Source organism: Polaromonas sp. P1_F9, assembly GCF_056405615.1.
Genome location: NZ_JBFUBT010000001.1, coordinates 683047 through 794525 on the forward strand (window position 1 = coordinate 683047; position 111479 = coordinate 794525).

The 111479-nt window shown below is 61.2% G+C and carries 112 protein-coding genes, 1 other RNA gene, 1 pseudogene and 2 riboswitches (2 of these 116 only partly in view); of the genes and pseudogenes, 48 read left to right on the top strand and 66 right to left on the bottom strand.

Annotated features, from left to right (window positions below; all coding sequences use genetic code 11):
• Window positions 1–354 carry the 5' portion of an XrtB/PEP-CTERM-associated transcriptional regulator EpsA gene (epsA, locus tag AC1DYR_RS03165; protein WP_477703796.1) on the bottom strand. The gene continues 435 nt to the left of window position 1, outside the view, so the window shows 354 of its 789 coding nt (coding positions 1–354); the start codon lies at window positions 352–354; the stop codon falls past the left edge of the window.
• Window positions 355–744: 390 nt separating this feature from the next.
• On the opposite strand from epsA, the gene AC1DYR_RS03170 reads away from it, so the two are divergent.
• The 10 genes from AC1DYR_RS03170 (at window position 745) to AC1DYR_RS03215 (ending at window position 12229) form a co-directional block, all read left to right on the top strand.
• On the top strand, window positions 745–1743 hold the full coding sequence (locus AC1DYR_RS03170) for an acyltransferase family protein (protein WP_477703797.1): 999 nt from the start codon (window positions 745–747) through the stop codon (window positions 1741–1743).
• Window positions 1744–2045: 302 nt separating this feature from the next.
• A complete protein-coding gene (gene denD, locus AC1DYR_RS03175; RefSeq protein WP_477703798.1) occupies window positions 2046–3071 on the top strand; it encodes a D-erythronate dehydrogenase in 1026 nt (341 codons plus the stop codon).
• 67 nt (window positions 3072–3138) lie between these two features.
• Complete coding sequence (locus tag AC1DYR_RS03180; protein WP_477703799.1) at window positions 3139–4110, top strand: TRAP transporter substrate-binding protein; 972 nt, start codon at window positions 3139–3141, stop codon at window positions 4108–4110.
• 104 nt (window positions 4111–4214) lie between these two features.
• A complete protein-coding gene (locus AC1DYR_RS03185) occupies window positions 4215–4709 on the top strand; it encodes a TRAP transporter small permease (RefSeq protein WP_477703800.1) in 495 nt (164 codons plus the stop codon).
• The gene (locus AC1DYR_RS03190) at window positions 4706–5983 is read left to right on the top strand and encodes a TRAP transporter large permease (protein ID WP_477703801.1); all 1278 of its coding nucleotides are present in this window, start codon (window positions 4706–4708) and stop codon (window positions 5981–5983) included. The genes AC1DYR_RS03185 and AC1DYR_RS03190 overlap by 4 nt, the downstream gene beginning before the upstream one ends.
• 72 nt (window positions 5984–6055) lie before the next feature.
• The gene (locus AC1DYR_RS03195) at window positions 6056–6625 is read left to right on the top strand and encodes a hypothetical protein (RefSeq protein WP_477703802.1); all 570 of its coding nucleotides are present in this window, start codon (window positions 6056–6058) and stop codon (window positions 6623–6625) included.
• A gap of 18 nt (window positions 6626–6643) precedes the next feature.
• Window positions 6644–6760: riboswitch (glycine riboswitch) on the top strand.
• A 19-nt stretch (window positions 6761–6779) separates the two neighbouring features.
• Window positions 6780–6883: riboswitch (glycine riboswitch) on the top strand.
• Between the two features lie 26 nt (window positions 6884–6909).
• Entirely contained in the window at window positions 6910–8100 is a 1191-nt protein-coding gene (gene gcvT / locus AC1DYR_RS03200) for a glycine cleavage system aminomethyltransferase GcvT (protein ID WP_477703803.1), read from the top strand.
• Between the two features lie 56 nt (window positions 8101–8156).
• On the top strand, window positions 8157–8522 hold the full coding sequence (gene gcvH / locus AC1DYR_RS03205; RefSeq protein ID WP_477703804.1) for a glycine cleavage system protein GcvH: 366 nt from the start codon (window positions 8157–8159) through the stop codon (window positions 8520–8522).
• 55 nt (window positions 8523–8577) lie between these two features.
• Window positions 8578–11472: an aminomethyl-transferring glycine dehydrogenase gene (gene gcvP / locus AC1DYR_RS03210; RefSeq protein ID WP_477703805.1), complete on the top strand. Its 2895-nt coding sequence runs from the start codon at window positions 8578–8580 to the stop codon at window positions 11470–11472.
• Between the two features lies 1 nt (window position 11473).
• Window positions 11474–12229, top strand: a complete 756-nt coding sequence (locus AC1DYR_RS03215; protein WP_477703806.1) for a sulfite exporter TauE/SafE family protein — start codon at window positions 11474–11476, stop codon at window positions 12227–12229.
• A gap of 29 nt (window positions 12230–12258) precedes the next feature.
• Here the strand turns inward: AC1DYR_RS03215 and AC1DYR_RS03220 are convergent, their stop codons facing one another.
• From AC1DYR_RS03220 to AC1DYR_RS03265, 10 genes are all read right to left on the bottom strand, one after another.
• Window positions 12259–13029 carry a transglutaminase-like domain-containing protein gene (locus tag AC1DYR_RS03220; protein ID WP_477703807.1) on the bottom strand — a complete coding sequence of 257 codons (771 nt, stop codon included), beginning with the start codon at window positions 13027–13029 and terminating at the stop codon, window positions 12259–12261.
• A 188-nt stretch (window positions 13030–13217) separates the two neighbouring features.
• A complete protein-coding gene (locus AC1DYR_RS03225) occupies window positions 13218–14366 on the bottom strand; it encodes a mannitol dehydrogenase family protein (protein ID WP_477703808.1) in 1149 nt (382 codons plus the stop codon).
• A gap of 13 nt (window positions 14367–14379) precedes the next feature.
• On the bottom strand, window positions 14380–15390 hold the full coding sequence (locus AC1DYR_RS03230; protein WP_477703809.1) for a zinc-binding alcohol dehydrogenase family protein: 1011 nt from the start codon (window positions 15388–15390) through the stop codon (window positions 14380–14382).
• A 21-nt stretch (window positions 15391–15411) separates the two neighbouring features.
• Window positions 15412–15741 (bottom strand): L-rhamnose mutarotase, encoded by a 330-nt coding sequence (locus tag AC1DYR_RS03235; protein ID WP_477703810.1) that lies wholly within the window; start codon window positions 15739–15741, stop codon window positions 15412–15414.
• 1 nt (window position 15742) lies between these two features.
• Window positions 15743–15865 carry a hypothetical protein gene (locus AC1DYR_RS03240; RefSeq protein ID WP_477703811.1) on the bottom strand — a complete coding sequence of 41 codons (123 nt, stop codon included), beginning with the start codon at window positions 15863–15865 and terminating at the stop codon, window positions 15743–15745.
• A gap of 10 nt (window positions 15866–15875) precedes the next feature.
• Complete coding sequence (locus tag AC1DYR_RS03245) at window positions 15876–16883, bottom strand: aldo/keto reductase (RefSeq protein ID WP_477703812.1); 1008 nt, start codon at window positions 16881–16883, stop codon at window positions 15876–15878.
• A 50-nt stretch (window positions 16884–16933) separates the two neighbouring features.
• Window positions 16934–17878 (bottom strand): substrate-binding domain-containing protein, encoded by a 945-nt coding sequence (locus AC1DYR_RS03250; RefSeq protein ID WP_477703813.1) that lies wholly within the window; start codon window positions 17876–17878, stop codon window positions 16934–16936.
• 68 nt (window positions 17879–17946) lie between these two features.
• On the bottom strand, window positions 17947–18930 hold the full coding sequence (locus AC1DYR_RS03255; RefSeq protein WP_477703814.1) for an ABC transporter permease: 984 nt from the start codon (window positions 18928–18930) through the stop codon (window positions 17947–17949).
• 30 nt (window positions 18931–18960) lie between these two features.
• Window positions 18961–20535 carry a sugar ABC transporter ATP-binding protein gene (locus AC1DYR_RS03260; protein WP_477704126.1) on the bottom strand — a complete coding sequence of 525 codons (1575 nt, stop codon included), beginning with the start codon at window positions 20533–20535 and terminating at the stop codon, window positions 18961–18963.
• 222 nt (window positions 20536–20757) lie between these two features.
• A complete protein-coding gene (locus AC1DYR_RS03265) occupies window positions 20758–21465 on the bottom strand; it encodes a FadR/GntR family transcriptional regulator (protein WP_477702192.1) in 708 nt (235 codons plus the stop codon).
• Window positions 21466–21744: 279 nt separating this feature from the next.
• Between AC1DYR_RS03265 and AC1DYR_RS03270 the strand changes: the two genes are divergently transcribed.
• The gene (locus AC1DYR_RS03270; protein ID WP_477703815.1) at window positions 21745–22158 is read left to right on the top strand and encodes an FKBP-type peptidyl-prolyl cis-trans isomerase; all 414 of its coding nucleotides are present in this window, start codon (window positions 21745–21747) and stop codon (window positions 22156–22158) included.
• 3 nt (window positions 22159–22161) lie between these two features.
• On the opposite strand, the gene AC1DYR_RS03275 is transcribed toward AC1DYR_RS03270, so the two are convergent.
• A complete protein-coding gene (locus AC1DYR_RS03275; RefSeq protein WP_477703816.1) occupies window positions 22162–23037 on the bottom strand; it encodes an alpha/beta fold hydrolase in 876 nt (291 codons plus the stop codon).
• A 473-nt stretch (window positions 23038–23510) separates the two neighbouring features.
• Here AC1DYR_RS03275 and AC1DYR_RS03280 point away from each other — a divergent pair, with 473 nt between their 5' ends.
• On the top strand, window positions 23511–24524 hold the full coding sequence (locus AC1DYR_RS03280) for an LLM class flavin-dependent oxidoreductase (RefSeq protein WP_477703817.1): 1014 nt from the start codon (window positions 23511–23513) through the stop codon (window positions 24522–24524).
• 203 nt (window positions 24525–24727) lie between these two features.
• Window positions 24728–25339 carry a DUF6198 family protein gene (locus AC1DYR_RS03285; protein ID WP_477703818.1) on the top strand — a complete coding sequence of 204 codons (612 nt, stop codon included), beginning with the start codon at window positions 24728–24730 and terminating at the stop codon, window positions 25337–25339.
• Window positions 25340–25366: 27 nt separating this feature from the next.
• Here AC1DYR_RS03285 and arfB read toward each other — a convergent pair whose 3' ends face one another.
• The 13 genes from arfB to AC1DYR_RS03350 all read right to left on the bottom strand — a co-directional run bounded on the left by arfB (window position 25367) and on the right by AC1DYR_RS03350 (window position 36671).
• The gene (arfB, locus tag AC1DYR_RS03290) at window positions 25367–25783 is read right to left on the bottom strand and encodes an alternative ribosome rescue aminoacyl-tRNA hydrolase ArfB (RefSeq protein WP_477703819.1); all 417 of its coding nucleotides are present in this window, start codon (window positions 25781–25783) and stop codon (window positions 25367–25369) included.
• A gap of 19 nt (window positions 25784–25802) precedes the next feature.
• On the bottom strand, window positions 25803–26252 hold the full coding sequence (aroQ, locus tag AC1DYR_RS03295) for a type II 3-dehydroquinate dehydratase (RefSeq protein WP_477703820.1): 450 nt from the start codon (window positions 26250–26252) through the stop codon (window positions 25803–25805).
• Between the two features lie 145 nt (window positions 26253–26397).
• The gene (locus tag AC1DYR_RS03300; protein WP_477703821.1) at window positions 26398–27180 is read right to left on the bottom strand and encodes an alpha/beta fold hydrolase; all 783 of its coding nucleotides are present in this window, start codon (window positions 27178–27180) and stop codon (window positions 26398–26400) included.
• Window positions 27181–27228: 48 nt separating this feature from the next.
• On the bottom strand, window positions 27229–27621 hold the full coding sequence (locus AC1DYR_RS03305; protein WP_457280117.1) for a carboxymuconolactone decarboxylase family protein: 393 nt from the start codon (window positions 27619–27621) through the stop codon (window positions 27229–27231).
• 4 nt (window positions 27622–27625) lie between these two features.
• Window positions 27626–28864 (bottom strand): 3-carboxy-cis,cis-muconate cycloisomerase, encoded by a 1239-nt coding sequence (gene pcaB / locus AC1DYR_RS03310; RefSeq protein WP_477703822.1) that lies wholly within the window; start codon window positions 28862–28864, stop codon window positions 27626–27628.
• A 127-nt stretch (window positions 28865–28991) separates the two neighbouring features.
• Window positions 28992–29885, bottom strand: coding sequence for a sugar phosphate isomerase/epimerase family protein (locus AC1DYR_RS03315; protein WP_477704127.1), 894 nt, complete (start codon window positions 29883–29885; stop codon window positions 28992–28994).
• A 16-nt stretch (window positions 29886–29901) separates the two neighbouring features.
• On the bottom strand, window positions 29902–30804 hold the full coding sequence (locus AC1DYR_RS03320) for a VOC family protein (RefSeq protein ID WP_477703823.1): 903 nt from the start codon (window positions 30802–30804) through the stop codon (window positions 29902–29904).
• A 32-nt stretch (window positions 30805–30836) separates the two neighbouring features.
• Window positions 30837–31598 carry an ABC transporter ATP-binding protein gene (locus AC1DYR_RS03325; protein WP_477703824.1) on the bottom strand — a complete coding sequence of 254 codons (762 nt, stop codon included), beginning with the start codon at window positions 31596–31598 and terminating at the stop codon, window positions 30837–30839.
• 123 nt (window positions 31599–31721) lie between these two features.
• Window positions 31722–32480, bottom strand: coding sequence for an ABC transporter ATP-binding protein (locus AC1DYR_RS03330; RefSeq protein ID WP_457280113.1), 759 nt, complete (start codon window positions 32478–32480; stop codon window positions 31722–31724).
• Window positions 32477–33484: a branched-chain amino acid ABC transporter permease gene (locus AC1DYR_RS03335; protein ID WP_477703825.1), complete on the bottom strand. Its 1008-nt coding sequence runs from the start codon at window positions 33482–33484 to the stop codon at window positions 32477–32479. The genes AC1DYR_RS03330 and AC1DYR_RS03335 overlap by 4 nt, the downstream gene beginning before the upstream one ends.
• A complete protein-coding gene (locus tag AC1DYR_RS03340) occupies window positions 33481–34356 on the bottom strand; it encodes a branched-chain amino acid ABC transporter permease (protein ID WP_477703826.1) in 876 nt (291 codons plus the stop codon). The genes AC1DYR_RS03335 and AC1DYR_RS03340 overlap by 4 nt, the downstream gene beginning before the upstream one ends.
• 109 nt (window positions 34357–34465) lie before the next feature.
• Window positions 34466–35677, bottom strand: a complete 1212-nt coding sequence (locus AC1DYR_RS03345) for an ABC transporter substrate-binding protein (RefSeq protein WP_477703827.1) — start codon at window positions 35675–35677, stop codon at window positions 34466–34468.
• Window positions 35678–35702: 25 nt separating this feature from the next.
• Window positions 35703–36671 carry a shikimate dehydrogenase family protein gene (locus AC1DYR_RS03350; protein WP_477703828.1) on the bottom strand — a complete coding sequence of 323 codons (969 nt, stop codon included), beginning with the start codon at window positions 36669–36671 and terminating at the stop codon, window positions 35703–35705.
• Window positions 36672–36864: 193 nt separating this feature from the next.
• Between AC1DYR_RS03350 and AC1DYR_RS03355 the strand changes: the two genes are divergently transcribed.
• Complete coding sequence (locus AC1DYR_RS03355; RefSeq protein ID WP_477703829.1) at window positions 36865–37677, top strand: IclR family transcriptional regulator domain-containing protein; 813 nt, start codon at window positions 36865–36867, stop codon at window positions 37675–37677.
• A 728-nt stretch (window positions 37678–38405) separates the two neighbouring features.
• On the opposite strand, the pseudogene AC1DYR_RS03360 reads toward AC1DYR_RS03355, so the two are convergent.
• Window positions 38406–38564, bottom strand: a pseudogene (locus AC1DYR_RS03360) (short-chain dehydrogenase); the annotation flags it as partial.
• Window positions 38565–38707: 143 nt separating this feature from the next.
• On the opposite strand from AC1DYR_RS03360, the gene AC1DYR_RS03365 reads away from it, so the two are divergent.
• Window positions 38708–39592: a DMT family transporter gene (locus AC1DYR_RS03365; RefSeq protein ID WP_477703830.1), complete on the top strand. Its 885-nt coding sequence runs from the start codon at window positions 38708–38710 to the stop codon at window positions 39590–39592.
• Between the two features lie 142 nt (window positions 39593–39734).
• Here the strand turns inward: AC1DYR_RS03365 and aroC are convergent, their stop codons facing one another.
• From aroC to AC1DYR_RS03380, 3 genes are all read right to left on the bottom strand, one after another.
• On the bottom strand, window positions 39735–40832 hold the full coding sequence (gene aroC / locus AC1DYR_RS03370; RefSeq protein ID WP_477703831.1) for a chorismate synthase: 1098 nt from the start codon (window positions 40830–40832) through the stop codon (window positions 39735–39737).
• A 113-nt stretch (window positions 40833–40945) separates the two neighbouring features.
• Window positions 40946–41548 carry a hypothetical protein gene (locus tag AC1DYR_RS03375; protein WP_477703832.1) on the bottom strand — a complete coding sequence of 201 codons (603 nt, stop codon included), beginning with the start codon at window positions 41546–41548 and terminating at the stop codon, window positions 40946–40948.
• A gap of 34 nt (window positions 41549–41582) precedes the next feature.
• Window positions 41583–42029 (bottom strand): hypothetical protein, encoded by a 447-nt coding sequence (locus AC1DYR_RS03380; RefSeq protein ID WP_477703833.1) that lies wholly within the window; start codon window positions 42027–42029, stop codon window positions 41583–41585.
• A gap of 304 nt (window positions 42030–42333) precedes the next feature.
• Between AC1DYR_RS03380 and AC1DYR_RS03385 the strand changes: the two genes are divergently transcribed.
• Window positions 42334–42756, top strand: a complete 423-nt coding sequence (locus tag AC1DYR_RS03385; protein WP_092130677.1) for a cupin domain-containing protein — start codon at window positions 42334–42336, stop codon at window positions 42754–42756.
• 310 nt (window positions 42757–43066) lie between these two features.
• Here the strand turns inward: AC1DYR_RS03385 and AC1DYR_RS03390 are convergent, their stop codons facing one another.
• Complete coding sequence (locus tag AC1DYR_RS03390) at window positions 43067–43723, bottom strand: glutathione S-transferase (RefSeq protein ID WP_477703834.1); 657 nt, start codon at window positions 43721–43723, stop codon at window positions 43067–43069.
• A 171-nt stretch (window positions 43724–43894) separates the two neighbouring features.
• Here AC1DYR_RS03390 and AC1DYR_RS03395 point away from each other — a divergent pair, with 171 nt between their 5' ends.
• Complete coding sequence (locus AC1DYR_RS03395) at window positions 43895–45115, top strand: polyhydroxyalkanoate depolymerase (RefSeq protein WP_477667907.1); 1221 nt, start codon at window positions 43895–43897, stop codon at window positions 45113–45115.
• A 314-nt stretch (window positions 45116–45429) separates the two neighbouring features.
• Here AC1DYR_RS03395 and AC1DYR_RS03400 read toward each other — a convergent pair whose 3' ends face one another.
• Together AC1DYR_RS03400 and AC1DYR_RS03405 are read right to left on the bottom strand one after the other, a co-directional pair.
• On the bottom strand, window positions 45430–46632 hold the full coding sequence (locus AC1DYR_RS03400; RefSeq protein ID WP_477703835.1) for an MFS transporter: 1203 nt from the start codon (window positions 46630–46632) through the stop codon (window positions 45430–45432).
• Between the two features lie 141 nt (window positions 46633–46773).
• The gene (locus tag AC1DYR_RS03405) at window positions 46774–47229 is read right to left on the bottom strand and encodes a CBS domain-containing protein (RefSeq protein WP_477703836.1); all 456 of its coding nucleotides are present in this window, start codon (window positions 47227–47229) and stop codon (window positions 46774–46776) included.
• A gap of 171 nt (window positions 47230–47400) precedes the next feature.
• On the opposite strand from AC1DYR_RS03405, the gene AC1DYR_RS03410 reads away from it, so the two are divergent.
• From AC1DYR_RS03410 to AC1DYR_RS03420, 3 genes are read left to right on the top strand one after another with little or no spacing between them, the layout of a single operon-like run.
• Entirely contained in the window at window positions 47401–48714 is a 1314-nt protein-coding gene (locus AC1DYR_RS03410) for an O-acetylhomoserine aminocarboxypropyltransferase (protein ID WP_477703837.1), read from the top strand.
• Between the two features lie 3 nt (window positions 48715–48717).
• Entirely contained in the window at window positions 48718–49524 is an 807-nt protein-coding gene (locus tag AC1DYR_RS03415; protein ID WP_477703838.1) for an alpha/beta fold hydrolase, read from the top strand.
• Complete coding sequence (locus tag AC1DYR_RS03420) at window positions 49521–50813, top strand: cytochrome P450 (RefSeq protein WP_477703839.1); 1293 nt, start codon at window positions 49521–49523, stop codon at window positions 50811–50813. The genes AC1DYR_RS03415 and AC1DYR_RS03420 overlap by 4 nt, the downstream gene beginning before the upstream one ends.
• Here AC1DYR_RS03420 and AC1DYR_RS03425 read toward each other — a convergent pair.
• The gene (locus AC1DYR_RS03425) at window positions 50806–51186 is read right to left on the bottom strand and encodes a thioredoxin family protein (protein WP_477703840.1); all 381 of its coding nucleotides are present in this window, start codon (window positions 51184–51186) and stop codon (window positions 50806–50808) included. The genes AC1DYR_RS03420 and AC1DYR_RS03425 overlap by 8 nt on opposite strands.
• 162 nt (window positions 51187–51348) lie before the next feature.
• On the opposite strand from AC1DYR_RS03425, the gene AC1DYR_RS03430 reads away from it, so the two are divergent.
• Window positions 51349–51717, top strand: coding sequence for an Mpo1-like protein (locus AC1DYR_RS03430; RefSeq protein WP_477703841.1), 369 nt, complete (start codon window positions 51349–51351; stop codon window positions 51715–51717).
• A gap of 63 nt (window positions 51718–51780) precedes the next feature.
• On the opposite strand, the gene AC1DYR_RS03435 is transcribed toward AC1DYR_RS03430, so the two are convergent.
• The 4 genes from AC1DYR_RS03435 to AC1DYR_RS03450 all read right to left on the bottom strand — a co-directional run bounded on the left by AC1DYR_RS03435 (window position 51781) and on the right by AC1DYR_RS03450 (window position 54131).
• Complete coding sequence (locus tag AC1DYR_RS03435) at window positions 51781–52011, bottom strand: hypothetical protein (protein ID WP_477646262.1); 231 nt, start codon at window positions 52009–52011, stop codon at window positions 51781–51783.
• The gene (locus AC1DYR_RS03440; RefSeq protein ID WP_477703842.1) at window positions 52008–52196 is read right to left on the bottom strand and encodes a DUF3606 domain-containing protein; all 189 of its coding nucleotides are present in this window, start codon (window positions 52194–52196) and stop codon (window positions 52008–52010) included. The genes AC1DYR_RS03435 and AC1DYR_RS03440 overlap by 4 nt, the downstream gene beginning before the upstream one ends.
• A 338-nt stretch (window positions 52197–52534) precedes the next feature.
• A complete protein-coding gene (locus tag AC1DYR_RS03445; protein ID WP_457280089.1) occupies window positions 52535–52771 on the bottom strand; it encodes a hypothetical protein in 237 nt (78 codons plus the stop codon).
• 145 nt (window positions 52772–52916) lie between these two features.
• A complete protein-coding gene (locus AC1DYR_RS03450; RefSeq protein WP_457280088.1) occupies window positions 52917–54131 on the bottom strand; it encodes a YihY family inner membrane protein in 1215 nt (404 codons plus the stop codon).
• 58 nt (window positions 54132–54189) lie between these two features.
• Between AC1DYR_RS03450 and AC1DYR_RS03455 the strand changes: the two genes are divergently transcribed.
• The 7 genes from AC1DYR_RS03455 (at window position 54190) to xth (ending at window position 60754) form a co-directional block, all read left to right on the top strand.
• On the top strand, window positions 54190–54582 hold the full coding sequence (locus AC1DYR_RS03455; RefSeq protein ID WP_457280087.1) for a DUF2069 domain-containing protein: 393 nt from the start codon (window positions 54190–54192) through the stop codon (window positions 54580–54582).
• Window positions 54583–54598: 16 nt separating this feature from the next.
• Window positions 54599–56020 (top strand): FAD-binding oxidoreductase, encoded by a 1422-nt coding sequence (locus tag AC1DYR_RS03460; RefSeq protein ID WP_477703843.1) that lies wholly within the window; start codon window positions 54599–54601, stop codon window positions 56018–56020.
• Window positions 56021–56092: 72 nt separating this feature from the next.
• A complete protein-coding gene (locus AC1DYR_RS03465) occupies window positions 56093–56923 on the top strand; it encodes a thymidylate synthase (protein ID WP_477703844.1) in 831 nt (276 codons plus the stop codon).
• Entirely contained in the window at window positions 56920–58809 is a 1890-nt protein-coding gene (locus tag AC1DYR_RS03470; RefSeq protein WP_477703845.1) for a M48 family metallopeptidase, read from the top strand. The genes AC1DYR_RS03465 and AC1DYR_RS03470 overlap by 4 nt, the downstream gene beginning before the upstream one ends.
• A gap of 5 nt (window positions 58810–58814) precedes the next feature.
• Entirely contained in the window at window positions 58815–59297 is a 483-nt protein-coding gene (locus AC1DYR_RS03475; RefSeq protein WP_477667922.1) for a dihydrofolate reductase, read from the top strand.
• A 47-nt stretch (window positions 59298–59344) separates the two neighbouring features.
• On the top strand, window positions 59345–59935 hold the full coding sequence (locus AC1DYR_RS03480; protein ID WP_477672819.1) for a DUF4337 domain-containing protein: 591 nt from the start codon (window positions 59345–59347) through the stop codon (window positions 59933–59935).
• Window positions 59936–59977: 42 nt separating this feature from the next.
• Window positions 59978–60754: an exodeoxyribonuclease III gene (gene xth / locus AC1DYR_RS03485; RefSeq protein WP_477667924.1), complete on the top strand. Its 777-nt coding sequence runs from the start codon at window positions 59978–59980 to the stop codon at window positions 60752–60754.
• Between the two features lie 260 nt (window positions 60755–61014).
• Here xth and ntrC read toward each other — a convergent pair whose 3' ends face one another.
• The 9 genes from ntrC to AC1DYR_RS03530 form a co-directional block, all read right to left on the bottom strand.
• Window positions 61015–62535 (bottom strand): nitrogen regulation protein NR(I), encoded by a 1521-nt coding sequence (gene ntrC, locus AC1DYR_RS03490; RefSeq protein WP_477667925.1) that lies wholly within the window; start codon window positions 62533–62535, stop codon window positions 61015–61017.
• Between the two features lie 94 nt (window positions 62536–62629).
• Window positions 62630–63739 (bottom strand): nitrogen regulation protein NR(II), encoded by a 1110-nt coding sequence (gene glnL / locus AC1DYR_RS03495; protein WP_477703846.1) that lies wholly within the window; start codon window positions 63737–63739, stop codon window positions 62630–62632.
• Between the two features lie 41 nt (window positions 63740–63780).
• Entirely contained in the window at window positions 63781–64314 is a 534-nt protein-coding gene (locus tag AC1DYR_RS03500) for a hypothetical protein (RefSeq protein WP_477703847.1), read from the bottom strand.
• A 179-nt stretch (window positions 64315–64493) separates the two neighbouring features.
• Complete coding sequence (gene glnA / locus AC1DYR_RS03505) at window positions 64494–65909, bottom strand: type I glutamate--ammonia ligase (protein ID WP_431097519.1); 1416 nt, start codon at window positions 65907–65909, stop codon at window positions 64494–64496.
• 239 nt (window positions 65910–66148) lie between these two features.
• Complete coding sequence (locus AC1DYR_RS03510) at window positions 66149–66973, bottom strand: competence/damage-inducible protein A (protein WP_477703848.1); 825 nt, start codon at window positions 66971–66973, stop codon at window positions 66149–66151.
• A 24-nt stretch (window positions 66974–66997) separates the two neighbouring features.
• Window positions 66998–67924 (bottom strand): EI24 domain-containing protein, encoded by a 927-nt coding sequence (locus AC1DYR_RS03515; protein WP_477703849.1) that lies wholly within the window; start codon window positions 67922–67924, stop codon window positions 66998–67000.
• A gap of 120 nt (window positions 67925–68044) precedes the next feature.
• Complete coding sequence (locus AC1DYR_RS03520) at window positions 68045–69001, bottom strand: sterol desaturase family protein (protein WP_477703850.1); 957 nt, start codon at window positions 68999–69001, stop codon at window positions 68045–68047.
• Between the two features lie 5 nt (window positions 69002–69006).
• The gene (locus AC1DYR_RS03525; protein ID WP_477703851.1) at window positions 69007–69864 is read right to left on the bottom strand and encodes a polysaccharide deacetylase family protein; all 858 of its coding nucleotides are present in this window, start codon (window positions 69862–69864) and stop codon (window positions 69007–69009) included.
• 142 nt (window positions 69865–70006) lie between these two features.
• Window positions 70007–71023, bottom strand: a complete 1017-nt coding sequence (locus AC1DYR_RS03530) for a YVTN family beta-propeller repeat protein (protein WP_477703852.1) — start codon at window positions 71021–71023, stop codon at window positions 70007–70009.
• Window positions 71024–71164: 141 nt separating this feature from the next.
• On the opposite strand from AC1DYR_RS03530, the gene AC1DYR_RS03535 reads away from it, so the two are divergent.
• Window positions 71165–71971 (top strand): alpha/beta fold hydrolase, encoded by an 807-nt coding sequence (locus tag AC1DYR_RS03535; protein ID WP_477703853.1) that lies wholly within the window; start codon window positions 71165–71167, stop codon window positions 71969–71971.
• 120 nt (window positions 71972–72091) lie between these two features.
• On the opposite strand, the gene AC1DYR_RS03540 is transcribed toward AC1DYR_RS03535, so the two are convergent.
• On the bottom strand, window positions 72092–72685 hold the full coding sequence (locus tag AC1DYR_RS03540; protein ID WP_477703854.1) for a putative pterin-binding protein: 594 nt from the start codon (window positions 72683–72685) through the stop codon (window positions 72092–72094).
• Between the two features lie 78 nt (window positions 72686–72763).
• The gene (locus tag AC1DYR_RS03545; protein WP_477704128.1) at window positions 72764–73510 is read right to left on the bottom strand and encodes a pseudouridine synthase; all 747 of its coding nucleotides are present in this window, start codon (window positions 73508–73510) and stop codon (window positions 72764–72766) included.
• A gap of 163 nt (window positions 73511–73673) precedes the next feature.
• On the opposite strand from AC1DYR_RS03545, the gene AC1DYR_RS03550 reads away from it, so the two are divergent.
• Window positions 73674–74672, top strand: a complete 999-nt coding sequence (locus AC1DYR_RS03550) for an aspartyl/asparaginyl beta-hydroxylase domain-containing protein (RefSeq protein WP_477703855.1) — start codon at window positions 73674–73676, stop codon at window positions 74670–74672.
• Window positions 74673–74832: 160 nt separating this feature from the next.
• Here AC1DYR_RS03550 and ssrA read toward each other — a convergent pair.
• The 4 genes from ssrA to ompA all read right to left on the bottom strand — a co-directional run bounded on the left by ssrA (window position 74833) and on the right by ompA (window position 77334).
• Window positions 74833–75219: a transfer-messenger RNA gene (gene ssrA, locus AC1DYR_RS03555) on the bottom strand.
• 12 nt (window positions 75220–75231) lie between these two features.
• Window positions 75232–75897 (bottom strand): HAD-IA family hydrolase, encoded by a 666-nt coding sequence (locus AC1DYR_RS03560; protein ID WP_477703856.1) that lies wholly within the window; start codon window positions 75895–75897, stop codon window positions 75232–75234.
• Between the two features lie 28 nt (window positions 75898–75925).
• Window positions 75926–76633 (bottom strand): bifunctional 2-polyprenyl-6-hydroxyphenol methylase/3-demethylubiquinol 3-O-methyltransferase UbiG, encoded by a 708-nt coding sequence (gene ubiG, locus AC1DYR_RS03565; RefSeq protein ID WP_477703857.1) that lies wholly within the window; start codon window positions 76631–76633, stop codon window positions 75926–75928.
• A 65-nt stretch (window positions 76634–76698) separates the two neighbouring features.
• Window positions 76699–77334: an outer membrane protein OmpA gene (gene ompA, locus AC1DYR_RS03570; RefSeq protein WP_477703858.1), complete on the bottom strand. Its 636-nt coding sequence runs from the start codon at window positions 77332–77334 to the stop codon at window positions 76699–76701.
• Between the two features lie 251 nt (window positions 77335–77585).
• Here ompA and gyrA point away from each other — a divergent pair, with 251 nt between their 5' ends.
• From gyrA to AC1DYR_RS03635, 13 genes are all read left to right on the top strand, one after another.
• Complete coding sequence (gene gyrA, locus AC1DYR_RS03575) at window positions 77586–80234, top strand: DNA gyrase subunit A (RefSeq protein WP_477703859.1); 2649 nt, start codon at window positions 77586–77588, stop codon at window positions 80232–80234.
• Window positions 80234–80809, top strand: a complete 576-nt coding sequence (locus tag AC1DYR_RS03580; RefSeq protein ID WP_477703860.1) for a DUF2059 domain-containing protein — start codon at window positions 80234–80236, stop codon at window positions 80807–80809. The genes gyrA and AC1DYR_RS03580 overlap by 1 nt, the downstream gene beginning before the upstream one ends.
• Window positions 80806–81912, top strand: a complete 1107-nt coding sequence (gene serC, locus AC1DYR_RS03585) for a 3-phosphoserine/phosphohydroxythreonine transaminase (protein WP_477703861.1) — start codon at window positions 80806–80808, stop codon at window positions 81910–81912. Before AC1DYR_RS03580 ends, serC begins: the two co-directional genes overlap by 4 nt.
• Window positions 81913–81995: 83 nt before the next feature.
• Window positions 81996–83078 carry a prephenate dehydratase gene (gene pheA / locus AC1DYR_RS03590; RefSeq protein WP_477703862.1) on the top strand — a complete coding sequence of 361 codons (1083 nt, stop codon included), beginning with the start codon at window positions 81996–81998 and terminating at the stop codon, window positions 83076–83078.
• A 33-nt stretch (window positions 83079–83111) separates the two neighbouring features.
• Window positions 83112–83990 carry a prephenate dehydrogenase gene (locus AC1DYR_RS03595; RefSeq protein WP_457280056.1) on the top strand — a complete coding sequence of 293 codons (879 nt, stop codon included), beginning with the start codon at window positions 83112–83114 and terminating at the stop codon, window positions 83988–83990.
• Between the two features lie 12 nt (window positions 83991–84002).
• A complete protein-coding gene (locus tag AC1DYR_RS03600; protein WP_477703863.1) occupies window positions 84003–85991 on the top strand; it encodes a bifunctional 3-phosphoshikimate 1-carboxyvinyltransferase/cytidylate kinase in 1989 nt (662 codons plus the stop codon).
• Between the two features lie 150 nt (window positions 85992–86141).
• Window positions 86142–87827, top strand: coding sequence for a 30S ribosomal protein S1 (gene rpsA, locus AC1DYR_RS03605; protein WP_457280054.1), 1686 nt, complete (start codon window positions 86142–86144; stop codon window positions 87825–87827).
• 63 nt (window positions 87828–87890) lie between these two features.
• Window positions 87891–88205 carry an integration host factor subunit beta gene (locus AC1DYR_RS03610; RefSeq protein ID WP_348043247.1) on the top strand — a complete coding sequence of 105 codons (315 nt, stop codon included), beginning with the start codon at window positions 87891–87893 and terminating at the stop codon, window positions 88203–88205.
• 63 nt (window positions 88206–88268) lie between these two features.
• Window positions 88269–88553: a LapA family protein gene (locus AC1DYR_RS03615; RefSeq protein ID WP_457280053.1), complete on the top strand. Its 285-nt coding sequence runs from the start codon at window positions 88269–88271 to the stop codon at window positions 88551–88553.
• Window positions 88543–89688 carry a lipopolysaccharide assembly protein LapB gene (gene lapB, locus AC1DYR_RS03620; protein ID WP_477703864.1) on the top strand — a complete coding sequence of 382 codons (1146 nt, stop codon included), beginning with the start codon at window positions 88543–88545 and terminating at the stop codon, window positions 89686–89688. Before AC1DYR_RS03615 ends, lapB begins: the two co-directional genes overlap by 11 nt.
• A gap of 116 nt (window positions 89689–89804) precedes the next feature.
• On the top strand, window positions 89805–90752 hold the full coding sequence (gene rfaE1 / locus AC1DYR_RS03625) for a D-glycero-beta-D-manno-heptose-7-phosphate kinase (protein WP_477703865.1): 948 nt from the start codon (window positions 89805–89807) through the stop codon (window positions 90750–90752).
• A 27-nt stretch (window positions 90753–90779) separates the two neighbouring features.
• Window positions 90780–91784 (top strand): ADP-glyceromanno-heptose 6-epimerase, encoded by a 1005-nt coding sequence (rfaD, locus tag AC1DYR_RS03630; protein ID WP_477703866.1) that lies wholly within the window; start codon window positions 90780–90782, stop codon window positions 91782–91784.
• 129 nt (window positions 91785–91913) lie between these two features.
• Window positions 91914–92462 carry a ComEA family DNA-binding protein gene (locus tag AC1DYR_RS03635; protein WP_477703867.1) on the top strand — a complete coding sequence of 183 codons (549 nt, stop codon included), beginning with the start codon at window positions 91914–91916 and terminating at the stop codon, window positions 92460–92462.
• Window positions 92463–92578: 116 nt separating this feature from the next.
• On the opposite strand, the gene AC1DYR_RS03640 is transcribed toward AC1DYR_RS03635, so the two are convergent.
• The 9 genes from AC1DYR_RS03640 to AC1DYR_RS03680 all read right to left on the bottom strand — a co-directional run bounded on the left by AC1DYR_RS03640 (window position 92579) and on the right by AC1DYR_RS03680 (window position 103550).
• Window positions 92579–93124 carry a DinB family protein gene (locus AC1DYR_RS03640; RefSeq protein ID WP_477703868.1) on the bottom strand — a complete coding sequence of 182 codons (546 nt, stop codon included), beginning with the start codon at window positions 93122–93124 and terminating at the stop codon, window positions 92579–92581.
• 296 nt (window positions 93125–93420) lie between these two features.
• Complete coding sequence (locus AC1DYR_RS03645) at window positions 93421–97053, bottom strand: hydantoinase B/oxoprolinase family protein (protein ID WP_477703869.1); 3633 nt, start codon at window positions 97051–97053, stop codon at window positions 93421–93423.
• Window positions 97054–97110: 57 nt separating this feature from the next.
• A complete protein-coding gene (locus AC1DYR_RS03650; protein ID WP_477703870.1) occupies window positions 97111–97713 on the bottom strand; it encodes a nuclear transport factor 2 family protein in 603 nt (200 codons plus the stop codon).
• A 28-nt stretch (window positions 97714–97741) separates the two neighbouring features.
• Window positions 97742–98719 carry a TRAP transporter substrate-binding protein gene (locus AC1DYR_RS03655; RefSeq protein WP_477703871.1) on the bottom strand — a complete coding sequence of 326 codons (978 nt, stop codon included), beginning with the start codon at window positions 98717–98719 and terminating at the stop codon, window positions 97742–97744.
• 37 nt (window positions 98720–98756) lie between these two features.
• Window positions 98757–100049: a TRAP transporter large permease gene (locus AC1DYR_RS03660; protein ID WP_477703872.1), complete on the bottom strand. Its 1293-nt coding sequence runs from the start codon at window positions 100047–100049 to the stop codon at window positions 98757–98759.
• 17 nt (window positions 100050–100066) lie between these two features.
• Complete coding sequence (locus AC1DYR_RS03665) at window positions 100067–100576, bottom strand: TRAP transporter small permease (RefSeq protein WP_477703873.1); 510 nt, start codon at window positions 100574–100576, stop codon at window positions 100067–100069.
• A 98-nt stretch (window positions 100577–100674) separates the two neighbouring features.
• A complete protein-coding gene (locus tag AC1DYR_RS03670; RefSeq protein ID WP_477703874.1) occupies window positions 100675–101637 on the bottom strand; it encodes a TRAP transporter substrate-binding protein in 963 nt (320 codons plus the stop codon).
• Window positions 101638–101649: 12 nt separating this feature from the next.
• Window positions 101650–102474: a putative hydro-lyase gene (locus AC1DYR_RS03675; RefSeq protein WP_477703875.1), complete on the bottom strand. Its 825-nt coding sequence runs from the start codon at window positions 102472–102474 to the stop codon at window positions 101650–101652.
• A 122-nt stretch (window positions 102475–102596) separates the two neighbouring features.
• Window positions 102597–103550, bottom strand: a complete 954-nt coding sequence (locus tag AC1DYR_RS03680) for a LysR family transcriptional regulator (protein ID WP_477703876.1) — start codon at window positions 103548–103550, stop codon at window positions 102597–102599.
• A 122-nt stretch (window positions 103551–103672) separates the two neighbouring features.
• On the opposite strand from AC1DYR_RS03680, the gene AC1DYR_RS03685 reads away from it, so the two are divergent.
• From AC1DYR_RS03685 to AC1DYR_RS03695, 3 genes are read left to right on the top strand one after another with little or no spacing between them, the layout of a single operon-like run.
• Window positions 103673–104656 carry a TRAP transporter substrate-binding protein gene (locus AC1DYR_RS03685; RefSeq protein WP_477703877.1) on the top strand — a complete coding sequence of 328 codons (984 nt, stop codon included), beginning with the start codon at window positions 103673–103675 and terminating at the stop codon, window positions 104654–104656.
• A 2-nt stretch (window positions 104657–104658) separates the two neighbouring features.
• Complete coding sequence (locus tag AC1DYR_RS03690; RefSeq protein ID WP_477689258.1) at window positions 104659–105168, top strand: TRAP transporter small permease; 510 nt, start codon at window positions 104659–104661, stop codon at window positions 105166–105168.
• Window positions 105169–105188: 20 nt separating this feature from the next.
• Entirely contained in the window at window positions 105189–106484 is a 1296-nt protein-coding gene (locus AC1DYR_RS03695; protein ID WP_477703878.1) for a TRAP transporter large permease, read from the top strand.
• Between the two features lie 13 nt (window positions 106485–106497).
• Here the strand turns inward: AC1DYR_RS03695 and AC1DYR_RS03700 are convergent, their stop codons facing one another.
• The gene (locus AC1DYR_RS03700) at window positions 106498–107214 is read right to left on the bottom strand and encodes an aspartate/glutamate racemase family protein (RefSeq protein ID WP_477703879.1); all 717 of its coding nucleotides are present in this window, start codon (window positions 107212–107214) and stop codon (window positions 106498–106500) included.
• Between the two features lie 48 nt (window positions 107215–107262).
• On the opposite strand from AC1DYR_RS03700, the gene crcB reads away from it, so the two are divergent.
• Window positions 107263–107649, top strand: a complete 387-nt coding sequence (gene crcB, locus AC1DYR_RS03705; protein ID WP_477703880.1) for a fluoride efflux transporter CrcB — start codon at window positions 107263–107265, stop codon at window positions 107647–107649.
• A 126-nt stretch (window positions 107650–107775) separates the two neighbouring features.
• Window positions 107776–108942, top strand: a complete 1167-nt coding sequence (locus AC1DYR_RS03710) for a helix-turn-helix domain-containing protein (protein WP_477703881.1) — start codon at window positions 107776–107778, stop codon at window positions 108940–108942.
• Window positions 108943–108957: 15 nt separating this feature from the next.
• Here AC1DYR_RS03710 and AC1DYR_RS03715 read toward each other — a convergent pair whose 3' ends face one another.
• From AC1DYR_RS03715 to AC1DYR_RS03730, 4 genes are all read right to left on the bottom strand, one after another.
• The gene (locus tag AC1DYR_RS03715; RefSeq protein ID WP_477703882.1) at window positions 108958–109443 is read right to left on the bottom strand and encodes a copper chaperone PCu(A)C; all 486 of its coding nucleotides are present in this window, start codon (window positions 109441–109443) and stop codon (window positions 108958–108960) included.
• A 57-nt stretch (window positions 109444–109500) separates the two neighbouring features.
• Window positions 109501–110073 carry a YcnI family copper-binding membrane protein gene (locus AC1DYR_RS03720; RefSeq protein WP_477703883.1) on the bottom strand — a complete coding sequence of 191 codons (573 nt, stop codon included), beginning with the start codon at window positions 110071–110073 and terminating at the stop codon, window positions 109501–109503.
• 207 nt (window positions 110074–110280) lie between these two features.
• Entirely contained in the window at window positions 110281–110661 is a 381-nt protein-coding gene (locus AC1DYR_RS03725) for a DUF2946 family protein (RefSeq protein WP_477703884.1), read from the bottom strand.
• Between the two features lie 223 nt (window positions 110662–110884).
• Window positions 110885–111479, bottom strand: partial view of a molybdate ABC transporter substrate-binding protein gene (locus AC1DYR_RS03730; protein WP_477703885.1) — the 3' portion only. The gene runs 179 nt beyond the window's last position; the window shows 595 of its 774 coding nt (coding positions 180–774); the start codon falls outside the window, past its right edge; it ends in the stop codon at window positions 110885–110887.

The window sequence follows — 111479 nt, forward strand, 5'->3', positions numbered from 1 at the left end:
TCCCGGCAAGCTCGCATTGCCCAGCAAATATTCGAACTGGCTGAAACTGAGGAGGCAGGGTTCCCCGCCGGCCGCCACCCAGTGGTCATGAAGCCGGCCAAGCAAAAAGGGCACGCCGTCGGTACCGTCAGCATAGGAACGCACGCCAGGCAGTTCAGAAAGAATGTCGTGCTGGATAACGCCTTCCTGAAAGTCGCCCCAGCCCACCATCAGAATGTCATGTGGAAGGAAATACTGGACGTCACCGCGCAACCATTCGAGCAGGTCGGCGTGCCGGGTGATGGCCGTAGCCTGAGTTATCAGCGCCGCATAGTGCGCAGGATCTTCGCTAAAAAGCGGAGCGTGAGATTTCATGCCTTGATATCACTTCCTGTGTTTTGTTCTGCCCGTTGCTTGCGTGTGCAAGCGCGGCAGAAGGGGCCCACTGAGAATCGTTTAGCTTGGTATAAGTCGCAATACCAAAGACGGCACAGTTGATGTAGGAACAAGACGACTCAGTGTAGGGTGGCAGGCATGCAATTGAGATGTCAGACCCCGCGCGTATTGGTTGCAACTACGTAACAGCTGTGCGCTTGATGGCAGTTGCTTCGCAAAACGATACGGCTTGCAACAGTTTGCTTTCTTTTGGCGCAAGGCCGTTGCCGCTATTGACTACGCTGCGCACATAATTTGTGCACGCAGTTGCGGTGAGCAAGACAGCAAAGAGGCAAGAAGAGGAACGCAAGGCCGATGACCGGTAAAAAAATGAAGCGCAGTATTGAAGTGGATACGGTAAGAGGCATCGCCTGCATCTTGCTGGTTCTGTTTCACGTAGTAGGGGATACGCCCTCAGTGGGCCTGAAGGTTCCGGAGGGGCACTGGCTGCAGATGTTCAATGAAGGGTTGGCCTATATCCGCATGCCGCTCTTCTCTTTCATCTCAGGCTATGTGTATGCATTTCGCCCCTATGAAGGCAATGCTGCTGAGTTCATCAAAGGCAAGGTCCGGCGGCTGCTGCTTCCCCTGATTACGGTGGGAACTATTTTTGCCGTCGTGCAGGCCTTCACGCCAGGCGCCAACTCATCGGTCAGTCAGTGGTGGCTCCTGCACATTGAGCCCGTGGGGCATTTCTGGTTTCTTGAAGCGCTTTTTATTGTCTTCCTGGTCGTCCTGCTGCTGGAACACTTCAACGCACTTTCTACTGCGGCCGGATTTGCGGTGGCCTGGGCACTCAGCGCGGTGCTGTTTGACTACTTCAGCCCACCCAACTATTTCGCCGCCCGCGGCGCCGTTTACCTTCTGCCTTTTTTCCTGGCCGGGCTTGCCTGCAAACGCTTTGACATCGGGACGCCAAAGGCCCGGCTTGTGGCAGCGGCAGTATTTATTTGCGCCGCTACCGGGGCCATGCTTTTTCCGCAATTTTCCGAGCAGGGAAGTTCTGTCGCCGCGCTGGCGCTCGGTGTCTCAAGCGCCTTTCTTCTTTTGCGGAGTGGCTGGAGTTTCGCGCCCCTGGCCTACATTGGGTCCTTCTCATTTGCGATTTACCTGCTGCATGTTTTTTTTACGGCCGCGAGCCGTATCGCCTTCAGGAAACTGGGTATCACGGACACCTATGTCCTGATGACGCTGGGACTCGCCGCCGGGATTGCCGGTCCCGTCGTAGCCGCGCTGCTCATCAGCCGGCATGCAGGCCTGAATCTGTGGCTGCTGGGAACTGTGCCGGGCAAGCCGAAAACCAATCCGAAGCCCGTGGTAGCAACCTGAAGGATCGGGGCTCGGGCCAGCGGCCCGTTTCATTCCGGCGCCAAGCCGCTCACACTGGCGGCGTCTTGCCCAACCAGTCACTCTGCCGCCGCAGCGAATCCTGAACGGCTCGAACACTCGGAGCAGGAGCCGCGCCGCCGGAGTTGCACGATGTCTTTTCTCCGAGCACCTTCCAACCCGGCACCATCTGTCTGCGTGGAACGACTCCTCATTCGAACTAAACTGCCTGACGTACCGCAGGCAACCGGATCGGTGCGGGCATGCAGGCGAGCAAGCAACAAAAAGATGGAGACAACATACCCATGAATATCGTCATCACCGGTGGCGCCGGGTTCCTCGGGGCCAGGCTGGCCCGGCAACTTCTGGACGCGGGGCAATTGACCCTCGCGGGCAGCGCACCGCAAACCATCCGGACAGTGACGCTGGTTGACAGGGTGGCGCCGCCCGTCGCGCTGACTGCGGACAACCGCATTCGTACCGTCACCGGCGATCTGAACCAGCTGCTGGAAGACGGCCGCCAGCAAGCACCCGTGGTGACGGAAAAAGACACGCTGGTATTTCATCTGGCGGCGGCAGTCAGCGGTGAATGCGAAGCGGACTTCGACCTCGGCATGCGCAGCAATGTCGACGCCACGCGCGCGCTGCTGCAGGCATGCCGTGCCCTGAAAACATCGCCCACCGTCGTATTCGCCAGTTCGCTTGCGGTGTTTGGAAATTCACCCGAGCAACCACTCCCGGCTGTCATCGATGACAGAACGCTGCCCACACCGCAGAACAGCTACGGCATCCAGAAATTCATCGGTGAACAACTGGTGGCGGATTACGCGCGCAAGGATTTCATACGCGGCCGCAACGTACGCCTGATGACCGTGAGCGTGCGGCCCGGAAAACCCAACGGTGCGGCATCAAGCTTTCTCAGCGGCATGATCCGGGAACCCCTTGCAGGAACGAGGGCACAGTGCCCTGTCTCTCCCGAAACGGCCGTGGCTCTTGCGTCACCCGGCCGTACGGTTGAGGGGTTGATTCGCGCTGCGCAAGCCAGCGACATCGAATGGGGTGCCCGCACAGCCGTCAATCTGCCGGCCCTCAAGACCACGGTCGGCGAAATGGCGCAAGCCCTGGCACGGGTGGCAGGAAAGGACGTGGCGGATTTGATCGACTGGGTGTACGACCCTGTCATCGCAAGAATCGTGGGCAACTGGCCCGCCGATATCGACGCAGCACGCGCACGGTCGCTAGGCCTGCTGCCTGACAGCGATTTTGAAAGCATTATCGCGGCGTACTTAAGCGAAAACCCGCGCACGGCCGCGGGCACATCGCAGCAATAATGCGTGTGCTTATGGTCGGGAAAGCCTGATGCAGAACCGGCCCAATCACACAACGGAGACAAACAACATGAAGCTTTCAAAACTGATTATCGGCATGACGCTCGCAGCGGGATTCATGGCGTCTGCAAACGCACAGACCACCATGAAAATCAGCATTTCCACCGCCCAGAATTCGCATCAGGGCATTGCCATCGACACCTTTGCCAAAGAAGTCGAGAAACGCACGGCGGGCCGCTACAAAGTCCAGACGTTCTACAACGGAGCCCTGGGCGGCGAACGCGAATCCATCGAGGCCGTGCAGCTGGGCACCCAGGAGCTGGCCTTCTCGTCCACCGGCCCCGTACCCAACTTTGTCCCCGAGACCAAGATCCTCGACGTTCCCTTCCTGTTCCGGGACAAGGCGCATGCACGCGCCGTGCTGGACGGCCCCATCGGCCAGAATCTCCTGACCAAATTCGATGCCAAGGGCTTCAAAGCGCTGGCCTGGGCCGAAAACGGCTTTCGCCACATGACCAACAGCAAGCGGGACGTGAAAGTTCCGGAGGACCTGAAGGGACTGAAGATGCGTACCATGGAAAATCCGGTGCATATCGCCGCCTACAAAGGCCTGGGCATCATCACCACGCCCATGGCCTTTCCCGAAGTGTTCACCGCATTGCAGCAGGGCACGGTCGACGGCCAGGAAAATCCCCTGTCTGTGATCATGTCCGCCAAGTTCGACCAGGTGCAAAAGCACCTTTCACTGACCGGTCACGTTTATTCACCCTGTATTTTTGTCATGAACAAGGCAGCTTTCGACAAGCTCAGCGCCGGCGACAAGACGGCATTCATTGACGCCGCCAAGGAAGCGACCAAGGCGAACCGTGCCCGCGTGGACCAAGACGATGCCAACGGTGTAGCCGAGCTGCGCAGCAAGGGCATGACCGTGATCGAAAACGTCGACAAGGCGAAGTTCGTGGCAACCCTGGCGCCGGTCAATGCCGAATTTGAAAAGCAGTTCGGCAAAGCCAACATCGACGCGATCAGGAGCTACAAGTAAACCGTACCGCAACTATTTCGCTACATTTTTTGTAGCCACCTGCGCCCGCCGCCATTGGTCTGCGGGCGTTTACATTGAAAACCACCTCATGTATCGGTGCATCCGTGAAACAAGTATTTCTTCAACTTGAACGGTGGACCACCGGTTTCTCCATGCTGGTGGCCTGCCTGATGCTGGTCATCGCATCGGGGCTCGGCGTGTTCCAGATCCTGACGCGTTTTGTCTTCGAGCAGCCTGCAGAGTGGAGTGAAATTCTGATCCGCCTCAGCCTGATCTGGATGGTCTTCATGGGAATTCCCATGGCGTTCCGCCAGGGCGCCATGGTCAGCGTGGATGTGCTCTATCGCTGGAGCCCACCCCGCATCCGACGGGTGCTGGACTGGCTGGTCTGCCTCGCCGCCCTGCTCCTCGTCGCGGTCATCGTCTGGTGGGGCTGGGACTATTCCCTGCGCGGGCGTGTGCAGTCCATGGCCGGCCTTGAATCCATTTCCATGTTTTGGGGTTATGTGGCCATGCCGGTCGGCGGCATGTTCTGCGTGATGGGCATCATCGGCAACCTGATCGACCCACAGCGCAACGAACTGGAGACTGCGCAATGACCGCGGTAATGATTTCCACCATGGTGCTGTGCTTTGCACTCACCGTTTCCGTGGCCGTTTCAATCGGCCTGGCGTCCATCTTCGGTATCCATGCGTCCCACGCCAACATGCTGATTTCTGTCAAGGAGATGTTCTCCTCGATCAACAAGTTTCCGCTGGCCGCGATCCCCTTCTTCATCCTGGCCGGCAACCTGATGGAAACCGGCGGCATCTCGCGCCGCCTGGTCGAGTTCGCCAAAAGCATTGTGGGCGGCGTCCAGGGAGGCCTGCCCATGACCTGTGTGCTGACCTGCATGATCTTTGCCGCGGTGTCCGGCTCCTCCGTGGCCACCACCTTCGCGATTGGCGCCATCCTGATTCCGGCGCTCATCAAGCACGGTTACCCCACCGCCTACGCCGCAGCCCTGCAGGCCACAAGCGCCGAGCTGGGTGTGATCATCCCGCCTTCCATTCCCATGATTCTTTACGGCGTAAGCGCCGAAGTTTCGATCGGCGAACTCTTCATTGCCGGCTTCGGCCCGGGGCTGCTGATCGGTGGCGCACTGATGCTGTTCGTCCACTTGTACTGCCGCTGGAAGGGCTGGGGCAAACAGGACGGTGACGGCCGCCTGAGCTTTGGCAAGGCGACCTGGCAGGCAGGCTGGGCGCTGCTGATGCCGGTGATTATTCTCGGCGGGATTTACGGCGGAATTTTCACACCGACCGAAGCCTCTGCCGTGGCGGTGTTTTATGCGCTGGTCGTGGGCATCGTGATCTACCGCGAGATCAAGCTGGCCGACCTGTACGTCATCCTGCGCAAATCGGTGCTCTCCAGTGCCGTGATCATGTTCATCATCGCCAATGCCGGGTTGTTCGCCTTCCTGATCACGCGGGCCGGCGTGCCGGATGCCATAGGCCACTGGCTGGAAGCCGTGCTGCAATCGCCCGCCCTCTTCCTGCTGGGCGTCAACGCGGCGCTGTTCATCATCGGCATGTTCATTGAAACCAGCGCCGCCATCATTGTTCTGGCGCCCATCCTGGCGCCGGTGGCTGTGCATTTCGGCATAGATCCGGTCCACTTCGGGCTGGTGATGGTGGTCAATCTCGCGCTGGGCATGATCACGCCGCCTTTCGGCGTAAACCTGTTTGCAGCCTGCACCGTTGCCAGGATATCGCTGGACCGCATCGTGACGCACCTGATCCCCTTTGTACTGGTCATCCTCGCCTGCCTGATGGTGGTCACTTACGTCCCGCAGCTGTCACTGGCTCTGCGGGATCTCGTCTACGCAAAATAGCTTTTCGGACGGAATTCACGAGGCTGTCATTTTCAGCAGCCATGCTCGGGGTTTCATTTCAGGATGAAATCCATGCAGCTCCATAAAACCGACCGCGCCCGTGCCGAGCTCAAGCCCGGCGTGAGAACGCTAGGCCAGCGCGAGCGCACCCTGCTGCTGATGGCCGACGGCAGCAAGTCTGCCCAGGACTTCCGCCCGCTGTTTGAGGGCGACGGCGAAGCCATTGCCCTGCGCCTTTTGCGCGACGGCTTTCTGGAAGCCCATCCCGGCAAGACGGCCGCGCCGGCAAAAAACCCTGCGCCTGCACCCGCCCAAACACTAACGCCGGCGCAGTTACAGAACTTTCCCAGCCCCGAAACCACCCAGGCCATTCAGGTCTCTGCCGATCAATTTGAAGGCAAGCGCTCGCTTGCCACAACCCGGATGTTCCTGTTCGACATCTGCGAACGCATGTTCGCCCGGCGCAACCCGGAGATGGCCGAGCGCTTTCGCGAAGCGCTGCGCAATGCCAAAGACCGCGAGACCATGCTCAGCGCCTCGCGCGAAATGATCGAGGAAATCGAAAAAATCGCGGGCCACGAGCGCGCCGACTCCATCAGCGAGCGCATCGCCATGCTGCTGCCCCAGGCCGTCGCCGCCTGAAAATCCGCTTCCGTTACACTTGCCGGGTCAGGAGAGAGTTTTCCCCGCGAAAACCGCCGAAGGCGCACGTACACCCTGGGGGCACCCCCTTGGGCCGCACTGAACGCTCAGGCAAAAGGACTGGCAACCGCCCTGCGGCGCACCACGTGGCAAGGCGTTCCCTACTGGAGAGAGGCCGCCTTTCACGGGCAGCCCACCGAAGGAGCAAGCCTGCATCGCCGGGTGAATCTCTCAGGTAAAGTGGACAGCAGGGGCAGCCCATGGATTGAGAACCAGTTCTTGCCATGACCGTGTTTGCCCCCCCGGAGAATGCCTTGTCCGATTCGTCCACCTCTTCCGTCGCCCCCGAAACCCTGCTGAAAACGCCCTTGCATGACCTGCATGTGGAGCTTGGCGCGCGCATGGTGCCTTTTGCGGGCTATTCCATGCCGGTGCAATACCCTGCAGGCCTGATGACGGAACACCACCACACGCGCCAGGCTGCCGGCCTTTTTGACGTGTCCCACATGGGCCAGTTGCGCCTGGTGGGCGCTGATGCGGCAGCCGCGCTTGAGTCGCTGATCCCGGTGGATGTGATCGACCTGCCCGCCGGCAAGCAGCGCTACGGCCTGCTGCTCAACGACGACGGCGGCATCATCGACGACCTGATGTTCTTCAACCGCGACTATGCCAACGGCGGCGACCTCTTTGTCATCGTCAACGGCGCCTGCAAGGTGGGCGATATCGCACACGTCAAAGCCAAAATCGGCTCACGCTGCGAAGTCATTCCCATGCCGGAGATGGCGCTCATGGCGCTGCAGGGCCCGCAGGCCGTCACTGCCTTGCAGCGGCTGGCCCCGGGTGTCGAGAGGCTGGTGTTCATGACCGGCGGACGATTCGACGTGGCCGGCTGCGATTGCTTCATCACCCGCAGCGGCTACACCGGCGAAGACGGCTTTGAAATCTCGGTGCCGGCTTCGCAAGCCGACACACTTGCACGCGCACTGCTCGCGCAGCCCGAGGTCAAGCCCATTGGCCTGGGCGCGCGCAACTCGCTGCGGCTGGAAGCGGGCCTGTGCCTCTACGGCAACGACATCGACATCACCACCACGCCGGTGGAAGCCAACCTCAACTGGGCCATGCAAAAGATTCGCCGGATCGGCGGCGCACGTGCCGGCGGTTTCCCGGGCGCGGACAAAATCCTGGCGCAACTGGCTGACCCCGCCTTGCTAATGAGCAAGCGCGTCGGCCTGGTGGCGCTGGAGCGCGTGCCGGTGCGTGACCATGCCGAGTTGCAAAGCACCGATGGCACAGTCATCGGCGAGGTCACCAGCGGCCTGTTGGGCCCCACGATCAACCAGCCGGTGGCCATGGGCTATGTCAAACCTGAATTCGCTGCGCTGGGCACGCGCGTGAACGCGATGGTGCGCGGCAAGGCCGTACCCATGGAAGTCGCCGCCATGCCTTTTGTTCCCGCCCGCTACTACCGCGGCTAGCCCCTGAAGCTGTCACTCCATTTTTTTCACCCCGCCACTCAACCCAGGAGAACCTCATGACCGTCAAATACACCGAAGACCACGAATGGGTCAAGATCGAAGGCAACGTTGCCACCGTCGGCATCACCGTACACGCACAGGACGCACTGGGCGATGTGGTGTTTGTGGACCTGCCGGCTGTCGGCACCGCCTTCGCCCAGAAAGAAACCGCAGGTGTTGTCGAGTCCGTCAAGGCCGCGGCCGACGTGTACATGCCCCTGAGCGGCGAAGTGACCGAAATCAACGAAGCCCTGAAGAACGACCCATCGCTTGCCAACAGCGACCCGATGGGTGCCGGCTGGTTCTTCAAGGTCAAGTTATCTGACCCTTCACAGCTTGACGCACTGATGGACGAAACCCGTTACACAGCCTTCGCCGCCTGATTTCCTGACCGACTTTTTTTGATTCCTGGCTGCCAAGCCTGACACGGGACCCGACATGTTGATGCAATCCGCCAAGCCCTTGGGCGATCTTGAAAATCCTTCCGAATTCATTGCCCGCCATATCGGCATTGACGACGCCGACGAAGTCCACATGCTCAGCATCGTGGGCTCGGCTTCGCGGCGCGCGCTGGTGGAAGGCATCGTTCCGCGCTCGATTGCACGCAACACCGCCATGGCCATCCCGGCGCCTGTCACGGAGGCGGCCGCACTCAAGCAGCTCAAGGCCATTGCGGCCAAGAACCAGGTGTTCAAGAACTTCATCGGCCAGGGCTACTACGGCACCTACACGCCCGGCGTGATCCTGCGCAACATCCTCGAGAACCCCGCCTGGTACACGGCTTACACGCCGTACCAGGCCGAGATATCGCAGGGCCGCATGGAAGCGCTGATCAACTTCCAGACCATGGTCTGCGACCTGACCGGCATGCCGATCGCCAACGCCTCCATGCTCGACGAAGCCACCGCCGCCGCCGAAGCCATGACCCTGGCCAAGCGCAGCGTGAAAAGCAAGAGCAACGCCTTCATCGTGGCGGGCGACTGCCATCCACAGACCATTGAAGTAATTCAAACCCGCGCCAAACCGCTGGGCATCGAGGTGAAGGTCAGCACGGCCGCCGTCACGGTGCCGCAGTTGATGGCCGAAGGCAATTACTTCGGCGTGCTGGCGCAATATCCCGCCACCACCGGCAGCATCCATGACCTGCGCCCGCTGGCCGGCCAGGCACATGTCGACGGCGCAGCCCTGTGCGTGGCGGCCGACCTGCTGGCGCTCACGCTGCTGACCCCGCCCGGTGAATGGGACGCCGACATTGTGCTGGGCAACACCCAGCGCTTTGGCATGCCCATGGGTAACGGTGGGCCGCACGCGGCTTACCTTGCCTGCCGCGACGAATTCAAGCGCTCGCTGCCCGGCCGCCTCGTCGGTGTCACTGTCGACAGCCACGGCAACCCGACCTACCGCCTCGCGCTGCAAACCCGTGAGCAACACATCCGCCGTGAGAAAGCCACTTCCAACATCTGTACCGCGCAGGTTCTGCCGGCCGTGATTGCCAGCATGTATGCGGTCTACCACGGCCCGCAAGGCTTGAAGCGCATCGCTGAGCGCGTGGCGGCCTACACGGCCATCTTTGTGCGAGGCCTGCAAGCGCTGGGTTACGACATCACCAACACCGGCGCCTTTGATTCCGTCACGGTAAAAACCGGTGATGCTACCAATTTGATAGCTGACCGCGCACGTTCGGCGGGCGCCAACCTGCGATTCCGTTTGAATAATCACCTCGGCGTGTCGCTGGACGAGACCACCAGCCGCAAGGACATCGAACTGCTCTGGTCGTTCTTCGCCAGGCCCGGCCAGACCGTGCCGGTGGTCAGCGCCTTTGAAAAAGGTGTTGAATCCCTGATCCCCGCCGACCTGCGCCGCACCAGCGCCTTCCTGTCGCACCCGGTGTTCAACACCCACCACTCCGAAACCGGCATGCTGCGCTACATCCGCATGCTGAGCGACAAGGATCTCGCACTGGACCGCAGCATGATTCCGCTGGGCAGCTGCACCATGAAGCTCAACGCGACCAGCGAGATGATCCCCATCACCTGGCCAGAGTTCGCCAACATTCACCCCTTCGCCCCCGCAGACCAGCTGCAGGGTTACGCGGAACTCGACAAGCAGCTGCGCGACTGGCTGTGCCAGGCCACGGGCTATGCCGGCATCAGCCTGCAGCCTAACGCCGGCTCGCAAGGTGAATACGCGGGCCTGCTGGTCATCAAGGCCTTCCATGAAGCCAAAGGCCAGGGTCATCGCAACATCTGCCTGATTCCATCGTCGGCCCACGGCACCAACCCGGCCAGCGCCCAGATGGTGGGCATGACCGTCGTCGTCACTGCCTGCGACGCGCAGGGCAATGTCGACATGGCCGACCTCAAGGCCAAGTGCGAGAAGCACAGCGCCAACCTCGCCTGCGTGATGATCACCTACCCCAGCACGCATGGCGTGTTCGAAACCCAGGTAAAAGAGCTCTGCGCCATGGTGCACAGCCACGGCGGACGCGTTTACGTGGACGGCGCCAACATGAACGCCCTGGTGGGCGTGGCCGCGCCGGGCGAGTTCGGCGGCGACGTAAGTCACCTGAATTTGCACAAAACTTTCTGCATTCCGCACGGCGGCGGCGGCCCCGGCGTAGGCCCGGTCTGCGTCGTGGCCGACCTGGTGCCTTACCTCCCCGGCCATGCCACGGCCGGCATTCCCGTCAACGGCGTGGGCGCGGTTTCTGCGGCCCCGCTGGGTAACGCAGCGGTGTTGCCCATCAGCTGGATGTACTGCCGCATGATGGGACCAGAAGGGTTGACGCAGGCGACTGAAGTCGCCATCCTGAGCGCCAACTACATCAGCTCGCGGCTCAAGGACCACTACCCCACGCTGTACGCCAGCGAGAACGGCCATGTCGCGCATGAATGCATTCTCGATCTGCGCCCGCTCAAGGAAACCAGCGGTGTTACCGCCGAAGACGTGGCCAAGCGCCTGATGGACTACGGCTTTCACGCGCCCACATTGAGCTTCCCTGTACCCGGCACCTTGATGGTGGAACCTACCGAAAGTGAAACCCTGGCCGAGCTGGACCGCTTCATCGACGCGATGATCGCCATCCGCGAAGAGATCCGCAAAGTCGAAACTGGCCAATGGCCGCAAGACAACAACCCGCTCAAGCATGCGCCGCACACCGCGGCCAGCCTGATGGGCGCCGACTGGGACCGCCCCTACTCGCGCGAGACCGGCGCCTTCCCACTGGCTTCGCTCAAGCAGGTCAAATACTGGCCGCCCGTGGGCCGCGTCGACAACGTCTACGGCGACCGCAACCTGTTTTGCAGCTGCGTGCCGGTAAGCGACTACGCCTGATTTGGACTCTCACATCCTCCTGATCGTCGCGGGCGCTGCGGCGGCGGGGTTTGTCCAGGGCCTGTCGGGCTTTGGTTTCAGCCTTGTCGCCATGTCGTTCTGGGCCTGGGCTATCGACCCGAAGCTCGCCGCTGTCATGGCGGTGTTCGGTGGGCTGACAGGCCAGGTCATGGCGGCGTTCACTGTCAGCCGTACGACGGACTGGAAACGCCTGCTGCCCTTTCTGGCCGGTGGCCTGCTCGGGCTTCCGCTGGGTCTCTTGTTGTTGCCGCAACTTGACGTCCAGCTGTTCAAGCTGTTTCTCGGCGCACTGCTGGCGCTATGGTGCCCGGCCATGCTTTTTTCGGGCAAGCTCCCGCGCATCCACCATGGGGGCTGCGTCGCCGACGGCACGATTGGCGTTGCCGGTGGTTTCATGGGGGCCTTGGGCGGTTTCAGCGGTGTGATTCCGACACTGTGGTGCACCCTGCGCGGCTACGAAAAGAGTGCCCAGCGCGCCGTCATCCAGAACTTCAACCTGGCCGTGCTGACCGTCACCATGGCCAGCTATATTGCCGCCGGCCTGGTCACGCGCGAGACATTGCCCATGCTGGCCATCGTGGCGCCTGCCGCGCTCATTTGCGCCTGGCTGGGCGGGCGCGTTTATACGGGCATCAGCGACCTTGCCTTTCGCAGGCTGGTGCTGAGCCTGCTGACCTGCTCCGGCCTGGCAATGCTGGTCTCGTCGGTGCCGGAGTTGTTGCGGCGGATGGGCTAGGCCCCAAACCGATTTGCCATTGCCGTATTTCAATAGAAACGGGAGCCAGCACGTAGCTCGCGAATGGCCCGCATCATGGTGGGCGCCAACGCATTCCATTGCAGGGCCCGCAGCGATCGGCGGTAACGCAGCCCGCTGCCCCCCAGGGACGCCGACACCAGTTCCAGCGGATCGCTCACCACGCACAGAAGCCGCGTGAGCATGGGATCCTGGTCGGGAGGCACACCGCCGAGGAAGGCGTCGTTCTTCCCGTCCCACAGAAGCTGGGCATTGATGTGGATACCCCAGCCGCACTCCCACCCGTTCGCTTTCAGGCGTTCGAGCGCAGCAGCCACGTATTCGGCATCGAAGATGTAGGTGTCGGTGCGCACCCAACGGCCCAGCCAGAACTCTGCCAGCGGGCGCGCCGCCGGCGTGGCTCTCGGGATCAGGCCGCGCAGCATCTCGCCGCGCATCTCCATATACCGCAATCGCGCCGGGATGCCGGCAGAGCGCATCAGTGCGATCAGCAAGGTCGCCTTGTCGTCACCGTCGCCCCCGCGCGCCTCGAGTACGTCGCGGGCGGTCGGGTACTGCAGCTTGATCCGCTTGGTATAAGGCAGGCGCTTGACGAAGCGATAAATAGCCAGTGCCTTGTCCCGTTCGGTGCGGCACAGCTGGACAATCGAGCGAGCCTTCAGGCGCAGCTTGGTGTCGTCCAGGTCCAGCAGCGGCGTAGTGCCGAGCCAGTCCTGCGGCCGGTCACTGGCTCTTTGATGCAGCCGGCGGGGCGAATCGAATTGTGCGGCAAGTGCCACCATGGAACCACCGACGGAGTGAATGGTTTACGCATCGTAACTCCGCAGGCGCAATTGCGGCGAATTTCCGTTCCACGCCCGGGCGCTGAGGGACTGGCCCCTTCTTCCTCCGGAGAAGGCAGGCATGAGGGTTCGCTGCGTTGGATGTTGCGCCGCAGCATGTCATCAAACGCCGGTGACCAGCCGGCGGTTCAGGCACCAGTGCCCAGGGTGCTTCCGGTTTCAGCTAACGCATTGCGCAGCTGGGTCTGTGCGATGGGCAGTTGCAGCGCCACGGCGCGCTCTACCACGGGTGCCAGGCGGCGCAGCTTCTTCTGCGGGTGGTCCTTGGCAATGTCGGCCAGACGGTGTTCCAGAAACGGGTTGAGCAGACGGTCGCGCAATTCCACCAGGTAGGCGTGGGCCTCGGGGCCTGTGCCCTCGGCGTCAAATACCGGCAGCACCTCGTCGGCCCACACGGCCTCCAGCGGGGTGCGCAGTGCCGGGGTGTGCATGGCCTGCACCACGGTCATGTCCGCAGCACCGCCCAGCAGCTGCCAGCGTTCGGCCAATATCGTGTGGCCCAGGTTCAGCAGCCAGAGCTTGCGTTGCTCGAATGGGGCCAGTGCATTCGTCACCACCATGGCCGGGTGGCTGCAAGGAAGCACCATGCGCGGCTGGCGTTCGATGGCCCACAGCGCATAGGGCTCGGCCACTGCACCAGCGGGTTCCAGCGGAGACGACACGATGCGGTCCACCAGTGAATTGACCCAGACGCAGTGCTCCCGCACATAGCGAAGGAAGGCGGGCGTAACGCCCCAGCTCTGTGCCAGCGTGGATACCAGGTCGCGCAGTGTGTCACCGTTGCGGCTGACCAGTTCGCAGGGGTACAGCGTCAGGGGAGCCTCCGGCTGCTGCTGCCAGCGGTGGTGCAGAAGCGCCACCAGCTTGGCCGGGTAGCTGCGCGGCGGCGGCGTCGTCGTCGGGCTACGCAGCAGCGCCGCGGTGTCGAAGTCGTCCAGCACATAGCCCATGTCCGCGGTGTTGGAGATGATGACCTGCACGGTGGTGGCCATGGCATCGCGCAACAGTGTCCAGTCGCGGCGAGCATGCCAGACGGCCTGGACTGCGTTCACTTGCACGGTTTCCTCGATACGCCGGCCATGTTGCATGCCGCGCAATTCGACGCGGTAGCCATGTGCCAGTGCTGCGGCGCGCGCGCTGCTCTGCGGGCTGTCTGTGCTCTGCACCACAGTTATGCCGCCCAGCGCCTGGCCCTGGGTCAGGGCCTCGGACACAAACAGGTCCGCATGCGCCTGCAGAAAGCGCCCGGTGCCGAACTGGAGGATGGGCGTGCTCACGTGCAGGCCCCGGTCAGCATTCGATCAGCGCCTTGACCACGCCCTGCGTGGGGTCCAGCAGCGTGGCGAACCGGGCGGGTACCTCGGCCAGGGCCATGCGATGGGTGTTGAGTGCCGCGGTGGGAATCTTGCCGCCCCGCATTGCCTCAAGCACCGTTTCGAAGTCTTCCATGGTGGCATTGCGGCTGCCCAGCAGCGTCGCCTCGCGTTTGTGAAACTCCGGATCGGCGAACGTAATGTTGTCCAGCACTATCGACACCAGCACATACTTGCCGCCATGGGCAATGAACTGGAAGCCGCGCTCCATGGCCCTTGCGTTGCCCGTGGCGTCAAAAACGACATCGTAAAAATCGCCATCGGTCAGTGCGCGCAGCTCGTCCAGGTCCTTGTCACCTATCACAACACCCGCATGCGCCCCCAGGTGTTGTTTGCAGAATTCCACCCGCTCCTTTCGTGTGTCCAGTGCTGTGACCTGACCACCACGCAGACCGGCGAACAGCAGGGCAGCCATGCCGATGGGGCCCGTCCCTACCACCAGTACACGCTGGCCGGGCTGCACGTCGGCGCGACGTACGGCGTGGGCGCCTATGGCCAGAAATTCCAGCATGGCGGCCTGGTCCAGTGAAACACCGTCTGCCCTGCGCACAAACTGCGCGGGTACGTTGAGATACTCGGTGAAGGCGCCGTCGCGGTGCACGCCCAGTACCTGGATGTTGACGCAGCAGTTGGTCTTGCCCTGGCGGCAGGCTACACACCGGCCGCACGACAGGTAAGGCATGACGAAGACGCTGTCGCCGGCCTGAAGGGCGCTGTCCGCCGGAGCTTCCTCTACGGTACCCGCGATCTCGTGACCCATGACGCGTGGATAGGCCAGGAAGGGTTGTTTGCCGGTGAAGATGTGCAGATCGGTGCCGCACACCCCTACGCGACGGATGCGCAGCAGCACATCGCCTTCATTGCGGATGGGCATGGCGCCTTCGACCGTGCGCAGCACGCCGGGAGTTTCGCAAATGACTGTCAGCATAGATATCCTTGGGTGGAGTGGTTAGTCAATATGGAATACGGATTCCATGGCGGCCCAGTACTCGCCTGGGCTGCGGGTTTGAAGGGGGCATTGGCAGGGGCCACACAGGTTCCACCAACGCTGCGTCTCGGCATCAGCGGCGATAGCGGCCATGTCCGCGTCAAAGTCCCGGCCGTGGTATTCCCAGTAGCCGAACAGCAGGTTTTCCGGCTCTCGCAGAAAAATGCTGTAGTTACGCACCTGCGATTGGTGAATGCGCTGCAGCACAGCGGGCCAGACGGCCGCGTGCAGGCGCTTGTATTCGGCGATGTGCCGGGGGTCGATACCAATGACCCATCCCATTCGTTGCATGTCAATTTCCGTCTATATGTTGGCCAAGGTGGTACAGGCGGCGCGCATTGCCGCCAAAGATGGCGGCCAGCGGTCTAGTGCGGTTTGCCAGATTCCGGAAATGCTGGTGCGCGTCGATCAGCATGGGGTTTTCCTCAGGCTGGTACTGGCGCATCGGGATGCAGCAGGCCGCGGCTGCGCAGGGCCTGCCACAGCGTGTCGGGAATGGGCGTCTCCAGCCAGGCGACGTTCTGTTGCAGCTGGGTTGCGGTGCGGGTGCCGGTGACGCAGCTCACCACCGCAGGGTGCCCCAGTGGAAACTGCAGCGCGGCAGCCTGCAGGGGTACGCCGAATTCCTCACAAGCCAGCGCCAGCGCTTGCACGCGTGCCAGTATGGCGGGCGGAGCTTCCGCATAATTGAATTTGGTGTTGCCCGCCAGGACGCCGGAGTTGAACGGCCCGGCCGCCACGATGGCGTTGCCGCGGCGCATGCACTCGTCCAGAAAGGGGGCGAGGCAGTCCTGCTCCAGCAGGGTGTAGCGCCCGGCCAGCATGGTGCAGTCCAGGTCGAACTCCCGCATGCTGTCCATCACCACCTGCCATTCGTTCACGCCCAGGCCCACTGCCCTGATGGCACCGCTTGCGCGCAATTCGTCCAGCGCGCGGAAACCACCCCCCGTGGTCAGTTGTTGCCAATAATGCGCATGCTGTTCGCCGTGGGTGTCGCGGCCGATGTCGTGTACGTACAGGATGTCGATATGGGCCAGGCCCAGCCGTTGCTGGCTGTCCTCGAATGAGCGCATTACGCCGCTGTAGCTGTAGTCATACTGCGGGCGAAACGGGTAGGGGTTGGCCCAACCTCCATCGCCGGGAGCCACGCTGGCATCGGGGCGCAGCAGGCGGCCCACCTTGGTGCTGACGACATACTCATGGCGTGGGCAATCAGCCAGCTGGGCTCCCAGGCGGTGCTCGGAGCGGGTGTAGCCATAGTAAGGCGCAGTGTCGAAATAGCGCACGCCGGCCGCCCAGGCGTTCGCAAAGACCTCCTCCACCTCGCGGGCGCTGGTGGCACGATACAGGCCGCCCATTTGCGAACAGCCCAGGCCCAGGGCTGTCAGCCGCAGGTCCACGCGGGGAAGGCGTTTCAAATCCGTGGTGTGCATATGCCCATCCTCCGGCAGCCGGTGCCGGAGGGTCCTTGGGTTGGATCGGTTTAGTAGAGAACGTTCTTGGCAGCGGGCGTGTCGATGTTTTTCTTGTTGACCATCAATACGCCGGTATCGCGGAAGGCGGGCACTTTCTTGCCTTCCACGATTTCCGCCACAGTCTTTACGCCCAGGTTACCCATCTCGAAGGCGCTTTGCACGGCAATGGCCTCGATGGTGCCGTCCTTCACAAAGCCTTGCAGGTCGGAGTTGCCGTCAAAGCCAATAGCGACCACTTTCCCGGCTTTGCCCGCTTGAACCAGTGCGCGGCCCATGCCGATGGCGGTGGGTTCGTTGGCACCGAAGATGCCCTTGAGATCGGGATTGGCGGCCAGCACGTCGGTGGTCTGGTTCAGTGCGGTACCCATCTGCGAGTTGGAGTAGAAGGGGCCCACGATCTGCAGCTTGGAGTGCTTCTTGATGTAGTCGGTAAAACCTCCCACGCGGCCGATTTCGGAGCCCGAGCCTGCGGTGTAGGACATGATGGCAATCTTGCCGGTGGTACCGACTTTCTCGATCAGCGTCTTGGCGCACATTTCTCCGGCAGTCTTGTTGTCGGTGGCCAGAAAGGACTGGTAGTAAGCCTTGCCGGCATCTGATGCGGCAGAGTCAATCAGCACAACTGGAATCTTGGCTTCCCAGGCCTTTTTGATGGCGGGGATCAGGGCATCCGGATCCGAAGGGGCGAGCACAATGCCGGCAACCTTGCGGTTCACGGCGTTTTCCACCAGGGCTACCTGCCCGGCCAGGTCGGTGTCAGATGCCGCGCCCTGGAAGGTGGCTGTGTAGCCCTTGAGATTTCCCACGGCGGCGTTGGCGCCTTTCTTCACGTTTTGCCAGAAGTCCGAGTTGGCGGTCTTCACGATGACGGCAATTTCCTTGTCGGCGGCCATAGCCATCGACGACGCAGCCACCAGGGCGGCTGCAATCAGTGTGTGGACAAATTTTTTCATTTCTTTCCTCATGGGTAGTGGTTGTGGAGGTTGTCTCTCGAAGTCCCGGTAAGCCCTGCCGGTAGGGATCACTTGCGATGGCGCATCTGGTCGATCCATACGGCCAGCAGGATGACGACGCCTATCAGAATTTGTTGGGTGAAAGCGGACACGCCGCTCATGTTCAACCCGTTGCGCAGGATGCCGATCACGAACGCGCCAATGACGGTGCCCGACACCGTGCCCACACCGCCGGTGAGCGAGGTGCCGCCTATCACTGCGGCGGCAATGGCATCAAGTTCGTACATCAGGCCCTCACTGGGCTGGGCCGTGACCAGGCGTGACATCAGCACGCAACCGGTCAGCCCGGCCAGCAGGCCGGAAAGCACATAGGCAAACAACGTCACACCGTTGACGTTCACGCCCGAAAGCCGGGCGGCTTCCAGGTTGGAGCCGATGGCGTACAGATGGCGCCCCAGCGTGGCACGGTTAAGCAGGATGGAGACGGCCAGCGCCAGCACGATCATGAGCACCACGGGGTAAGGGATGCCGACGAACACCACATCGGGGAAGCCGTCCGCACCGATATTGACAATGCGGAACAAGGCTCCGTTGCCCAGTTCCGCAAAGCTGTCGCCCAGGCCGCTGATGGCGCGGGCATCGGTCAGCTGCAAAGCCACGCCGCGTGCCACCAGCATCATTCCCAGGGTGGCAATAAAGGGCGGCAGTTTGAGCACCGTCACACACAGGCCGTTGATCAGTCCGCACAGGGCACCAACCAGCAGGCCGGCAAACATGCCCAGCGGCACGGGCGCGCCCGCCTTGACCAGCATGGCGGCCACGACGCCGGCCAGTGCCAGGATGGCGCCTACCGAGAGGTCGATACCGCCGGTAATGATCACGCAGGTCGCTGCGATGCCGAGGTAGGCGATGGAGGTCACCTGGAGCGCCACGGTCATGCCATTGCCCACGCTGAAGAAGGCGTTGCTGGTGAACGAGAAGATGGCGATGAGTCCTAGCAGGCTGGCCAGCGCGGCAAATTTCTGAAACAGGTCTTGTTGTTGTTCGGTCATGGTGTGGTTCGGGGAAAGAGTGCTGGAGGTTCAGTTGATCAGCTGGTCGACGGGCAGAGGCGGCACGCTGCGGCCGGAGGCGTAGTGCATGACCTCCTCCTGGTGGGTCTCGCGGGTCGGGAGGATGGTGACCAGGCGGCCTTCATGGAAGACCGCGACACGGTCGGTCATTCCCATGATTTCGGGCAGCTCGGAGCTGATCATCACGACGCCGATGCCCTGCCCTGCCAGCTGGTCCAGCAATTGGTAGATCGCGTACTTGGCGCCCACATCAATGCCGCGCGTGGGCTCGTCAAAGAACAGCACGCGTGATTGACGGAACAGCCATTTGCTGATTACGAGTTTCTGCTGGTTGCCGCCCGAGAGCAGGCGCACGATCTGGCTGCTGCCGGGCGTGCGGATGTCGAGTGCGCCGATGTAGTGGCGTGCGGCATCCTGCTCTTTGGCAAACTGGATCATCCCCGCACGGTTGGACACGGCTTCCATGTTGGCCAGCGTGATGTTCTCTGCCACGTTCATCTTCAACGCCAGCCCGTCGTGCTTGCGGTCCTCTGACAGGTAGGCCAGCCCCTGGCGCACGGCATCCCGTGGCGAGTGAATGGTGAGTCGCTGCCCGGCCAGAAACACCTCGCCGGCGTCGATAGGGTCGGCACCAAAAATAGCGCGGGCCACCTCGGTACGGCCAGCGCCCATAAGCCCCGCAAAGCCCAGGATTTCGCCGCGACGCAGCTCAAAGTTCACGTCGTGAAACACACCCTGGCGTGTCAGGCCCTGAACGCGCAACAACACGTCGGTAGTGGGCACGGAGGTTCTCTTGGGAAATACATCGTCCAGCGAGCGCCCCACCATCTTGGCCACGATCTCTTCCACACTGGTGTCGGCCAGGCGTTCGGTGGACACATAGCGTCCATCGCGCAAGACAGTGACCCGGTCCACGATGAGCGCCAGTTCGTCGAGCCGGTGGGAGATGTAGACAACACCCACGCCCGTACGCTTGAGTTCGTGGATGATGGCAAACAGCTTCTCGGTCTCCGACTCCGTGAGGGACGAGGTGGGTTCGTCCATGATGAGCAACTGGGCGTTGAGCGACAGCGCCTTGGCAATTTCCACCATCTGCTGCTGGGCAACCGAGAGGGTTTTGACCAGGGCGTCCGGTGAGATGTCCTGCCCCAACCGGTCCAGGCATTGCTTTGCCTGGCGGCGCAGTGCCGCCCGGTCAATCAGCCAGCCTTTGCGTGGCTCGCGCGCCAGGTAAATGTTTTCGGCCACCGTGAGGTGCGGAGCCAGGTTCAGCTCCTGGTGAATGATGGCAATGCCGACAGCCTGGGATTCGGCGGTGGATTGGAACTGACAGACCTCGCCGCGGTAGTACAGGGCCCCCGCATCAGGCTGGTACTGGCCGCTGATCACCTTCATCAGCGTCGATTTGCCCGCGCCGTTTTCGCCGCACACCGCGTGCACCTCGCTACTTCGCACCTCAAAGCTCACACCATCCAGTGCCAACACCCCCGGAAAGCGTTTGGTAATCCCTTCCAGGCGCAACAGTACGCCAGCCTCGGCGGGGCTGGGCGCATCGGGACGGACGGGATCGGACACGGATGACAGCAATGCGAACTCCTCTTGGGTAAGGTCAGGGGGACCCGGGAGGGACGAATTTTCCACCCTGCAAATTGGTAAGGCCACCTGACACAATGTGGCGTATTTGGCCTTACCGGGAAGTGCGTGGGTATTGGTGCTTACCCGTGATCCAAGGTAAAAATCGGTGTGAAAAAACGAAACAAAATCTGCGCAATTGCATAGGCCTGACCACGAGGTGCGGAGCTTGGCTCACGACCATTCGCGGCGGTTCTCAACCCAGCGCTGTTCGGAGGCTTGCAGATGCATGCGCATGGCGTTCTGTGCGGCCAGTACGTCCCGGTTCTCCAGGGCGCGCAAGATGGCCTCATGCTCCTGCAGCGCAATGGCCCAGCTTTGGCCGGATTCGGAATGCGCGCTCAGGCGCGCAGCAATCGGGCTGTGGCGTTCGTCAAACAGCTCGCCCACCAGCCGCTCCAGCACGGAGTTGCCTGTCATGGCTGCAATCGTTTGGTGAAACTGCCGGTCAAAGGCCAGGGGCGAGCGGTTTTGCGCCATGGCGGACAGCATGTTGTCCAGAATCTGGCGCAGCGCCAACAGTGCTTCGGGCGTGGCTCTGGCGCAGGCCTGCAGCACGATGGTGCCCTCAAGGGCGGCGCGTGCCTGCATCAGTTCGATCGGGCTTTCGCCCATGGTGGCCAGGGACTGCGGCTTGCGCTGGGCCGCGCTGCAGACGTACACGCCAGCGCCCATGCGCACTTCCACGCTGCCCTCAATTTCCAGTGCAATCAGTGCCTCGCGCACCGAGGGGCGTGAGACGCCCAGCTGCAGGGCCAGATCGCGCTCCGGCGGCAACCGCGCACCCGCGGTGTAGTTGCCCTTGTCAATGAAGGCGCGAATCTGCTCGGCAATTTGTTGGTAGAGCCGACGGTTGTCGACCTGTTTGAGTTGGTCCAGCATGAGTCCTCCGCGTGAAGTGCAGTTTATGCGACGGCGGTTTGGCTATCGGCTTATGGCCCGAAAAGGTAAGGCCAATTTCATAATTTTTTGTCGCCTTACCGATTTGGAGCCGATTTTGTTTACCTGGAGCACCACTCATGCCTTCCGTCCCCTCATGATCCAGCTCAGCGACATGGACAATGTGGGACAGGCGAGCCGGCGCCACAGGGCAAGGCGAGAGCCGGGACGATAATCCAGGCCACACGTCCGATTCCCCTTCGCCATGAAAGCATGACCTCCATGAAGACATTGACCGCCGCGCTGAGTGCCCTGGCCTCTCTTGCCCTGTCCACCACCGCCTTTGCCGCCGCCCCGGCCGAGACGACCCTGCCCAGCGGCGTGAAGATCGTGCACAGCACCGACGGCACCGGCCCGCAGCCCAAGGCGACGGACACCGTCAAGGTGCATTACCGCGGCACGCTGGCCGACGGCAAGGAATTTGACAGCTCTTACAAGCGCGGCGCGCCCGCCACCTTCCCGCTGAACCGCGTGGTGCCCTGCTGGACCGAAGGCGTGCAGAAGATCAAGGTCGGCGGCAAGGCCACACTGACCTGCCCACCCGCCACGGCCTATGGCGACCGCGGCGCCGGCGGCGTGGTGCCGCCCAATGCCACGCTGACCTTCGACATCGAACTGCTCGCGATTGAAAAGTAAAAGCTAAAGAGGCGCTTCGAGTGCCGAGAGCAGGGCTTTGTCAAAGGCCTCCGCGCGCTCGAACTGCAGCCAGTGGCCCGCGCCTTCGACCAGGGCCAGGCCCCTGAAATCCGCAGCCCGCTCCAGGGCTGCCCGCAGCCCGTCGAGCTTGCCGCGGTACAGCGCATCCTCTTTCCCGTAAATCGCCCACACCGGGCAGCGCAGCCGCGCCAATGACTGCGCCAGCGCGCCGGTGCGCGCCAGGCTGCGGCCCTTCATGCGGTCGCGCAGCACGTTGGCGATGTGCAGGCGCAAGGCCAGTTCGTTGATCGCGTTCTCGCGGTACAGCATCAGCGCAGCGAGATTGTGGCGATGGATCTCATCGCGCTGGCCCGCAGCGGTGATATGCCGCCATGCGCGCAGCCGTATGGCTTTTTCGGGCGCCACACCCAGGCCGGGCGCACCCACCAGCACCACACGCGCCGCCCGGGCAGGGAAACGCTCCGCCACAAAGCCGGCCACCATGCCGCCAAAGGAAAAACCGACGAGGTCGCAGGCCGCCTCGCCCGCCAACAGGGCCAGCCCTTGCTCGACCGGTTCGGGCAGCACGTCGGCATCAGTGCCCCGTAAAGGCGCGGCCGAATCGCCAAAACCGGGAAGGTCGGGCACCAGCACCCAGCGGCCCGACGCGGCCAGCGCGGGGATGTTGCGCAGCCAGTGCATCCAGCTGCCGCTGCCGCCATGCAGCAGCACCAGGGGCACGAGCCCGGGCCGGCGCGTGGCCTGGCCCCACGTGTGCCAGACCATGGCGCCGTCGCCGCAAGGGCTTTCAAAACGGCTGGCCGTGCGCAGCATCGCAAGCGCTTCGGAAGGCAGCTCAATGTTTGCCGAATCTGTCATGAGGGATAGAACCTATTTACGGTCTAAGCGGAGCCGCGTTGGGGTGCAATCGGGATGAGTGGGCCGACCGGGACCGCCGCATGGGCCAATGCCCATGCAAGGGCCTGGGTGGCTCAATCGCCCGACCGCCCAGCCGGCCGGCTGGGCGTCGTGCAGCTGCCCCAATGGGGATGCAAACGCGACCGCGTTTGCGTCACCCCAACCCGAAGGGCAAGCCCCTTCTCGGGCGGTCTGCAGCGTTGCGATGCTAACCCATAGCTGTGCTATGGGCGTCGCACCGCGCCTTGCATCCCATCCCGAGAAGGGGCTTGCGCGGCCTCGTTTAGACCGTAAACAGGTTCTTATACCCTGCCCCTCATGCGGCCATCGCCAAGCTCCTAAACTGGCCCGGCACCCTTACAGCAACATCCATGAATTCAGGCCGGCTCGCTTCCTCTTCACTCCCACTCCCTCCGGGGAGAGGGCGCAAAAACATGATCCCCTTTTCAGTCCTCGACCTGTCCCCCATCGTCACGGGCGCAACTGCCGCCGATGCCTTTCGCAACACCCTGGCCCTGGCCCGGCATGCCGAACAACTGGGTTTCAAGCGCTTCTGGCTGGCCGAGCACCATAACAACCCCGGCATCGCCAGCGCCGCCACTGCGGTGGTCATCGGCCATGTAGCGGGCGGCACGCAGACCATCCGCGTGGGCTCCGGCGGGGTGATGCTGCCCAACCATTCGCCGCTGGTGATCGCAGAACAGTTCGGCACGCTGGCTTCGCTGTACCCCGGTCGCATCGACCTCGGGCTGGGGCGCGCACCCGGCACCGACCAGCTGACGGCTCGCGCGCTGCGGCGCGACCGCCAGAACAATGCCGACACTTTTCCGCAGGACGTTCAGGAACTGCAGGCCTACTTTGAACCGGCAGAGCCCGGCCAGAAAATCAGGGCGGTCCCGGGCGCTGGCCTCAAGGTGCCGCTGTGGCTGCTGGGCTCCAGCCTCTTCGGCGCCCAGCTCGCTGCCATGCTGGGCCTGCCCTTTGCCTTCGCATCGCATTTCGCGCCCGACATGTTGATGCAGGCGCTGGACCTGTACCGCAGCGGCTTCAGGCCTTCCGCCCAGCTCGCCAAACCTTACGCCATGGTGGTGGCCAATGTCGTGGCGGCCGAAACCGATGAAGCAGCACGCTACCAGCTCACCTCGGTGCAACAGGCCATGACCAATCTGCTGCGTGGCACACCGGGGCCCATGCCGCCGCCAATCGACGACATCGAAAGCTACTGGTCACCGGCCGAGAAAGCCGGCGCCCAGCGCATGCTGCGTTATGCCGTCGCGGGGTCGGCGGCGACGGTTGAAAACCAGCTTCAGCGCTTCATCGAGGACACGCAGGCCGATGAACTGATGGTGACCACCCACATTTACGACCCCGCCATCGCCCGGCGCTCCCTGGAAATCACCGCGCAGGTGCGAGACGGACTGCAGCAAGGGAACCAGCGCCACGCATAGTGCTATTATTTTGATAGCTGCTCGTGCAGATTTCTATTGGGCTGAAGCCCTAAATCACCCATATTTAGCGCCTGGAAAGCGCAATCCCGGCTGGCGGGGAACACGGCGCATGGCCTTTTGCGCGGACGAGTGTGCCGCCGGCATTGGCACAGATCATGCACAGCTGCTGTAACCCGCCCGCAGCCAAATATCCCAGCGTCCCCATGGCCCCATTTCCTCCCCCTGAGCGCCACACCCTTTTTGACGATGCGCAAGGCATCTTCACGGGCACGCTGTTTGTATCACTGGCGATGGTGATCTTCAATCAGGCAGGCCTGTTGACGGGTGGTACGGCCGGCGTGGCCTTTGTGCTGCACTACGCCACCGGCGTGAGTTTCGGCAAATTGTTCTTTCTGATCAACCTGCCCTTTTACTGGTTCTCCTGGGCTCGCATGGGCCGCGAGTTCACCATCAAGACCTTCCTGTCCATTGCACTGCTGTCGCTGCTGGCAGACTGGTCGCCCCGGGTGCTCGACATCGCAGACATCCACCCGCTGTACGCCGCGTTGGTGGGCGGCCTGCTGCTGGGGACCGGGTGCCTCTTCCTGGCCCGGCACAGGGCCAGCCTGGGCGGCGCCACCATCGTGACGCTCTATCTGCAGGAAAAGCACGGCTGGCGCGCCGGCAAGATACAGATGGCCATTGATTCGGCCGTGGTGTTGATGGCGCTGGCAGTCGTGCCCCCCGAGCGCGTGGCGTATTCCGTCATGGCCGCCGTGCTGATGAGCCTTTTCCTCTGGGTCAACCACAAACCCGGGCGCTATATGGTGACCTGAACGGCACTGGTGGACTGCCGGCCGGGCTCAGTCGCCACCGCCCACCTTGCCCCGTGAAGACTTGATTTCCGAGCGCTGGCTTTTGCCGGCCAGGCGGCGCTGCTTCGAGCCATAGGTAGGCTTGGTAGCACGCCGCGCCCGGGGCGGCATGGAGACGCTGTCAACAATCTCCTGCAGGCGTGCCATGGCATCGCCGCGGTTCATTTCCCGGGTGCGGTGCTGCTGGGCCTTGAGCACCAGCACGCCCTCCTGCGTGATGCGTCCGTCGCTCGTCGCCAGCAGCCGCTCCTTGACGGCGTCGGGCAGCGACGAGGCAGCGATGTCAAACCGAAGGTGAATGGCGCTCGACACCTTGTTGACGTTTTGCCCGCCAGCGCCCTGCGCGCGGATGGCGCTGAACTCCACCTCGCGTTCGTCAACGGGGAATTTCGGTGGCGCAACCATGGTCAGCGCCGCAGCCGGATCAGGCCGCCAGCTCGGCCAGGCCCGCAATGGCGAGTGCGTAGCCCTTGACGCCGAACCCGGCCATCACGGCCCTGGCAGCCGGCGAAATATAGGAGTGATGCCGGAAGGCCTCGCGTGCATGCACATTGCTGATGTGCAGCTCGATCACCGTGACGCCCGCGCCCTTGATGGCATCGTGCAGGGCCACGCTGGTGTGGGTATAAGCGCCAGCATTCAGCACGATGCCTGCCAGCGTGCCAGCAGCCTGGGCGCGCCCGGCTTCATGGATGGCGTCAATCATCACGCCTTCGTGGTTGCTCTGGCGAAAGTCGAGCTTGAAACCGTGGGTTACGCAGGCCTTGGTGCACAGCGCCTCTACATCGGCCAGGGTTTGCGAACCGTACACGGCCGGCTCACGCGTTCCCAGCAAGTTGAGGTTCGGGCCATTCAGGACAAGGACTGTTTTCATGGAGCGGGACTTTCCGGATGTTCGGGTGAGTGGGTTTTGGCAAATGCTTGGGCCCGATTATCGACGCTGCCGCCGCCACCCCATCACCGAAGCACCCTGCCCCCCCCCGCTCCCGCAACTGCCCGATCAGTCCGGCGATAGCACTCTAGCGCAGGCTTTCGAAAAAGCGTTCCAGCAGATCAGCGAAGGCCTCCGGCTGCTCCACCGCGCTCAAATGCGCTGCCGGCAAGGTGCGCAATTGCGCGCCCTTGATGCTGGCGCAAATCGCTTCAGACATGGCCACGGGCGTTGCCTCGTCGCGCGTGCCGGCAATCACCAGGGCCGGGCACTGGATCGCACCGTTACTGATTCGGAAGTCGATGCGGGAAACCGCCTCGCAGCTGGCCGCATAAGCGGTGGCATTGGTGGCTTCAAGCACCCGGCGCAGCGCTGCTACCTTGCGCGCACAGCCGCCCGCCTCGTCCGCCCTGAATTCCAGCGTAAACCAGCGCTGCATCGCACCGTCTGATATCGCCGCCACGCCCTGGGCCTGCACGGTGTGAACGCGCGCCTGCCACATGGCGCGCGCCGCGTCGTCGTAAAACATGGCGGCGTTGGCAATGACGATGCTTTGGGTCAGCTGCGGATACCGCGCCGCCAGCGCCTGCGCCGTCATGCCGCCCATGCTGAGCCCGACAAAATGCACTGGGGCGCCACCCTGCTCCTTGATCAGGCCCGCCACATCATCGGCCAGCAGGTCGAGTGTGTAAGGGCCCGGCACCGCTTCCGATTGGCCGTGGCCGCGATGGTCATGACGCAGCACGGTGTAGCGGTTCTTCAGGATGGCTGTCACGCCGTCCCACATCGTGAGGTCACAGCCCAATGCATGGCTGAGCACCACGACAGGCCCCTGGCCTTCACTGATCCAGTGCAAATGAGGTTTTTTCATGCGTTATCAAATGATGTAGTGGTTGAGGAACCGCGAGTGCAAGCCCTGTTAGTCCGCGAGCAGGCCTTTTTCGCGAAGGATGTCGCCCGCCACCGAGAACGCATGGTTGGCGGCAGGAACGCCGCAGTAAATGGCGGCCTGCAAAATCACTTCCTTGATATCGTCCGGCGTGAGCCGCGACTCCGGCGGGCCGTCGAGTGCGGCGCGGACATGCATGGCAAATTCTTCGTACGCCTTGAGCGCAATCATGGTCGACAGCACCATCAGGCGGCGCGTCTTGTCGCCGAACGCTGGCCGGCCCCAGACTTCATTCCACGCATAACGCGTGATCAGGTCCTGGAACTCGCCGTTGAAGGCGTTGCTTTTGGCGATGGAGCGATCCACCCAGGCATCACCGAGCACGCGCCGGCGGTTGATCATTCCCTTGTCATGGTCGTTCATGGTTTTACCTTTTCGCGGTCTTGGTGCGATGGTTGTCCGTATGCGTTTGCCCCAGCAGTGCTTCAACAGCATCAGCCTGGGCAAGCGCCAGTGCCGAGGCGTGCTGCACCAGCGCAGGGTTAAACCACTCGTCGGCGGCACCGGCGGGCAGCACGGAACGCAGCGCCTCCAGGTTGGCGCTCATGCGCTGGGTGTCCACCTGCAAGCCCGGAAGGGCCTGGGCCATGGCGCGGACAGATCCGTGCGCCGACATCAGCAGCCCCGGCCACTCAGCCAGCTCTGCCTGCCAGTTCCCCAGAGCGCGCTCATGCTCCTGCGCCATGGTAGCCAGCAGCGCGGCCACGCGCTGCGGTGCGCGCTGCGCTGCAGCCAGTCCCACCATGCAGGCGACCGGATTGCGCTTGTGCGGCATGGCGGATGAACCGCCGCGCCCCGGCTCGGTCGGCTCCGCCAGCTCGCCCACTTCGTACTGGCCCATCAGCGAGATATCTTTGGCGATCTTCCCGAGGCTGCCTACCAGCAGACCCAATTCGCAGCCCAGCGCCACCCACTCGTCACGCTGGGTGTGCCATGCAAATGCGGAAGGTTTGAGTTTCAGGTCGACCGCCATATGCGCCATGATTTGCGGGCCCTTGCCGTTCATCTGCGCCAGTGTTCCTACGGCCCCGCCCAGCTGCACGGCCAGCGCATTGTGGCCGGCAACCTGCAGGCGCTGCAGGCTGCGCGCCAGCGGCGCGGCCCAACCCGCGCATTTGAAACCAAAGCTGGTGACGGATGCCGGTTGCATCAGCGTGCGGGCCAGTACGGGGTCAGCAGCATGGCGGCGGGCCAGCACCAGCAACGCCGCCACTGCCTTGCGGATGTCGGCCTCAATCAGGTCCAGCGCATTGCGGGTCACCAGCGCCAGCGCGGTGTCGATCACGTCCTGGGAGGTCGAGCCGAAATGGACAAAACCGGCAGCCTCCTTGTTGAAGAGTCCCACGGTTTCCCTCAGGGCCTTAACCAGTGGAATCGCGATGCTGCCGGCGCGCCCGCTTTCACGAACGATCTTGGCCACATCAAACAGCTCGACCTTGCAGGTACCGATGATGGATTGCGCGGCGGCTTCGGGGATCAGGCCGGCGCTGGCCTGCGCCCGCGCCAGCGAAGCCTCAAAGCGCAACATGGCATCCAGAAAGTTACGCTCGCTGAAGGCCTCCAGAATTTCCGGCGTGGACAAAAAACCTTCAAAAATGCTGCTCATGCCGTGAACTCTCAGAAAACAATGACAGATGTTTTTCCGCCGGGCCGCCCCAAGGAAAAAAGCGCCCCATACACAAAGGAAGGGGGTAGAGCGCCGCGGAAGGCACTCAGTGACGAACGTGGGGGCTTCATTTTTTCAAGCGGATCTGGTTAGGCAGCGGCACGGAACGGCGCAGCACATCCTCGCCCAGCCACAGGGCCGAGCGCCATGCACGCTGGGCTACTGTGGGCAAAGGCATTTGCTGGTAATCGTCGTTAAACACTTCAAAGCTGTAGTCGCCGCGGTAGCCCAGGCCATGCAGCCTGGTGACAAGCGTGGCAAGCGCTTCGCTGTGCACGCCTTCACCTGGAAACACACGAAAATGCCGGGCGGTGGCAATGCGCTCTTCGACCGACTTGATTTCCGTCCACATGAAGTCGGCCAGCTGCACCAGGAAAATTTTGTCCGGATCCAGGATGTCCAGCTCATCCAGCGAGGTCTTGGTCGCGAACATGTGAAAAGAGTCAAAACCCAAACCCAGGTTGGGCATGTCGGCTTCACAAATAATGTCCCAGGCCTGCGGGAATTCATTGACGGTGCGGCCCCACGACAAGGCTTCGTAGGCGATCTTGATGTTCATCGGAATCGCCAGCATGGCCAGCTTGCGCAAGTCCCTGACCAGCGCCCGGGTTTCACCCGTGGCATGCACCGAGGTTGACGAACAGATCAACAGCAGGCGGCATCCCAGCGCATGGCACATTTCCAGCATCGATTTGGCGATGTCCATCTTGTAGTCGTGCAGGTGCCCGGTCAGCCCCTCAAAGTCACGCAGCACCTGGAACCCGGTGACGCGCAGACCGCTTGCACGCACCGCAGCGACGGCGGCTTCCACGCCGTCGGGGTGGCCTACCAGGTCCTTGGCGGCCAGCATGATCTGGGTGAAACCGGCTTCGCGCACGGCCTTGAGCTTGGCCTCCAGCGGGCCTGCCAGCGAGATGGTGTCCATCCCGAAATCGTCGATGTTGCCGCTGTAGTGGCTCATGATGCCTGGCGCCTGTTTAGCGTACGTCATGGACCAGCTCAAAACTCACGCTGCCCATCCAGCTCTTGGTCAGCGCGCCGCGGTCCTCGGTATGGACCCCGGGTGACTCGAGGAATTCCACGCCGCGCTTGCGCAACTCGCCAACAGTGGCCAACACGTCTGCGCTGCCCAGGCCAATGCGCTGCAGGCTTTCGTCTCCTTCCACGTCGAGCACGCTGGCTTCAGGCTCGATCAACTGAAGGTAAAAGCGCGACGAAGGCGGGCACGGGCTGCGAAGAATGCGGCCCTTCGGCAGGATGCCGAAGCGCTGTTCATCGGGCAGGTCGGTAAAGCCAAACAGCTCGCGGTAAAACTCAGCCCAGTCTTCAGTACGGTCATTGCCGATGTATTGCACGACACCAAAGAAATGCAGCCCCGCCACCGCTGGCGGGTGCTGGTCCACCGTGGGAATGGGCACAAAGTCCACGTCATAGATCGAAAACTTGTCGTAACGATCCACAAAATAAATGCGGCTTTTCCCCGCGCCATGGATGGCCGGAATGTTCAACTCCATCACCTCGACGCGCGACGGCACGGCCCAAGCGCCCCGCTCCAGCGCACGGTGATACGCATCCGCGGCGTCCCGCACGCGCAAGGCCACAGCGGCAATCACCGGCTTGTCGGTCGGTGCGGCGCCATCGGGCATGGCGGGAATGTGGGCATTGACAATCACATTCATGCCGCCCTGCCGGTACAACAGCACCTCGCGCGAGCGGTGGCGGGCGACCGGGCGGAAACCCATCGTTTCCAGCACCTGCCCCAACGCCTGCGGCTTGGCGGTGGTGTATTCAATGAACTCAATGCCGTCCAGCCCCAGGGGGTTGGCAACTTCGGGAATGGCTTCCCGGTCTGCGGCTGGTGCCTGTGCAAAGGTACTCATGGTGATGTCTCCGGTGAGAGGTTGCAGCAGATTCAGGAAGTTGCCATGGCGGGCGCCACGGTTGCGCCGGGAACATGGCCACCGCCCAAGAAGAGGCGTTCGATATTGGGGTCTGCCAGCAGCTCCGCCGCCGGCTTGTGCAGCACCAGCTGGCCCGACTCAAGCGCGATGGCGTCATCGGAAATCTTCAGCGCACTTTTGACGTTTTGCTCAACCATCAATACTGTCGTACCCTGGGCCGCCAGCTTCTGCAGCAGCTTGAACACGTCCTGCACCACCATGGGCGACAGCCCGATCGAGGGTTCGTCAATCAGGATGACCTTGGGGCGCAGCAGCAGAGCCCGTCCGATTTCAAGCTGCTTCTGCTCACCTCCCGAGAGCGCGGAGGCCTGGGAATGCAGGCGTTCCTTGACGCGCGGGAAGAACTCCAGCACCTCGGGAATACGCTCGTGTGTGGTTTTCGTACCCAGCGTAATGCCGCCCAGCTCCAGGTTCTGCCACACAGTAAGCTGGCCAAACAGGTTGCGCCCCTGGGGCACAAACACAATTCCTTTGGCCAGCAATTCTTTCTGGCTGGCGCCTGAAATGTCCTCACCATTCAACAGGATGCGGCCCTGCCGCGGCTTGAGCAAGCCAAACAGCGCTTTCAAAACCGTGGACTTGCCCGCGCCATTGGGCCCCAGCAGCAGCGTGATGGAACCCGTACGCACCTTGAACGACAGGTTGTTCAGGATCATGAAGTCCTTGTAACCCGCCACCACATCGTCAAATTCAATACAGACGTCACTTGTCATACATAGCTCCGTGAAACATCAATCTTCTTCTACCAGCAAGGGCGCGGAACCGGCTAAGCCGGGCCGCAGCGCTTGTCCCCCTTAGGGGGATTCCGGCTACACGCAGTGAGCCGAGACAGGGGGTTAGTTCCCAAGATATGCATCCAATACCTCTTTATTGGCCCGAATTTCTGCCGGCGTTCCAATGGCCAGCACCTTGCCTTCGACCATCACCATGATGCGGTGGCACAGGCCCATCACAAAATCCATGTTGTGCTCAATCACCACAAACGAAGCCTTGCGGCCAAATTTGGGGTTCTGGTTCAGATCCCGGAGCAGCGACGAGATGCCGCCCACCAGGCTGGGATTGACGCCCGCGCACGGCTCGTCGAGCAGCACCAGGTCCGGTTCGGCCATGAAAGCCATGGCGATGTCCACCAGCTTTTGCTGGCCGTAGCTCAAGGTGCCGGCGAGCTTGTCAGCCACATGGCGGATGCGGAACTGGTCGATAAGCGCATCCGCCTTGTCGCCCAGCCCCGAGTCGCCAGGCGCAAACATGCGGCCGAGCAGGCTGCCCTTGTGCTCCTGGGCCGCCACGATCAGGTTGTCGCGCACCGTCATCTTTCCAAACACCTGCAGGGTCTGGAAGGTGCGGCCTACACCGCGCCGGCTGAGCTCCAGCGGCGACAGGCCGGTGATGGTTTTTCCGTTGAGTTCGATCGTGCCGGCATCGGGGCTGATCTGGCCCAACACGCTGTTGAACATGGTGGTTTTACCCGAACCATTGGGTCCGATGACACCGAAAATTTCCCCCGGCATGACTTCGAAGGAGACCCCGCCCACGGCCTGAATGGCGCCATAGGCTTTCTTGAGCCCGGCAACTTTTAACAATGCGTTTGTCATGATGCCGCTCCGATCCGGCTGGCTGCAGCCGCACGTGCCTGGGACGCCTCACGCGCTGCGCGCTTGGCCCGGATACGGTCAGGAATGCTGAGCAACCCGTCGGGCAGCCACACCATCAACAGCACCACAGCAGTGCCGAACATCGGCAAATACCAGTTGGACACCAGCGGCACATCGCGCAGCCATTCCGGCAGCACCACCCCCACCGCGGCGCCCACAATGGGGCCCAGGAAATAGCCCGCACCGCCGACCACCACCATCAAATACATCATGATGGACGCGGCCACGGTGAAGGGCCCCGGCTCGATGAACTGCACCAGCGATGCAAACAGGGCACCGGCGATGCCGGCGTAAGCCGCGCCAATGGCAAAACTCAGCAGCGTGTAATTGCGGATATCCACCCCCAGGCTCTCGGCACGTATCGGGTTGTCGCGCAAGGCCGTGAAAGCCTTGCCCCAGGGCGAGCGCAGCAAGCCCCACAGCAGGCCCGAAAGGATGACCGTCACAGCCAGTACAAAGTAGTAGTAGGGCAGGTTGCCTTCGAGCGAATAACCGAAGAGGGACGGCCGTGCAATGTTGTTGATGCCGAAGGTACCCCCGGTGAGCCATTCTTCATTGCGCATCACCAGCCAGATGGCGGTGTTAAAGCCCAGGGTGGCGAATGCCAGGTAAATGGCCTGCACGCGCAGCGCCGGAAACCCCAGGATCAACCCAACGGCAAAACAGATCAGTGCGGCAGCCGGCAAACCCAGCCAGAAGCTGACACCCGCCTTCATCAGGATGGCGACAGTGTAGGCGCCAATACCGAAGAAGGCCGCATGGCCCAGCGACTTCTGGCCCGCGTAGCCAATGGTCAGGTTCAGGCCCATGGTGGCGATGATAAAAACCAGCCAGTAAGTCAGCAGGTAGATGCCGTAGTTCTTCAGGAATTGCGGCACCACCAGTACCAGCAAGGCGGCAAGAACCGTCAATACCAGGGCAAATTTGTTGTTGGTGAGCTTCATACCTTGCGCTCCTCTTTTTTACCCAGCAGGCCTTGTGGCTTGAAGAGAATCACCACCATGAAAATAACCAGCGCCACAGCGTCCTTGTAGGCGGGCGAGATATACGCCGAGGCAAGGTTCTCGCACACCCCCACAATCAAGCCGCCCAGCAAGGCACCGCGCGAGTTGTTGAAGCCGCCGATAATCGCGGCGAAAAAAGCCTTGGTGCCCAGGCCCTCGCCCATGTCGAACTTGGCGAGGTAAGTGGGCGTGACCAGCAGGGCCGCCGCCACCGCCAGCACGGCATTGATGGCAAAGGTGTAGAAAATCATGCGCGGCACATTGATGCCCAGCACCGAAGCACTTTCGGTGTTTTGCGCCACGGCCTGCATGGCGCGGCCCGTGACGGTTTTGGCCAGGAAGGCCTGCGTCGCCATTACGATGACCAGGGCCAGCGCAAAGGTGCCGATGTCTTGCAGCGTTATCGTGACACCGGCAATGTTAAAGAGCTTGTCGGCAAACAGGCTCGGAAAAGGGTGGGCTTCGGCGCTGTAGCCGGCGCGCACGCCGTTGCGCATGGCAATGGAAAGCCCGATGGTCGCCACGACGATGGGCATCATGCCGTACTTGAAGAGCGGATCCACCACCCCTCGCTTGAAAACCCAGCCCAGCAGCAGCACGGCCAGCAGTACCGTCAGCACAAAGCTCACCAGCATGGGTGCACCCAGCGAAACGAAGGCCAGCATCATGAAGGCCGGCAGCATGACAAATTCACCCTGCGCAAAGTTGATCGTTCCTGAGGCCTGCCACAGCAAGGTAAAGCCCAAGGCCGCCAGCGCATAAATGCTGCCGGTGGCCAGGCCCGAGAAAAAGAGTTGGAGAAAGTCTGTCATGGGAAGGTCCGATGGAGAAAGTCGGTTGCATTCAGTGGAGTTCTCAATGGGAAGGGCTCACGCCCTGCCCCATGAGCGGCCGGCCCCGCATGGCCGGCCGAAGTAGCAGTTACTTCTTCGCGGCCGGCTTGGCCGCAGCAGACGCCAGAGGAAGGGCCTTGCTCACATCGCGGGTGGCCAGGCCGAGCGGGGGAACCATGTCAATGACTTCCTGCTTGCCGTTTTTGACTTCCACCATGAAGCTCATGCGGTCGAGGTCGCCCTTGTTGTCGAACTCGGTGTACATCAGCGCGCCGGGGTATTTGTCGGTGTTGACCTTCAGGCCCTTCATGGCCGCGGCCACGGCTTTGCGGTCCAGCTTGCCGGCTTTTTCAATGGCAGCCTTGAGCACGTAGACACCGGAGTAGCCCTTCATGCCGTTGTGGTCGGAGATGTACTTGTAGTCCTTCTCAAATTTCGCTTTGAAAGCGCGGATGGCGGGCACCGGCGCATCCACCGTCAAGCCTACGTGGGCAATCGCGCCGTTGGCAGCCTCACCGGCCAGCTCAATGACTTTCTGGCCCGTCAGGGTGGTTTCACCGATGATGGGCTTGTTCCAGCCCTGCTTGCGCAGCTCGCGCAGCAAGCGTGCCGACTCTTCTTCGTTCGAATAGGCGAACACGCCGTCTGCATTGCTTTGCTTGGCACGCAGCACCGCGGCGGAGAAGTCCACCTGGCCCGGTTCGGTAGATATCTCGCTCAGGATTTTGGTCGGCGAATTGGCGAGGGCCTTCCTGATCGAGTCCATGCCGCCCTTGCCGAAATCGTTGTTCACGTAAATGACGGCAATGCTTTTGAGCTTGGCCTGGTCACTGATGTAGCGTGCCACCTTGGGCATGGCAGTGGCTTGCGTGAAGCTGGTGCGAAACACGTAAGGGTTGCCCTGCTCGGTGATGCCGGCTGCCTCGCCCCCGGTGAAGTTGGGCACCTCGGCGCGCCGTGATTCGGCCATGCTGACCATGATGGAGCCGGAGAACACCGGGCCGAAGATGGCAAACACGTCGTCGTCGATGGCTTTTTGCGTCAGCCCCTTGGCCACGCCCGCATTGCTCTGTGTATCAGCCGTGGTTGTCTGGATTTTCTTCCCCAGGATGCCGCCGTTGGCATTGATTTCCCTGACGGCCAGCTCAACGCCGTTCTTGAAGTTGGTGCCTGCCGTGGCGCCGCCGCCGGACAGTTCGACAATGTTGGCGATCTTGATGACGTCTTGCGCAAAACCAGCGCTAGCGCTTACTGCGAGAGCGCAAGCAGCTATCAATTTGAGAGCGAATCGTTTTTTCATGGTTGTCTCCTCTGGGGGTTAAAAATCAAGGTGATGCGAGTCGTGCTTCCCCGACTCCTGGGATGGGAACACTGTCAGATGGTGTGCTCTGGAAGGAGCGCCTGATTTCACCGGCCATCGTGGCGGGGTACAAATGCCCCCGGATAAAGGTGGCATCGCGGCGAACGGCCTGCGCTGCTGCGGCATGCCCAAAAAAATCCAGGTAATCCGGCACCTGCTGGATCAGCATCTCAAATCCGGGCTGTGCAGTCAGACCGCGCTCGCGGGCAGCCCGGACCAGCGGCGTCGGCTGGTTCTTCATGAGGATGTCCATGACGGCCGCGTGCGGCGCCATACGGGACACATCGCACGGCAGGGGATCATCGGCCCTGAGCCCCAGCGGTGAGGCATTCACCACCACGTCATGGCCCGACGGGTCACCGCTGCTCACAGCCGCGATGCTTGCGGTAGACAGCGGTGTAGCGGCGGCAATCTGGTCGGCCAGCACCTGCGCCTTGCCCGGCGCAGGATCGTAGAGCGAAATGGCGGCCGGCGACTGGTTTCCCGCCATCGCGAGTGAAGCGGTAATCGCGGCAGCCGCGCCGCCTGCGCCCAGTATCAACACGCGCTTGCCGGCGTAGGCCACACCGAAATAGTCCAGCGACAGGACAAAACCCTTGCCGTCAAACAAGGCACCTTCCAGCTCACCGGCAGCGTCACGGCGAATGCCATTCACCGCACCGGCTACCCGGCCGGCGTCATTGCAATGCGAAAGCAGGCTCATCACTTCGGCCTTGTGCGGGATGGTCAGCAGCATGCCTTTGACGTTCCTGGCCAGGAAAGCGGCCTTCACAAAAGCCTGGATGTCCCCGGCGGCCACATGCACCGGGACAAGGACAGCATCAATACCCAGTGTCTTGAAGATCAGGTTGAACACCTCCGGCGCACGCACCTGCCCGACCGGATCGCCGGGGATCAGATACACGTCGGTATTGCCCTGAATGGTGGTAAACATGCTGGATTGCCTGAAACGTTCGATAATCGATTGAAAATGCCAGATTTGGTGTGAACTTTAGTAGCTAGCCTCAGGAATCCCAACAGGTTTATTACCCAGTTGATCGTTTATCGCTCATTAAAGATCGATGAACGAACGAAACAAGGGTTTGACCTACGCCTGCGTTGACACCGTGTTGTGAATACTTCAGCAAATGACCGCGGCCAAACTCCCCATTTCACCCTCTACATTGCAGGCCCCCAGCCCTTCCACGCTGGACAAGCGCGACTGGATTGCCGGGCTGGAAAAAGGCCTGTCCATCATCGAATGTTTTGACGATGCCAACCCACGCCTGACAGCCAGCCAGGCCGGGGCGCGCTGCGGCATGACACGGACGGCCGCCCGCCGCTATTTGCTGACGCTGGAACACCTGGGGTATGTCGCCGGCGACGGCAAGCTCTTCTGGCTGACGCCGCGTGTGCTCAGGCTGGGCCAGTCCTATCTAGAGTCGGCACGCCTGCCGCGCATCGTGCAACCCTTTTTGCAGCGCGTGACTGCCGGAACGCAGGAGAGCGCGTACGTTAGCGTGATGGACGGCGACGACATCGTCTACATCGCCCGCAACGGCTCCAGCCGCGCCATGAACACCGGCTACGTGCTGGGCTCACGCGTGCAGGCCCAGGTCACGGCTGCGGGCCTTTTAATGCTGTCGATGCGCGACCCCGCCTGGCTGGAAACCTGGCTGGCCAACCACGAGCTCAAGGCCTACACCTCGTACACGATCGCCAGCAAGGACCGCCTGCGGATCGAACTGGCGCGCGTACGGGCACAAGGATGGGCGATTTCCGAGCAGCAGCTGGAACTCAATTACCGCGGTATTGCCGTACCGCTACGGGACCGGCACGGGGAAGTGGCCGGGGCGCTCAGCGTGACCATGCCCATGGGGCATGAGTCGAGTGAGGATGCGGGGGGACGGGTTTTGTCGGTGTTGCGGGAGACGGCGCAGGCGATGAGAAACCTGATTTGAGTGCATCTGCCAGGGCGGTTCTTGCTCTGGCGATGCGCGCTTTGCTGAGGGTGGCTGGCCGGGGGTTGCCCGGCATGCAACTCACTTTTCTTTGCTTCGCCAAAGAAAAGTAAGCAAAAGAAAGGCGACCCTGCTGTCTGCGTCCCTTCGCTGCGCTACGGGCAACCTGCGGTGCTCGGTTCAGGCGGGGTCTCGCTCGAACTCGCTACGTTGCACTTCGCTCAGACAATCGCGATCCCTGATCCGCCTGACCCTGCGCTCCTCGGCGCAGACAGAAGGGGCGATCGGGTGCGGGAACCGAATACCGAAATACCAGGAAACCAATACCAACAAGGACACGCCATGGCGTGTCCTTGTTTCTTCTGGTGTTCGGTTTTGGTATTCCTCCCCACCCCCTTGTGGATGCGCCGAGGAGCGGAGGTTCAGACGGATCAGGGCAAAAACTTGTTTGAGCGAAGCGAGTTGTTTTTGACCCCGGCTGGACCGAGCACCGCAGGTTGCCCGTAGCGAAGCGCAGGGACGCAGGAACCAGGGTCGCCTTTTCTTTGCTTACTTTCTTTTGGCGAAGCAAAAGAAAGTGAGTTGCATGCCGGGCAACCCCCGGCCAGCCGCTCTCAGTAGAGAAGAGAACGCCCAAGCCGGAGCAAGATCCAGCCTCAAGATTCGCTATCAATTCAATAGCTGCTCGCGCACACCCCTATTGGTCAAAAGCCATTTTCACTAATGAATCAAACCACCCCAACACTCCCCGTCACCGGTAAAACAATCCCCGTGACATAACTGGAACAAACAGGAGAAGCCAGAAATACATAAGCAGGCGACAACTCCTCAGGTTGCGCCGGCCGCCTCATGTCGGTCTTCCTGCCGAAGTCCTTGATGACGAGTGGCCCGCGCCTGGCGCGGTGTAGGAAAGATTCGCGCCTTCGCCCCAGCCATGCCTTGCGGCCGCTGCAGCGTCGGGCCGAATCTTGCACAATCAAGCCAGCCATCTTTTCCATTGCCGCTTTTGTTGCCGCCCGAGCGGCGTTTGATGCAAACCCGACACTTCCTCCAGCTCATCGCGATGTCCGCCCTCTGGGGCGCATCATTTCCCCTGCTGCGTATCGCCAGCCCTGCCCTGGGGCCGTGGGTGGTAGCAGCCACCCGCTGCGTCATGGCTGCGATCGTGCTGGGCCTGCTGATGAGCAGGCTGCGCGGCCAATGGCCGCCGCGCGAGGCGTGGCCCCGGCTGGCGCTGCTGAGCATGCTGTCGGTGGTGGTTCCCTTTGTGCTGTACAACTGGGCCGCGCTGGTCATCCCGTCGGGCTATTCGGCGGTGCTCAATGCCACGGTGCCGCTCTTCGGCGTGATGGCCGCCGCGCTGGCCGGCGAGGAAAAACTCACCCGCATCCGCTTGCTCGGCTGCGCGGTCGGCTTTGCCGGCGTCGCGCTGCTGGTGCAACTGGGGCCCGTCGCCGTCACGCCCCGGGTCGTGCTGGCGGCGTTGGCCTGCGTCGCCGCGTCGGCCAGCTACGGCTTCGGCGCCATCCTCATGAAACGCGCCACCATGGCCTATTCGCCGCTGCCCTCGTCAGCGGTGGTGCATGTGGCCGCGGCCCTGATCCTGCTCATACCGGGCGGAATCGCCGCACCCTCGGCGGTCCTGACGCCGGGCGCCGTGGCTGCCGTTACGGTGCTGGGCACGTTTACTTCCGGGTTTATGTACTGGATCAGCATGCGGCTGATGCGCGAGATTCCGGCCAGCGCCACCACGTCGGCGGCCTTCATGATTCCGCTGTTCGGCGTGACCTGGGGCGGGGTGTTTCTGGGGGAACCTGTGACGATCAGCATGTTGCCCGGTTGCATCCTGGTGTTATCGGCCACCGCGCTGATCACGGGCTTTAACCCGTTTCGGGCCGCGCCACCTGAGCCATAAAGCTTAAGGCACGCACCGGCGCGAAGTCGTAAAGAAATCGTGGCGAGCGGCCCGAGCAGCCCGAGGTCGTGTCGAGGACCGGAGCCGTACACCCACCCGTACGGTGAGGACCGCAGATGCGAGATCGGGCCGCGCAGTAAATTTATTTGCGGCTTCGCATGATGTTGGGCGTAGCGACCACCACATCCGCATTCTGCGCACGCTGGCGCAGCGCATGCTCCATCACCACCAGGGCCAGCATGGCCTCGGCAATCGGTGTGGCGCGAATGCCGACACAAGGGTCGTGCCGGCCCTTCGTCACCACCTCGGCGGGGTTGCCCGCGGTGTCGATCGACTGGCGCGGCGTGATGATCGAGCTCGTCGGCTTGATCGCGATGGACACCTCCAGGTCTTGCCCCGTGCTGATGCCACCCAGCACACCGCCGGCGTTGTTCGACTGAAAGCCCTCTGGCGACAGACCGTCGCCGTGCGTGGTGCCGCGCTGCGTCACGCTGGCAAAGCCGGCGCCGATTTCAACGCCCTTGACGGCGTTGATGCCCATCATGGCGAAAGCAATGTCGGCATCCAGCTTGTCAAACAGCGGATCACCCAGGCCCACCGGCACGTTCGACGCCGTGACACGAATGCGCGCACCGCAGGAGTCGCCGGCCTTGCGCAGCGCGTCCATGTAGTCTTCCAGTTTCGAGACGTCGGCGACCGGCGCGAAGAACGGGTTGCCCGGCACGTGTTCCCACGATTCAAACGGAATCGCGATGTCGCCGATCTGCGTCATGCAGCCGCGAAACGTGGTGCCATATTTTTCAGCCAGCCACTTCTTGGCCACCGCGCCGGCGGCCACCATTGGCGCCGTCAGGCGGGCGGAGGCACGGCCACCGCCACGCGGGTCGCGCCGGCCGTATTTGTGCAGGTAGGTGTAGTCAGCATGCCCTGGGCGGAAGGTTTCCAGGATGTTGCCGTAGTCCTTGCTGCGCTGGTCGGTGTTCCTGATCAGGAGGCAGATGGGGGTGCCCGTGGTCTTGCCCTCGTACACGCCGGAGAGGATCTCGACAGCGTCGGGCTCATTGCGCTGGGTCACATGCCGGCTGGTGCCGGGCCGGCGGCGGTCAAGGTCGCCCTGGATGTCGGCCTCACTCAAGTCCATGCCGGGCGGGCAGCCGTCAATCACGCAGCCAATGGCCGGGCCGTGGGATTCACCGAAGTTGGTGACTGCGAATAGGGTTCCGAAGGTATTTCCGCTCATGGGGGGATTATCCCAGAGGGGGCCAAGGGATCACGGACAGCCTGATTCAGCCCCGCCGTTGCCAAGCCCGGACAAACCCGGAGCGTGGGTAGCGCTGGTTTCTCGTGGTCATGTCAGACCCATGCCGAAGGGGCCGGCACTTTCGGCAAGAAGGTAACAGCGGAAAAGTCGCTGCGCCAGAACATTGCCGATGTTATTGGAGCTCCCCAGGATTCAACGTAAGCAAGCACATCGCCCCGCTGCAATCGTTTCCGCTTTAATCGCAACTGATACTTTTCCAGGTTTTCGAAGGACAAAGGATCTCCCTTTTGATAGAAGTCCCAACCCGGGTTGTCACTCATAACGCGTACAAAACGCAACAAAGCGCCTTGGGAATAAGCCGAGAACTCATTGAGCGCGTCCTTCTTGCAATCATCAGCCGTACTTCGAACGGAAATTACATCAAAGCGAAACGTCGACTGCGCATAGGCTGGCACGTAACCATCTCCCGCAGACAGGTGAGGCATAAAAACCGTTAGCCCAGGTGCGTTAGCCGGTGACCACAGAATGAGCGGCGGTGCGTCTTTGTCTTCCGCGTACGGCTGTTCGGGCAAGACAAACGGGGTTGGGCTGCCATGAACCCGCATTGGCGGATAGCGATCAAACGCCTGTACAACCTCGGCCACCGGTGCCTTGATCACAGACAGATTGAAGAATGGTCGATCCAGTACAGACATGATGCGAACGTTTGGTTGCTTGCCGGCACTGCGACTACGCGAACTCTCCGTGGCGCAGCGCAACTTCGCCCTGCAGAAGAACACGTAATGTGAACTTGAGCGGGAAAACCTGAGACTCTTTCATGCGCAGCGCGGCCGCAACCGCCTTGCGTTCCTTTTTTACTTGCGGGTACTCGGCCGAGGGAACGAAGATGTGGCCGTTTTCATGCAGCAGCACCCCATGCCCAAACTCGAGATCGCCAGCCGTGGTCACGCCAACAAAGCCGGTGAACGTTTGACCCGAGGGAGCAAGGAAATCAGCAGCAACGGACAGGGCGTAAAGGTCTGGCCCCACCATCTTCGCCGGATAAGGACGAACCCAGGTTTCGTCCTGCTCTTCATCCTCTTCCTCGTCGCTTGCGAACTCCCAGATGGGAAAAGCGATGAGGTCCTCTGGCTTGAGTTGGTCAATCGGCTTTCGGGTCTTCAGCGATGGGGGCATGGACAGTGTCTTCCAAGGTGAACGTGTCAACAAAGCCGAACAAGCCCGGCATTCGCTTAAAGCAAGGGTCAGGCTTCTGCTCCCACTTGAGGAAACGGATGAGCTTGAGCCACATGTCAGACGCCTTTGACCCGTATGGGTGTGGTTTAGGCGTTCCTGAACTATAGCTTTGCAAAGGCCCCTCTTTGTCGCCCTGGCTGTGCAGCCAGCGGTGTAGCCCACGCCACACACACTCTGGAACACTTCATGCTTGCTGCACCGCACCAATCCCGAATTGGATGTCTTGATTGAACAGGAGCACCCCATGCTGGACCGCACCGCGACCAAGTTTTCCCACGTCAAGCCTGGCGACACGCAGTTTGTCTCCGGTGGCTTGCGCGATTTTTTCCTGTACCGTGACCTCGGCATTGCCGACGCGACCAACGGCAAAGTCATCGCGCACCTTGTGAAGGCCAATATGGCACCAGAAACAGGCACGGGATGGCACCGTCATGAGGCAGATTTCCAGATCGTCATCATGACCAAGGGCTGGGCCCGCTTTATGTATGAAGACAAGGAAACCCTGGTCGAGGCCGGCGACGTGGTGCACCAGCGCCCGGGCATCAAGCATTTCCTGTTCGACTACTCACCCGACATGGAATACCTGGAAATCGTCGGGCCGGCGGACTTCAAGTCGATAGACGTCGACCCGGTCTGCGAGATCCCGCCTCCCACCCCCTGGAAATAGCGCCCCCACGGTCGCTCACTTCGTGTAGCTCCCGAGGCCTTGCAGGCCGCGGCTCGCGAGACGCTTCGCCTCTGTCACCCTTCCAAGCCTGCGCAGGCAGGCTTGAAGCCGTGGGCTCCAGCCCCTCCGGGGCCGCCCGCCTGCGGTCTGGCAAAGCCAGTCCCGCGGCTCATGCTGGCTTGAAGATTTCAGGGCGTATGTAGCGGGGGTATTTCACCAGCGGGGGCCGCGGGTCCGGCTTCGCCGGCCCCMGGCGCCGCCCCCTGCAAGGGGGGAACAGGCTACACGCAGTGAGCCTGGACGGGGGTGTTCAAAATTCTGCATCCAACTCATCAATGTCATCCGGCTCCTTCCGAGCCTCAGCCACCCACTCCTTCATCGCCGGCAACTCCATGATGCGCTTGCAATACGCGGTGCAAGCCTTGTCCAGCGGCACGTCGTAAGTGAGAAACCGGGTGACCACCGGCGCATACATGGCGTCGGCCACCGACAACTGCTTGCCGAACAGGTAGGGGCCGCCATAGGTGGCCAGGCATTCCTTCCAGATCTCCAGCACGCGGTCAATGTCGGCCTGCGCGCGGGACCAGACCTTGAAGTTCGAGAAATGGGCCTTGATGTTCATCGGCAGCGCAGCGCGCATGGAGGCAAAGCCTGAATGCATTTCGCCGCACACCGCCCGGCAATGCGCCCGCACCTTGATGTCCGCGGGCAGCAACTGGGCTTTAGGCTTGATTTCATTGAGGTATTCGGCAATCGCCAGGGTGTCCCACACCTTGACGTTGCCGTGCTGCAGCGACGGCACCAGCATGCTGGACGAGAGCAGCAGCATTTCGGCCTTCATCGCCGGGTCATCCGGTGAGATCACCTTTTCAGTGAATTCCAGCCCCGCGAACTTCGCCAGCAGCCAGCCGCGCAGGGCCCACGCTCCGTAGTTCTTGCTGCTGATCGTCAGGATGGCTTTGGCCATGCACATGCTCCTTGAACCGGAAAGGCCCTGCTGGCTAGCAGGATGGATGCATGAACTCCCGCAAGGCTTATGCCAGCCTGCGCCTTTTTCGATGCCGACTGGCCCGTAACTTGCCTGCATGGACTGGCAGAGACAAAGAGACAACGAATTCCGATTCATGTCAGGACAACCATGCTTTACCAGGCCTACCAAACCCAGTCCGACCTGCTGTCGCCGTTTCGCCTGTTCGCCCAAGGCGGTAGCGCGGCATTCTGGCTGGGTAAAACCGAAGGCAGCCTGCTGCGCAAGATTTCGGCGTCCATGGAGGTGTTTTCACGCCTGCGGCTGACGCATACCCGGCCGGCCTACGGCATCAGTTCAGTGAAGGTGGGCGAGCGCGAACTTGCCGTGACGGAAGAAACCGTTTTGTCCATGCCCTTTGGCACCCTGCTGCGCTTTCGCAAGGAAACACCCGCAGGCCTGCCCTTTCAGCCGCCGGTGCTGCTGGTAGCGCCGCTGTCGGGTCACTTTGCCACGCTGCTGCGCGAAACCGTGCGCACCCTGCTGCAAGACCACGATGTGTACATCACCGACTGGCACAACGCGCGCGATGTGTCCCTAAGGCACGGCCCATTTGCGCTGGACGACTACATCGACCACATGATCCGCTTCACCCAGGCCATTGGCCCGGGCACCCATGTGGTGGCGGTTTGCCAGCCTTGCGTGGCGGCACTGGCGGCCACCGCCATCATGGCTGAAGACGACGACCCGGCCCAGCCACGCAGCCTGACCCTGATGGCCGGCCCGGTGGACTGCCGCGTGAACCCCACCGGCGTCAACACCCTGGCCACCAGCCAGCCGATTGAGTGGTTCGAGAAAAACCTGATCAGCCATGTGCCGCTTCCGCACGCCGGCTACATGCGCCGCGTGTATCCAGGTTTTGTACAGCTCAGCGCTTTTCTGAGCATGAACCTGGACCGACACAAAAAATCCTTCCAGGACATGTACCAGCACCTGGTGGACGGCGATGTGGAAAAGGCCAACATCATCCGTGTGTTTTATGACGAGTACCTTGCCGTGAACGATTTACCAGCCGAGTTCTATCTCGAAACGGTCGAAAAAGTCTTCCAGACCTACGACTTGCCGCTCGGCAAGCTCAGCTATCGCGGCCGTCTCGTCAAACCTGCTGCCATTCGCCGCACGGCACTCATGACGGTTGAGGGGGAACGCGACGACATCTGCGCCGTAGGGCAAACGGTTGCGGCGCAGGATCTGTGCACCGGCATCCGGCCCTACATGAAAACCCACCATGTGCAGACCGGCGTGGGGCACTATGGGGTGTTCAGCGGGCGCAAGTGGAACCAGCAGATTTATCCGCGGGTTCGGGAGATGATTCACTCGAGCATGGGCTGAAATTCATACAAAATCGGCCTCCAGGCCAATGGAATCGGGCGCAAGCAGCTCCTGAATTAATGGCGGAGGCTACGCGTGCAAGCCGCCATCTACAAGAGGAGGCTTCATCTCACTATCGTCACCTGGCTTTTGTCGTCCTGATTTTTAAAGTCAACGGGCGTCAGGAGGACGGCCTCTGACGGTCGGACGTGAGGCGAAGTGTGAGCCCACCAGCTCTCTGGCAGCATCGAGAAACCGAGCAAAACACCGGAAACAGCCAGAAGTGAAAGTGCCATGCGCACGACTTCTCGCTTGCGAAGCGTATGAACTGCAATCTATTCACCTCGTCCCATCCATGCCACCAAAATCCCAATCAAGCCCATCGCACCCACCAATCCCAAAATCACCCCGCGCCCCTCCATCACCCCTGCAAACACCCCCACCAGCATGCCCGCCAGCGGCTGCGACAAATTGTTGAGCATCACGATCACGCCAGTAGTCTTGCCCAGGTCGCGCGGTGGAATGATCTTCTGGCGCAGGCTGCGGATGTAGACGTTGAACATCTTGTCGAAGCCGATCACCAGCAAGAAACCGGCGATGTACACCCAGAAGTTGCCAGCCAGCCCCGTCAGCAAGCCGCCGGCCAACATCACGCTGTATGACACCAGGCCCAGGGTGCGCAAGGGCAGCACGGTGCGGGCGATGAACAGCAGGATGATGACGGTGGCAATGGCGCCGGCCGTTTGCAGCAACGCGTAGTCGCTCGCCGTGCGCTGCAGCAGCCCGGTCACCATCGCGGCCGAGGTGGCGAGCGTCACACCGATAACCAGGTTCACGCCGGCCGCCAGCGCAATCACTTTTTTCAGGCCCGGCAGGTGCAGCACCTGCAAAAACGCGGTGCGGATGGGCAGCAGCCAATGGTCCGGAGCAGATTCGGGCGCGGCCAGCTCAACCGGGTTCTTCCGGTGCCACAAGGTCACGGCGCCATCGGCCAGCAAAAAAAGCGCCGCGGTGGCCGCCACCACTGCGGGCCACGGCATCCAGCGCAGCAACAGCGACGCCAGCACGGGGCCCAGCACCATGCCGAGCTGGTCGGCAATCTGCGCATGGGCCAGCACTTTTTCAAAGCGGTGCTGCCTGAATATCTGCGGCAGCATGACCTCGCGGGCCATCAGGCCCTGCGTGGTCAACACACCGCAGACCGCGGACAGGGCAATCAGCCAGCCGATGCCGCCCAGCCACTGAAAAGCGGCCGCCCCGCCGATGCACACGAGCGCGCGGTAGAGCTGGCTGATGCGTAAAAGCTTGAGGGGTGAAACCCGGTCGCACAGCGCGCCGCACACGGGAAAAGCCAGGAAGCGGGGAAGCGTCTCTACCGTGAAAGCGATACCGGACCAGGCCACGCTGCCCGTGATTTCGAAAACCACCAGAGGAACCAGGAACAGCAGTATCTGGTCGGCAAGCCTGGAAAGGAAGAGGGAGCTATAAAACAGCTGGCCGTTGGCGTTGTTGGCGTTGTCGCGCACCCCTGCTCCCATCGCCTTGCTCCGCAAAGCAGGCCAGATACCTTGCGTATCTGGCTATTATTTTGATAGCGCCTTGCGCTCTTCCTGATTGGGCTGATTGGGCTGGCGGCATCTTTTATGCAAAGAACACCATCAGGCCCATACCCCTTGTGTTCAGCTGCGGTCGGCGCCGTCTTCTTCCGGCCAGTCGCGGATGTAGGCCTTGAGCATCTTGTTTTCGAAGTTCTGGCTGTCCACCACGGCCTTGGCGACGTCGTAGAGGCTGATGACGCCCATCATGACTTTCTGGTTCATCACCGGCATGTAACGCGCGTGGCGTTCCAGCATCATGCGGCGGACTTCGTCGAGTTCGGTCTCCGACGTGCAGGTGAGCGGGTGGTCGTCCATGGCGGTACGTACCAGGGTCGTTCCGATCTCGCCGCCGTTTTTGACGATGCAGACAATCACTTCGCGAAATGTCAGCATGCCGACCAGGTCACCGTGCTCCATGACGACCAGTGAGCCGATGTCTTTTTCGGCCATGATCTGGGCCGCCTTGGCAAGGGGTTCGTCAGGCTGGACGGTGTAAAGCGTGTTGCCCTTCACGCGCAGTATGTCTAGAACCTTCATGGCCATCTCCTCGGTTGTGCTGCTTGCCGGCCCTCATTGTCCCACCACAGCGCGGCAACAGGGAATTCAGTTTAAATATAGCCCACAATCAAACGGCAGGTTGCAAGAATCTGTTCGGGCTCCTGCGATTGCCCGGCGCACCGCCACTTTTTTCTGACTGGAGACAAACCCATGCCCGGTTATTCAGACCCCGGCTTTGACACCCTGGCGTTGCACGCCGGCGCCGCGCCCGACCCGACCACCGGCGCGCGTGCCGTGCCGATTCACCTGACGACTTCTTTCGTCTTCGAATCCAGCGACCACGCGGCCAGCCTGTTCAACCTCGAACGTGCGGGCCACGTCTACTCGCGCATCAGCAACCCGACCAATGCGGTGCTGGAGCAACGCGTGTCGGCTCTGGAAGGCGGCATAGGCGCGATTGCCACGTCCAGCGGGCAGGCGGCATTGCACCTGGCGATTGCCACCTTGATGGGCGCCGGCTCGCACATCGTCGCCAGCACCGCGCTTTACGGCGGCAGCCAGAACCTGCTGCACTACACCTTGCGCCGTTTCGGCATTGACACCACCTTCGTCAAGCCCGGCGACCTGGATGGCTGGCGCGCCGCCGTACGGCCCAACACCAAACTTTTCTTCGGGGAAACCGTGGGCAACCCGGGCCTCGATGTGCTGGACATCGAAGCGGTGTCGAGCATTGCCCATGATGCCGGCGTGCCTCTGCTGGTGGACTCCACCCTCACCTCACCCTGGCTCATCAAGCCCTTTGACCACGGCGCCGACCTGGTCTACCACTCGGCCACCAAGTTCCTGAGCGGCCACGGCACGGTGATCGGCGGCGTGGTGGTGGACGGCGGCAGTTTCGACTGGGAAAAGTCCGGCAAATTTGCCGAGTTGACCGAGGCCTACGAAGGCTTTCACAACATGGTGTTCAGCGAGGAAAGCACCGTAGGCGCCTTCCTGCTGCGCGCGCGGCGTGAGGGCCTGCGTGACTTCGGCGCCTGCATGAGCCCGCATACGGCATGGCTGATTTTGCAGGGCATTGAAACCCTGCCACTGCGCATGGCGCGGCACATGGGCAACACGGAAAAAGTGGTGCAGTTTCTTGCCAGCCACCCGCTGGTGTCGCGCGTGGGCCACCCCATGCTCGAGTCGCACCCCAGCCACACACTGGCCAAAAAGCTGCTGCCGCGCGGCGCCGGCTCGGTGTTCAGCTTTGACATCAAGGGCAACCGCGAACAGGGCAAGGCCTTCATCGAGGCGCTGAAAGTCTTCAGCCACCTGGCCAACGTGGGCGACTGCCGCAGCCTGGTGATCCACCCGGCCAGCACCACGCATTTCCGCATGAGCGACGAAGCGCTGGCGGCCGGCGGCATCACACAAGGCACGATCCGCCTGTCGATTGGCCTGGAAGACCCGGACGACTTGCTGGACGACCTCAAGCGCGCACTCAAGGCGGCAGAAAAAGCCGGCGTGAAAGCGGGGGCCTGAAGCATGTACTTCGACGTCAACGGCCATAAAACTTATTGCTACACCGGCGGCAAACCTTTTGATGCCGCCAAACCCACTGTCGTGTTTATCCACGGCGTGCTCAACGACCACAGCATCTGGATACTGCAGACCCGCTACTTCGCGCACCACGGCTTCAACGTGCTGGCACCGGACTTGCCGGGCCACTGTAAAAGCGAAGGCGAGCCGCCGCAATCGGTCGAAGAGGCTGCCGGTTTCATCATCGCGTTGCTCGATGCGGCCGGCGTCAAAACCGCCGCGCTGGTGGGCCACAGCTTCGGCTCCCTCACGACGCTGCACGCCGCGTCCATCGCGCCGCAAAGGGTGACACACCTGGCGCTGCTGGGAACCGCCGCACCGATGAAGGTGTCGCCCGCGCTACTGGACAACGCACTGAACCAGCCCATGAAGGCCATCGACATGGTCAACACCTTCTCGCATTCCATGCTGGCGCCGCCGCCCTCGTCGCTGGGCCCGGGCACCTGGCTGTATGGGGGGTCGAAGGCGCTCATGAAACGGGTGCTGGCCAGCAATACAAAAGTCAACCTGTTCCACCGCGGCTTCAAGGCCTGCGACGACTACACCGGCGGCGAAGCGGCCATCGAAAAAGTACAGTGCCCGGTGCTGTTCATCCTGGGCAGGAACGATTCCATGACCTTGCCCAAAATGGCGGCGCCGCTGCAGGCCAAAGCCAAAAATGCCAGGACGGTGATGCTGCAGGCAGGCCACCAGATGATGACCGAAGCACCCGAAGGGGTTTTGTTTGCGCTGAAGGATTTCATCAAGCCATGAGCGTGCCGACGGCCACGCCGGCGATGACGCAGCAGCGTGCGCGGGAAATCGCCGCCAGCTTCGACCTGCGCGCCTTGCCGCCGGATTTTTACGCCAACCCCTATCCGGTGTATGCCCTGCTGCGCGAAACCGAGCCTGTCAGGCGCATGCCGGACGGCTCCTGGTTCTTCACGCGTTATGCCGACCTGGTGGCGGTGTACCGCGACGCGCTGACCTTCAGTTCGGACAAGAAAGTGGAGTTCGAGCCCAAATACGGAGCGGCCTCGGCCCTGTTTGAACACCACACCACCAGCCTGGTGTTCAACGACCCGCCGCTTCACACGCGCGTTCGCAAACTCATCATGGGCGCTCTCACGCGGCGCGCCATTGCTGATATGGAGCCCGGGCTCATCACGCTGGTCGATAGCCTGCTGGACGCGATCGGCAGCCGGGGCGGCGGTGATTTGATTGAAGATTTCGCTTCAGCGATCCCGGTGGAGATCATCGGCAACCTGCTGGGCGTGCCGCATGCCGACCGGGCGCCACTGCGCGGTTGGTCACTGGCCATACTCGGCGCGCTGGAGCCCAAATTGACGCCCGAACAGAAAGCCCTGGGCAATGGCAGCGTGCGGGACTTCACTGGCTACCTCAAGGACCTGGTGGCCGACCGGCGCAAACACCCTGGCGACCCGGAACACGATGTGCTGACACGGCTGATCGGCGAAGAAGTGTCGGGTGAAAGGCTCAGCGAAACCGAGCTGCTGCAAAACTGCGTGTTCATCCTCAACGCCGGCCATGAAACCACGACCAACCTCATCGGCAACGCGCTGGTGCTGCTGCAAGAGTGGCCGCAAGCGAAGCAGCATTTGCTATCAAAATCAGAGCTGCTCGCGCAAGCAAATAAAGGGCTGCAGGCCGATTTGACTGTTGAAATCGATGAATTTCTGCGTTTTGAGCCATCCAACCAGCTGGGCAACCGTCGTGCGCTCAAGGCCTGCCAGGTGGGCGGTGTGGACTTGCCCGAAGGCGCGTTACTGACGCTGTGCATTGGCGCGGCAAACCGCGACCCGGCGCAGTTTCCTCATCCCGAGCAGCTGGACCTGGCACGCCAGGACAACCGCCACCTGGCCTTCGGCTTCGGCATTCACCAGTGCGCCGGGCTCAGCCTGGCGCGGCTTGAAGGCCGCATTGCCATTGGCCGCTTTCTGCAACGCTTTCCGCACTACCGCCTGACCGCCAGCCCCACACGCGGCGGCCGTGCGCGCTTCAGGGGTTTTCTGAAGGCACCGTTTTCAACGACGGCTACCTGACCTGGCGTTGCGCGCCCGCAAGATGCTGCGGCGCCGTTTCCAGGGCCCGCAACAGCGCCTGCGTGGATGGCAAATGAGGCACGGCCCTGATGTCGGTCTGCTCCATCGAGTCCAGCAGGCGGGAAAGGGTTTGCGCATGCGGTGTCAGGGGGCCCAGAAAACGCGTGCCGCCCGCATCGGCAATCAGCAGCGTGGGAAAGGTCTCCACTTCCAGGTCTCCGACCAGCTCGGCTTCGTCTTCAATGTCCAGCCAGACAAACCGGCTTTCCGGATAACGCAAGGCCATTTCCGAGAAGACGACGCCGTAGTCGCGGCAAAGGCCGCACCAGTCCGCGCAGAGGCAAATCACCCATCGTGCGGGGGACGTCGTCACAGGCAATTCACCATGGGGAGTTTCTGGAAGCAGATCGGTCGGCATGCAGGTGGGAGCGCGCGGAAAGGGTGTGACGAGGGCTGGGCGGCCATGGATTGACTATTATGGCCAGCGTCGCAAAATGAGGCGCACCACCGGATATCCGGCGCAGGAGACAAACCCATGAATGCTATCAGCCCCGATGCGGCGGAAACCGGCGCCACGGCACCCGTTGATCCCCGCAGCTTTGCGTCTTTCGCGGATTTTTACCCCTTCTACCTGGGCGAGCATCGCAACGCGACCTGCCGCCGCCTGCACTTTGCAGGCTCAAGCCTCACTCTGCTTTGCCTGGCGGCGCTGCTGGTGACCCGCAATCCGTGGTGGCTGCTGGCCGGCCTGCTGTGCGGCTACGGCTTTGCATGGATCGGGCATTTCGGATTCGAGAAGAACCGGCCCGCCTCGTTCAAGCGGCCACTCTACAGCTTCATGGGAGACTGGGTCATGTACCGCGACATGTGGCTCCAGGCCTTGCGGCTAATCAAAGGCACCTGAGCCCGTTTCCATGCGTGGCCTTAGCCTCCCACAACGGGCTCTAACGGACCTTATCGGGCTTTATCAGGAGTCCAGCGACTGCAAGGGGCTGGTTTTTAACGCCTTCAGGCATGCCGCACCGGCCTGCAGGGCCGCTTCATGTGTGGGATACGGGTGGTCGGAGCCTTCAATGCGCAGGTCCGCCATGTGCTCTTGGGCTGACAGCTGCGTGACCACCCAGTAAAAAAGACCGGCTGACGGCTCCTTCACCCGCACCGCGAGCGGCCCGGGCGCATCGGGAACGGCGGCACTCATAAAGACCGCCCGAGTTCATTGCTCACGTCTTTGGCGGCTGGGCCTACTTCCGCCACGGCAACGCGCAGTTCAAGCTCACTGCAATCGAGTGCGCTGACCCAATATTTCAGGGAGGCCTCCTCGTTGATGTTGATGGGCTCGTTTTTCAGGGCCGGGTCGGCGATCAGGTTCGATGGTGATGTCACGGTTTTCTCCAGCTTGGTTGTCAATTGAGGGGATTGCAACAGACGAAGAGAATCGTCGCGTAAGCATAAAGGCGGTCTTGTAAGAATTTCTCCCGCACGCCTGAAGGCCTAACGGGCGAAAATTTGTGCGGTGCAGCATAAAAATTCTTACAAGGCTTACGTCCCCCGAACGGCTTTTGCAGGATGAGGCAATCAGGCTTGAAAACGGGCTCAAACCTGCCTCCTGGCACGCATTTGGGCTGAAGCGGAGTCTTGCCAAATCGCAAGGAGGCCACGTCAGGAGGGCAAAACGACGCGGGTATGCGCTTGACCCGCCGCGAAGGCGCGACGCAAAAAAATTAAAGGCCGGACTCGCCGTCTACCCGGATGCCCAACTGCTTGACCTTGACGCGCTGCTCCACGGCCTGACTCCACATTTCGAAGTCTTTATTGGTGGGCGCCGGGCCCTTGCCGGTCTGGTAGGCCCACATTTTCGCCGTCAGCTCTTCGTAGATCTGTCGGGCTTCCTGGTGCGCCTGCCGTTCATGGGCAATGGCGCCGTCCAATTTTTCCCTGGCTGGTGTTTTTGATGGCATTGTCAGTGCGTGAAAAAATCAAAAATCAGATTTTGTTACAACACGCCGGCAGGCACAAATATCCCCAAACAGCGACTGGTTTTTAGTCCGGATGGACTAGCCCCGAAACCTGCTGTGCGGGGATTGGCGGGTCGGAGTTGGCGGTTTACAGCGCGTCGCGCAGCCGTATGGCCGGCCACCGGGCCTTTTCCCAGAGGCCCTGGACCGCTTCGGCTTTGTCCAGCAGAAGTTGCTGTATCAGCGGCTCCAGCGGCGTGGCGTCGGGATCGGCCAGCAGCAGGTAACGGGCTTCTACCTCGCCCTCGGCTTCATTGAGCTGGCCTACCCAGTCCAGGGCAACCAGTGTTTCCAGTACCGGCTCCAGCTGCAGCCCGTCCACCTGAAGCAGCTCGGCCAGCTGCGAAGCGCTGACGCCCTTGCGCGGGGTAGCCAGTGCCCGGTGCAACTGCTGGAGCACTTCAATGGCCAGCTGGAAATGCCAGCCATGCGCGCTGCCGCGACGGGCCACTCCGGCCAGGAGACTGGGCAGGTACGCGGCAATCACAGCGCCCATCAGCACGATGACCCAGGACACATAAATCCATACAAGGAGGATGGGCAAGGTAGCGAACGCGCCATACACCAGCGAATAGGTCGGCACGGCGCCCAGATACAGGCTCAGCACGCGTTTGGCCACCTCGATGCCCGCAGCCACAAACAGGCCCCCTACCCAGGCATGCGACCACTTCACGTAGGTATTGGGCACATAGCGGTACATCGCCGCCATGCCCCCCGCCACCAGGAAAAACTGCAGAACGCTGAGCAGAAAACGCAGGCTGACGGGCAAAGCGCCCACCAGGCCGCCCGAGGCCGACAGCACATAAGAAGTGACCGCCAGGCTGGCCGCCAGCAGCAGCGGCCCCAAGGTAATGGCAGCCCAATAAATGAGCACACGCTGCGTCAGTGGCCGCGCCTTTTTGACGCGCCAGATACCGTTGAGCGTTCGGTCAATGGTCAGGATGAGCGCGATGGCCGTGACCAGAAGCACGGCCAGGCCCGCGATGCCCAGCTTATTGGCCTGGCGGCTGAATTGCGTCAGGTAACCCAGCACCTGGCGGGCGATGTTGTCGGGGATCAGGCTCTGAATCAGCCAGGCCTGCAGGGCGCCCTGCAACTTCGAGAACATCGGGAAGGCCGTAAAGATGGCCAGCGCCACCGTAAAAAACGGCACCAGCGCGATCGAGGTGGTGAAGGTCAGGCTGCTGGCGGTCAGGCCCATGTGGTCTTCCCGGAAACGGTCACGCAGCGTGAGCGCTGTGCCACGCCATGGAAAGCGCGACAGGTCGCTCAAGAGGTCCTCGAGATATTGCTGAAATTTCATCCCCGGTATCATGCCACTGACCTTGAACCTGTTGACGGTCCAGCGGGTTCCCATGACCATGAACAAAACAACGCAAATTGACATCACCCGCCGGCTCGCGCTGGCCAGCCTGCTGGGCCTTATCGTGCTGGGCCTGGCCTGGGAAATGTGGCTGGCGCCCATACGCCCGGGCGGCTCATTACTGGCGCTCAAAGTGCTGCCGCTGTGCATCCCGCTGGCCGGCATCATGAAAAACCGCATGTACACCTACCGCTGGGTCAGCCTGCTGGTGTGGCTTTATTTCACCGAAGGCGTGGTGCGGGCCTGGAGCGACCGCGCCCCCGGCAACTACCTGGCCTTCATCGAGGTACTGCTGTGCCTCACGCTGTTTGTCGCCTGCGCGATGCATGTGCGGGTGCGGCTGAAAAACGCCTCCACCGCTTCCAGCGCCTCAAATCCATCAACCCCTTAACCTGAAGCCGAACATCGTGAGCACACACACCCAACTGATTGAGTCCCTGCGCCAGATCGTCGGCGCACCCAATGTCCTGATTGATGGCGACCTGACGCCCTGGGTACAGGACTGGCGCAGGCGCGAAACCGGCAAGGCCCTGGCCGTGGTGCGTCCTGGCTCCACGCCTGAAGTCGCGGCCGTGGTGAAAGCCTGCGCCGCAGCACGCGTGAGCATCGTGCCGCAAGGCGGCAATACCGGCATGGTGGTAGGGTCGACACCCGACGACACCGGCACGCAGGTCGTGCTCAGCCTGACACGCATGAACAAGGTGCGCACGCTGGACGCCGGCAACCTGACCATCACGGTCGATGCCGGCTGCGTGCTGCAAAACCTGCAGGAAGCCTGCGAAAAAGCCGGTTTCCTGTTTCCCCTGAGTCTGGCCTCGGAGGGAAGCTGCACCATTGGCGGCAACCTCGGCACCAACGCCGGCGGCACCCAGGTTGTGCGCTACGGCAACACGCGCGACCTCTGCCTGGGGCTTGAAGTCGTCAACGCGCAGGGCGAGATCTGGGATGGGCTGTCGGGCCTGCGCAAGGACAACACCGGCTACGACCTGCGCCACCTGTTCATCGGCAGCGAAGGCACGCTGGGCGTGATCACCGGCGCCATCATGAAGCTGTATCCCATGCCCAAATCCCAGCTCACCGCCTTTGCGGCCGTGCCGTCGCTTGAGGCCGCCGTACAGCTGCTGGGCCTGGCGCATGAGCACCTGGGCTCCGGCCTGACCGGTTTCGAAGTCATGGGCCAGTTCGCACTGGGCCTGGTGGCCAGGCACTTCCCGCAACAGCGCGTGCCTTTCTGGCAGGAGCACGCCTGGTGCGTGGTTCTGGAGAACTCGGACAACGAATCCGAAGCCCATGCGCGTGAATGCTTCGAGCGACTCCTGGAAGCCGCCATGGAGGCCGGCTGCGTTGCCGACGCCGTGGTCGCCGAGAGCATGGCGCAAGCCCATGCGCTGTGGCACATCCGTGAAAGCATCCCGATGGCGCAGGCCGAAGAGGGCCTGAACATCAAGCACGACATCTCGATCAATGTGTCGCGCATTCCCGAGTTCGTGACTGAAACCAATGCGCTGCTGCTGGAGCGTTTTCCGGGTGCGCGCATGGTCGTCTATGGCCATTTGGGCGACGGCAACCTGCACTACAACGTGCAGGCGCCGGAGAATGAAGACCAGGCGCGTTTCCTGAACGAGCAGGAGACGCCAATGAATGCCCTGGTCTACGAAGCGGTGGACCGCTACCGGGGCTCGATCTCGGCCGAGCACGGCGTCGGCAGCCTCAAGGTCAACACGCTGCCCAAGCACAAATCACCCGTGGCACTGGACATGATGCGCGCCATCAAACAGGGCCTGGACCCTCATAACCTGATGAACCCGGGACGGGTGCTAAAGGCATAATTGAAGTCTTGGCCGCCCGCCGCCATGACGCGCCCCCGGCACCCCCTCTGACCTCTAGCCGACTGGTTTTTAATGACCCGCCCTATCCGCTCCCAATACGAAGATTTCATGCGCCATGTGGACACCCACGGCGCCTTCAAGGCCGACCGCACCGGCACCGGTACGAAAAGCGTCTTTGGCTACCAGATGCGGTTTGACCTCAACGAAGGTTTTCCGCTGGTGACCACGAAGAAGGTCCACCTCAAGTCCATCGTGCATGAGTTGCTGTGGTTTCTGCAGGGCTCGAGCGACAACAACTGGCTAAAGGCGCGCGGCGTCTCCATCTGGGACGAATGGGCGCGTGAAGACGGTGACCTGGGCCCGGTTTATGGCGTGCAATGGCGCAGCTGGCCCACGCCCGATGGCGGCCACATCGACCAGATCAGCGAAGTCATCAAGACGCTGAAAACGAATCCTGATTCGCGCCGCATCATCGTGAGCGCCTGGAACGTGGCGGACCTTTCGAAGATGGCGTTGATGCCCTGTCACGCGTTCTTCCAGTTTTACGTGGCGCCATCTGAAGTCCAGGGTCAGCCCGGCAAACTGAGCTGCCAGCTCTACCAGCGCAGCGCCGACATTTTCCTGGGCGTGCCTTTCAACATCGCCAGCTACGCCCTGCTCACCCACATGGTGGCGCAGCAGTGTGGCCTGGGTGTGGGCGATTTCATCTGGACCGGTGGCGACTGCCACATCTACAGCAACCACCACGAGCAGGTGGCATTGCAACTGAGCCGCAAGCCTTTTGCCTACCCCACGCTGCAGATCAAACGCAAACCCGAATCGATCTTCGACTACCAGTTTGAAGATTTTGAGTTTCTCGAGTATCAGCATCACGACGCCATCAAGGCGCCGGTAGCGGTGTGACATTCGTGCAGGCCGGCGCTCCATCCGCAGCGTCGGCTTCCACATTCAATTCGCGGCAACGGTTTTCACTCACACTGCTGGCTCTGGCCTCGGAGCTGATCTTTGTGACGGTGGTCATCTTGCCGATCGCGCCCTTCGTGATGCTTCAGGCCGCCATTTGGGGACCCGGTTTTGCCGCGGTGTTTGGCTTCGCGGCCTTTCTCTTCCTGTGGTGGCTGGTCCAGCCCTCGCCCGGCACGGTTGGCCGGCACACCATTGGCCGTGAAGATGCACCCGCACTCTTTGAGATGGTGGACGGCTTGTGCACCGGCGCCGCGGCGCCGCGCATCCACCGCATCGTGCTGGACAACGAACTGAACGCGGCGGCTTATCAAACCGGCGGTTTCCTGTCGTTGTTTGGCAGCCGCCGCACTCTCATACTGGGTGTCCCCTTGCTGAAGATGCTGAACAAGGACGAAGTGAAAGCCGTCATCGCGCACGAGCTGGGGCACTTTTCCCGCAACCACGGGCGTCTGGGTCACTGGATCTACAGGGTGCGGGCCAAATGGGACCACTACCTTCACATGCAAGGCAACGACAGCTTCGTGGATGGGGGGCTGAAGGCCATCGCGTCCTGGTTTGTTCCCTACTTTGTCTCGCGATCATCCAGCTGGTCCCGTCAGTGTGAATTCGAGGCCGACGCCGTCGCAGCGCGGACTTCCTCAGCGCGCCACCTCACCGACGCTCTTGCCAGGCTGGAATTTATTTCTTTTCTTCTGGCCCGGAAACTGCCCACACAACTGAGCAGCCTGCGCATGCAATCGACGCAAGCGCCCGGCAACTTCTGGGGGCTGACATCCGATCTTGTCGAGGCCCATGGCAGCTTCATGCCGCAGGCGCTCGCGGAGGGAGCCAGCCGCCCACGGCGTGCGCAAGACACCCACCCGCCGCTGCATGAACGTGCGGCGGCGCTGGGCCTGCAGGTCGAGTCGCCTCCGCTTGAAACCTCGCCCTGTGCTGGAGACATGCTTCTGGGCAAAGAGTGGACCCGGTTCCTGACGGCCTGCAATGAGGATTGGCAGAAAAACACGCAGGCCAACTGGCGATTCGACCACCTACGGATGCGGTGGCTGGTGGCCGGTGGGGTGCATGTGCTCTTCTCCGAACAAACGCCCGCCCAGACCGAACTGGCGACGGCGATTGTGCAAGAGCAGTTGCAGAGCGACGACTCAAGCCTGGCCCTGCTGTCTGCAGCGGCAGCCCGCCATCCCGAAATGGCCATGGCCCGGTTCTACTTCGGCCTGGCGTTGCTCGAAAGAGGCGACAACGCCGGCGTCGAGGAATTGCGGCAATCGATCCGGCTGGACAAACGCATCGCCCTCGGGGCGCAGAACGTTATTTGCGGCTATCTCGCATCGCACGGCGACCCGAAGGCCGCACGTGAAGCCGTCATACGCCGCCGCTACACGCACAGGAGGCTGACGCCGCTGTACGAGCAGTTGTGGGAGGCCCTTCTGTGCCGCCCTGTACGCGCCATCGCACCCGGTGCGGTGCCGCTTCTGGCGGAGGTGCTGGCGGGTGAACCACTGACCGACGGCTGCTGGGCGGTGCAGCTGGACCTGCCCGACGCGGCGAACCTTTCCCACACCGTGAATATCCTCGTGGTGCGGATTGACCATGAGCAAGCCCATAAAACCGGCCTTGGCGAAGACGATCTTCGCGCGCGCTACCAGAACTACCTTCAGGCCGTCACACCGCCCGACCAGCTGGCGATGGTGAACACGGTCTATACCTCCGAGGCGCTCAATCCACGCCTGCTCAAGCAACTGCAGGCCGTTCCCGGCAGCGTCGTCATCGCGCCGGCCAGGCCCCTGAATCTGGATATCATCCGGATTGATTCCATCTGAACACCATGAAAATCCGCATGATCTTCGCCCGCGCCGCCAATGGCGTGATAGGCCGCGACAACACCATCCCCTGGCGCCTGCCGGAAGACATGGCGCGCTTAAAGCGCCTGACCACCGGCTGGCCGGTCATCATGGGCCGCAAGACCTGGGATTCGCTGCCGGTGAAATTCCGGCCGCTGCCGGGCCGCGCCAACATCGTCATCACGCGGCAGCCTGATTGGAAAGACACCGGTGCCTCGACGGCCGCGAGCCTGGCCGACGCGTTGGCGCTGTGTGCCTCGTCGGCCGAAGTTTGGATTCTGGGCGGCGCGCAAATCTACGCGCAGGCGATGCCGCTGGCCGAGCGCATCGAAGTCACCGAGATTGCCGAAGAGATTGAAGGCGACGCCTACGCGCCGACGCTGGGGCCCGAATGGCGGGTGGCCGCGCGTGAAGACCACGTGTCAGCCAACGGAATGAAGTTCAGCTTCATCACCTATCAAAAATAGACCTGTAATAACTCAAGCAACGCATAACAACACACAAAGGAACTGATATGTCAGGAGGCGGATTTCACGTACACGGGCCCCACGACCATGAGCTCGAGCATGCGGCGCAGGGGGGTCATGGCGGCCACGACAACGGCGGCATGATCGCGCAAATCGCGGTCATCACGGCCATCATTGCCACCATAGGCGCCATCTTTGCGTACATGGGCGGTGCCACGCAGGCCAATGCGGGCCTGTATAAAAACAACGCGGCCATCAAGAAGACGGAAGCTTCCAACCAGTGGAATTACTTCCAGTCGAAAAGCACCAAGCAGTCGCTGGCCGAACTCGCCCGCGACCTGGCGCCAGAGGACAAAAAAGCCGGCTACCAGGGCAAGGTAGACCGCTACGAAAAGGAAAAGAACGAGATCAAGGTGGTCGCCGACAAACTGGAAGCCGAGGCCACCACCTGGGACAAATCGTCCGATGAGCAGATGCACCAGCACCACCGCTGGGCGCAGGCTACCACGGTGCTGCAGGTGGCCATTGCCCTGGCGGCCATTGCGCTGCTGACCCGCAAGAAGTGGCTTGAATACGGCATGTTCGTCGTGGCCGGCGTGGGGCTGGTCATCGGCGTATTTGCCTTGCTACATATTTAATAGCTGCTGGCGCAGGTCCTTATTGGGCTGGAGCACTAAATCATGAAAATTTCCACCTGGAACGTCAACTCCCTCACTGCGCGGCTCGCGCATGTGCTGAACTGGCTTGCGGCCAATCCAGTCGATGTGTTGTGCCTGCAAGAGCTCAAGATGACGGACGACAAGTTCCCGCTGGAAGCGCTCAAGGCCGCCGGCTATGAGGCCGCCGCATTCGGCCAGAAAACCTACAACGGCGTGGCGATCCTTTCGCGCACGCCGCTGCGCGACGTGGTGAAAAATATTGTCGGTTTTGAGGACGAGCACTCACGCGTTATTGCCGCCACGGTGGACGGCCCTGCGGGCCCCATCCGGGTGCTGAACGGCTATTTCGTCAATGGGCAGGAACCCGGCAGCGAAAAGTTCGCCTACAAGATGCGCTGGCTGGGAGGTCTGCAGGCTTATGTGCGCGCGGAGATGGCAGCCCACCCACAACTGGTATTGCTGGGCGACTTCAACATCACACCGGAAGACCAGGATTCGTTCGACCCGGAGGGCTTGCGCGACACCATTCACCACACGAAGGAAGAGCGTGAGCATTTCCGCCAGCTGGTGGCGCTGGGCCTGACCGACAGTTTCCGCATGTTCGAGCAGCCGCCCAAAAGCTTTTCATGGTGGGACTACCGCATGCTCGGTTACCAGAAGAACCGTGGCCTGCGCATCGACCACATCCTGGTCAGCGACGCCCTGAAGCCGCAAGTCAAAGGCTGCACCATAGACCGCGTACCGCGCAAATGGGAAAAGCCCAGCGACCACGCGCCGGTGACCCTGGAGTTGAGCTAACCCCCGTCCAGGCTCACTGCTTAATAGGTCCACCCCCTTTCAGGCTCACTTCGTGTAGCCTGCTCCCCCCTCAGGGGACGGCGCCTGCGGCCCGGCAAAGCCGGTTCCGCGGCACCCGCTGGCGAAATACCCCTCCCCTCGGCCGCCCAAAGAATCTTCAATCAAGCAGGGGCCGCGGGACTGGCTTTGCCAGACCGCAGGCGGGCGGCCCCCTCGGGGGGCAGGGAGCTACACGAAGTGAGCGACCGTGGGGGCCACATTCACTCCAGATTGAGCTCCTGAATCTTGCGCGTGATGGTGTTGCGGCCTATGCCCAACTTTTGAGCCGCCTCAATGCGGCGCCCGCGTGTATTGACCAGTGCGGTCTGGATCAGCTTGGATTCAAAACGCCGGGTCAGCACATCCCACACGTCGCTGCGACCGGTCGCCAGCAACGCCAGAGCTTCTGCTTCAAGACCACTTTCCCAGCTCTGTTCAGGGCCAGAGACCGGCGGAACCGGTACGGCCGCTTCAGCCCCATGGCTGGCAGGAATTTTCTCCGCGGCGCCTGCCGACCACTCCACTTTGGCCACCCCAGCCTTCTCGGCAAAAACCGGGTTTCTGCCCGATTCGGGAACAATGCCCAGCACTTCGGGTGGAAGATCCTTGGGCTCAATCACCTGCGCCGGTGCCATAACGGTGAGCCAGTGGCAAATGTTTTCAAGCTGGCGCACATTGCCGGGGAAACCAAAGTTGCTGAGCTGCTGCAGCGCCGTGTCGGAAATCCGCTTGGGCTCCACACCGAGCTGCTTGGCGCTTTGCTGCAGGAAGTGGCGTGTCAGCATGAAGACATCCTCGCGCCGCTCGCGCAGTGCGGGCAGGCGCAGGCGGATCACGTTGAGGCGGTGGAACAAATCCTCGCGGAAGCCGCCTTCCTTGACGCGCTGCTCCAGGTCCTGGTGGGTGGCAGCGATCACGCGCACATTGGCCTTGACGGCGTTGTGCCCGCCGACGCGGTAGAAATGGCCGTCACTCAGCACACGCAAAAGGCGCGTCTGAAGGTCAAACGGCATGTCGCCAATTTCATCGAGAAAGAGCGTACCGCCCTCAGCTTGTTCAAAGCGGCCGCGCCGCATGGTCTGCGCGCCGGTGAACGCGCCGCGCTCATGGCCGAACAGTTCGCTTTCCAGCAAGTCCTTGGGGATGGCCGCGGTATTGATGGCCACAAAAGGCCCGTTGGCGCGGGGCGAATGCTTGTGCAGCGCACGCGCCACCAGTTCCTTGCCTGAACCGGACTCACCGGTGATCATCACGGTCACCATGCTCTGGCTCAGCCGCCCGATGGCGCGGAAAACGTCCTGCATGGCCGGCGCCTGGCCAAGCATTTCGGGCGCGGAGGCCATGCGCTCTTCAGCCACCTCTTCGCGCTGGCTTTCTTCCACTGCGCGGCGAATGAGTTCTACCGCCTTTGGCAGGTCAAACGGCTTGGGCAGGTATTCAAAGGCGCCGCCCTGGAAGGCGGACACCGCGCTGTCAAGGTCGGAGAACGCGGTCATGATGATGACTGGCAGGCCGGGGAGCTTTTCCTTGACCTTTTCGAGCAGATCCAGACCAGAGCCGCCCGGCATGCGTATGTCGCTCACAAGAATTTGCGGCCCTTCATCCTCCGTCGCGCTTTCCAGTGCGGCGAGAACTTCGCGGGGATTGGTGAAACTGCGCGTAGGAAGGTCCTCGCGGAGCAGGGCCTTTTCCAGAACAAACCGGATGGACTGGTCATCATCAACGATCCAGATCGGTTTCATGTAGTGCAGTCCCTTTTTTCGTGCTTTCAATGCAGGGCTTTCTGGAACCCTCTGCACGATCGCGTTATGTATCAATCATGGCTGAGAACACATTTCAAGGCAGCGGTATCAGCAGCTTGAAATCTGTACGGCCCGGCACACTGTCGCACTCAATCAAACCGTGGTGTTGCTGGACAAAGGTTTGCGCCAATGTCAGCCCCAGCCCCGAACCACCTTCCCGCCCGGATACCAGCGGATAGAAAATGCGGTCTTTGATGGAGTCCGGCACACCCGGTCCATTGTCGATAACATGCAATTCCAATGCCAAGCGATAGCGCTGCTTGCCAAAAGTTACCTGCCTGGCGATTCTTGTCCTGAAAGTGATGTGCGCATTGCCCGCCGCGACCCGTTCCGCCAAAGCCTGCGCGGCGTTGTGTGCGATGTTCAGCACCGCCTGAATGAGCTGTTCGCGGTCTCCGCGGAAATCAGGAATCGAGATGTCGTAGTCGCGCGTGACCTTCAGGCCCTTGGGAAATTCCGCCAGGATCAGGGAGCGCACGCGTTCACACACTTCGTGAATATTGACATCACCCACCAGGTGCGGGCGGCGGTGCGGAGCCAGCAAACGGTCTACCAGCGTCTGCAGCCGGTCTGCCTCATGGATGATGACCTGGGTGTATTCGGTCAGGTCCTTGCCGATTTCCATTTGCAGCAGCTGCGCGGCGCCACGAATACCACCCAGCGGGTTTTTGATCTCGTGGGCCAGGTTGCGGATCAATTCCTTGTTGGCCTGCGCCTGGTCGATCAGGCGCTCTTCGCGCTCCTGCTTGGCTTGCTGCTCCAGCGGCAGCAGCTCCACAATCGCCTCGCCAGGCGTGTCGGTTTGCGCCACCACCACATGCACGGGCAGCGGTTCGTGGTTCAGGCGCCTGAGCCACGCGTCGTAGCGGAGAGCGGCGAATTCGTTGCTGCCCGCGCCTTCCAACGCGTTCTGCAGTATCAAAGGTTCGGTGAAACAGTCGGGGAGCTGTGACCCTTCAATGGTTCGCCGTGAAGTGCCCAGCGCATCTTCCAGCGCAGCATTGGCAAACACCACGGTGCCGTTGGTGCGCACCACAGCCACCAGAGTGGCCAGCAGGTCAAACGCCTGGAAACGGGGGGGAAGTCCGGTGATCGGGGCGGACGATAAAGCGGCGCGGATGGATGGCTTGTTCAAGCCATCCATTTTCCTCCAGAAGCCGGCTTGCGGCGACTTGTCGCGCTGGTTTAATTGGCGACGAGCGCAGCAGGAGGGGGGCCAGGCAGGCGGGAAATTTCGCGCTTGAGGCCGGCAATGTCACTCTGGTTACGGGCAATGCTGTCCTTGAGCTCGGCCACGCGATCCAGGTAACGCTGGTAGTTACGGCCTTCAATGCCCTGTTTTTCAGGTTCGCCGTTGTTAAATTCCTTTTGCTGCTCGGCCAGCTTGGCTTCGGCCTTTTTCAGCTCAGCCTCAAGGATGGCGCGCGAATCGTTGTCGCGGGCCCGCTGTTCGGGGCTGCCGTCAGTGCGCGGGCCGCTGGAGCCTGCGGCCGCAGCCACACGAACCGCGGCCTTAGGCACCGGCGTGCTCTGCATCACCGTCACATTGCCGCCGGACAGCAATTTGCAGCTCCGGGTCTGGGCGTCTTTTGCGTTGTTGATGTATTCAGGGGCCGCACCTCCGATGCCTGCGCAGCGGTATATCTGCTGCGCCCATGCAGCATTCCCCGCGCCAGCCAGCAGCAACGACAAGGTAGAAAGCAATAAGGTGTGTTTCATAGGAACTCCCGATGCCCAGGAAGGGCGAGGACGGTCTATCAGTATGCGGCAAAGGTGCCGAAATACAAAGCCAGCAAACCCACAACCTGCCGGGGCAATAAAAAAGGACGGCATATGCCGTCCTTTTTTGGCCACAAACTGTATAAATGAACAGTATGCGGCTGAGCTTCGATCCCTGATTACAGGGAGTAGTACATCTCGAATTCGATGGGGTGGGTGGCTTGGCGCAGGCGGGTCACTTCACCCATTTTTAGTTCAATGTAGGCGTCGATCATGCTGTCGGTGAACACACCGCCTTTGGTCAGGAAGCTTCGGCCTACGTCGAGTGCGTCCAGCGCCTGGTCCAGGCTGTGGCACACGGTTGGCACTTTTGCATCTTCCTCGGGTGGCAGATGGTACAGATCCTTGGTGGCGGCTTCGCCCGGATGGATCTTGTTTTCCACGCCGTCCAGACCCGCCATCATCAGGGCCGAGAAGCCCAGGTAAGGGTTCATCAGTGGATCGGGGAAACGCGCTTCGATACGGCGGCCCTTTGGATTGGCAACGTAAGGAATGCGGATCGATGCCGAACGGTTTTTGGCCGAATAAGCCAGCTTGACCGGTGCCTCATAGCCAGGAACCAGACGCTTGTAGCTGTTGGTGCCTGGGTTGGTGATGGCGTTCAGGGCACGTGCGTGCTTGATGATGCCGCCGATGTAGTACAGGGCGAAATCAGACAGGCCCGCATAGCCGTCACCGGCAAACAGGTTTTTGCCGTCTTTCCAGATGGACTGGTGAACGTGCATGCCGGAGCCGTTGTCCCCGACAACAGGCTTGGGCATGAAGGTGGCGGTTTTGCCGTAGGCGTTGGCCACGTTCTGCACGACGTATTTCAGGACCTGGGTCCAGTCGGCGCGCTGAACCAGCGTGCTGAAACGGGTACCGATTTCGTTCTGGCCGGCGCCGGCCACTTCGTGGTGGAACACTTCGACGGGGATACCCAGCGACTCGAGGATCAGGGCCATCTCGGCGCGCATGTCTTGCGTGCTGTCGACGGGAGGGACAGGGAAGTAGCCGCCCTTGACGGTCGGACGGTGGCCGCGGTTGCCGCCTTCGAGCTTGGCGCCGGAGTTCCAGGGTGCTTCGTATTCTTCGATCTTGAAGAAGGTGCCCGACATGTCGGTGTTCCAGCGCACGTCATCAAAGATGAAGAATTCTGGCTCAGGACCGAAGTAAGCGGTGTCGCCCAGGCCGGAAGCCTTGAGGTAAGCCTCTGCGCGCTGCGCGATGGAGCGCGGGTCGCGGTCATAGGCCTTGCCGTCGGCGGGCTCGAGCACGTCGCAGCTCATGAACAGCGTGGTTTCTTCAAAGAACGGATCGATGTTGGCCGTCTTTGGGTCAGGCATCAGTTGCATGTCGGAGGCTTCAATGCCCTTCCAGCCGGCAATTGAGGAGCCGTCGAACGCATGGCCCGACGTGAATTTGTCTTCGTCAAAGTGGGACACGGGCACGGTCACGTGCTGTTCTTTGCCCCGGGTATCGGTAAAACGGAAGTCAACAAACTTGACTTCGTTTTCCTTGACCATTTTCATGACGTCTGCGACGGTCTTTGCCATCAAAATCTCCTGTTGCTGGATGGGTGGTTGAAAAATCTATTCGGGCTGTCGAATGCACTTTTTGTGCCACAGACATTGGCGGTTGGGTTTCCCGCCAAGCCCCGGATTGTGCCGCTGATTGTGCCGTGATCTGGCTTCACTTCCCGCCTTGGCACAGCCGAAAATACAAAAAACACCTGGCAGTAACAAATGCACCAATTAAGTGCAAATCGCTAAGTGCACATATTTGGGGCCATTATTTAACGCACCAATTCGGGGCCGAATTTCAGGTCAAATTTGTGCAGCCCCGCCAGCATGGCGGGATAGGCGCGGTTCACCGCTTCGGGGGCGCCTTTCACTCCCAATTCAATATGCCGGCCATATTCAGGGTGATCCACGCTCGGCAGGCTGAACACTTTGACACCCGCATGTGCCGCTTCAATATCGAGCATCAAGGGCGTGAGCATGGCCTCCATGGACCCAAAAATGATCACTGATTTTTCGGTGTAGGCCGACTTTTGGTGCAGGTGGGCATAGCCTGAATCCAGCACGCCTTCAATCATGGGCCAGGCCATGACCGGGAAACCGGGCACAAAGTGAACCGCCCCCTGCCCTGCGCGGCAGGTAAAGCCGGGAATCTTGTTATAAGGATTCGGAATAATCTCCGCGCCGACCGGAAACACGCCCATGTTCAGGCGATGGATGTTGTCGTCCCGCTCAGGCTCGTAGGGCGTGCCCTGCTCTTTGGCCACATCCGCCATACGTTCGAGGATCAGTGTTTTGGCCGTGGGATGCAGCGCCAGGTCAACACCCAACGCTCTGGCGGCACATTGCCGCGTATGGTCGTCAGGTGTGGCTCCTATACCGCCGCAGGAAAAGACCACGTCGCCGTGTTCACGCGCGGCGGCAAAGGCCCGCGCCAGCGTGGCCGTGATGCGTGCAGGGTCGTCGCCCACATAGTCGGCATAGGCCAACTGCAAGCCGCGCGCGCCCAGCAGTTCGATGGCTTTGGGCAGGTGTTTGTCGGCACGTTTGCCGGAAAGGATTTCGTCGCCGACGATGATGAGGCCGAATTGTGGGGTCATGTTCAGGCTTGTCAGGTAACGGGTTCAGGGTTGTGATTCGGGTTTGCCGCCCAGCGAACCGAAGCTGGGCGCCGGCCCGGGGAGAGCATCGGGGGCCAGTTCATTTGCTATCGATTCAATAGCTGCTTGCGCAAGCGGGTCGGGCGCCAGGGCATTATTCTTCTTGCGGAGTTGCTCCAGGGCCGACAGCGTGTAGTGCACAAACCAGAGCGAGGAAAATGCAAACACCAGGGTGTAGATCCAGATGGCCACCGGAACCAGGATGGGCGCCATGGCCACAAACATCGCGCCCGAGGCCCACAGCAGGCTGGGAGCCGCGCCGAGGTAGCCGCTGAACACACCGATCGCCAGCAGCGGCAGGCGATGCTCCTTGAATATCTGGCGGCGCTCTTCACTGCTGGCGTGGTCCACCATGGCGTCATAAGACATGACACGGTAAGTCAGCCAGCCCCAGATCAGCGGAGGCAACACCAGGATCAGCGGCGGAATCAGCCAAAGCGGAATCGAAATGACCAGCGCCACCACGGCCAGCAAGGTTGAGCCCAGCGACCAGAACAAACTGGTGAACAGGGAACCGCCCCGTTTGCGTTCCATTTGGGGAAAGCGCCGTTCAGCCACCAGGGCCACCATGGCCGGCGTCATGAGCAGCGCCACAAAGAGCAGTGCCACGATCACGATCACAGGAATCGCCAGGAACAGCAACAACGCAGGTGCCAGCACCATGCGCAGGTCGCTCAGGCCGAGACCCTCAAGCCAACGCACCAGGATGCTGACAAGCTCATAGCTGCCAATCTGCGAGCGAATGGCTTCTACGGCATCGTTCCAGAAAAAATACCCCAGGCCCAGCGAGATCACCACCATGATGATCAACGGCAGGACCGACAACGCAATGACCCGCGGGTGCAGGCAATACATCGCGGCGCGCCAAAAGGCGTCAAGAAGTTTGCTCATGACCAAGTGTAGCCCCCACGCTCCGCCCCTTCGCGGGTCGCTGCCTCCCGAGGGGGCCGTCCGCCTGCGGTCTGGCAAAGCCAGTCCCGCGGCTCATGCTGGCTTAAGAGCTCGACACGTTCAGGCTTTGCCGACGAGGCGTTTCAAGCCAATCCATTGCTGCGACCAGAAGCCTTTGCCGTAGTCGCGGTTAGCCTCCACCTGGTCGCGGATGCCCGTCGGGTCATAGCGCTGCTCAAAATTGACCGTGCGGAACAGCATGTCCCACCAGGGCAGCAGCACGCCGAAGTTGTGCCCCCCCAGCGTTTTTGGTCCGTGGCTTTCGTGGCCAATGCCGATGCTGTGGTGCAGCCGGTGAAAGCGCGGGCTGATCCACAGGCGCTCGCCCACATGCCCGAACCACATCCGCACATTGGCATGCTGAAAGCTTTCGCTGAGCTGGGTAAAGGCCACGATGGCAATGAACTGCCCCGGCGCCACGCCGATGAGCTGGGCCACCAGCACGACGATGGAGTCGACCAGGATGTCGTCCAGCAGGTGGTTGCGGTTGTCGCTCCACATCGTCATCTGCCGCTGCGCATGGTGCAGCGAATGCAGGCGCCACCACCACTCGATCTGGTGCTGGCCGCGATGCGTCCAGTACGCCACAAAGTCAAACACCACGAGGTAAATCGCGAAGCTGACGAGGGCGTTGTCCGTCACACCCGGCCAGAGCTGGTCTAAATGAAAAGTGCCGTAGCCGGCAGTGCGCAGCGCGCCAAACGCCTCGTCAAACCACGGGTCCAGCGTGAAAAACAGCCCGATGCGAAACAGGCCCAGCCGGTGGATCAGGGTGTAGAGCACATCGGTGCGTATGGTGGCCCGGTCCAGCACGGGCTCTACCGGCCGCCAGCGCTGCAGCGGGCCGACGATGGCCAGCAATATCAGCACCTGGATCACGCCCACCATGAACCAGGCAGTGGCGTCATAGCCGTCTTCCAGCAGGTTGCCCATGCCCAGCGCAAACATGGCCGGCTGTACGGCCGACTCAAACAGCCACTGCTGCGCCATTGAAAAGAGATCGCTGAACCAGTCCATGCGGCTTATTTTGAAGGCCTGGCAGCCGCCGGGGCGGCCTGCGACGCAATCCAGTCTCTGTACTGGGGATGTTCAGCCAGGGTCTTAAAGCAAAAGCCCCGCGACTGCAGGCCGGTGATGAGCGGCTCCAGCACGGCAGGCGCCCAGGGGTCCTTGCGCGACCAGATGCCCAGGTGGGCCAGCAGGATGTCGCCGGAGCGGATGTCGCGCAGTGCCTTCTTCAGCAGGAAATCATTGCCAAACCTCTCGCTGACCAGCTCATCACCCAGGAAACCGGCAGACGACCAGCCCACATGCTCAAAGCCGCAGGACTTGGCCGCTGCCAGCAGCGCAGGCGAGGTTTTGCCGCCCGGCGCGCGAAAGAGCGGCAGTGTTTTTTTGCCGGTGATTTCTTCGAGGCGCTTGCTGGACTTGCCGATTTCTTCGCAGTACTGCTTCGCCGTCCAGGTGAAGTCCTTGCCTTCCAGCGGGCCCGCAGAAGGCCGCATCTTGAACTGCACCGGTGCATCGGGTGCGCCGGGTACATCGCCCCGCCAATAAACGTGGTCCCAGGTGTGCGAGGCAAATTCGTGGCCTTCAGCCGCCCGTGCCTTCCACCAGCCAGCCCACTGTGTGCCCAGGCTGCCATCGCCGGTTTGCGTGCGCTCATTGGCGGCAAAGAAGGTGACCTTGACCTTGTGCCTGTTCAGCACGTCAGCCATCAGCGGCGCAACCGCCATGTGGCCAGTGTCCAGCGTCAGGTAGACGGGTTTGCAGGCCGCCTCGGCCTGCTGCGGCGTGTTTTGTGCGGATTTTTGTGCATTGTTTTTGCCTGCAGCCCATACAGGATTTGCGCAAGCAGCTACAAAAACGATAGCAAGCATCGTCTGCAACAGAACAGCCGTAGCGGCGGTCGTTGGGGACTCTCCAACCAAGCCGGGGCCGCGGGACTGGCTTTGCCAGACCGCAGGCGCAGCGGCCCCCCCGGGGGGCAGGAAGCTACACGCAGTGAGCGACCGTGGGGGCTCAGCGTGGCGCGTGGTCAAGCGTCCAGACACCATGGGGACTCTTTCCAACATTGACCTGCCGGACGATCTTGTGGCTTGCCACGTCGATCACCGTGAGCTTGCGTGCCCAGCGCGATGTGACCAGTATCTGCTTGCCGTCACGGCTCACGTCGATACAGTCAGGGCCGCCCGGCGCGGGGTAGTTGTCCACCACTTCCAGCGTCTGCAGGTCGATCTTGCTGATGCTGTTGGCCACGCGGTTGCTGACCAGCACATGCCGTTTGTCGCCGAAGGCGCGGAACGCGTGCGCGCCGGCGCCGGTCTTGATGACCTTGGTGCGCTGCGGTTGCGCGCCGCTCACGTCATACACCTCGACGGCGTCGCCGCCGGTCAGGCCCACCAGCAGGTGCTTGTCGTCGGCCGTGCCGTACACGTCAGCCGGGATGGAACCGGTCTTGACGCGCCACTTGACGGTCTGGCTGGGCAGGTCGATGGCGATCAATTCGTCACTGTCCTGCATGGTCGAATAAACCGTGGTGCTTTTGGTGTCTATCCACAGATGGCTTGGTGTCCTGCCCGTGGCCACGCGCCTGGCCAGCGCGATGTCCTTGCCGTCCCATTTGTAAATGTCGATGTGGTTGAGGCGGTTGGCGGCCGTGACAAACCATTTCATGTCGGGCGAAAAGCGCAACTGGTAGGGGTCGATGATGCCGCGCACCGTGCGCTGCACTTCAGCGGTTTTCGGGTCGATGAAGGTGAGCGAGTCCGACAGCGCGTTGGCGACGATCACCGATTTTTCATCGGGTGTGAGGTACAGGTGATGCGGCTGCTTGCCGGTGGCAATGCGTCTGGTTTCCGTCCAGGTGGCCGGGTTGATCACGCTGACGCTGTCTTCGAGCGAGTTCAGCACAAAAACAGGCGTTGTGATCCCCGAAAGTGCGGCACCAGCGGCGGCCGTCTGGGCAAAGGCGGTGGAACATGCCAAACCGGCAAGGGCAAGCAGCCAGGCGGCGGCAAAACGGACGAAAACATTCACAAAAACGGTCTTTCTACGTGCAACCAGCTAGTGTACCGGGCGTCAGCCATGGCAAACGCCTGAAGGTACCCAAAAGTCCTCTGCGGCCCCTTTTCCCAACGCCAGATTCGCCCAATCGTTTACATCCTTTACGATGCAACGATGAATTTGATGGAGATCAACGGCGCGCGCCTGGAGGTCAGGCATATCGCCGGGCGCGCCGACCTCGCTCCGGTGGTTTTCCTGCATGAGGGCCTGGGCTCGGTCAGCCTCTGGACGCAGCGCGGCCTGGACTGGCCCCAGGCGGTATGCACGGCAACCGGACGGTCGGGTAGGGTGTATTCGCGGCGCGGCTATGGGCACTCAGAGCCCGTACCAGACGTACGCGGTGAACCGGCAGAGCAGAACGGCCAACGCACCGGCCGCCTGCTGCCCGACTACATGCACCGCGAAGCCTGGGATGTGTTGCCCGCGCTGCTGGATACGCTGCGGGTTGAAAACCCCGTGTTGCTCGGCCATTCCGACGGCGCCAGCATCGCCCTGCTCCACGCCAGCCGCCATCCGGTTTCGGCCTGCATCGCAATGGCACCCCACGTGCTGGTCGAAGACATCGCAGTTCAGGCCATTGCCCAGGCCAGAACCGCGTTTGAATCAGGCGGTTTGCGCGAGCGCCTGGCTCGTTACCACGCTGATGTGGACGTTGCTTTCTGGCAATGGAACGATGTCTGGCTTTCGCCGGCCTTTCGCAACTTTGACATCCGGCCGGACTGCACGCACATTGCGGCGCCGCTGCTGCTCATCCAGGGGCTTGAGGATGAGTACGGCACCATGCGGCAGCTGGACGAGATTGCGCTGGCAGCACCCCATGCCCGGCAACTGAGGCTGGCCGCCTGCGGACACTCACCCCAGCGCGACCAGCCTGAAAAAACGGTTGAAGCGATCACTGACTTTCTCAAAGACATTGATTGAGCCGTTTGGCAGTCGCTACGTTTTTCACAGCTGCTTGCGCCCGTCCCTATTGGTTTACAGGCTGATTTCACTTAAGAAAACAAGGCCTGGGCCGTCATTTCAACGGGAAACAGGCGCCGCTCAAGCCTCTTTGACTTCGATGTGGTACGTCGCCCAGGGACACCAGGCAAAGCGCGCCGGCAACGGCTTGGCTGCCATGTCGGGGAAACGGTCCGCGTCATACACAGCCCAAAGTGGTCCCAGCCCGCCCAGCGCCATGGGCTGGCCATCCAGGTGGGTGGCAACGATGAAGCGGTATTTGCTGGCCTCGGCGGCGGTGACCTGGGCGGCATAGCCGTCCACGGCGCGCAGGAAAAGCGTCGTCTTGTCAGTCAACTTCACGCCGGCAGCTTTCATGACATCGGCCAGCAAGGGGCCTTTCAGGGTGTGCGGCTTGCTGTCGTACTCCAGTGTCGGCTTGATGGTGACGGCCGGCAGCGCAGTGAGCGCGGCAAAGTCAAAGACATGGGCCTTGTCGAACTGGATTTTCTGCTTGCCCATCATCTGGTCGAGCGCCGGATCGAAGGCGCCTCGGTTGCCCGCGCCGATCCGCCCGCTGACAGTCAACAGGATCGGGCCTCGCGCTGCTTTGGGCGCGTGCTGCGCCAGGGCCAGCGACGGCGCGGCCACCGCACCGATTGCGGCGGCATTCAGGAATTGACGGCGTGGATTCATGTTTCCTCCGAGTGGTTTTTTGCGAAACTGGCAGCGTACCGCTTGCCGCCGCGTTTGGGTCTGGTTTTTTTACCGGTTTCAGGCGATTTTGACCAAAGGCGCTGAAATGCTCGCCATGTCTTGCGGCGTCAGCCAGCGCCATCCGCCGGGTTTCAGGTCAGGGGGCAAATCCAGCGAACCAATACGTGAACGGTGCAGGCCGCCCACGTCCTCGACCCGGTTGCCCACCGCGGCAATCATGCGCTTGACCTGGTGGTACTTGCCTTCGGTAAGGGTCAGGCTGAGCTGGTTCTCGCCGGTCTTTTCGCAGCTTGCCGCACGAACGGGCTTGGGGTCATCGTCCAGCACCACGCCGGCCAGCAGCCTGGCAATCTGCCTGTCGTCGACCGGGTGCTTGGCCCGCACCTCATACACCTTGGGCACATGGTGCTTGGGCGAGCTCATGCGGTGGATGAACTTGCCGTCGTCAGACAGCAACAAAAGGCCGGTCGTGTCCTGGTCAAGCCGGCCCACCGCCTGCACGCCGGCCGCCGCGCCACCGCCGCGCTGGCGAATCGGCGCCGGCAGCAGGGTGTAAATACTGGGGTAGGTGCTGGGCTTTTGCGAGCATTCGTAGCCGGCCGGTTTGTGCAGCATCAGGTAGGCTTTCTCGTGGTACTCCCAGGCCACGCCCTGCACCGTGAAATGCAGGCCTTCTGCTATAAATTCCATAGCTGGCTCCGTACAAGGGACGCTCGCTACAGCCACAAAACCCTGCTGAACCAGCCCCGCGCACACACGCCGCGTGCCAAAGCCCTGGGAGAAAAGAATTTCCTGAAGTTGCATGCTTGCCATGCGGCTATTGTCACCGGGCTGCCGAAAGCGGTCGGGCGCCTGGAGCACATATAAGACCGACAAGGGAGTTAGTATTGCAGCACCACTCAAACACGCGTGCCAGCGGCACATTGCCCTTGCAGGTTCCGAAGCCCGTCACCAGCATCCTCGTGAAATGCAAAAATCAAATTGCGCCGGAGATCTCTTTGAAAAGCTGCTATGCCAGAGTCTTTCCGAAGCGGAGCTGTTGAGAAACGTTGCAGCCCTGTTGAATCAGGAACCCTATTTCATGAGGGGCCACCTCGAGATGCTCTGGAATGCCCAAAAGAAGGAGCATTGGGGCCTTTACAACGAGATGCTGGTTTTTGCACTGGCATCGGCAGAGGATATCTACCGGGGAAGCAGGCTTCGCCAGGAAATCCTGACCCACTGGATGCCACCGGATTTCGAAAGTCTCCAGGAGATTCTGCGGCTGGGACTTCGCAGCAAGGCTGTTCCGTTCTGGAGGAAAGCATCGCTTTTCCTCCGGCTCGACAACTTATCTCGCAGCACGCTGCTCAAGGCACCAGAAAATGCCAGCGAACAGAAATACCTGGCTTTTCAGCGAGAAGTGGACATACGGGAAATTGCGGCCGAAGTGAACATCATTGCCCCCTACTGGTGGGCTGTTCAAACCCGCAGGCAGGAAGCGCTTGATCACCACAGGCACAGCCAGTCCATCGCCATCCGGGCCAGAGTGGTACATGATCCGAAATACGCGCCCGTGGATGGGGTACATGAGAGTGAAGAGACGGCTTTTTCAAGGCAGTTTCCCAGAATCAACGCTCTGGTACTTGAGCTTGCCCAGGAACTGGGTTTGGCTTTGGGTCGTGTTGTGCTCGTTAGGTTATCGCCCCACAGTCAGGTGTACCGGCACTACGATGACGAGGAATACCTGAAAAGCAGAGACCGTTACCACCTGGTCCTCGCCTGTGGCGACGAAAACGTTCTGGAGTCCGGCAGCAACCGTTCTGCCGTCAAGCCCGGCGAGCTCTGGTTTTTTGACAACAAGGTAATGCACCGGGCCTGCAATTTGTCTGACGCGCCACGCATACACATTATTTTTGACGGGTATCCGCTTGCGAAACTGGACCTCGCCCGTGGAGCCCAAGCTGTTGATTCCATCAAAGTCTGATCTGCCCCAGGAGTGCCCCTCGAACTGGACCACCGAGAAGAGATGGATAGATACGCTGGCCATCATCGAATTTCACCGGATCGTATTGGAAGGTGAAAAGCGATTTACCAATGAAAAAGGCCGTTTACTGAACTTCAGTAAACGGCCTTGGTCGTTATGGTGGTGGAGCTGGGGGGATTTGAACCCCCGTCCGCAAGCCTTGTTCGGGCAGATCTACATGTTTAGCGGTCTGATTTGAGTCTCGCCACCTGTGTCGCGCAGTCGCACGCTACACAGGACGCCAGCACCCTATTTTCTTGCCCCGGGTTAAGGTACCCAGCCCGGAGCCAGCCGATGAAATTATCTTTACAGCCGGGAGCATTTAACTTGCGCTAAACACCCCTTGCCCAGCCCATCGGCCTGCTGTTGTAAAGCTCACTGGCAATTAAGCAGCGAGTGCGAAACGTTCGTCGTTTGCAGTTAGTTTGTTTGAATCAGTTTTACGAGCACACTCAGCTCGACATGCACCACACCGCGTCCGAACCCACGTCGAAACCAATGCAGCCCCAAGAGGCCTAGTTTACGCCATTCGCAGCAAATTCAAGAGCGCGCCGGGCGCGGTGATGGTGGCATCGGCCTTCCAGCCCTCGGTATCGGCGGTTTTGCCGAGGTAGCCGTAGGCGGCGGCGACGGTGGGCATGCCGGCGGCGCGGCCGGCCACGATGTCGCGTTCGTCGTCTCCGACATAGATGCAGCGCCCAGGTGCCAGGTCGAGCTGACGTGCCGCTTCCAGCAAGGGAGCCGGATGGGGTTTGGCATGCGGCGTGGTGTCGCCACTGATGATGGTTTTCGCTGTATTGAACAAAGGCATGGCCTTGGTCAGCGGAATGGTGAAGCGGGCGGACTTGTTGGTCACCACGCCCCACTTCAGCCCCATCTGGTCGATGCGGGCGATCAGATCCACCACGCCCTCAAACACCGAGGTGTTTTCGGTCATCCGCGATTCGTAGTTGCTGAAAAACTCCTCCCGGAACTCGCCAAAGCCGGCGTCTTCCGGTGTCAACCCAAAAGCCACGGCAATCATGCCGCGTGCACCCGCTCCGGCCATGGGACGGTAAAGCGCAAGGGGCAGCGATTCCAGGCCACGGTCCGTACGCATTTTGTCGGCCGCGGCGCCCAGATCGGGGGCACTGTCAATCAGGGTGCCGTCGAGGTCGAACAGCACGGCATCGGTGTCTTTGAACATGTAGCGCGAATGTGGGTAAAAGCGAAACTCAGCTCTTTTGCGTGGCCAGCAGGTAATTCACGCTGGTGTCCGCACTGAGCCAATAGTGACGTGTCAGGGGGTTGTATTCCATGCCCCGGGTTTGCTCAAGCGAGAGACCGGAGGCGCGGCAGTACCCTGCCAGTTCGCTGGGCTTGATCAGTTTAGCGTACTCGTGGGTGCCGCGTGGCAGCATATTCAGTACATATTCCGCCCCAACAATGGCAAACAGAAAGGCCTTGGCATTGCGATTGATGGTCGAAAAAAATACATGCCCGCCTGGTTTAACCAGCGTGGCGCAGGCCTTGACGATGGAAGACGGGTCGGGCACGTGCTCCAGCATTTCCATGCAGGTGACAACGTCAAAACGGCCAGCCTGCTCGGCGGCCAGCGCTTCGGCACTGATTTCACGGTATTGGACACCTTCGGTCTGGGCCTCCAGTGCGTGAAGCTGGGCAACTTTCAGCGCTTTGGTCGCCAAATCGATGCCCAAGACATCGGCGCCCCGGCGCGCCATCGAGTCGGCCAGAATGCCACCGCCGCAGCCGACGTCGAGTACACGCACCCCTTTGAGCGGAACCAGGCTCTCGATCCAGCCCAAACGGAGCGGATTGATCTGGTGCAAGGGGCGAAACTCACTGTCGGTGTCCCACCAGCGGTGGGCCAGGTCCGAGAATTTAGCCAGTTCGGCAGGGTCGAAGTTATCGCTGATAGACATGACGCATTATCGTTGAGGCATAAAAAAACCGCGCCGTAGCGCGGTTTTTAAGCGATCCCAGAGGATTACTTGTTGGCGCGAGTGCCAACCACTTCGATTTCCACGCGGCGATTCTTCGCGCGGCCTTCGGCGGTCTTGTTGTCAGCAACTGGCTGTTTCTCGCCCTTGCCTTCAGTGTAGACGCGGTTTTTCTCGATGCCCTTGGACACGAGATATGCCTTGACGGCTTCCGAACGGCGAACCGACAGCTTCTGGTTGTAAGCATCGCTACCCACGGAGTCGGTGTGACCCACGGCAATGATGACTTCCAGATTGATGCCCTGGATCTTGCCGACCAGATCATCCAGCTTGGCTTTGCCTTCTGGCTTCAGGACAGACTTGTCGAAATCAAAGAACGCGTCAGCAGCATACGTAACTTTCGTTGCGGCGGGAGGAGCAGCCGGAGCAGCTGGCGTTGCAGCGGCAGCAGGAGCACCAGCAGCTGCAGGAGCAGGAGCCATCGCAGGGGCAATTGCGCCATCACAACCAGGCGCTGCAGTAGCAGGCGTCCAGTTGGCATCACGCCAGCACAGTTCGTTGGTACCGTTTTTCCAGACCAGTTCGTTGGAACCGTTTTTCCAGTTGTCGATAGTTTGTGCACCAGCGGCGGTAACAAGCGCTGCGGAAGCAAACAACATTGCCACTTTGTTGAGTTTCTTCATGGTTCTCCTCTAGAGAAAAGCCGCAGACTGGCTGCGATTAGTAATTTACACGCCGTGAGTGACCATCACTCAAAGCGTTACATCGATTGTGCCACACCTGCCTGAACCTTCAAGCACGCTATCGGCTTCGTCTGACACAGACTTAAGATTCTTCAGCATTTGTTGCTGTCCCGCCACAGGCCATCGCTTTGAACTCCGGCCTTAAAATCAGCGGTTTCCTTCAAGATCTCGAAATCCCAACCAGGCCGCTCATGACCCAGTTCGCTAAAGAAACCCTGCCCATCAGTCTTGAAGAGGAAATGCGGCGAAGCTACCTCGATTACGCGATGAGTGTGATCGTGGGGCGGGCCCTGCCTGATGCAAGGGACGGCCTCAAGCCGGTACACCGGCGCGTGCTTTTTGCCATGCACGAGCTGAACAACGACTGGAACCGCCCTTACAAAAAGTCAGCGCGTATCGTCGGCGACGTGATCGGCAAGTACCATCCTCACGGCGACCAGTCAGTCTACGACACCATTGTGCGGATGGCCCAGGATTTTTCCCTGCGCCACCTGCTGGTTGACGGTCAAGGGAATTTCGGCTCTGTCGATGGCGACAACGCCGCGGCCATGCGCTACACCGAAATCCGCCTGTCGAAAATTGCCCATGAGCTGCTCGCCGATCTTGACAAGGAAACCGTCGATTTTGGCCCCAACTACGACGGCAGCGAACAGGAACCGCTGGTCATGCCAACCCGTTTGCCGAACCTGCTGGTCAACGGGTCGGGCGGCATTGCGGTGGGCATGGCAACCAACATTCCACCTCACAACCTCAACGAAGTGGTCGATGCCTGCCTTCACATGCTGAAAAACCCGGGGGCCTCCATTGATGAGTTGATGGAGATCGTGCCCGCACCTGACTTTCCCACGGGCGGCATTATTTACGGCATCAACGGCGTCAAGGACGGCTACCGCACCGGCCGCGGCAAGGTGGTCATGCGCGCCAGGTGCCATTTCGAGGACATCGACAAGGGCCAACGCCAATCCATCATCGTCGACGAGCTCCCCTACCAGGTCAACAAAAAGACGCTTCAGGAGCGCATGGCCGAGCTGGTGCACGAGAAGAAAATCGAAGGCATCAGCCATATCCAGGACGAGAGCGACAAGTCGGGCATGCGCCTGGTGATCGAACTCAAGCGCGGCGAAGTGCCCGAAGTGGTGCTGAACAACCTGTACAAGCAGACCCAGCTGCAAGACACCTTCGGCATCAATATGGTGGCACTGGTCAACGGCCAGCCCAAACTCTGCAACCTGAAGGACCTGATCCAGGTCTTCCTGTCGCACCGCCGTGAAGTCGTGACGCGCCGCACCGTCTTCACGCTGCGCAAGGCACGCGAACGCGGGCATGTGCTGGAAGGCCTCGCAGTGGCCCTGGCCAATATTGACGACTTCATCGCCATCATCCGAAACGCCCCCACGCCCCCCGTCGCCAAGGCCGAGCTGATGCTGCGCCCCTGGGACAGCAGTCTGGTGCGCGAAATGCTGACCCGCACGCGTGCCGATGGCGGCGTGGTCAACGCCGATGATTACCGCCCCGACGGCCTCGAAAAGATGTTTGGCATGGGCAACGACGGGCTGTACCGCCTCTCGGAAACGCAGGCACAGGAAATCCTGCAGATGCGCCTGCAACGCCTGACCGGCCTGGAGCAGGACAAGATCGTGGCTGAGTACAAGGAAGTCATGGCCGAGATCGATGACCTGCTCGACATCCTGGCAAAACCGGAACGGGTTTCCATCATCATTGGCGAAGAACTGTCGGCCATCAAGCTGGAATTCGGCCAGACAAAGCTCGGCGCCCGCCGTAGCCAGATCGAGCACAGCTCGTTCGATCTGAGTACCGAAGACCTGATCACCCCCACCGACATGGTGGTGACACTTTCCCACACCGGCTATATCAAGAGCCAACCGCTGTCGGAATACCGGGCGCAAAAGCGCGGCGGCCGCGGCAAGCTGGCCACCGCCACCAAGGAAGATGACTGGGTCGACCAGCTCTTCATCGCAAACACGCACGATTACATCCTGTGCTTTTCCAACCGTGGCCGGCTCTATTGGCTCAAGGTCTGGGAAGTACCCGCCGGTTCGCGCGGTTCTCGCGGTCGGCCTATTGTCAACATGTTCCCCCTGCAGGAAGGCGAAAAAATCACCGTCGTCCTGCCTCTGACGGGCGAAAAACGCAGCTTCCCGGCTGATCAATACGTCTTCATGGCCACCTCCATGGGCACCGTGAAGAAAACCGCCCTCGACGAGTTCAACAATCCGCGCAAGGCCGGCATCATCGCGGTCGACCTTGACGCAGGCGACTACCTGATTGGTGCGTCGCTGACCGACGGCAAGCACGACGTGATGCTGTTCAGCGACGGTGGCAAGGCCGTGCGCTTCGACGAGAACGACGTACGTCCCATGGGCCGCAATGCACGCGGCGTGCGCGGCATGATGCTCGAAGACGGCCAGGGCGTGATCGCCATGCTGGTCGCCGAAGACGAGCAGCAAAGCGTGCTGACAGCCACGCAGAACGGATATGGAAAACGCACGTCCATCACCGAATATACGCGTCACGGCCGTGGCACCAAGGGCATGATCGCCATCCAGCAGAGCGAGCGCAACGGCAAGGTGGTTGCGGCCACGCTGGTTCACGTGGACGATGAAATCATGCTGATCACCGACAAGGGCGTGCTGGTTCGCACGCGCGTCAGCGAAATCCGCGAAATGGGAAGGGCTACACAGGGTGTTACGCTCATCGGCCTTGATGAAGGTTCACAATTAAGCGGCCTTCAGCGCATCGTCGAAAACGATGCCACGCTGGATGAACCTGATACTGAAACCGGTACCGGCACAGACACCCCCAACATCGAAAGTACCTGATGAAAAATTTCCTTACCGCTCTCATGATCGCTGCCATGGCCTGCGGTGCCACGGCTGCTCACGCGCAGACAGCAGATCCGAAAACAGAGCTGGCCAAAAAAGTGGTCGCGCTGCAGCAAGGTCCAGAGCTTGAGCGGCTGGTGAACCAGCTTGCGGGCACCACGGCGCAGGAACTCATTGTTAAATGGGCTCCAAAAATGGAGGCAAATGTTCCCAAAGCCAAGCAGCCAAAAGCGTCTGAAGAACTTAACGCCGAACTCAAGAAATATGTCGATGATGCGAGCCAGCTGATCAGCAAGCAGGTTAGCAAAGTCAGCGCCGAATCGCTGGTACCTGCGTATTCAGAACGGTTCACACAGGAAGAACTCCAGCAGCTTGCTGCTTTTTTTGAATCACCTGCCGTCAAGAAATACCAGGCTACGGCGCCCGAGCTGGGCAATGTCTTTGTACAAAAACTGGTGGAGGCCACCCGTGCCGACGTTCTCGCGCGTGCCAAGCAGTTCGACGACGTGGCGCTGAAGATCATTGGCACCGGCCCCGCGCCTGGAGCAGGCAAGCCGCCCGCCAAAAAATGACCCGTCCTTTCAATTTTTCCGCTGGCCCGGCGAACCTGCCCGAAGAGGTTTTGCGGCAGGCGGCGGGCGAAATGCTGGACTGGCACGGTAGCGGCATGAGCGTGATGGAGATGAGTCACCGTGGAAAGGAGTTCATTTCCATTTATGAAAACGCGGAGACTGATTTTCGTGAGCTGATGGCCATTCCGGCCCACTTCAAGATCCTGTTCATGCAGGGCGGCGGACTTGCCGAAAACGCCATTGTTCCCCTCAATGTCTCGCAGGGTCGTTCGGCCGATTTCGTGGTAACAGGCAGCTGGAGTGAAAAATCGCAAAAAGAGGCACGTAAGTATTGCGATGCCCGGATCGCGGCGAGCAATGCGGACAACGGGCACACGCTGCTACCACCTCCGTCCGGCTGGAAGCTGCGGCCGGACGCAAGCTACGTCCACCTGTGCACCAATGAAACCATCCACGGTGTGGAGTTTCAAAGCCTTCCAGACCTTAAGGCCTTGGGAAGCGATGCGCCACTGGTCATCGATTTTTCTTCTCATGTAGCATCGCGGCCGGTTGACTGGTCTCTCGTTGGCCTGGCATTTGGTGGTGCACAAAAAAACCTGGGGCCTGCAGGTGTCACGCTGGTGGTCATCCGGGAAGATCTGCTTGGCCGTGCGCTGGCGATTTGCCCCAGCGCCTTTGACTACAAGACCGTAGCGGACAACCAGTCCATGTACAACACGCCCCCTACGTACGCAATCTACATTGCAGGCCTTACCTTCGCGTGGCTCAAGCGTCAGCAAGAAGGCGGTGCTACCGGCATTGCCGCAATGGAAGCGCGCAACAAAACCAAGGCGCAACTTCTGTATGACGCCATTGACGGCTCGCAGTTTTATCTCAACAAGGTCGACAAAAACTGCCGGTCCCGGATGAACGTTCCATTTTTCTTGCGGGACGAGTCAAGGAACGACGAGTTTCTCTCAGGTGCCAAGGCACGGGGCTTGCTTCAGCTCAAGGGTCACAAGTCAGTGGGAGGGCTACGCGCCAGCATTTACAACGCCATGCCACTGGCCGGTGTCCAGGCACTGGTGGAGTACATGCGAGAATTCGAACAAAAAAACGCCTAGGATGAAATGTTTTTTCGCCCTCATTATGCTTCGCCTTTCCAGCAGGTTTGCAGCGCCCGCCGCATGGTCGGGTGGTCTCTGACATGACCACCCACCTTGCAGATTTACGCGGACAGATTGATGCACTGGACCGAGAACTGCTCGCCCTGCTGAATCGCCGCGCCCAAGTCGCGGAGCAGGTCGGCGAAGTCAAGAAGCGCGAGGGTACGCCCTTCTTCCGCCCGGACCGCGTTGCCCAGGTTATTGAGCAAATCCAGCAAGCCAATCAAGGCCCGCTCAAAAACGAACATGTTGCTGCCGTATGGCGTGAAATCATGTCGGCTTGCCTGGCACTGGAATCTCCGGTGCGTGTGGCATACCTCGGTCCTGCCGGCACTTTCAGCGAGCAGGCAGCGCTGCAGTTTTTTGGTGCCAGCATCGAGCATGTCCCCTGTGTCAGCATCGACGAGGTCTTTCGTGCAACGGCCGCAGGTAGCGCCAGCTACGGGGTTGTGCCGGTCGAAAACTCGACCGAGGGCGTCGTGTCCCGCTCTCTCGACCTGTTCCTGAACTCCCCCCTGCATATCGTCGGCGAGATCAGCCTGATGGTGCGCCACAACCTCCTGCGGCTTTCCGAGTCCCTGGACGGTATCGAAGCCGTGTATGCACACCCCCAGGCCTTGGCTCAATGCCAGGGCTGGTTGACCACGCACCTGCCCAATGTGGAGCGCCGGGCAGCCTCCAGCAATGCGGAAGGCGCACGCCTTGCCTCCACCAACCCGGCATGGGCCGGCATTGCCAGTGACCGGGCCGCCACCCAGTTTGGCCTGTATACGGCCGCCCACGCCATTCAGGACGACGCGTTTAACCGCACGCGCTTTGCCGTAGTGTGCCTGCCGCAAACACTGCCCTCCCCGCCCGTCTCCGGAAAAGACTGTGTCAGCCTGGTGGTTTCCGTACCCAACCGCCCCGGCGCCGTCCACGACATCCTGATGCCGTTGAAAGCTCATGGCGTCTCCATGACCCGCTTTGAATCGCGCCCGGCACGCTCTGGCCAGTGGGAATATTATTTTTATATCGATTTGCAAGGCCACCCGTCGCAGGACCACGTCAAGGCGGCACTGGCTGACTTGCAACAAATGTGCGCCTTTTACAAGGTTCTCGGAACCTATCCTGTCAGCGATTAATGCACGAACTCACAAAACCCCTGGTACCACGACATGTTTGAACAATTAGGTCTCATTGGATGCGGCCTGATGGGCGGTTCTTTTGCGCTGGCTCTCAAGCGCGCCGGCCTGGTCAAACGCGTGGTGGGCTATAGCAAGTCGCCTTCTACGACTGAGCGCGCACGCCAGATGGGTGTCATTGACGTAGAGGCACCTTCCGCCCTGCTGGCGGTCTCCGGGGCTGACATTGTTTTGCTGGCGGTGCCGGTTTCTGCAACCGAAGCCACCTTCAAGGCGATCCGCCACCTTGTTGGCCCAAACACCCTGATCATGGATGTCGGCTCCACCAAGCGCGACGTGGTCGATGCCGCACGGCGGGTCCTGCAGGGCAACGTCGGCTCTTTTGTCCCCTGCCATCCCATTACCGGCAAAGAGGTGTCGGGTGTCGAACACGCCGATGTAGACCTCTATAACGGAAAGCAGGTCATCCTGACCCCCATAGAGCGGACTTTCACGGTCCAGCTGCAAAAAGCCACCGATGTATGGACCGCCATGGGCTGTCATGTCCTCAAGATGTCGCCGCAGGCACATGACGCTGCGTACGCCGCAGTCAGCCATCTGCCCCACCTGATCGCCTTTGCACTGATCAACGGCATTACCGGACAGGAGCACGGGAAGGACTACATGTCCCTGGCAGGGCCTGGCTTTCGCGACTTCACACGCATCGCTGCGAGCGATCCGAAAATGTGGCGCGACATCCTGATTGCCAACCGCGAAGAGTTGCTGGCGCAGTCCAAGATCTTCCAGCAGACCCTGCAGTCCCTCGAAGTACTCATTTCGAGCAGCAACGGCGACGGTCTGGAAGCGCTCATTGAGCAAGCCAGCGAGACGCGCGCCAACTGGCGCATCTCCTCTCAAAAATCGCATAAATAAACCCCGCGATTCATGTTCGACATCGAGTTCCTGGACATCCCTCCCCTCAGTGGAGCGGGAGGCACTGTCCGCCTGCCCGGATCCAAAAGCATTTCCAATCGCGTCTTGTTGCTGGCTGCCCTGAGCCACGGGGAAACCACAGTTCACGATCTCCTGGCGTCTGACGACACCGCCGTGATGCTGACGGCGCTCAGGCAGCTTGGCTGCGAGGTAAAACAAGAGGGCAGCACCGCGATGATCACCGGCCTTGGCGGCCGCAACGTCCACACACCGGTCAAGCTGTTTCTGGGCAATGCCGGTACTGCCATGCGTCCATTGACGGCAGCTCTGGCCTTGCTGGGCGGCGAATTTGAGCTGTCGGGTGTGGCCCGTATGCACGAAAGGCCTATCGGCGACCTGGTCGATGCCCTCCGGCAGCTGGGCTGCTCCATCGACTACCTGGGAAATGAAGGTTTTCCGCCTCTGCGCCTGCGTTCCGGCCAGTTGAACCTGAAAGAACCCATCCAGGTGCGCGGAGATGTTTCCAGCCAGTTCCTGACCGCCCTGCTGATGGCCCTGCCCATTGTGGCCGTTGACGACATCTGCATTGAGGTCGTGGGGGAGCTGATTTCACGGCCCTACATCGAAATCACGCTCAAGCTGCTCAAACGTTTCGGCATTGACGTGCAGCGCAAAGGCTGGGAGCAGTTCGTCATCCCCGCCGGCAGCCGCTACCAGTCGCCCGGAGAAATCCATGTTGAAGGCGACGCTTCCTCTGCTAGCTATTTCATAGCGCTTGGCGCAATAGCGTCGGGCGCTGCAGGCCAAAATGGCATAGAAGTTTTGGGGGTCGGGGCCGACTCCATCCAGGGCGACATTCGTTTTGTGGAGGCTGCACGGATGATGGGCGCGCAAATCGACAGCACGCCCAATTCATTGCGCATCTCGCGCGGTGCATGGCCGCTCAAGGCGATTGATCTGGACTGCAACCATATTCCCGATGCCGCGATGACGCTGGCCGTGATGGCGTTGTATACCGAGGGATGCACCACCTTGCGCAACATCGCCAGCTGGCGCGTCAAGGAAACCGACCGCATCGCCGCGATGGCCTGCGAGTTGCAAAAACTCGGCGCCACGGTGGATGAAGGGGCGGACTATCTCAAAATTACGCCGCCCCTGCCCGGCGAATGGAAAACCGCGCCCATTCACACCTATGACGATCACCGCGTAGCCATGTGTTTTTCGCTGGCCGCTTTCAACCCGGCCCGGTTGCCCATCCGGATTCTTGACCCCAAATGTGTCGGCAAAACATTTCCGGACTACTTCGAGGCCCTGTTCACGGTGGCCAGAGCAGATGCCAACCATATTCCGGTGATTTGCGTCGATGGCCCCACTGCCTCGGGCAAGGGTACCCTGGCAGCCTTGACGGCCCAACGGCTCGGCTACCACTACCTTGACTCCGGCGCCCTGTACCGCTTGAGCGCATTTGCCGCCTTGCGTGCCGACGTCTCGCTTGACGACGGGCCCGCAGTGGCGCAAATCGCCAGTACCATGCCGGTTCGCTTTCAGGGCGACCGGATTTTCCTCGGGGCGGAAGATGTATCAGAAGCCATCCGCTCCGAAGCTGCGGGAATGGCCGCTTCCCGGGTCTCGGCCCATCCCCAGGTTCGCGCCGCGCTGCTGACCCTGCAACACAGTTTCCGGCAGTTGCCCGGGCTGGTAGCAGACGGGCGGGACATGGGAACCGTCATTTTTCCCGATGCACCGCTCAAAATCTACCTGACGGCCAGTGCCCGGCACCGCGCTGAACGACGGCATAAGCAGTTGATTTCAAAGGGAAATTCAGCTATAATCAGCGAGATTCAGCAAGATTTAGAGGCACGTGACGCCCGCGATTCATCGCGAAAGGCTGCCCCTTTGAAGCCTGCTGATGACGCCCGTCCCCTGGACAATTCCTATCTGTCGATTGAAAAATCGGTTGATCAGGTGATTGACTGGTGGCAAGGCACCCGGCCCTTCTGACCCCCGACGCGCACCCTGCGCTTGGTCAGCAGGTTCATTAACGTAACCCGCAGCCTTATTCAACGTCTGGCCGCAAGCAACCGCCGCAAGCAGCTATAAAAACAATAGCAATTCCGCTATTGGAACCCTGTTGTGTGGATGAGGAAAATCATGTCTGAATCTTTTGCCGATCTATTTAACGAATCGCTCCAGCGCTCTGAAATGCGCACCGGTGAAGTCATCACCGCTGAAGTCGTTCGCATCGACCACAACCACGTCGTCGTCAACGCCGGACTGAAGTCCGAGGCCTATGTGCCGCTTGAAGAATTCAAGAACGACCAGGGCGAACTCGAAGTCCAGGTCGGCGACTTTGTCTCCGTGGCCATCGACTCCGTCGAAAACGGCTATGGCGACACCCTGCTGTCCCGCGACAAGGCCAAGCGCCTGGCCTCGTGGATGAGCCTGGAAAAAGCCCTGGAGTCCGGCGAATTCGTCACCGGCCAGACCAGCGGCAAGGTCAAGGGCGGTCTCACCGTCCTCGTCAACGGCATCCGCGCCTTCCTGCCCGGCTCGCTCATCGACACCCGCCCCATCAAGGACTTGTCTCCGTACGAGAACAAGACCATGGAATTCAAGGTCATCAAGCTGGACCGCAAGCGCAACAACGTCGTGTTGTCACGCCGTGCCGTGGTCGAAGCCAGCATGGGCGAAGAACGCGCCAAGCTGATGGAAACCCTGAAGGAAGGCTCCTCCGTCAAGGGCGTCGTCAAGAACATCACCGAATACGGCGCGTTCGTTGACCTGGGCGGCATTGACGGCCTGCTGCACATCACCGACATGGCATGGCGCCGCGTGCGTCACCCAAGCGAAGTGGTGACGGCTGGCCAGGAAATCGTGGCCAAGATCCTGAAGTTCGACACCGAAAAGAACCGTGTCTCGCTGGGTCTGAAACAGATGGGCGACGACCCGTGGATGGGCGTGAACCGCCGCTATCCACAAGGCACGCGCCTGTTCGGCAAGATCACCAACATCGCCGACTATGGTGCATTTGTTGAACTCGAGCCAGGTATCGAAGGCTTGGTCCACGTGTCCGAAATGGACTGGACCAACAAGAACGTGGCTCCTAGCAAGCTCGTGGCCCTGGGCGACGAAGTCGAAGTCATGGTCCTCGAGATCGACGAAGACAAGCGCCGCATCAGCCTGGGCATGAAGCAGTGCAAGGCCAACCCATGGCAAGAATTCGCACAGGAAACCAAGCGCGGCGACCGCGTCAAGGGCCCGATCAAGTCGATCACCGACTTCGGCGTCTTCGTGGGCCTGGCTGCCGGTATCGACGGCCTGGTGCACCTGTCCGACCTCTCGTGGAACGAACCCGGCGAAGCCGCAGTTCGCAACTACAAAAAGGGCCAGGAAGTGGAAGCGATTGTGTTGGCCGTCGACGTCGACCGCGAGCGCATCTCCCTGGGTATCAAGCAGCTGGATTCCGATCCGTTCACCACGTTCGTGTCGATCAACGACAAGGGCGCGATTGTGACCGGCAAGGTCAAGACTGTTGATGCCAAGGGCGCTGAAATCGATCTCGGCGAAGACATCATCGGCTACCTGCGCGCCAGCGAAATCAGCCGTGACCGCGTCGAAGACGCGCGCAACGTGCTGAAAGAAGGCGACGAAGTGTCCGCAGTCGTGGTGAATGTGGATCGCAAGACCCGCAATATCCAGCTGTCGGTCAAAGCCAAGGACAACGCCGACCAGCAGGAAGCCATGGCAACCCTGAGCCAGCAGTCTTCGCGTGAAAGCGCCGGCCTGACCAACCTTGGCGCCCTGTTGCGCGCCAAGCTGGACAACAACGAAAAGTAAGGCGACCGTGCAGCGGTGTGATGCGCCCCCGGCGGATTGCATCGCTGTACAGCTACTTTATCCATGACCCGAAGCGATCTTGTCGAAGAACTGGCAGCCCGATTCAGCCAGCTGACGCACCGCGACGCCGAATATGCCGTCAAGACGATTCTTGATGCCATGAGCGACGCGTTGGTGCGCGGCCACCGGATCGAAATCAGGGGATTTGGCAGTTTTTCCATCAACCGCCGCCCGCCTCGCATGGGCCGCAATCCGCGTTCCGGTGAAAGCGTGGCCATCCCTGAAAAACGGGTGCCCCATTTCAAGCCGGGCAAGGCGTTGCGGGAAGCGGTGGATGCCCGTACCCAGGAGCTCCTGGCGGTCACGGATCCGAAGTAAGGTCTTGCTGTTTTCCCCCGGTGGTCTGGCTACAATCGCGAGACCACCACGGGGGACGACCAAGTGAAATACCTCATGTGGCTGCTCAAGGCAGCCATTTTTTTTACGCTGTTTGCTTTTGCACTGAATAACCAGCAGACGGTTTCGGTGAATTTTTTCTTTGGCACGATGTGGCGAGCACCTCTGGTGCTGGTTGTCCTGAGTGTCTTCGCCTGCGGGCTGGCACTCGGTATTCTTGTCATGATGCCGCGCTGGTGGAAAAAGCGCAGATCGGCGAAATATGCCTCCTCCACCATGGGCCCCCACACCGTGACCGAAGACCCTTCCACGCTCCACCATGGAATTTGATTTCACCTGGGTCCTGCTCGGGTTTCCGATCGCCTTTACCCTGGGCTGGCTGGCTTCGCGACTGGATTTGCGGCAACTGCGCATCGAAAACCGCCAGGCGCCCAAAGCCTACTTCAAGGGCCTGAATTTTCTGCTCAATGAGCAGCAGGACCAGGCCATTGACGCCTTTATCGAAGCCGTACAGAACGACCCCGACACGTCCGAGCTTCACTTCGCCCTGGGTAACCTGTTCCGCCGCCGCGGCGAATACGAACGCGCCGTGCGCGTACACGAACACCTGATGTCGCGCGGCGACCTGACGCAACCGGAACGTGACCGCGCCCAGCATGCACTGGCCCTGGATTTCCTCAAGGCCGGCCTGCTGGACCGTGCCGAAATCGCACTGCGCAAACTGGAGGGAACGCCGTTCGAAGAAGAGGCCCGGCTTGCGTTGCTGTCCATTTATGAACGCTCGCGGGATTGGCCTAACGCCACCGAAATCGCCGCCAGACTGGGCACCTCCAGCCATGGCAGCTTCAGTGCCCGGCAGGCGCATTACCTTTGCGAGCAGGCTATTGCGTCCGCAGCAGCAGGCGACACAGGCCAGGCCCTGGAGACGTTGCAGCAGGCCGTAGCCATGGCGCCGGTATCAGCCCGGCCGCTGATAGATTTGGCAAAACTGCAGCACCAGCTCGGCAAGCCACAGGACGCTTTGCACACATTGCAAAAGCTGGAAGGCCTGGCGCCGCAAGGCCTGCCGCTTGCCGCCGGTTTGATTGCCAATATCGCCCAGGCAAGCGGCCAGGAACCCGCCGCGCTGGAATTGCTGAAGACCAGTTACGCCAACGCACCGTCCATCGACGTGGTTGAAGCCATCGTCAAACTGGAAAAAGACCCCGCGTCGGCACGCCAGTGGTATGCCAGGCACATGGAACGCCAGGCGTCCCTGGTCGCCGCCGGCAAGTGGATAGAAGGGGAAAAACTCCAGGATGAGCATCACCACGCCTTGGTGCAGCGTTCGCTGGGTCAGGCAACCAAGCCGTTGATGCGCTATCGTTGTGCCGCGTGCGGCTTTGAAGCCACGCAGCACTTCTGGCATTGTCCCGGCTGCCAGGCCTGGGACAGCTACCCGACGCGTCGGATAGAAGAATTATGAACACCCAGAGATTGGGCACACCCCGTGGAGGCTTCGCCTCCTCCCCCTTGCAGGGGCAACAGCTGTGACCCGGCGAAGCCGGTTTCACGCTGTTCCTTGCTTGAATACAGACATTCATGACCACTATCCCCACACTATCCGCAGAACGAATCGCCAAGGCCCGTGTCCTCGTGGTGGGCGATGCCATGCTCGACCGGTACTGGTACGGCGCGGTAGACCGCATCTCGCCTGAGGCCCCGGTGCCCGTGGTACGTGTCACGCGCACCGAAGAGCGCATAGGCGCCGCTGCCAACGTGGCCTACAACATCGTCACGCTGGGCGCACAGGCCTCGCTGCTGACCGTGGTGGGCGACGATGAGGCCAGCCACCAATTGGAGGCGCTGGTCGCCAAAACCGGCATCGCCCCTTACTTCGGCCGCGACGCACGGCTCAAAACGACCGTCAAGCTGCGCGTCATTGGCCGCCAGCAGCAACTGATCCGGCTCGACTTCGAGAACACGCCGGAAAACGAGGTGCTCGCCTCACAGTCCGCCACCTTTGAAAAACTGCACACGCAGCAGGATGCCGTGCTCTTTTCGGACTACGGCAAGGGTGGCCTCGCGCATATCGTGCTGATGATCGCCCAGGCGCGCGCTGCCGGCAAAGTGGTGCTGGTCGATCCCAAGGGGGCGGACTACGCACGCTATAAAAACGCCAGCGTCATCACGCCGAATCGCGCCGAGCTCGAGCACGTGATCGGTACCTGGAACGACGAAGCCGAGCTGCGCACCAAAGCCCACAACCTGCGCACCACGCTCAATCTTGATGCCCTGTTGCTGACCCGCAGCGAGGAAGGCATGACCCTGTTTGACGCCCAGGGTGAGCTGAATGTACCGGCTGTGGCGCGTGAAGTGTTCGACGTTACCGGCGCAGGTGACACGGTCATCGCCACGCTGGCAGCCATGGCGGCCACGGGCATGAGCCTTCGCGATGCGGTGCCCATCGCCAACCGTGCCGGTGGCATCGTGGTTGGCAAGTTTGGTACCGCAACGGTCAGTTACGACGAGCTGTTTGCCGCGCATTAAATTGCGCCTCAGGTTAAAGGATTCATTATGAAAATAGTTGTGACCGGAGCTGCGGGTTTTATCGGCAGCAACATCATCAAGGGCCTCAATGCCCGCGGCATCGACGACATCATCGCGGTCGACGATCTGACTGAAGGCGACAAGTTTCGGAACCTGGCCGGCCTGCAGATCGCCGACTACGTGGACGCCGACGATTTCTACGACCTGTTCGCTGAAGGCGCCTACGGTCAGGTCGAGGCCGTGTTCCACGAAGGCGCCTGCAGCGACACGATGGAGCCCGATGGCAAATACATGATGGACAACAACTACACGCTGTCGTGCGAGCTGTTCCATGCCTGCCAGGACCAGGGAACACGCCTGCTGTATGCCTCGTCGGCCGCTACTTACGGCGGCTCCGACACCTTCAGGGAATCGCCTGAATTCGAGCGGCCGCTCAACGTCTACGGCTACTCCAAGCTGCTCTTTGACCAGCGGCTGCGGCGCGAACTCGGGAGCCGGTTTGAGGGCGCCGCGAGCCAGGTCGCGGGCTTTCGCTACTTCAATGTCTACGGCCCCCACGAACAGCACAAGGGCCGCATGGCCAGCGTGGCTTTTCACCAGTTCAACCAGTTCCAGGCGGAAGGCAAGGTCAAGCTGTTTGGCGAATACGGCGGCTATGGCGCCGGCGGCCAGATGCGCGACTTCGTCTTCATTGACGACGTGGTGGCCGTGAACCTCTGGTTCTTTGACCATCCCGAGCAGTCCGGCATTTTCAATCTCGGCACCGGAAAGGCCCAGCCCTTCAACGACGTTGCCCTCGCGGTCGTGAACACCTTGCGCAAAGGGCAGGATGCCGCGGCGCTGAGCCTGGAAGATGCCGTGCGCGGCGGACTCATCGACTACATCACCTTCCCGCCGGCACTGGTGGGTAAATACCAAAGCTACACGCAGGCCGACCTCGGTGCCCTGCGTGCCGCTGGGTGTGACCATGTTTTTGCTGATGTGAAAGCGGGTGTAACTGCTTACATGCAGTGGCTGGGCAAGAATCGCTGAAGCCAGGGGTTCCCCAACCCAATCGCGCCAGGCAGGTCAACGCGGTGTGAAACCGGGCCGTTATAAACACAGCATTCTTATTTACAGGATGCATAACGCGCTTCGTCACTCACCATTGAGGAGATTTCCATGTTCAAGAAAGTACTGGCGTTTTTCGCCGCCATGTCTCTCGTTGCGGCCTTTGCTGCGGTCGACGTCAACAAAGCCACAGAGGCCGAACTCGACGGCATCAAACACATCGGCCCCGTCACCTCCAAGCTGATCATCTCCGAGCGCAAGAAAAGCGAGTTCAAAAACTGGGACGACTTCATCACCCGCGTCAAAGGCGTGGGAGACAAACGTGCAGCCGAGTTCTCCGCCGCGGGGCTGACCGTTGGCGGTGCCGCCTATACCGGCCCGGCCGCCGCAGGTGCCAAGGCAAAAACCAAGGCCGAAGCCAAGGCGGACGCCAAAGCCACCAAGACGGCCGACAAGCCCATCACCGAAAAAGCGAAGGACGCAGCCATTGCCACCAAGGATGCAGTCAAGGGCGCCGCTATCGCCACCAAAGACGCCGTGGTGGAATCGGCCAAAGATGCCAAAGAGGCGGTAACGTCCAAGAAAGACACCAAAAAAGAAACCAAGACCGAAGTCAAGGTTGAGGCAGCCAAGCCTGCCGCAAGCGCTGCCAAGAAGTAATTGGCCCGCACCCATAAAAAACCCGCTCATAGCGGGTTTTTTTATGTTCATTTTGGCTTCCAACCCTTTAGGGTCGGGCGCAAGCAGCTATCTATTTCATAGCGCCTTAAAGGCCTCTACACCAGCGCAATCAGGTCCGTCACGCCCACCGCTGCCCCAGCCTGCGTGACCAGTGTCGTCACTTGCCCTCTATGGTGCGTCTGGTGGTTGAAAAAATGCGTCAAAGCCTTCCAGACCACGTGTTCGCGCTGCACCCCTTTCGAGTTGGCGTAGCGCATGGTCATGGCGGGGTAAGCCTCAGGCATGTCGGCAGCCCACTGCTCGATGGCACCGTCGAGCTGCTGCCGTTTGGCTTTCAGCCCGGTCCAGTCTTCGTAGAGCACCATGTCCAGTGTGTAGGCCTGCGGCATGTCCAGCACTTCAGCGCCCAGCGACGTGAAACGGATTCCTTTCTCATTACCGCACTGCGCAAAGCGCCTCAGCCAGACCTGGTCGGCCAGGACAAGATGGCCCAGCGTGTGATGGATCGAGCCGAAAAAGGCACCGCGGTCACGCTTGCGCTCCTCATCGGTCAGGGTCTCACAGGCGTCATACAGCCGTTCATTCATCCAGCGGTTGTATTGGGCCAGAAATCGGTAGTTGTCGATAAACGAAACCGTCATACGTGCTCCTGAATTGATAGCTGCTTGCGCTCGCCGGGATTGCGCCAGGGCCGGATTTCATCTACCCCCCCCGACCGGGAATTACGGCCCGCCACCTGCCGTAATTGCCCTAAGGCCAGGTACGTCAGCAGGCGCGTTTTCCACCCTCAGATTTTCACCTGAAAGAGGTACTGGGGAACGGCTCCGGCCGGGAAGATCAAACGCAGTCTGTCAGGCGCTCTGGCTCAATCCCAATGCTCACGTGTCTGCAGCTTGTTGCGACTCAGGCCAGCACCGACCAGCCTGTCGGCATTGCATCAAGCTTTCCCGAAACCGCCGCCGCCAGGCGTATGGATTTCAAAAATATCACCGGGCTGCATCTCGGCCTGCCCGATATGGCCCAAAGTTTCGATCTGGCCTTGCACCCGGACCACAACGTTTTGCCCGACCTGCCCGGCTTGACCCCCTGCCATGCCAAAGGCGCCATGTTTGCGCCCGTTCGACAGGATGCTGGCCGTCATGGCCTCCAGGAAGCGGACACGGCGCACACCGCCATTGCCGCCCTGCCAGCGGCCCGCACCGCCGGAGCCCTGGCGAATCTCGTAGCTTTCCAGCCGCACCGGGAAGCGGAATTCCAGTACCTCCGGGTCGGTGAGCCGCGAATTGGTCATATGCGCCTGCACTACAGAGGTGCCGTCAAAACCCGACACCAGCTTGCCCGCCTCATCCAGCTTTCCGCCGGCACCCGAACCACCCGAAATGGTTTCGTAGTACTGGTGGCGGGCATTGCCGAACGTGAAGTTGTTCATCGTGCACTGGCCGGCTGCCATCACACCCAGCGCGCCGTAAAGCGCATTGGTGATGCAGGTAGACGTTTCCACATTACCCGCCACCACCGAAGCCGGCGGGTTGGGGTTGAGCATGGAGCCCGGCGGGATGATGACCTTGAGCGGCTTCAGGCAGCCGGCGTTCAGCGGGATGTCGTCGTCAACCAGCGTGCGGAACACATACAGCACTGCGGCCATGCACACCGCCGTCGGCGCGTTGAAGTTATTGGTCTGCTGCGGCGATGTGCCGGTGAAGTCGATCTCGGCGCTGCGTCCTTTGACGTCAACGCGGATGGACACCTTGATCTGGGCGCCGTTGTCCAGCGGCAAGGTGAACTCGCCATTTTTGAGGCGCGTGATCACGCGGCGCACCGACTCCTCGGCGTTGTCCTGCACATGGCGCATATAAGCCAGCACCACCTCCAGGCTGAAGGTGTCCACCATCTTGCGCAGCTCCTGCACGCCCTTTTCATTGGCGGCGATCTGCGCTTTCAAGTCGGCCATATTCTGCTGCGGGTTACGGCTGGGGTATTTGCCGCTTTTGAGCAGCGCAATCATTTCGGCCTCGCGCAGCACGCCGCGTTCCACCAGCTTGACGTTGTTGATCTGCACGCCCTCTTCTTCAATCAATGTCGAGAACGGCGGCATGGAGCCTGGCGTGGTGCCGCCGATGTCGGCGTGGTGGCCGCGCGAACCGACATAAAACGTCGGCTGTGTGGCCGCACCAAGGTAGACCGGTGTGATGACGGTGATGTCGGGCAGGTGCGTGCCGCCATGGTAGGGGTCGTTCAGCACATACACGTCGCCGGGCTGCATCTTTCCGGCGTTCTCGCGAATCACCGTCTTGATGCTTTCGCCCATGGAGCCCAGATGCACTGGCATGTGCGGTGCGTTGGCGATCAGGTTGCCCTCGGTGTCAAACAGCGCACAGCTAAAGTCCAGGCGCTCCTTGATGTTGACCGAGTAAGCGGTGTTCTGCAGCTGCAGGCCCATCTGCTCGGCAATGTTCATGAAGAGGTTGTTGAAGACCTCCAGCAGCACCGGGTCTACCGTGGTGCCTGCCGCAAATTTCACGGCACGTTCAGCCCGGCGGTCCAGCACCAGGTGGTCCAGCGCTGTCAGCGCGGCTTCCCAACCCGGTTCCACGACCGTGGTGGCGTTCTTCTCGGCAATAATGGCCGGCCCCGAGATGATGTCGCCCGGCCGCAGGTCTTCACGCACCACCAGCGCGGCGTCGTGCCACTGGCCGCCGGAGTACATGCGCACGGTTTCGCGGCGAGGTACTTCGCGCGGCTCATACGTGGTGTGGCGCGGCTCGGCAGGCGCGTCGCCCGCCACCACGGACTCTACCGACACGGCCTCAACCACCAGGCCCTTACCCTGCATCAGGAACGCAAAGCGCTGGCGGTAAGCCGCTTCGAACCCGGACTCGATCTCGTCCAGCGTACCGAAGGGCACGATCAACGCGGAGTCGCTGCCTTCATAACGCACATGCACGCGGTGATGCGTGGTGATGCTGCCGGTACTGACCTGCTGGCGCTGCAGCTCGGCCTCTGCCGTTGCAGCGAGCGCGTTGAGCTTGTCTGCAATTTCCGGAAGCACAGCGGCCGAGAGCTTGAGCTCCACCGCCTGCTCACGAATCACATTCTGGTCGGCCAGGCCCATGCCATAGGCGCTCAGCACACCCGCCAGCGGATGCACAAACACCTTGGTCATGCCCAGCGCGTCGGCCACCAGGCAAGCGTGCTGCCCGCCCGCACCGCCAAAGCATTGCAACGTGTAGCGTGTCACGTCATAGCCGCGCGCCACCGAAATTTTCTTGATGGCGTTGGCCATCTGCTGGACCGCGATGTTGATGAACCCTTCAGCCACCACCTCGGCACTGCGCCCGGTCTGCCCGGCCAGTTCGTTGAACTGGGCCTCTACCGCCTCGTAACTCAACGGCTCATCGGCATTGGGACCAAATACTTTCGGAAAGTAGCGCGGCTGCACCTTGCCGACCATCACGTTGGCATCGGTCACCGCCAGCCGGCCGCCGCGCCGGTAACTGGCGGGGCCTGGGTTAGCGCCTGCGCTTTGCGGGCCCACCCGGAAGCGCTCGCCGTCAAACTTGAGGATGGATCCGCCGCCCGCCGCCACGGTGTGGATGCTCATCATGGGTGCCCGCATGCGCACACCGGCCACCTGGGTCTCGAATTCGCGCTCGAACTCCCCGGCGTAATGCGACACGTCCGTTGAGGTGCCGCCCATGTCAAAGCCTATGACCTTGGCATGGCCGGCGATTGCGGCCGTGCGGGCCATGCCCACAATGCCGCCCGCAGGGCCGCTCAGAATGGCGTCCTTGCCCTGAAATACATGCGCATCGGTCAACCCACCGGAAGACTGCATGAAAAAGAGCCGTACCCCCGGCATCTCACTGGCGACCTGCTCCACATAACGGCGCAGGATCGGGGAGAGGTAGGCGTCCACCACCGTGGTGTCGCCGCGGCTCACAAACTTCATCATCGGGCTGGTTTCATGCGAGGTGCTGATCTGGGTAAAACCCACCTCGGTCGCGATGCGCTTGGCAGCCTTTTCATGCTCCGTGAACCGGTAACCATGCATAAAAACAATCGCAAGGCTTCGCAGCCCTTTCTGGTACTGCGCAAGCAGCTCCTTTTTTAATAGCGCTTCGTCGAGCGCCTGAAGCACCTCGCCTTGCGCGCCCACACGCTCCTGGGCCTCCACCACCGCGCTGTAAAGCAATTCGGGCAGCACGATGTGGCGGTCAAACAGCCGGGGGCGGTTCTGGTAGGCAATGCGCAGCGCATCCCGAAAGCCGCGCGTGGTCACCAGCAATGTCGGCTCACCCTTGCGCTCCAGCAGTGCATTGGTGGCCACGGTCGTTCCCATCTTCACGCAGTCCACCACGTCGGCGCGTATCGGTTCGCCCGTTTTCAGGCCCAACAGGTGGCGGATGCCGGCTACCGCTGCATCGCGGTACTGCTCCGGGTTTTCCGACAGCAGCTTGTGGGTCACGAGCGAACCGTCAGGCTTTTTGGCGACGATATCGGTGAAAGTGCCGCCGCGGTCTATCCAGAATTGCCAACGGTCGCCGCCCGGTTTTGAAGTGGTGTCTTGCATGATTTTTAATTTCAAAGTTAACGTGTTCTTTGCTGATCTTGATGGATCTTGCTGCTGTCAGACCTGGCTTGGCACGACACTGTGAGGCGTTGCCGGCCGGGACCTCTTGTCCGGAAAATTGGCGATCTGTGACCTGCCAATGTACCCAAGTACCGGCGCCAGGTGCTGGATGTCCGGCGCGCCACGCAGGGCCGTGGAAGCCGGGCACCAGGGATAGGGAAGACCGGTTACCCAATCCATGACCTCGTCTGTGTGCGAGGCCGGCAGGGTCTGCATGTTCGCAATGGTGATTGAAAGGCTTTCCGCCAGACATGAGGGCGGCGAAAAACACCAATCGTAGCGGCCGCACCCGACCCTCACGGCGCGGCTGTCCTTTTCCGTCATGGCAACCAGCCAGTCACAGCAAAACACCTGCGCGCCGGCCTGCGGTGGCGAGCCCAGGCAGAAGGTGTAGACATTTTCATAGGATTGGCCAAACCGGCGCACCAGCACCTCACCGATGGCATCCCGCCCCCGGGACACCGGCGGAAAAGAGATCGCACCGGTGTGGACGGTGACCTGCAGCAGGGCATCGTCCGTAAAGGCTTGCGCCAGCAGGTGAGGCCGGTTGCCATCCTTGGCATGAAGGTAGGCGGCGATGGATGCAGAAGGAGTTTTCATGCGATTTGAAGCCTGTGCTTAACTTTGCTTATTGCGGCATGTAGTACGGCACGAAAATATCATTGGCTTCATTGCCCACCGATCGTATCCACTCGCGCGAGAACTTCTCGCCCATGCGCTTGATCTCAGTGTCCAGCTCGGGGGGAATGCGTTCTATCTTCACGCCGTTGGCGCGCAATTCCTCGGTCGCGCTGGTCGCCAGCGCCTGGCTGGCCTGCCAGCCGCGGACTTCCGCCTCGCCCGCCGCATTGAGCACGGCGGCACGCACCTCGGGCTTCAGTGCATCAAAGACCTTGCTGTTCACAAACACCGCATTTTTGGGGAACCAGGCATTGATCTCGTAGTAATACTTGATCGGACCCCACACTTTGTTCTCCACGCCGGTCAGCGCCGACGTGATCATGTTGTCCATCCGGCCTTCGGCCAATGCCTTGCCCACATCGACCATGGCCACATCCACCGGCTTGGCACCCAGCATTTCGGCGATACGCATGGTGGTCTGGTTGTAGGTGCGCATCTGGGTACCGCGAAAGTCTGTCGGGCCCCGCACCGGCTTGTTCGAATGCAGGCCTTGCGGCGGCCACGGCACTGCGTAGAGGAGCTTCATGCCATGCTCGGTGAAATGCTTTTCAAGGCCTGGCCGCTGCAGTTTCCAGAGGCGTTGTGCGTCCTTGTAGGAGGCCACGACGAAGGGAATGGAGTCCGCGCCAGCCAGCGGAATTTCCTTGACCATGCTCGCCATGATGGTCTCGCCCGCTTCGGCCTTTCCCTGCTGCACGGCCGCGCTGATGTCCGCCAGCTTGGCCAGGGTGTTGTTGGGGTACACCTTTATGACCAGCTGTCCGCGCGTGGCCAGATCCACATCGCGCCCAAACTGCAGGAGGTTCTGCGTATGGAAGGACTCTGCCCGGTAGCCCGTGGCCAGCTTCCAGGCTGTCTGGGCCATCACAGTGGAGGCGTGACCCAGCGAGACCGCGCACAGGGCGGACATAAAAAGCTTTTTCATGGGAACTCCTGAAAAGAAGTGGCTACTTGCTGTTGGACTACATATGACGTGGCAGCCACAGCACCACATCGGGAAAGAAGTAGGTAATCAGTACCGCAACAATCATGAGAAAGAACAGGGGCAGCGCCGTGCGTGCGATCCAGGTCACCTCACGCCTTGTCAGGCCCTGGATGACAAAAAGATTGAAGCCGACCGGCGGCGTGATTTGCGCCATCTCCACCACCAGCACAATGAAGATGCCGAACCAGATCAGGTCGAACCCGGCGGCTTCCACCGTCGGCAGCAGCACTGCAATGGTCAGCACGACAACCGAGATGCCGTCGAGAAAGCAACCCAGGACAATAAAAAAAGCGATCAGCCCCAGCATCAGCATGAAGGGCGAGAGGTGCAATGCGCCTATGAATTCAGCCAGGTGCCGCGGCAGGCCGATGAACCCCATGGACAGGGTCAAGAAAGCCGCGCCGGCGAGGATCAGGCCGATCATGCAATAGATGCGGCAGGCGGCGACCAGCCCTTCCTTGAACTTGCTCCAGTTCAGCGAACCTTCAATGGCCGCAAGCACGAGCGAGCCTGCCACACCCAGCGCAGCGGCTTCGGTAGCGGTGGCTATCCCGCTGTAAATTCCACCGAGAACCACCACAATCAGCGACACGACCGGAATCAGGTGGCGCGAAGCATAAATTTTCTGGCCGAAACTCATGGCCGCGTCAGCCGCAGGCACCTTGTCCTTGTTGAACAGCGCCCAGACCACGATGTAGCCCATGAACAGAGCCGCCAGCATCAAACCTGGAATCACACCGGCCAGGAACAGCTTGGCAATCGACACATTGGCCGCCACGCCATACACGATCATGATGATGGACGGCGGGATCAACAAACCCAGAGTGCCCGCACCTGCCAGTGTCCCGACGGAAATATCATCGGGGTAGCCACGTTTTTTGAGTTCAGGCAAGGTGATCTTGCCGATGGTGGCGCAGGTGGCCGCCGACGAGCCCGAAATGGCGGCAAAGATGGTGCAACCCACCACGTTGATATGCAGCAAGCGGCCGGGCAAGCGGTCCAGCCAGGGTGCCAGGCCCTTGAACATGCTGTCAGAAAGCTTGCTGCGAAAAAGGATCTCACCCATCCACAAAAACAGCGGAAGGGCTGTCAGGGTCCAGCTGGACGTGGAGCCCCAGATGGTCAGCACCATGCTGTCCCCCACAGGACGCTGGGTCAGCAGCTCCATCCCCAGCAGTGCTACGGCCAGCAGCGACATTCCTATCCACAAACCCGACCCCAGCGCCACAAAGAGCAGCACGATCAACCCGAAGGCAATAACGATGTCCATTTTTTTCTTTCCAGGGCTTATTCAATATGGGCGGCTTCACTGGAGACAGCAATGAAGCTGCCACCGCGCCAGCGCTCGACAAGGGCTTGTACAAATGACAATGCAAAGCCAATGCAGCCCAGCGCCATGGCGAGCTGTGGAATCCAGAGAGGCGAAGCGTCCGCTGCCGGCGAGATGTCGTGCGTGCTGTAAGACACCCAGACCAGCCGCACGGCGTACCACGCGACATAAACCGCAAGGGCGAGGCCGGCGCCCAGGGACCACCACTCAAGAATGCCGCGTACCCTGGGAGAAACGCGTTCGAGCAGCAAAGTCACACGGATGTGGTCGCCATGCTGGAGCGTACCGGGCAGCGCAAGGAAAAGGGCCGCGGCAATCGCATACCCGGCGTAGGCGTCGAGACCGGAAATGTCCCAGTTCGCCTCACGCGCCACAACACCCAGCATGACGGTGCAAAAAGCCGCCAGCATGGCCATGCAGGACAAGCCCATCAGCAGTTTGTAAAAATTCCGGACGAGTTTGCCCATCACGTGCTCCTGCATCGATCAAAAAAGGAAGAAAGAGAGCGGCGGGCCTTCTGACAGCAGGTCTGCATTGCACAGACCCTCCCGCCGCGAAAAGCCGCTTATTTCTTGCGGTAAGCGTCGATCACAGCCTGGCCTTCAGGGCCCGCAGTCTTCAGCCACTCGGCCGTCATGGTTTCACCGATAGCGGCAAGTTCCTTCTTGACGCTGTCCGAAGGTGTGCTGATGGTCATGCCCTTGGCTGCCAGTTCCTTCATGTATTCGCCATCCAGCTTTTCGCTGGTGGCCCAGCCACGCTGCTCGGCAGCGGCAGCGGCCTTGAGCAGCGCGTCCTGCGTGGGCTTGTCCAGCGCATCGAATGCCTTCTGGCTCACCACTGTCGCATTGCGCGGCAGCCAGGCGCTGACGGGGTAGAAGTACTTGACCTGCTCATGCAGCTTGCTTTCCACGCCGCTGGCACTGGACGTCAGGAAGTTCTGCACACCGCCGGTCGCGAGTGCCTGGCCCAGCTCGGCCAGCTGGATGGTCACCGGTTGCGCCTTGAGAAGCTGGGCAATGCGCGTGGTTGCCGGGTTGTAGGCGCGCATTTTGGTACCGGCAAAGTCGGCCGGCGTGCTGATGGGCTTGAGCGAATACAGCGACTGGCCGGGCCAGGGCACGGTGAACAGGACCTTGACACCCTGGGAGGCCAGCAGCTTGTCCTGCGCGGGTTTGGCAGCCACATACAGGCGCTTCGCATCACCGTAACTGGTGGCCAGGAAAGGAATGGAATCCACACCGAACAGCGGATTCTCGTTGGCCGCGCCGGAAAGGATGAACTCCGCAGCCTGCACCTGGCCGGTCTGCACTGCGCGCTTGATCTCATTGGCCTTGTAAAGCGAACCACCCGCATGCAGGGTGATCTTGAGTTTTCCGCCGGTAAGTTGGTCCACCTCGGTGGCGAACTGCTGCACGTTCTGGGTCTGGAAGCTGTTGGCACCGTAGCCGGTGGGCAGATCCCATTTTGTCTGGGCCTGGGCAAAACCGGCACAGGCAAGCGTCAAACCAAAAATAAGTGTCCTCATGAAAAGCTCCTTCTAGAAACTGGCAAGTTGGTGGTTCAAAAGATCGGTAATCAGCATCGCACCCGGCGCGTGGGTGATGCAGAACTCGGGACGGGCCTGCATGATGGCCGCCTGCGGCGTGACACCGCAGGCCCAGAAAACGGGGATTTCACCCGGCAACACTTCGACGGCGTCGCCGTAATCCGGCTTGGTGATGTCGGCAATGCCGATCTGGGCCGGATCGCCGATGTGCACCGGAGCGCCGTGCACATCGGGGAAACGCGAGGTGATCTGAACGGCGCGGATCGCGTCGGCCGCCTTGAACGGCCGCATGGTGACCACCATGGGCCCGTGGAAGGGGCCTGCCGGCTCGGTGGCAGTCGTCGTGCGGTACATCGGAACATTGCTGCCCTGGTCGATATGCCTGATGCGCAAACCCGCTTCCTGCAGGGCTTGTTCGAAAGAAAATGAACATCCGAGCACAAACGTCACCATGTCTTCGCGCCACAGCGCACTGATGTCCTTGGGCTCATCGGTCAATTCGCCATGGCGCCAAACGCGGTAGCGTGGCAGATCGGTGCGGATATCAATGTCCGCACCCAGCGCCGGCAGTTCCGCATGACCCGGCTCCGACACCGCCAGCACCGGACAGGGCTTGGGATTGCGCTGGCAGTAGCGCAGGAAGTCCCCGGCTTCAGCTGCCGGGAGGATGACCACGTTGCCCTGCACATGACCGTTGGCCAGGCCACTCGTCTGCGAAGTCCAGTGGCCCTGCCGGATGACGCCGCGGACGTGTGCAGCATTGTTGATGCCGCCTGCGCCGAAAACCGAGAGTGCCGATTCAGTCGATGTACTCACCAGAAAATTCCCCGTTTGCGTATGTCACTTTCATGACGATGGGCGAATTGTGTAAGCGTCGGTGACCTTCAGCAAATTCGAAATTTTTTACTTACGTCATCGATTTTTTCGATGATTGGTATTTACCCTGATGCACCTTTTTTGCCTGTTTTTGCAACCTTTGCTGCTGGCTTTCGACCCGTTTTGGTGCCGGCCCCCGTGCTCTCCGCGGCAAACTGCACGGCCGACCTGACCACTGTCTCGACCACCGATGAAGTCGGGTCGGTGCGGTAGCTCGCGTGGATCGGCAACGACTTCACACGGGTGTCGCAGGTGAGCAATTTCAGGCTGGCAAACCCCGTCAGGCGCTGCACTGCGATGCGCGGCAGAAGGGCCACGCCAAAGCCGCCTTGCACCAACTGGACCATCGCGGAAATGGATGAAATGGCATGCACCTTTTTGGGTTCCATGCGGTGTTGTTTGAACAGGTCAACCAGCGTGACATGCGGCTGCGAGCCCTTCTGAAATGTCAGCAACTCCATCTCTGCGAGCTCATCCAGCCGGTAATTTCTTTTTTTATGCAGCGCCGGATTCCCCACAAAAGCCATATCCATGGGCGGCAGGGCCTGGTTGCGCACCCCGTCCGCCGACGCGGGCAATGCCGCAAAAACCAGGTCCAGCGTGCCGCGTTGCACCTGGTCCATCAGGATGGGCGTGGTTTCCACCGTCAGCTCCAGCTCCAGGCCAGGGTGGTCTACGCGGAGTTTTTCGAGCCAGGGAATCAGCCAGGAGTGCAGTACCGATTCGATGGCACCTATGCGCATCGATACCGCCATGGCCGCACCGGAACCCATCTCATGTTTGACCTCTCGCTGCAACTCCAGCAGCTTTTGCGCATAGACCAGGAAACGCGCGCCCGCGACGGTGAGCTTGAACTGCTTGTCACGCCGGTCCAGCAGCAGGATGCCCAACTCCTCTTCCAGCGTAGCGATGCGGCTGGACATGGCCGACTGCGTCAGGTAGAGCTTCTCTGCGGCGCGCGAGATGCTTTTGAGCGAGGCCACCCAATAGAAAGCTTCAACAAAACGCAGGTTCATGGCGGGGCCCCAGGGTCGCGGAAACAGATAGGCGCCGGATTTTCGGGGTATGCCCGGTGAACTGGCGCGGGATTTGCGTCTATCCTATTACTACTTACTAATTCCTTGTCCTGGAGCTTTTCATGAAATTCAAAGTCACCTTGATGGCCGCTGCTCTCGCCTTCGGCGCCAACGCCTTCGCCCAGACCAAGTGGGATTTGCCCGCGGCCTACCCGGCCAGCAACTTCCACACGGAAAACCTCTCGCAGTTCGCGGCAGACGTCGACAAGGCCAGCGGCGGCAAACTCAAGATCACGGTGCATGCCAACGCCTCACTCTTCAAGGCCAACGAAATCAAGCGTGCGGTGCAAGGTGGACAGGCCCAGATCGGTGAAATCCTGTTGGTCAACTTCGAAAACGAAAACGCGATATTTGGCGCGGATGGCCTGCCCTTCGTGGCCTCCAGTTACGCCTCGGCACACAAGCTGGCCGAAGCGCAAAAGCCGGCGCTGGAAAAACTGTTGGGCGCGCAAGGCATGAAGCTGCTCTACACCGTGGCCTGGCCTCCCCAGGGCATTTACGTCAACAAGGAAATCACCGCCGTTGCCGACATGAAAGGCTTGAAGTGGCGCGCTTACAGCCCGGCTACCAGCAAGATTGCCGAGCTGGTCGGCGCGCAACCCGTGACCGTGCAGGCAGCGGAACTGAGCCAGGCCATGGCAACCGGCGTCGTCAACAGCTACATGAGCTCGGGCTCGACCGGCTACGACACCAAGACCTACGAAAGCATCAAGTATTGGTATGACGTGCAGGCCTGGCTGCCCAAGAACGCCGTCATCGTCAACAAGAAATCTTTCGATGCGCTCGACGCACCGACCCAGGCAGCTGTGCTGAAAGCCGCCGCGGAAGCCGAGACCCGCGGCTGGAAAATCAGCGAGGAGAAAAATGATTTCTACAAAAAAGCCCTGGCCGAAAAAGGCATGAAGATCATGACGCCCTCGCCCAAGCTGGTGGCCGACCTGCGCCAGGTGGGCAGCATCATGAAGGCAGACTGGATCAAACGCGCCGGCCCCGAGGGTGAAGCCCTGCTGTCTGCATTCGAAAAATCCAACGCAGCGAAGAAATAGCCATGCGCCGCATGCTCGATGCGCTGTATGACGGTGCGGCATGGCTGGGCGCCCTGTTCATGATCGGTACGCTGGTGTCGGTACTGGCCGGCGTCCTCGACCGCCAGTTCGCCTGGTCGCTGCGCGGGACCGACATGTATGCCGGTTACTGCATGGCTGCCAGCGGTTTTCTGGCGCTGGCCCACACCCTCAAGAAGGGTGAGCACATCCGCGTCACGCTGATCCTCAACGGCCTTCGTGGCAGCGCCCGGCGCGCGCTGGAAATCTGGGCCCTGGCCGCGGCTAGCGCCCTTTCGATGCTGTTCGCCTGGTACAGCGTCATGCTGTCGGTCAACTCCTATGCCTACCACGACATTTCCACCGGGAATGACGCTACGCCGCTATGGATTCCCCAGATCACCATGGGCGTAGGTGCCGTCATCCTGATGATCGCATTCATCGATGAACTGGTGCTGGAAATCAGGGGCCGGCGCACCCAGGCCAGCAGCGACGAAGCGCTGCATCACGAATAAGCAAGAACAAAAGAGCTTCAATGTCCGATCTCGCCATCACCTCGCTGCTGATTCTTTCGCTTTTCCTGATACTCGGCTCCGGTGTCTGGATAGGCCTCACGCTGTCAGGTGTGGCCTGGATAGGCATGCAGCTTTTCTCTTCGCGAGCCGCGGGCGACGCCATGGCGGTAACCATCTGGGGGTCTTCGTCAAGCTGGACACTGACGGCCCTGCCCCTCTTTGTGTGGATGGGAGAAATCCTGTTTCGTACCAAGCTCAGCGAAAGCATGTTCAAGGGCCTCGCCCCCTGGGTCAGCCGGCTACCGGGTGGACTGCTGCACACCAACGTCATCGGCTGCACCATTTTTGCCGCGGTCTCTGGCTCCTCAGCGGCAACCTGCGCCACCATCGGCAAGATGACTCTGCCGGAGCTGGCCAAACGCGGTTACCCGGAAGACATCACGATAGGCTCCCTCGCGGGCGCCGGCACGCTGGGCCTTCTGATCCCGCCATCCATCATCATGATCGTCTATGGCGTCAGCGCCGACGTGTCAATTGCCCGGTTGTTCATAGCGGGTGTTTTTCCCGGCCTGCTGCTGGCTTCTCTTTTCTCAGGCTACCTGGTCGTCTGGGCCTTGCTCAACAAGGGCAAGATCCCGCCGCCTGATGCCGCGATGAGTTTTGGCGAAAAAATCTACGAGTCACGCCACCTGATTCCGGTCGTACTCCTGATCGGCGCCGTGCTGGGTTCCATCTATACCGGTGTGGCCACCGCGACCGAAGCCGCAGCCATCGGCGTCGTCGGCTCGCTCGTGCTGGCTGTCGTGCAGAGATCCATGAGCTGGAACACCTTCAAGGAATCCTTGCTGGGCGCGACGCGGCTGTACTGCATGATCGCGCTGATCCTGGCCGGCGCTGCGTTCCTGACGCTGAGCATGGGCTACATCGGGCTGCCTCGCCACCTGGCCGAATTCGTCTCCAGCCTCGGGCTTAGCCCCTTCATGCTCATCGTCGTGCTGAGCATCTTCTACGTTGTCCTGGGCTGCTTCCTGGACGGTATTTCGATGGTGGTGCTGACCATGGGCGTCATCTTGCCCACGGTGCAGGCAGCCGGACTGGACCTGATCTGGTTCGGTATCTTCATCGTCATCGTGGTTGAGATGGCGCAAATCACGCCGCCCGTGGGATTCAACCTGTTTGTGCTCCAGGGCATGACCAAAAAGGAGATCACCTATATCGCACGGGTGACCTTGCCGTTTTTCTTCCTGATGTGCGGCATGGTGTTGCTGCTCTGGTTCTTCCCGCAGATTGCCACCTGGCTGCCGGGCAAGATGTAGAGGCCAGCAGCACTCATCTCCACGGGCGCAGCAGCCGTTCATCGTCAGTCAGCGCCCAGGTCTCAAAACCGGTGGCCTCTTCAATCGCCTGGCGGTGCGGCGGCAAGTTGGTGCATTCAAGTACCACCGCCTGTAATGAAGGCTCTCGCTGCCTCAGGGCCACCGCAGCCGCCACTACATCGCCGCACGCCTTCTCCCTGTCCATGGTCGGGCGGTTACCCAGAATGGCAGTAACAAATTCACTTTCAGGATCCACCCCCTGCACCACCACATCCGCCAGACGCTCATGCGCCACACCTGCGGCACGCAAATGCTCTGCGCCCAACGCGGCTGAACTGATGGTCAGTACGCCCACCCTGGCGTGGCGTGCAAGCAGCGTCGGCAATTGAAGCAGGCTGGACGTGACAACAGGAACCGGCACGGCCGCCTGCAGCTCGTCCTGCAGCAGCACGAGGAAACCGCAACTGGTGGTGATGGCCTGCGCACCTTCATCCGCCAAGGCCTGCACCGCCTGTATGAAGGCCGGCAGCACGCCCGCAGCCCGCAGGCCTGCACCGCTCTGCACAACCTTGCCGGGCATGGCGCCCTGCACCACATGCTGGCGAACCGGAACGCCGAAAGCTTCAGGATGGCCGATGTCGCCCACCCACCGGGGAAACTGCGTATCAAGCATCACGACTCCCAGGAAGCCAGGAGGCTCGCTGAAACCGGGTGCTGAGGTTAAAGTCATGGCTCTATTCTCCCGCCAAACAACCAACTCACCGCCGCCACCACCGTCATGTTGAACGTCATCGCCATTTCTCTTGGAGCTTCAATCGGTGCGCTGGCGCGCTGGGGCCTCGGCCTGTGGCTGACGCCGGGCGGCCTCATTCCCTGGGGCACCCTTGCAGCCAACCTGATTGGCGGCTACCTGATCGGTATCTGCATCGCGGGTTTCCAGTCCATGCCCCAGTTGGACCCGGTGTGGCGGCTGGCGCTGGTGACGGGGTTCCTGGGCGGCCTCACCACGTTTTCCTCGTTTTCGGCCGAAGTGGTGATCTTCCTGATGGAAGCGCGCTACGGGCTAGCCGCGCTCACGGCCACCGTACACGTGCTGGGATCGCTGTTGATGACCGTGGCTGGCCTCAAAACCGCTATGGTTTTTATAGCTGCTGGCGCACGCTGAGAGCCGGTTAAAGCTATTTTTAGCCAGAAAAAGCGGCAAGGCACAAGCTTATCCGCCCGCACGGCAATGGCACGGGCCATCCGCATCGCGCGCTGCACGCGCCGCAGGAATTGGCCACAATGCAGCATGGCTTCCATGACCCCTTTTCACGCCGCCCCGTCGACGGGCGGGCAAGACAGGCTGGCGCGCATCGGACACGCCCGCCAGGCGGTTCTTCACGGCGATCCGCTGCCAGCCGGCACCGCGCCGCTGGTTGAGAACTGGATAGAACGGTCCTGGATACGCTGCCTGGCCCAGGGCCATAGACCGGAGCAGGCTCCCTCCTTCGACATGGTTTCTGCCGCCGCACTGCGGCGCACCCTGGAAGCCAACCACCGGCTGGTGCAGGCTGCGGCACCTGTGCTGGAAAAGCTGGGCCAGGCCATTGCCGACACGCGCTACTTCGCCATCCTGACCAACCAGGCCGGTGTGGTCATCGATGTGAATGGCCCCATCGACCGGCGCGACCGCCGCGCCGACATGATCACACGCATCGGCACGGACCTTTCGGAACAACAAGTGGGCACTACCGCCATCGGCGCAGCGCTCACCGAACTGCAACCGGTGTGGCTGCATCGGGGTGAGCATTTTTTTGATGCCACCTCGGTCTACAGCTGCGCCGGCGCGCCCCTGTTCGGCCCCGACGGCCGCTGCGCCGGCATGCTGGACCTGACGGGCATCGAAGTGGTCGAGAGACCCGAGCTCAAACATCTCGTCGCGCAATCCGCGCGCAGCATAGAGAACGCGCTCACTTTGGGCAAACCCCATGCATTGCTGATCCGGCTGAATTGGCCGGGCCGCACGCTGGGAGATGAAACCGATGGGCTGGTGTGCGTGGATACCGATGGTTGCGTCGCTGGCGCCAACCAGGCAGCGCGGCAGATGATTTCGCAGCTGGGCCTCACCGCAGGTACGACGCCGCATTCCAACGATCTCTTTGCCATGCCCTTCGAAATGCTGTTTGACGCAGCGCAGCGCCAGGCGCCGGTGAATGGCGGCATCCTCGAGGTGCCGCTCTGGACAGGCCTGCGCCTGCATGCGCTGCCGCAGTTGCCCGGCCGGGACTCGCCGCCGCCCCCGGCAACCAGCCTGCCGCCTTCAGGCGCCGCGTCGCGAACGCTGAAGGAACTCGAAACCGCCTTGATCCACAAGGCGGTGACCGATTCACGCGGCAATGTGCTGCAGGCCGCAAAAGCGCTCGGTGTCAGCCGGGCCACGGTTTACCGCCGACTAGGCTCGGGCAAGCGCAGCTAGCCCGGCAAACACAAATCAGTGCTTGTGCTCGGCCGTGGCACCGGCCGCTCCCGGTGCTGCAGTGGCAACCGGCAGCTTCAGCTCGAGCTTGCTTTCCACACCTTTGGCGTCCTTGAACAGCAGGGTCACGGGGATTGTGCTGTCTTTGGCCAGCGGTGCCTTGAGGTCCATCAGCATGACGTGGTAACCCCCTGGCTTGAGATCGATCTTTTTGCCTGCAGGCAAATCAAGCGATGGCACGGCACGCATTTTCATGACGTCGCCGTCCATTTTCATTTCATGCACTTCAGCCACGCCCGCCACCGGCGACGACACGCCGATCAGCTGGGCCCCATCCTTGGCGGTGAGGCTCATAAAAGCCCCCGTGCCTTTTTGCCCTTGCACGGTGGCACGCGCCCACGCCCCATCGACCTTGACGGCGGCCGTCTGGGCCAGGGCGGCCATGCTGGCCAGTGCCATCGAAAATGCCAACACGGCTTTTGAGAATTTTGCGGATGTCATGTGTAAATGCTCCTTGAAGCAGTAAATTGAATCGGAAATAAAATCGCCGGGGCTCGCTCAGTGATTGTGTTCACCGCCACCTGCAGGCATCAGCTCAAGCGCAGCAGCAGGGTTTTTGAGATCCGACAGTTTTTGGCCTGGCTTGGGCACTTCGGCCCAGTCAACCTTGCCGTTCTCGCAAACCTGGCTGACCGGCCAATACAACATGCCCGCTTGTGCAGGCAGTTTGGCCTGCAGCACAAATTCGTCGTACCAGTCGTTCTGCAGGTAGTCTGCCGGGGTTTTAGCCGTCCAGCTGATTCGCGACACGTCTTCGGTGACGGTTTTGCCGTGGTCCAGCAGCGGCTGCGCCAGCTTCTCACGTGTGACCTCCAGCGTCCAGCCTGCTTTGGGCATGGGCTTGGCGCCCTGCACACCCGCGGGGATGGTGACCACGATCTGTTTGACGGGTGAATTGCCGCAACCATGCCCGACCTTGAATGTGCCCTTGTAATAGCTGCCTGCATTGGCGACCTGGTATTCCAGGGTGACGTGCGCGGCGGCGGGCAGCGATATGGCAATAAAAATAGCTCCAGCCCAATGGGGATAAGCGTAAGCAGCTATGGTTTTAATAGCATTTGAGTATTTCATGGTTGATTCTTATGAGATTGAAAATGAAAGGCAGCAGGATTTGCGGCTCGAATTGAGGGCCAGCCAGCGCAGCGAGCGCCCTGCCGGACGGTGCACCGGTGCGCAGAAAGGCTCGCGAATGTGCACGCTGAAATGAACGACTGCACGGCGCCGGCCGCAAGGCCCGTGCGCGGGATGCCTGAGGCCTCCAGCGAGAGGCGATTCAGTTCAAAGAGCGGGAGGTCCGCGGCTGAAAGGCAGCCCCGAGATGGCAGTGCCGGTGGTTGCCGGAATATCCGCCACCGCAACCGTGGTACCGGTAACACAGGAAACGCTTGCTACCGGTAGAGGTGGCAGTGCCAACCCTGCTGAGCCGCACAGGTCGCAGCGCTGGCCTGGGGAGGCTGCATTGCCGTCGGTGGAGTCAATTCCGGCATCAGACGAAGCGGTGTTGACAGTACAAATGCCGCTCAGCTTGCCGCTGCGCACGTCCTGGGCGAGCATGGACACCGGTGCCCACAACGCCGCCGCCACGGCCAGGAAAGCCAGCCAGGCAGCAAGGCGTTCCCATACGGGAAGGGTCGGGCGGGATACGGGGTGGTGGGGCACGGAGTGATTATATGTAGCCCCCACGCTCCCCCACTTCGTGTGGGTCGCTGCCCCCCGAGGGGGCCGCCCGCCCTGCGGCCCGGCAAAGCCGGTTCCGCGGCTCATGCTGGATTAATGAGTGCAAGCGGGCAGCCGCGGGACTGGCTTTGCCGGGCCGCAGGCGCCGCCCCCTCGAGGGGGAACAGGCTACACGCAGTGAGACTGGACGCGGGTGGGTGTCTTGCTAGGGCGCCCCAAAACCAAACCGCCGAAACACCTCCTGCGCTTCCGGCGTCAACAAGTAGGCAGCAAACTGCCCAGCAGCTGCATCCCCGCTTCGCGCAGTCAGCCCGTAGGCAGCACTCACCTGCAGGGCTGGCGGCATCTGCACCACGTTCATCCGCGGCACTTCTTTGCGAACCGCCACAGCATTGGTGCAATAAGTCAGAAACAGATCAGCACGCCCTTCCGAAACCAGCCACTCATAAACCCCCCGGCCTGCTGGAGGCTGGGGCGCTTCAGTCGAGCCGGTGAGTTTGAGCGCCTTGGCATCCAGTGCCGTGTAAGCACCGGGCTTGAGTGCTTCTGCCTTGCCGAACACTTCCCACGCATAGTCGCCCGACGGGTCCGCCTTGGGCGTGGAGGTGCCGAGCTTGACGGCGGGGTCCAGCATCAGCTCGAGCAGTTTGCCGGGCTCGGCGTTGAGATGCGGCACGGCCAGTGCACACAACTGGTTGCGCACAAACAGTGTGGGTTGCACCCATGCACTGCCCGCCGCGGAATAGAGGCGCTGGGGATGCTGCGTATCGGCCGATGCGAACACCTGCGCCGGCTCGCCT

Excerpts from the sequence above, each read along its gene's own strand:
- AC1DYR_RS03700 (WP_477703879.1), bottom strand. The coding sequence starts at position 107,214 with ATGACTTTAACCTCAGCACCCGGTTTCAGCGAGCCTCCTGGCTTCCTG.
- AC1DYR_RS03515 (WP_477703849.1), bottom strand. The coding sequence starts at position 67,924 with ATGAGCAAACTTCTTGACGCCTTTTGGCGCGCCGCGATGTATTGCCTG.
- AC1DYR_RS03525 (WP_477703851.1), bottom strand. The coding sequence starts at position 69,864 with ATGCTTGCTATCGTTTTTGTAGCTGCTTGCGCAAATCCTGTATGGGCT.
- AC1DYR_RS03640 (WP_477703868.1), bottom strand. The coding sequence starts at position 93,124 with ATGACGGTTTCGTTTATCGACAACTACCGATTTCTGGCCCAATACAAC.
- AC1DYR_RS03720 (WP_477703883.1), bottom strand. The coding sequence starts at position 110,073 with ATGAAATACTCAAATGCTATTAAAACCATAGCTGCTTACGCTTATCCC.
- AC1DYR_RS03320 (WP_477703823.1), bottom strand. The coding sequence starts at position 30,804 with ATGAGTACCTTTGCACAGGCACCAGCCGCAGACCGGGAAGCCATTCCC.
- rfaD (WP_477703866.1), top strand. The coding sequence starts at position 90,780 with ATGAAAATAGTTGTGACCGGAGCTGCGGGTTTTATCGGCAGCAACATC.
- AC1DYR_RS03665 (WP_477703873.1), bottom strand. The coding sequence starts at position 100,576 with ATGGGCAAACTCGTCCGGAATTTTTACAAACTGCTGATGGGCTTGTCC.
- AC1DYR_RS03220 (WP_477703807.1), bottom strand. The coding sequence starts at position 13,029 with ATGGTGGCACTTGCCGCACAATTCGATTCGCCCCGCCGGCTGCATCAA.
- AC1DYR_RS03550 (WP_477703855.1), top strand. The coding sequence starts at position 73,674 with ATGCAAAAATCAAATTGCGCCGGAGATCTCTTTGAAAAGCTGCTATGC.
- AC1DYR_RS03465 (WP_477703844.1), top strand. The coding sequence starts at position 56,093 with ATGACCCGCCCTATCCGCTCCCAATACGAAGATTTCATGCGCCATGTG.
- serC (WP_477703861.1), top strand. The coding sequence starts at position 80,806 with ATGACCCGTCCTTTCAATTTTTCCGCTGGCCCGGCGAACCTGCCCGAA.
- AC1DYR_RS03245 (WP_477703812.1), bottom strand. The coding sequence starts at position 16,883 with ATGCACACCACGGATTTGAAACGCCTTCCCCGCGTGGACCTGCGGCTG.
- glnL (WP_477703846.1), bottom strand. The coding sequence starts at position 63,739 with ATGGATGGCTTGAACAAGCCATCCATCCGCGCCGCTTTATCGTCCGCC.
- AC1DYR_RS03455 (WP_457280087.1), top strand. The coding sequence starts at position 54,190 with ATGAACAAAACAACGCAAATTGACATCACCCGCCGGCTCGCGCTGGCC.
- AC1DYR_RS03270 (WP_477703815.1), top strand. The coding sequence starts at position 21,745 with ATGAAGACATTGACCGCCGCGCTGAGTGCCCTGGCCTCTCTTGCCCTG.
- AC1DYR_RS03475 (WP_477667922.1), top strand. The coding sequence starts at position 58,815 with ATGAAAATCCGCATGATCTTCGCCCGCGCCGCCAATGGCGTGATAGGC.
- pcaB (WP_477703822.1), bottom strand. The coding sequence starts at position 28,864 with ATGAGCAGCATTTTTGAAGGTTTTTTGTCCACGCCGGAAATTCTGGAG.
- xth (WP_477667924.1), top strand. The coding sequence starts at position 59,978 with ATGAAAATTTCCACCTGGAACGTCAACTCCCTCACTGCGCGGCTCGCG.
- AC1DYR_RS03180 (WP_477703799.1), top strand. The coding sequence starts at position 3,139 with ATGAAGCTTTCAAAACTGATTATCGGCATGACGCTCGCAGCGGGATTC.
- AC1DYR_RS03305 (WP_457280117.1), bottom strand. The coding sequence starts at position 27,621 with ATGAACGACCATGACAAGGGAATGATCAACCGCCGGCGCGTGCTCGGT.
- AC1DYR_RS03650 (WP_477703870.1), bottom strand. The coding sequence starts at position 97,713 with ATGAAAACTCCTTCTGCATCCATCGCCGCCTACCTTCATGCCAAGGAT.
- AC1DYR_RS03600 (WP_477703863.1), top strand. The coding sequence starts at position 84,003 with ATGTTCGACATCGAGTTCCTGGACATCCCTCCCCTCAGTGGAGCGGGA.
- AC1DYR_RS03315 (WP_477704127.1), bottom strand. The coding sequence starts at position 29,885 with ATGAGCCACTACAGCGGCAACATCGACGATTTCGGGATGGACACCATC.
- AC1DYR_RS03390 (WP_477703834.1), bottom strand. The coding sequence starts at position 43,723 with ATGGCCAAAGCCATCCTGACGATCAGCAGCAAGAACTACGGAGCGTGG.
- lapB (WP_477703864.1), top strand. The coding sequence starts at position 88,543 with ATGGAATTTGATTTCACCTGGGTCCTGCTCGGGTTTCCGATCGCCTTT.
- AC1DYR_RS03500 (WP_477703847.1), bottom strand. The coding sequence starts at position 64,314 with ATGAAACACACCTTATTGCTTTCTACCTTGTCGTTGCTGCTGGCTGGC.
- AC1DYR_RS03415 (WP_477703838.1), top strand. The coding sequence starts at position 48,718 with ATGTACTTCGACGTCAACGGCCATAAAACTTATTGCTACACCGGCGGC.
- AC1DYR_RS03715 (WP_477703882.1), bottom strand. The coding sequence starts at position 109,443 with ATGACATCCGCAAAATTCTCAAAAGCCGTGTTGGCATTTTCGATGGCA.
- AC1DYR_RS03545 (WP_477704128.1), bottom strand. The coding sequence starts at position 73,510 with ATGCAACTTCAGGAAATTCTTTTCTCCCAGGGCTTTGGCACGCGGCGT.
- ompA (WP_477703858.1), bottom strand. The coding sequence starts at position 77,334 with ATGAAGAAACTCAACAAAGTGGCAATGTTGTTTGCTTCCGCAGCGCTT.
- AC1DYR_RS03400 (WP_477703835.1), bottom strand. The coding sequence starts at position 46,632 with ATGGGAGCAGGGGTGCGCGACAACGCCAACAACGCCAACGGCCAGCTG.
- aroC (WP_477703831.1), bottom strand. The coding sequence starts at position 40,832 with ATGAGCGGAAATACCTTCGGAACCCTATTCGCAGTCACCAACTTCGGT.
- AC1DYR_RS03595 (WP_457280056.1), top strand. The coding sequence starts at position 83,112 with ATGTTTGAACAATTAGGTCTCATTGGATGCGGCCTGATGGGCGGTTCT.
- AC1DYR_RS03430 (WP_477703841.1), top strand. The coding sequence starts at position 51,349 with ATGAATGCTATCAGCCCCGATGCGGCGGAAACCGGCGCCACGGCACCC.
- AC1DYR_RS03350 (WP_477703828.1), bottom strand. The coding sequence starts at position 36,671 with ATGTTTACCACCATTCAGGGCAATACCGACGTGTATCTGATCCCCGGC.
- AC1DYR_RS03690 (WP_477689258.1), top strand. The coding sequence starts at position 104,659 with ATGCGCCGCATGCTCGATGCGCTGTATGACGGTGCGGCATGGCTGGGC.
- denD (WP_477703798.1), top strand. The coding sequence starts at position 2,046 with ATGAATATCGTCATCACCGGTGGCGCCGGGTTCCTCGGGGCCAGGCTG.
- AC1DYR_RS03695 (WP_477703878.1), top strand. The coding sequence starts at position 105,189 with ATGTCCGATCTCGCCATCACCTCGCTGCTGATTCTTTCGCTTTTCCTG.
- AC1DYR_RS03340 (WP_477703826.1), bottom strand. The coding sequence starts at position 34,356 with ATGACAGACTTTCTCCAACTCTTTTTCTCGGGCCTGGCCACCGGCAGC.
- AC1DYR_RS03480 (WP_477672819.1), top strand. The coding sequence starts at position 59,345 with ATGTCAGGAGGCGGATTTCACGTACACGGGCCCCACGACCATGAGCTC.
- AC1DYR_RS03170 (WP_477703797.1), top strand. The coding sequence starts at position 745 with ATGAAGCGCAGTATTGAAGTGGATACGGTAAGAGGCATCGCCTGCATC.
- pheA (WP_477703862.1), top strand. The coding sequence starts at position 81,996 with ATGACCACCCACCTTGCAGATTTACGCGGACAGATTGATGCACTGGAC.
- rfaE1 (WP_477703865.1), top strand. The coding sequence starts at position 89,805 with ATGACCACTATCCCCACACTATCCGCAGAACGAATCGCCAAGGCCCGT.
- crcB (WP_477703880.1), top strand. The coding sequence starts at position 107,263 with ATGTTGAACGTCATCGCCATTTCTCTTGGAGCTTCAATCGGTGCGCTG.
- ubiG (WP_477703857.1), bottom strand. The coding sequence starts at position 76,633 with ATGTCTATCAGCGATAACTTCGACCCTGCCGAACTGGCTAAATTCTCG.
- gcvT (WP_477703803.1), top strand. The coding sequence starts at position 6,910 with ATGACCGTGTTTGCCCCCCCGGAGAATGCCTTGTCCGATTCGTCCACC.
- AC1DYR_RS03235 (WP_477703810.1), bottom strand. The coding sequence starts at position 15,741 with ATGCAACGAATGGGATGGGTCATTGGTATCGACCCCCGGCACATCGCC.
- AC1DYR_RS03680 (WP_477703876.1), bottom strand. The coding sequence starts at position 103,550 with ATGAACCTGCGTTTTGTTGAAGCTTTCTATTGGGTGGCCTCGCTCAAA.
- AC1DYR_RS03520 (WP_477703850.1), bottom strand. The coding sequence starts at position 69,001 with ATGGACTGGTTCAGCGATCTCTTTTCAATGGCGCAGCAGTGGCTGTTT.
- AC1DYR_RS03345 (WP_477703827.1), bottom strand. The coding sequence starts at position 35,677 with ATGAAAAAACGATTCGCTCTCAAATTGATAGCTGCTTGCGCTCTCGCA.
- AC1DYR_RS03580 (WP_477703860.1), top strand. The coding sequence starts at position 80,234 with ATGAAAAATTTCCTTACCGCTCTCATGATCGCTGCCATGGCCTGCGGT.
- AC1DYR_RS03255 (WP_477703814.1), bottom strand. The coding sequence starts at position 18,930 with ATGACCGAACAACAACAAGACCTGTTTCAGAAATTTGCCGCGCTGGCC.
- AC1DYR_RS03365 (WP_477703830.1), top strand. The coding sequence starts at position 38,708 with ATGCAAACCCGACACTTCCTCCAGCTCATCGCGATGTCCGCCCTCTGG.
- AC1DYR_RS03380 (WP_477703833.1), bottom strand. The coding sequence starts at position 42,029 with ATGCCCCCATCGCTGAAGACCCGAAAGCCGATTGACCAACTCAAGCCA.
- AC1DYR_RS03265 (WP_477702192.1), bottom strand. The coding sequence starts at position 21,465 with ATGCTGGACCAACTCAAACAGGTCGACAACCGTCGGCTCTACCAACAA.
- AC1DYR_RS03410 (WP_477703837.1), top strand. The coding sequence starts at position 47,401 with ATGCCCGGTTATTCAGACCCCGGCTTTGACACCCTGGCGTTGCACGCC.
- AC1DYR_RS03660 (WP_477703872.1), bottom strand. The coding sequence starts at position 100,049 with ATGGACATCGTTATTGCCTTCGGGTTGATCGTGCTGCTCTTTGTGGCG.
- AC1DYR_RS03560 (WP_477703856.1), bottom strand. The coding sequence starts at position 75,897 with ATGTTCAAAGACACCGATGCCGTGCTGTTCGACCTCGACGGCACCCTG.
- AC1DYR_RS03685 (WP_477703877.1), top strand. The coding sequence starts at position 103,673 with ATGAAATTCAAAGTCACCTTGATGGCCGCTGCTCTCGCCTTCGGCGCC.
- AC1DYR_RS03405 (WP_477703836.1), bottom strand. The coding sequence starts at position 47,229 with ATGAAGGTTCTAGACATACTGCGCGTGAAGGGCAACACGCTTTACACC.
- AC1DYR_RS03355 (WP_477703829.1), top strand. The coding sequence starts at position 36,865 with ATGACCGCGGCCAAACTCCCCATTTCACCCTCTACATTGCAGGCCCCC.
- AC1DYR_RS03445 (WP_457280089.1), bottom strand. The coding sequence starts at position 52,771 with ATGCCATCAAAAACACCAGCCAGGGAAAAATTGGACGGCGCCATTGCC.
- AC1DYR_RS03420 (WP_477703839.1), top strand. The coding sequence starts at position 49,521 with ATGAGCGTGCCGACGGCCACGCCGGCGATGACGCAGCAGCGTGCGCGG.
- AC1DYR_RS03395 (WP_477667907.1), top strand. The coding sequence starts at position 43,895 with ATGCTTTACCAGGCCTACCAAACCCAGTCCGACCTGCTGTCGCCGTTT.
- AC1DYR_RS03325 (WP_477703824.1), bottom strand. The coding sequence starts at position 31,598 with ATGACAAGTGACGTCTGTATTGAATTTGACGATGTGGTGGCGGGTTAC.
- AC1DYR_RS03435 (WP_477646262.1), bottom strand. The coding sequence starts at position 52,011 with ATGAGTGCCGCCGTTCCCGATGCGCCCGGGCCGCTCGCGGTGCGGGTG.
- AC1DYR_RS03710 (WP_477703881.1), top strand. The coding sequence starts at position 107,776 with ATGGCTTCCATGACCCCTTTTCACGCCGCCCCGTCGACGGGCGGGCAA.
- AC1DYR_RS03540 (WP_477703854.1), bottom strand. The coding sequence starts at position 72,685 with ATGAATCCACGCCGTCAATTCCTGAATGCCGCCGCAATCGGTGCGGTG.
- arfB (WP_477703819.1), bottom strand. The coding sequence starts at position 25,783 with ATGGTTGCGCCACCGAAATTCCCCGTTGACGAACGCGAGGTGGAGTTC.
- AC1DYR_RS03240 (WP_477703811.1), bottom strand. The coding sequence starts at position 15,865 with ATGCTGATCGACGCGCACCAGCATTTCCGGAATCTGGCAAACCGCACT.
- ntrC (WP_477667925.1), bottom strand. The coding sequence starts at position 62,535 with ATGAAACCGATCTGGATCGTTGATGATGACCAGTCCATCCGGTTTGTT.
- AC1DYR_RS03250 (WP_477703813.1), bottom strand. The coding sequence starts at position 17,878 with ATGAAAAAATTTGTCCACACACTGATTGCAGCCGCCCTGGTGGCTGCG.
- AC1DYR_RS03450 (WP_457280088.1), bottom strand. The coding sequence starts at position 54,131 with ATGAAATTTCAGCAATATCTCGAGGACCTCTTGAGCGACCTGTCGCGC.
- AC1DYR_RS03645 (WP_477703869.1), bottom strand. The coding sequence starts at position 97,053 with ATGCAAGACACCACTTCAAAACCGGGCGGCGACCGTTGGCAATTCTGG.
- AC1DYR_RS03610 (WP_348043247.1), top strand. The coding sequence starts at position 87,891 with ATGACCCGAAGCGATCTTGTCGAAGAACTGGCAGCCCGATTCAGCCAG.
- AC1DYR_RS03230 (WP_477703809.1), bottom strand. The coding sequence starts at position 15,390 with ATGCTGACAGTCATTTGCGAAACTCCCGGCGTGCTGCGCACGGTCGAA.
- AC1DYR_RS03375 (WP_477703832.1), bottom strand. The coding sequence starts at position 41,548 with ATGTCTGTACTGGATCGACCATTCTTCAATCTGTCTGTGATCAAGGCA.
- AC1DYR_RS03655 (WP_477703871.1), bottom strand. The coding sequence starts at position 98,719 with ATGAAAAAGCTTTTTATGTCCGCCCTGTGCGCGGTCTCGCTGGGTCAC.
- AC1DYR_RS03285 (WP_477703818.1), top strand. The coding sequence starts at position 24,728 with ATGGCCCCATTTCCTCCCCCTGAGCGCCACACCCTTTTTGACGATGCG.
- AC1DYR_RS03670 (WP_477703874.1), bottom strand. The coding sequence starts at position 101,637 with ATGAGGACACTTATTTTTGGTTTGACGCTTGCCTGTGCCGGTTTTGCC.
- AC1DYR_RS03335 (WP_477703825.1), bottom strand. The coding sequence starts at position 33,484 with ATGAAGCTCACCAACAACAAATTTGCCCTGGTATTGACGGTTCTTGCC.
- AC1DYR_RS03190 (WP_477703801.1), top strand. The coding sequence starts at position 4,706 with ATGACCGCGGTAATGATTTCCACCATGGTGCTGTGCTTTGCACTCACC.
- gcvP (WP_477703805.1), top strand. The coding sequence starts at position 8,578 with ATGTTGATGCAATCCGCCAAGCCCTTGGGCGATCTTGAAAATCCTTCC.
- AC1DYR_RS03535 (WP_477703853.1), top strand. The coding sequence starts at position 71,165 with ATGAATTTGATGGAGATCAACGGCGCGCGCCTGGAGGTCAGGCATATC.
- AC1DYR_RS03330 (WP_457280113.1), bottom strand. The coding sequence starts at position 32,480 with ATGACAAACGCATTGTTAAAAGTTGCCGGGCTCAAGAAAGCCTATGGC.
- AC1DYR_RS03300 (WP_477703821.1), bottom strand. The coding sequence starts at position 27,180 with ATGAAAAAACCTCATTTGCACTGGATCAGTGAAGGCCAGGGGCCTGTC.
- AC1DYR_RS03510 (WP_477703848.1), bottom strand. The coding sequence starts at position 66,973 with ATGACCCCACAATTCGGCCTCATCATCGTCGGCGACGAAATCCTTTCC.
- AC1DYR_RS03280 (WP_477703817.1), top strand. The coding sequence starts at position 23,511 with ATGATCCCCTTTTCAGTCCTCGACCTGTCCCCCATCGTCACGGGCGCA.
- rpsA (WP_457280054.1), top strand. The coding sequence starts at position 86,142 with ATGTCTGAATCTTTTGCCGATCTATTTAACGAATCGCTCCAGCGCTCT.
- AC1DYR_RS03275 (WP_477703816.1), bottom strand. The coding sequence starts at position 23,037 with ATGACAGATTCGGCAAACATTGAGCTGCCTTCCGAAGCGCTTGCGATG.
- gyrA (WP_477703859.1), top strand. The coding sequence starts at position 77,586 with ATGACCCAGTTCGCTAAAGAAACCCTGCCCATCAGTCTTGAAGAGGAA.
- aroQ (WP_477703820.1), bottom strand. The coding sequence starts at position 26,252 with ATGAAAACAGTCCTTGTCCTGAATGGCCCGAACCTCAACTTGCTGGGA.
- gcvH (WP_477703804.1), top strand. The coding sequence starts at position 8,157 with ATGACCGTCAAATACACCGAAGACCACGAATGGGTCAAGATCGAAGGC.
- glnA (WP_431097519.1), bottom strand. The coding sequence starts at position 65,909 with ATGGCAAAGACCGTCGCAGACGTCATGAAAATGGTCAAGGAAAACGAA.
- AC1DYR_RS03195 (WP_477703802.1), top strand. The coding sequence starts at position 6,056 with ATGCAGCTCCATAAAACCGACCGCGCCCGTGCCGAGCTCAAGCCCGGC.
- AC1DYR_RS03635 (WP_477703867.1), top strand. The coding sequence starts at position 91,914 with ATGTTCAAGAAAGTACTGGCGTTTTTCGCCGCCATGTCTCTCGTTGCG.
- AC1DYR_RS03385 (WP_092130677.1), top strand. The coding sequence starts at position 42,334 with ATGCTGGACCGCACCGCGACCAAGTTTTCCCACGTCAAGCCTGGCGAC.